Annotated in this window: 76 protein-coding genes and 1 tRNA gene; 44 read left to right on the forward strand and 33 right to left on the reverse strand. The window is 70.2% G+C overall.

The features are described 5' to 3' along the window. The 7 genes from E1266_RS37740 to E1266_RS01625 form a co-directional block, all read left to right on the forward strand. The coding region (locus tag E1266_RS37740) for a hypothetical protein (RefSeq protein ID WP_165965891.1) at positions 1-277 on the forward strand (277 nt) is incomplete at its 5' end. A gap of 43 nt (positions 278-320) precedes the next feature. After that, entirely contained in the window at positions 321-791 is a 471-nt protein-coding gene (locus tag E1266_RS01600; RefSeq protein WP_132042916.1) for an NUDIX hydrolase, read from the forward strand. Positions 792-2,142: 1,351 nt separating this feature from the next. Further along, the gene (locus tag E1266_RS01605) at positions 2,143-6,864 is read left to right on the forward strand and encodes a DEAD/DEAH box helicase (RefSeq protein ID WP_132042918.1); all 4,722 of its coding nucleotides are present in this window, start codon (positions 2,143-2,145) and stop codon (positions 6,862-6,864) included. Next, complete coding sequence (locus E1266_RS01610; protein WP_132042920.1) at positions 6,861-8,378, forward strand: NERD domain-containing protein/DEAD/DEAH box helicase; 1,518 nt, start codon at positions 6,861-6,863, stop codon at positions 8,376-8,378. Before E1266_RS01605 ends, E1266_RS01610 begins: the two co-directional genes overlap by 4 nt. Beyond that, positions 8,375-11,545 (forward strand): helicase-related protein, encoded by a 3,171-nt coding sequence (locus E1266_RS01615; protein ID WP_132042922.1) that lies wholly within the window; start codon positions 8,375-8,377, stop codon positions 11,543-11,545. Before E1266_RS01610 ends, E1266_RS01615 begins: the two co-directional genes overlap by 4 nt. A gap of 13 nt (positions 11,546-11,558) precedes the next feature. Beyond that, the gene (locus tag E1266_RS01620; RefSeq protein WP_207945360.1) at positions 11,559-13,343 is read left to right on the forward strand and encodes a DUF1998 domain-containing protein; all 1,785 of its coding nucleotides are present in this window, start codon (positions 11,559-11,561) and stop codon (positions 13,341-13,343) included. Positions 13,344-13,955: 612 nt separating this feature from the next. Beyond that, complete coding sequence (locus E1266_RS01625; RefSeq protein ID WP_132042926.1) at positions 13,956-15,107, forward strand: DNA cytosine methyltransferase; 1,152 nt, start codon at positions 13,956-13,958, stop codon at positions 15,105-15,107. Positions 15,108-15,385: 278 nt separating this feature from the next. Here the strand turns inward: E1266_RS01625 and E1266_RS01630 are convergent, their stop codons facing one another. Then, positions 15,386-16,036: a DNA cytosine methyltransferase gene (locus tag E1266_RS01630; protein ID WP_243718174.1), complete on the reverse strand. Its 651-nt coding sequence runs from the start codon at positions 16,034-16,036 to the stop codon at positions 15,386-15,388. Positions 16,037-16,142: 106 nt separating this feature from the next. On the opposite strand from E1266_RS01630, the gene E1266_RS01635 reads away from it, so the two are divergent. Beyond that, entirely contained in the window at positions 16,143-16,571 is a 429-nt protein-coding gene (locus E1266_RS01635; protein ID WP_132043043.1) for a very short patch repair endonuclease, read from the forward strand. A 394-nt stretch (positions 16,572-16,965) separates the two neighbouring features. On the opposite strand, the gene E1266_RS01640 is transcribed toward E1266_RS01635, so the two are convergent. Continuing rightward, the gene (locus E1266_RS01640; protein ID WP_165965892.1) at positions 16,966-17,964 is read right to left on the reverse strand and encodes a hypothetical protein; all 999 of its coding nucleotides are present in this window, start codon (positions 17,962-17,964) and stop codon (positions 16,966-16,968) included. Between the two features lie 71 nt (positions 17,965-18,035). Beyond that, a complete protein-coding gene (locus E1266_RS37745; RefSeq protein WP_165965893.1) occupies positions 18,036-18,884 on the reverse strand; it encodes a hypothetical protein in 849 nt (282 codons plus the stop codon). Between the two features lie 115 nt (positions 18,885-18,999). On the opposite strand from E1266_RS37745, the gene E1266_RS01650 reads away from it, so the two are divergent. The 6 genes from E1266_RS01650 (at position 19,000) to E1266_RS01675 (ending at position 25,265) form a co-directional block, all read left to right on the forward strand. Next, complete coding sequence (locus E1266_RS01650) at positions 19,000-19,473, forward strand: nuclear transport factor 2 family protein (RefSeq protein ID WP_132042931.1); 474 nt, start codon at positions 19,000-19,002, stop codon at positions 19,471-19,473. Positions 19,474-19,539: 66 nt separating this feature from the next. Next, positions 19,540-20,745, forward strand: a complete 1,206-nt coding sequence (locus E1266_RS01655; protein WP_243718175.1) for a hypothetical protein — start codon at positions 19,540-19,542, stop codon at positions 20,743-20,745. Then, complete coding sequence (locus E1266_RS01660) at positions 20,745-21,530, forward strand: SDR family oxidoreductase (protein WP_132042933.1); 786 nt, start codon at positions 20,745-20,747, stop codon at positions 21,528-21,530. The genes E1266_RS01655 and E1266_RS01660 overlap by 1 nt, the downstream gene beginning before the upstream one ends. 13 nt (positions 21,531-21,543) lie before the next feature. Further along, on the forward strand, positions 21,544-22,683 hold the full coding sequence (locus E1266_RS01665; RefSeq protein WP_132042935.1) for a sulfotransferase: 1,140 nt from the start codon (positions 21,544-21,546) through the stop codon (positions 22,681-22,683). Between the two features lie 355 nt (positions 22,684-23,038). Beyond that, positions 23,039-23,821, forward strand: coding sequence for a class I SAM-dependent methyltransferase (locus E1266_RS01670; protein ID WP_132042937.1), 783 nt, complete (start codon positions 23,039-23,041; stop codon positions 23,819-23,821). Positions 23,822-23,960: 139 nt separating this feature from the next. After that, positions 23,961-25,265 carry an alpha/beta hydrolase gene (locus E1266_RS01675; protein WP_132042939.1) on the forward strand — a complete coding sequence of 435 codons (1,305 nt, stop codon included), beginning with the start codon at positions 23,961-23,963 and terminating at the stop codon, positions 25,263-25,265. Positions 25,266-25,301: 36 nt separating this feature from the next. On the opposite strand, the gene E1266_RS01680 is transcribed toward E1266_RS01675, so the two are convergent. From E1266_RS01680 to E1266_RS01690, 3 genes are all read right to left on the reverse strand, one after another. Further along, a complete protein-coding gene (locus E1266_RS01680) occupies positions 25,302-26,099 on the reverse strand; it encodes an ABC transporter permease (protein WP_132042941.1) in 798 nt (265 codons plus the stop codon). Then, entirely contained in the window at positions 26,096-27,022 is a 927-nt protein-coding gene (locus E1266_RS01685) for an ATP-binding cassette domain-containing protein (RefSeq protein ID WP_132042943.1), read from the reverse strand. Before E1266_RS01685 ends, E1266_RS01680 begins: the two co-directional genes overlap by 4 nt. A 112-nt stretch (positions 27,023-27,134) precedes the next feature. Then, positions 27,135-28,652, reverse strand: a complete 1,518-nt coding sequence (locus E1266_RS01690) for a potassium/proton antiporter (protein WP_132042945.1) — start codon at positions 28,650-28,652, stop codon at positions 27,135-27,137. A gap of 186 nt (positions 28,653-28,838) precedes the next feature. On the opposite strand from E1266_RS01690, the gene E1266_RS01695 reads away from it, so the two are divergent. Both E1266_RS01695 and E1266_RS01700 read left to right on the forward strand, forming a co-directional pair. Then, positions 28,839-31,442 (forward strand): MFS transporter, encoded by a 2,604-nt coding sequence (locus tag E1266_RS01695; protein WP_132042947.1) that lies wholly within the window; start codon positions 28,839-28,841, stop codon positions 31,440-31,442. Then, a complete protein-coding gene (locus E1266_RS01700; RefSeq protein WP_132042949.1) occupies positions 31,439-31,687 on the forward strand; it encodes a hypothetical protein in 249 nt (82 codons plus the stop codon). Before E1266_RS01695 ends, E1266_RS01700 begins: the two co-directional genes overlap by 4 nt. 30 nt (positions 31,688-31,717) lie before the next feature. Here the strand turns inward: E1266_RS01700 and E1266_RS01705 are convergent, their stop codons facing one another. Both E1266_RS01705 and E1266_RS01710 read right to left on the reverse strand, forming a co-directional pair. Continuing rightward, positions 31,718-32,224 carry a hypothetical protein gene (locus E1266_RS01705; RefSeq protein ID WP_132042952.1) on the reverse strand — a complete coding sequence of 169 codons (507 nt, stop codon included), beginning with the start codon at positions 32,222-32,224 and terminating at the stop codon, positions 31,718-31,720. 13 nt (positions 32,225-32,237) lie between these two features. Then, a complete protein-coding gene (locus tag E1266_RS01710; RefSeq protein WP_132042954.1) occupies positions 32,238-32,813 on the reverse strand; it encodes a hypothetical protein in 576 nt (191 codons plus the stop codon). 208 nt (positions 32,814-33,021) lie between these two features. Here E1266_RS01710 and E1266_RS01715 point away from each other — a divergent pair, with 208 nt between their 5' ends. From E1266_RS01715 to E1266_RS01755, 9 genes are all read left to right on the forward strand, one after another. Then, positions 33,022-33,873 carry a maleylpyruvate isomerase family mycothiol-dependent enzyme gene (locus tag E1266_RS01715; protein WP_132042956.1) on the forward strand — a complete coding sequence of 284 codons (852 nt, stop codon included), beginning with the start codon at positions 33,022-33,024 and terminating at the stop codon, positions 33,871-33,873. A gap of 218 nt (positions 33,874-34,091) precedes the next feature. Next, positions 34,092-35,192: a histidine kinase gene (locus E1266_RS01720; protein WP_132042958.1), complete on the forward strand. Its 1,101-nt coding sequence runs from the start codon at positions 34,092-34,094 to the stop codon at positions 35,190-35,192. 242 nt (positions 35,193-35,434) lie between these two features. Continuing rightward, complete coding sequence (locus tag E1266_RS01725; RefSeq protein WP_243718176.1) at positions 35,435-36,094, forward strand: response regulator transcription factor; 660 nt, start codon at positions 35,435-35,437, stop codon at positions 36,092-36,094. Positions 36,095-36,323: 229 nt separating this feature from the next. Further along, positions 36,324-36,587, forward strand: coding sequence for a phosphopantetheine-binding protein (locus tag E1266_RS01730; RefSeq protein WP_132042960.1), 264 nt, complete (start codon positions 36,324-36,326; stop codon positions 36,585-36,587). Further along, complete coding sequence (locus E1266_RS01735; RefSeq protein WP_132042962.1) at positions 36,587-37,468, forward strand: phytanoyl-CoA dioxygenase family protein; 882 nt, start codon at positions 36,587-36,589, stop codon at positions 37,466-37,468. The genes E1266_RS01730 and E1266_RS01735 overlap by 1 nt, the downstream gene beginning before the upstream one ends. A 1-nt stretch (position 37,469) precedes the next feature. Further along, a complete protein-coding gene (locus E1266_RS01740; protein ID WP_132042964.1) occupies positions 37,470-39,071 on the forward strand; it encodes an AMP-binding protein in 1,602 nt (533 codons plus the stop codon). A gap of 5 nt (positions 39,072-39,076) precedes the next feature. Beyond that, a complete protein-coding gene (gene cmdF / locus E1266_RS01745; protein ID WP_132042966.1) occupies positions 39,077-40,693 on the forward strand; it encodes a tyrosine 2,3-aminomutase in 1,617 nt (538 codons plus the stop codon). Positions 40,694-40,723: 30 nt separating this feature from the next. After that, positions 40,724-42,097 carry a nucleotide disphospho-sugar-binding domain-containing protein gene (locus E1266_RS01750; protein WP_132042968.1) on the forward strand — a complete coding sequence of 458 codons (1,374 nt, stop codon included), beginning with the start codon at positions 40,724-40,726 and terminating at the stop codon, positions 42,095-42,097. Continuing rightward, positions 42,097-42,828: a class I SAM-dependent methyltransferase gene (locus E1266_RS01755; RefSeq protein ID WP_132042970.1), complete on the forward strand. Its 732-nt coding sequence runs from the start codon at positions 42,097-42,099 to the stop codon at positions 42,826-42,828. Before E1266_RS01750 ends, E1266_RS01755 begins: the two co-directional genes overlap by 1 nt. Positions 42,829-42,913: 85 nt before the next feature. Here the strand turns inward: E1266_RS01755 and E1266_RS01760 are convergent, their stop codons facing one another. Beyond that, positions 42,914-44,170 carry an acyl-CoA dehydrogenase family protein gene (locus E1266_RS01760; protein ID WP_132042972.1) on the reverse strand — a complete coding sequence of 419 codons (1,257 nt, stop codon included), beginning with the start codon at positions 44,168-44,170 and terminating at the stop codon, positions 42,914-42,916. A 208-nt stretch (positions 44,171-44,378) separates the two neighbouring features. Here E1266_RS01760 and E1266_RS01765 point away from each other — a divergent pair, with 208 nt between their 5' ends. The 3 genes from E1266_RS01765 to hisC all read left to right on the forward strand — a co-directional run bounded on the left by E1266_RS01765 (position 44,379) and on the right by hisC (position 47,993). Next, positions 44,379-45,764, forward strand: coding sequence for a condensation domain-containing protein (locus E1266_RS01765; protein WP_132042974.1), 1,386 nt, complete (start codon positions 44,379-44,381; stop codon positions 45,762-45,764). Positions 45,765-45,903: 139 nt separating this feature from the next. Continuing rightward, positions 45,904-46,707: an alpha/beta hydrolase gene (locus E1266_RS01770; protein WP_132042976.1), complete on the forward strand. Its 804-nt coding sequence runs from the start codon at positions 45,904-45,906 to the stop codon at positions 46,705-46,707. Positions 46,708-46,784: 77 nt separating this feature from the next. Next, positions 46,785-47,993 carry a histidinol-phosphate transaminase gene (hisC, locus tag E1266_RS01775; protein WP_132042978.1) on the forward strand — a complete coding sequence of 403 codons (1,209 nt, stop codon included), beginning with the start codon at positions 46,785-46,787 and terminating at the stop codon, positions 47,991-47,993. Between the two features lie 94 nt (positions 47,994-48,087). Here hisC and E1266_RS01780 read toward each other — a convergent pair whose 3' ends face one another. Then, positions 48,088-49,569, reverse strand: a complete 1,482-nt coding sequence (locus E1266_RS01780) for a multicopper oxidase family protein (protein WP_132042980.1) — start codon at positions 49,567-49,569, stop codon at positions 48,088-48,090. Between the two features lie 160 nt (positions 49,570-49,729). On the opposite strand from E1266_RS01780, the gene E1266_RS01785 reads away from it, so the two are divergent. Beyond that, positions 49,730-51,124, forward strand: a complete 1,395-nt coding sequence (locus tag E1266_RS01785) for a hypothetical protein (RefSeq protein WP_132042982.1) — start codon at positions 49,730-49,732, stop codon at positions 51,122-51,124. Then, the gene (locus E1266_RS01790; protein ID WP_207945361.1) at positions 51,121-52,146 is read left to right on the forward strand and encodes a methyltransferase; all 1,026 of its coding nucleotides are present in this window, start codon (positions 51,121-51,123) and stop codon (positions 52,144-52,146) included. Before E1266_RS01785 ends, E1266_RS01790 begins: the two co-directional genes overlap by 4 nt. 111 nt (positions 52,147-52,257) lie before the next feature. Here the strand turns inward: E1266_RS01790 and E1266_RS01795 are convergent, their stop codons facing one another. Then, on the reverse strand, positions 52,258-52,710 hold the full coding sequence (locus E1266_RS01795) for a nitroreductase family deazaflavin-dependent oxidoreductase (protein ID WP_207945362.1): 453 nt from the start codon (positions 52,708-52,710) through the stop codon (positions 52,258-52,260). Between the two features lie 236 nt (positions 52,711-52,946). Between E1266_RS01795 and rfbB the strand changes: the two genes are divergently transcribed. Next, positions 52,947-53,954, forward strand: coding sequence for a dTDP-glucose 4,6-dehydratase (gene rfbB / locus E1266_RS01800; protein ID WP_132042986.1), 1,008 nt, complete (start codon positions 52,947-52,949; stop codon positions 53,952-53,954). A gap of 111 nt (positions 53,955-54,065) precedes the next feature. Here rfbB and E1266_RS01805 read toward each other — a convergent pair whose 3' ends face one another. After that, the gene (locus E1266_RS01805) at positions 54,066-55,757 is read right to left on the reverse strand and encodes an AMP-binding protein (RefSeq protein WP_132042988.1); all 1,692 of its coding nucleotides are present in this window, start codon (positions 55,755-55,757) and stop codon (positions 54,066-54,068) included. A 219-nt stretch (positions 55,758-55,976) separates the two neighbouring features. Then, a complete protein-coding gene (locus E1266_RS01810; protein WP_132042990.1) occupies positions 55,977-57,044 on the reverse strand; it encodes a glucose-1-phosphate thymidylyltransferase in 1,068 nt (355 codons plus the stop codon). Between the two features lie 354 nt (positions 57,045-57,398). On the opposite strand from E1266_RS01810, the gene E1266_RS01815 reads away from it, so the two are divergent. Continuing rightward, complete coding sequence (locus E1266_RS01815) at positions 57,399-58,088, forward strand: response regulator transcription factor (RefSeq protein WP_165965894.1); 690 nt, start codon at positions 57,399-57,401, stop codon at positions 58,086-58,088. Beyond that, entirely contained in the window at positions 58,070-58,723 is a 654-nt protein-coding gene (rfbC, locus tag E1266_RS01820; RefSeq protein WP_132042995.1) for a dTDP-4-dehydrorhamnose 3,5-epimerase, read from the forward strand. The genes E1266_RS01815 and rfbC overlap by 19 nt, the downstream gene beginning before the upstream one ends. Here the strand turns inward: rfbC and E1266_RS01825 are convergent. The 6 genes from E1266_RS01825 to E1266_RS01850 all read right to left on the reverse strand — a co-directional run bounded on the left by E1266_RS01825 (position 58,692) and on the right by E1266_RS01850 (position 64,395). After that, entirely contained in the window at positions 58,692-59,537 is an 846-nt protein-coding gene (locus E1266_RS01825; RefSeq protein WP_132042997.1) for a class I SAM-dependent methyltransferase, read from the reverse strand. The two genes, rfbC and E1266_RS01825, sit on opposite strands and share 32 nt — an antisense overlap. Position 59,538: 1 nt before the next feature. Continuing rightward, positions 59,539-60,879 (reverse strand): extracellular solute-binding protein, encoded by a 1,341-nt coding sequence (locus E1266_RS01830; protein ID WP_207945363.1) that lies wholly within the window; start codon positions 60,877-60,879, stop codon positions 59,539-59,541. A gap of 19 nt (positions 60,880-60,898) precedes the next feature. Further along, the gene (locus E1266_RS01835) at positions 60,899-61,876 is read right to left on the reverse strand and encodes an aldo/keto reductase (RefSeq protein WP_132043053.1); all 978 of its coding nucleotides are present in this window, start codon (positions 61,874-61,876) and stop codon (positions 60,899-60,901) included. A 5-nt stretch (positions 61,877-61,881) separates the two neighbouring features. Next, positions 61,882-62,592: a class I SAM-dependent methyltransferase gene (locus E1266_RS01840; protein WP_132042999.1), complete on the reverse strand. Its 711-nt coding sequence runs from the start codon at positions 62,590-62,592 to the stop codon at positions 61,882-61,884. Between the two features lie 34 nt (positions 62,593-62,626). After that, a complete protein-coding gene (locus E1266_RS01845) occupies positions 62,627-63,799 on the reverse strand; it encodes a DegT/DnrJ/EryC1/StrS family aminotransferase (protein WP_132043001.1) in 1,173 nt (390 codons plus the stop codon). Between the two features lie 173 nt (positions 63,800-63,972). Continuing rightward, positions 63,973-64,395 (reverse strand): DoxX family protein, encoded by a 423-nt coding sequence (locus E1266_RS01850; protein ID WP_207945364.1) that lies wholly within the window; start codon positions 64,393-64,395, stop codon positions 63,973-63,975. 241 nt (positions 64,396-64,636) lie between these two features. Here E1266_RS01850 and E1266_RS01855 point away from each other — a divergent pair, with 241 nt between their 5' ends. Together E1266_RS01855 and E1266_RS01860 are read left to right on the forward strand one after the other, a co-directional pair. Further along, positions 64,637-65,968 carry an acyltransferase gene (locus E1266_RS01855; RefSeq protein WP_165965895.1) on the forward strand — a complete coding sequence of 444 codons (1,332 nt, stop codon included), beginning with the start codon at positions 64,637-64,639 and terminating at the stop codon, positions 65,966-65,968. 116 nt (positions 65,969-66,084) lie between these two features. Further along, positions 66,085-66,849, forward strand: coding sequence for a TylF/MycF family methyltransferase (locus E1266_RS01860; RefSeq protein WP_132043007.1), 765 nt, complete (start codon positions 66,085-66,087; stop codon positions 66,847-66,849). A 36-nt stretch (positions 66,850-66,885) separates the two neighbouring features. Here E1266_RS01860 and E1266_RS01865 read toward each other — a convergent pair whose 3' ends face one another. Together E1266_RS01865 and E1266_RS01870 are read right to left on the reverse strand one after the other, a co-directional pair. Beyond that, a complete protein-coding gene (locus tag E1266_RS01865; protein WP_132043009.1) occupies positions 66,886-67,731 on the reverse strand; it encodes an alpha/beta hydrolase in 846 nt (281 codons plus the stop codon). After that, positions 67,731-68,543 carry an SDR family NAD(P)-dependent oxidoreductase gene (locus E1266_RS01870; RefSeq protein WP_207945365.1) on the reverse strand — a complete coding sequence of 271 codons (813 nt, stop codon included), beginning with the start codon at positions 68,541-68,543 and terminating at the stop codon, positions 67,731-67,733. The genes E1266_RS01865 and E1266_RS01870 overlap by 1 nt, the downstream gene beginning before the upstream one ends. Positions 68,544-68,740: 197 nt before the next feature. On the opposite strand from E1266_RS01870, the gene E1266_RS01875 reads away from it, so the two are divergent. Further along, positions 68,741-69,517 (forward strand): tryptophan 2,3-dioxygenase family protein, encoded by a 777-nt coding sequence (locus tag E1266_RS01875; protein WP_243718177.1) that lies wholly within the window; start codon positions 68,741-68,743, stop codon positions 69,515-69,517. An 86-nt stretch (positions 69,518-69,603) separates the two neighbouring features. Here E1266_RS01875 and E1266_RS01880 read toward each other — a convergent pair whose 3' ends face one another. Next, positions 69,604-70,068, reverse strand: a complete 465-nt coding sequence (locus E1266_RS01880) for a peroxiredoxin (protein ID WP_132043011.1) — start codon at positions 70,066-70,068, stop codon at positions 69,604-69,606. A gap of 219 nt (positions 70,069-70,287) precedes the next feature. Here E1266_RS01880 and E1266_RS01885 point away from each other — a divergent pair, with 219 nt between their 5' ends. Together E1266_RS01885 and E1266_RS01890 are read left to right on the forward strand one after the other, a co-directional pair. Then, positions 70,288-71,469 carry an acyl-CoA dehydrogenase family protein gene (locus E1266_RS01885; protein WP_207945366.1) on the forward strand — a complete coding sequence of 394 codons (1,182 nt, stop codon included), beginning with the start codon at positions 70,288-70,290 and terminating at the stop codon, positions 71,467-71,469. A gap of 123 nt (positions 71,470-71,592) precedes the next feature. After that, a complete protein-coding gene (locus E1266_RS01890) occupies positions 71,593-73,185 on the forward strand; it encodes a GMC family oxidoreductase N-terminal domain-containing protein (protein ID WP_132043013.1) in 1,593 nt (530 codons plus the stop codon). Positions 73,186-73,346: 161 nt separating this feature from the next. Here the strand turns inward: E1266_RS01890 and E1266_RS01895 are convergent, their stop codons facing one another. Together E1266_RS01895 and E1266_RS01900 are read right to left on the reverse strand one after the other, a co-directional pair. Next, positions 73,347-73,802: an SgcJ/EcaC family oxidoreductase gene (locus E1266_RS01895; protein WP_132043015.1), complete on the reverse strand. Its 456-nt coding sequence runs from the start codon at positions 73,800-73,802 to the stop codon at positions 73,347-73,349. A 30-nt stretch (positions 73,803-73,832) separates the two neighbouring features. Continuing rightward, complete coding sequence (locus tag E1266_RS01900; protein WP_132043017.1) at positions 73,833-74,309, reverse strand: SgcJ/EcaC family oxidoreductase; 477 nt, start codon at positions 74,307-74,309, stop codon at positions 73,833-73,835. Positions 74,310-74,553: 244 nt separating this feature from the next. Here E1266_RS01900 and E1266_RS01905 point away from each other — a divergent pair, with 244 nt between their 5' ends. Continuing rightward, positions 74,554-76,134: a 4-hydroxyphenylacetate 3-hydroxylase N-terminal domain-containing protein gene (locus E1266_RS01905; RefSeq protein ID WP_243718178.1), complete on the forward strand. Its 1,581-nt coding sequence runs from the start codon at positions 74,554-74,556 to the stop codon at positions 76,132-76,134. Positions 76,135-76,179: 45 nt separating this feature from the next. Here the strand turns inward: E1266_RS01905 and E1266_RS01910 are convergent. Next, a tRNA-Leu gene (locus tag E1266_RS01910) sits at positions 76,180-76,253 on the reverse strand. 334 nt (positions 76,254-76,587) lie between these two features. On the opposite strand from E1266_RS01910, the gene E1266_RS01915 reads away from it, so the two are divergent. After that, on the forward strand, positions 76,588-77,475 hold the full coding sequence (locus E1266_RS01915; protein ID WP_279436295.1) for an AraC family transcriptional regulator: 888 nt from the start codon (positions 76,588-76,590) through the stop codon (positions 77,473-77,475). Between the two features lie 87 nt (positions 77,476-77,562). Here the strand turns inward: E1266_RS01915 and E1266_RS01920 are convergent, their stop codons facing one another. The 8 genes from E1266_RS01920 to E1266_RS01955 are packed head-to-tail and all read right to left on the reverse strand — an operon-like array spanning position 77,563 to position 90,845. Further along, positions 77,563-78,927 (reverse strand): cytochrome P450, encoded by a 1,365-nt coding sequence (locus E1266_RS01920; protein WP_207945367.1) that lies wholly within the window; start codon positions 78,925-78,927, stop codon positions 77,563-77,565. Further along, positions 78,924-79,475 (reverse strand): flavin reductase family protein, encoded by a 552-nt coding sequence (locus E1266_RS01925; protein ID WP_132043063.1) that lies wholly within the window; start codon positions 79,473-79,475, stop codon positions 78,924-78,926. The genes E1266_RS01920 and E1266_RS01925 overlap by 4 nt, the downstream gene beginning before the upstream one ends. 5 nt (positions 79,476-79,480) lie before the next feature. Then, positions 79,481-79,921 (reverse strand): acyl-CoA thioesterase, encoded by a 441-nt coding sequence (locus E1266_RS01930; RefSeq protein ID WP_132043023.1) that lies wholly within the window; start codon positions 79,919-79,921, stop codon positions 79,481-79,483. A 3-nt stretch (positions 79,922-79,924) separates the two neighbouring features. Next, positions 79,925-85,723: a type I polyketide synthase gene (locus E1266_RS01935; protein WP_132043025.1), complete on the reverse strand. Its 5,799-nt coding sequence runs from the start codon at positions 85,721-85,723 to the stop codon at positions 79,925-79,927. Beyond that, a complete protein-coding gene (locus E1266_RS01940) occupies positions 85,720-86,760 on the reverse strand; it encodes an enediyne biosynthesis protein (RefSeq protein ID WP_132043027.1) in 1,041 nt (346 codons plus the stop codon). The genes E1266_RS01935 and E1266_RS01940 overlap by 4 nt, the downstream gene beginning before the upstream one ends. A 5-nt stretch (positions 86,761-86,765) precedes the next feature. Further along, positions 86,766-88,760 carry a CRTAC1 family protein gene (locus E1266_RS01945; RefSeq protein ID WP_132043029.1) on the reverse strand — a complete coding sequence of 665 codons (1,995 nt, stop codon included), beginning with the start codon at positions 88,758-88,760 and terminating at the stop codon, positions 86,766-86,768. Continuing rightward, positions 88,757-89,737 (reverse strand): DUF1702 family protein, encoded by a 981-nt coding sequence (locus tag E1266_RS01950; protein WP_132043031.1) that lies wholly within the window; start codon positions 89,735-89,737, stop codon positions 88,757-88,759. Before E1266_RS01950 ends, E1266_RS01945 begins: the two co-directional genes overlap by 4 nt. Positions 89,738-89,789: 52 nt before the next feature. Next, the gene (locus E1266_RS01955) at positions 89,790-90,845 is read right to left on the reverse strand and encodes a DUF1702 family protein (RefSeq protein WP_243718179.1); all 1,056 of its coding nucleotides are present in this window, start codon (positions 90,843-90,845) and stop codon (positions 89,790-89,792) included. A gap of 189 nt (positions 90,846-91,034) precedes the next feature. On the opposite strand from E1266_RS01955, the gene E1266_RS01960 reads away from it, so the two are divergent. From E1266_RS01960 to E1266_RS01975, 4 genes are read left to right on the forward strand one after another with little or no spacing between them, the layout of a single operon-like run. Further along, entirely contained in the window at positions 91,035-91,604 is a 570-nt protein-coding gene (locus E1266_RS01960; protein WP_132043033.1) for a DUF5987 family protein, read from the forward strand. After that, a complete protein-coding gene (locus tag E1266_RS01965; RefSeq protein WP_132043035.1) occupies positions 91,601-93,256 on the forward strand; it encodes a GMC family oxidoreductase in 1,656 nt (551 codons plus the stop codon). Before E1266_RS01960 ends, E1266_RS01965 begins: the two co-directional genes overlap by 4 nt. 14 nt (positions 93,257-93,270) lie before the next feature. Next, entirely contained in the window at positions 93,271-94,374 is a 1,104-nt protein-coding gene (locus E1266_RS01970) for a carboxymuconolactone decarboxylase family protein (protein ID WP_132043037.1), read from the forward strand. Then, positions 94,371-95,171, forward strand: a complete 801-nt coding sequence (locus tag E1266_RS01975) for a TIGR03084 family metal-binding protein (RefSeq protein WP_132043039.1) — start codon at positions 94,371-94,373, stop codon at positions 95,169-95,171. Before E1266_RS01970 ends, E1266_RS01975 begins: the two co-directional genes overlap by 4 nt. The last annotated feature ends 164 nt before the right edge of the window (positions 95,172-95,335 follow it).

Raw genomic sequence — 95,335 nt, forward strand, 5'->3', positions numbered from 1 at the left:
CCCCCGCACCACGGCCCCGCCCATGCTCGCGGCCCGCCACCTGACCGCAACGCTCACCGCCCGCGGCATCACGAACACCACGCACCGCCACGGCCGAGGCGTCTCCCTGGTCACCATCCCCTTCGGCCGCAACGAGGAGACGAACATCTGGATAGAACCAGGGCACCTGAGCTACACCCTGCCCAACGGCACCCGCTACCGTCGCCCCATAGTCGACCTACACGACACCACCGAAACTCTCATCCACCACATCGAGACTCAACGAGCCAATCGGTAGCGTCCTGCCATAGAGGTCATCCCCATAGGACGGCGGTTCCCTTGTGCCCGAGGACCCGGCAGCGAGCTTCGCCCGCGCCCGAGCAGCGGCCGGCGTCCTCTTCTTCGACGACCAAGACCGCATCATGCTGGTCAACCCCACCTACAAGAACCACCTGGACGTCCCCGGCGGCTACGTCGAACGCGGCGAGACACCCCACCAGGCAGCCACCCGCGAGGTAGCCGAGGAACTCGGCATCCACCCCAGCATCGGCCGGCTCCTGGTCACAGACTGGGCCCCCACCGACACCGAAGGCGACAAGATCCTCTTCCTGTTCGACGGCGGCACCCTCACCCCCGACCAACTCAAAGCCATCCGCCTAGCCCCCACCGAACTGCGCGGCTACGCCTTCTACGACATCCCCCACATCCACACGCACACCGTCCCCCGCTTGGCCCGTCGCCTAATCCACGCCTACGCGGCCCATCACGCCAACACTTTCCGCTACATCGAACACGGCCACCCGCTCAGATAATTGAGACGTGCGCGGGTTGAGTCGCTTCTGTGCCTCGCCAGACGGTCAGGTCGCCCGGACTCGCCTGCAGCGTCGTCCGCTCGCGGTGATGGTGAATCCACTACATCCTCACCGGCTAGGCCAACGCCGCAAGATCACAGCGGTGGCCGTCTCACGTCCCGGCCTCCATCAGACCGAGATCTCCAAGTGCGGCTGGAGTACTAGGCGGTCGGTGCGAGTAGCGGGCGGCGAAAGATCGAAATCCCTTACGTGACCGTTTCTGGTGGTGTTTGGTAGGTTATGCTGCTCGCAGGGAGTTAATTGCTTTATTTGCGACTAGGTGAGTCTAATGGTCGCCCACTTATATTGCATTTTGTTGTCCGAAATAAGTTTGGCTGAGAATGATCTAATGCCCGAAATGGATGCGGCATCGCCTTAATGGGTGATTTGGTAAGTGTGTCGACAGTTGGTATGTTGCTGAAGTCACCCCGAAAGCATCTTTCGCGGCGAGATGCTCTATGTCTTGCGAGGAGGTATGGTGGCAGTTTCGACAGGAACCCGTCGCCCTAGTGGTGAAGAAGGTGGCGATCATTGTGCCTGTGGGTGACAACGAGCGGACTCAAAGACAAGGGAATCGCGAGGAAAATACTGCCGGGATAGAGCGCTATTGAGCCTGCGGGCGTTCCTCATTATGGTGACCCGTTCCTGATCAGCTCGGTCGCAATTACTGCTGCAGGAGTAGAGGCTGGCGTGAGTATCGCCGCCAGTGTGGGGCCGACGGTTGCCATGGCGGCGGGGCTCGGTGTCGGTCTCGTGACGTGCGCGCTCGTTCTGCTCTCAGTAACGGCTGCCCTGCATGCCTTTAATTGAAAAGCGAGATCACTGAGGGCGAGGTGCTCGGTCCTCGTTTTGGCTGGCGACTACAACCGTACTTGTAGGTACCCGGACCATGCCCGAGTGCACCTAAATCGGACCAGCCCGACGGATTGCCATCAGGATGTTTCGAGGCAAAAAATGCGACGTGACTGCTTGTGGCGCCCAGAAGTGACGGGGATGAGTCATGAGTCTCGGATGATGGTCACGAGCGTGGTCGCCAGGCGCTCAGCTGCCGGCGACGGTGTCCATGATCACTGGGCTGAGGTCTTGGATGCTCTGGGTTAACGCGGACCGCTGGTATCGGGACGGCCAAAGCCTTATCATATTCCCATCCCGAAGGGCTGGGGAGCGTCAATGCATTGCCACTGTTGAGCGCATCTTTGTGCTGACCGGAGGTTGCGCCGGGGTGTCCTGGTTGGCGATGCTCACCGGTGGGGTCGCTGGGCTACAGGGAGTGGCGGTCCTCGGAAGCGGAGTGCGACGTGTTGGGGTGATAATGGCGGCGTGGCAGGACTGGGCACCGGACTTTGGGCTCACGCGAGAAATCGAAGATCAGTTCGAACGCGCGATCGCGTCGTACCGCGCGAACTCCAACCTCGTCACCGAGCATGCAAATCATGAAGAGTCGATCCGGGTCGGTGGGTACGCCAATCGGACTCTCCTGGAGTTGGTCCAGAACTCAGCGGATGCGATGTCCGGCGCGGGTTCGGACCAGGTCGGGGCCGGTCGAGTGGAGATCGTCCTCGACCTGGTGTCGGCGACGTTGTACTGCGCCAATGCCGGGCGTCCATTCTCGAAGCCCGGCCTGACGACGATCACTCACGCACACCTCAGCGGCAAGCGCGGCGATGAGATCGGACGCTTCGGACTGGGCTTTAAGTCGGTTCTCGCGGTGACCGATCGTCCTCAGGTGTTCAGTCGGTCTGTCTCCTTCGAGTTCAACTCGGTCGAGGCGAGGGCGGCGATCGCCGCTGTCGGGGCGCCGACCAAACGTCTCCCTGTGCTGCGGACCGCCACATTGGTCGATCCCGCAGCCGCGTTCGAGCAAGACCCGGTGCTCGCGGAGCTGGCCGAGTGGGCGGTGACGATCGTCAAGCTGCCCCGAGCGTCGAACCTGACCCGTCTGAAGCAAGAGATCGAGAAGTTCCGGTCGGAGTTCCTGCTGTTCGTCACCGACGTGCGGGAGATCCGGCTCCGGGTGATCGGTGACGAGGGAGAGGCGTTCAAGACGAGCCACATCTCGCGGGACCTCGGCGGCGGTCGGTTCAAGATCGATCGCCCGGACGGGACCGGGGATGAGTGGTTCGTGGGCCACCAAATGCACTCTCCGACCCCCGAGGCTCGAGTGGAGGTCGGCGAAGCAGTCTCTCGTGACCAGGTGAAGGTCACAGTTGCGATGCCGACCTGCAACACCCGCTTCAGGGTCGGTGAGTTCTGGTCTTACTTCCCCCTGCAGGACGAGACCTCGGCTTCGGCCCTGTTCAATGCTCCGTGGAGCGTCAATGACGACCGGACGACTCTGCTGAAGAACAGGTACAACCAAGAGATCCTGACAGAGCTCTCCAAGATGTTCGTGACGATGCTTCCCCGGGTCGCATCTGCCGATGATCCCGCCGCTCATCTGGATTACATGCCCGCCCGTGGCCGAGAGACGCTCTCGTTCGGCGACGACATCCTCTGCTCACATGTGCCGGGGCTCGCCGCAAAGCTCAAGATCGTTCCTGATGCGACCGGCGAACTGCAGCGCGCCGATGCCCTTCGCCCACTCGACTTCCTGATCAGTGGTGTCTCGGAGCAGGACCACAAGCAGTGGATCGACTCCCCGAACACGGGCGACGACGTTCCGCACTGGCGGTGCTATGCGACCCCGCAGCGAAGGACTCGGCTACGGCAGCTTTGTGTCTTTAGTGTTGGCTCTGACGAACTCGAGGTGAGTGCCCGGGACGAGAAGCGTGCGCTCGAGAGGATGCCGAAGCGTGGCGTTCTGACCTGGCTGCGCGAGTGGGCCCAAGGCTCGGATCTCGGCTCGGCGGCGAGGGCGTTGGCCTTCGTCATCCACCACTCCCAGATCGAGGGTATCGAGGGCGCGCGGGTGATCCCGACTCTGTCTGGGATATGCTCACTTAAGGATCGGAATGACGTATTCCTGGCGCGGGTCGACGATGTGGACATCGAAGGCGCGCGTTTCGTGGATGCGGAGTTTCTCGCGATCCCAGGAATCGACAAGATCCTGCGCGCTCAGGGATTCCGTGACCTTGACCCCTTGGCCATCTTGCGGGCCCGGCTGAACAAGCTCGCGCAGGTCTCTGGAGACGAAGAGCTGTCGAAGTTCTGGGACGCGGTCCTGAACGTCCCGATGCCGGAAGCCGAAAAGATGGTGTCGCAGGCATCGGCGGGACTCGTCAAGGTTCCAACGCGTGACGGCGAGTGGTCGTGGCCAAACCAGGTCCTTGACATCGACGGAATTACGGACGGATTCGGCGAGCGCCTCCTGGACCGTCACCGATGCCTCCCGCAGGTAGCACACGCAGCCGGCGTCGTTCACGGCCCTGTGAAGGAGTACTCGATCGAGGACGAGATCTTCTTCGAGGACTACCGCCAGTGGACGGTGGCCTCCCTCAACAGTCGGCGAGGGCCGGGTGAACGGGAGATCGAGCGGATCGAATTCGTTGAGCATGCCGGTCCGGGCCCGTTTTCGGTTCTTCTCATGCTGCGGGACGCCAGCGCGCCTGAGCAGACACGAGAGATGTGGACGACGCAGCTGCTGGGCTTCGGCGATCATGCATGGAGCGTCGAGGATCTTGATTCGGGCCAGACTCATCGGGTTGTGTCGCCGCTTCGATGGTCGGTTGAGCAGGCAGGTCTGCTCAAGTCGACCAGGGGGCTCCGGCCCCCGGAAAAGATCGTGTCGGCCGCGCTTGTGGAGTTCGCAGACCTGCTCCCGCTGTACCGAGGCCCTCGACAGGTTGAGGACGTGCTGGACCTGCCTGACGAACTGACCCGGGTGCCGGCGGACGTCCTTCGGGAGGCCTTCGAGGCGGAGCTGTTCCCTCGCCATGTCAAAGATCGCACCTTGACCAACTTCATCCTTGCGGCTGGCCGAATTGCGTTCCCGCAGGGTCGTCCAACTCGAATTGCCGCCCGCGTGGGCCAAGGGCTGGAGTTGCGGCGACCGGAGTCGGTCTACCTTGCGACCACTGACGAGGAACAGCGCTTCTTGAAGGATCGGCAGAAGCCGTACCTCAGGGCAGAAGGTCAGGACGTCTCCGTTCTGGTCGAAGCCATCGGATGCCGGCGGTTCGAGGACAGCTTCTCCTTCTCCATGCTGATCGAGGGGCAACAGGACGAAGAGCGGATCATCGACGTATACACGGGACTCCGCCAGAACATGGTGGCAGACAAGGTCATGAACGCCACCGTGGCGAGGGCCGTGCATATCGCCAAGCGTGTGACCACTGAGGATGGTGTGGAGGACCGGTCACGCGACTGGCACATCGAGGGACCTGCGCTCGTCGTGCGGGCGGATCTCGGTGAGCGGCGAGTCTTGGAGATCGTCAACGAGGCGTTCGGTCTGGGGCTGTCCAACGCCGAGTTGAGTGGTGTGCTGAAGGCGGGACTGGATCAACGCCTGGAGGAGCAGCGCCAGGCCGCGAAGGCGGCCATGACCGACCCGGAGCGCCTGGAAGTGTTCTTTGGGGACGACACCCTTCGGGAGGTGCTGCCCAAGGGACTCTGGTCCGCACTCGAAGCGCAGAAGCTGGTGAACGACTCGACCTCGGTCGCGGAGCTGTTCCTCACCGTCTACAGAAGCGAAGCGGTCAAGATGCTCGAGGACCAGTTTCGCGACGAGGGATATACAGACGTCCCCACGACCTGGGCCGGGGGAGCGTCGACCATTGCATGGCTCCGAAAGATGGGGTTCGGTGCCGAGTACGCCGGTCAACGAAACCAGCGTCAGGACGAAGAGATCATCGTCCCCGGGGCCATCAAGCTTAATCCTCTGCATGCCTTCCAAGAGAGAATTAGTGCACAGCTGAAGGACGCACTGACTCTCAAGACGCCTGAGGGTGGCTCACTCAAGGCCATGGTCGAGCTCCCAACGGGTGCAGGGAAGACACGCGTAGCCACAGAGACGGTTCTGCGACTGTTCATCGATGGTTTTCTGCGCGGACCGGTGCTCTGGATCGCGCAGTCTGCCGAGCTGTGTGAACAGGCGGTGCAGACCTGGAGCATGGTTTGGCGGGGCCTTGGGGACGAGCGCCCGTTGGCGGTGGGAAGGCTTTGGGATACCAACTCAGTCCAGGAGCCAGACACCGAGTTCAGTGTGATCGTGGCCACGGACGCGAAACTGGACGTGGTCATCGACAACACGGATTATCAGTGGCTGAGCAACGCGGCTGCGGTGATCGTCGATGAGGCGCACCGTGCCGGGAGTTCCCCGAGGTACAGAAGGATTCTGGACTGGCTCGGCGTGGCTGGGCGAGGCTGGGATCGGCCCCTCATCGGCCTCTCTGCGACGCCGTTTAAAGGCTCGGTGGCCGACGGAACGCAGACAAGGGAGCTGGCCGCGCGGTTCGGAAACCGCATAATTAAGGCCTTCGAGGGCGGCAACGCCTATCAGGAGCTGTCTCGCATGGGGGTGCTCGCCCGCGTTCAGCACGAGGTGCTTCCGGGAATCGAGGTCAACCTGGACAAGGCCGAGTTGGATAAGGTCACGCAGCTACGGAAACTCGAACCGGGGGTGCTCGATCGAATCGGTCGAGACCAGGCGCGTATGGCGGCCCTCGTCGACCACATTATGGAGCAGGACCCGGAGTGGCCTATCCTCGTCTTCACTCCGAACGTTCTTTCAGCCCAAGTGCTCGCAGCGACCCTGCGTTATCGCAAGGTCGAGGCCGCTGCGGTGAGCGGACATACCGGTCGGCAGGAGCGGCGGGAGGTCATTGAGCGCTTCAAGTCCGGAGATATCCGTGTGCTTGCGAACTGTGACCTTCTGATCCAGGGGTTCGACGCACCTGGTGTGCGAGCCCTCTATATTGCTCGCCCCACGTTCAGCCCGAGCGCTTACATTCAGATGGCCGGTCGTGGTCTTCGCGGCGAGGAGAACGGCGGTAAAAAGGAGTGTCTGATCGTTGATGTCGCCGATAATTTCGGTGCGGTCAACGACTTCCTCGGGTATCGCGATTATGAGGATCTCTGGCTGGAGCGGCGCACGTGATTCTCGTCCCGGATCTCGGCGACATCGAGACGACGGCCACCAGCGATGCCGAGCGCCGTGTGGCCCGTGTTCTGAGTGCGATCGACGCTCCAGGCGGAGCCGTAGCGTTCCACTCCGTGGCGCTCCGAACCCACGGCACCAAACAGCAGGCGGAGGCGGACTTCGTCGTGCTATGGGGCGACGTCGTCGTCCTAGTCGAGGTCAAGGGCGGAGGAGTGCGCAAGCACGACGGCCTCTGGTACAGCATCAACCGCCGCGGCGATTGGAAAAGGCTTCGCGAATCTCCGATGCTGCAGGCCCAGTCGGCCATGCATGCGTTGAGAGGGATCCTTCGTCAAGAGGGCATCGGTTGGTTCGTGAGTGAGGCGGTGGTCATCACGCCCGACATCGATGCTCCTCCGCCGGCGGTCGAGTGGAAGGGCAGCCACTGGTGGGCTAAGGAGGAGATGAGTGTCGCGGCCATGACCGCGGCGTTCGAAGCGGTCGTTAACGAAGCCACGGAGGCGCCATACGGAGTGAAGGTCGCGCGTCCCGACCACCTGCGAACTCGCCTGTTCGGCGAGTTCACACGGATGCCCGTGATCGATGCCCAGCGCGGAGCTGTCATTGAGGAACAGAATCGCGCGACGGAAGGCCAGGCGCGTGTGCTGGCCGGGCTTGCTCGCAACCAGCGCATGCTGGTTACTGGAGGGGCGGGCACCGGGAAGTCCCTTGTCCTGGCCGAGTCCGCAAAGCAGGAGGCCGCCGAGGGCAAGTCCGTTCTGATCACCTTTCACTCGCCGGCATTGGTCGAGTTCTTCACCCCACGCATTACTGGTCGGGCCATCGACCTCCTGCCCTTCGCGAGGCTCGGCGGCGAGAAGCAGTATGACGTTGTACTCGTCGACGAGGCCCAAGACCTGATGAACGCGGAAGGCATGGACGCGCTGGACGCCGTCATCATTGGTGGGCGTGCCGGCGGCCGCTGGCGGATGTTCCTCGATCCCAACAACCAGGCGCACGTTGACGGCTCCTTCGATTCGGATGTCTATGAACTCGTGTCCGACGAGGCCACGTTGCTCAGCCTCCACCGCAATGTTCGCAACACCAAGGCGATCGTCCACGTCGTTCAGGAGTACCTGGGTGCCGACATTGGGGATCCGGGAATCGTCAACGGGGAGCGGGTGCAGTGGAGCTGGGCGGACGCCGAAGCCGACCTCGCGGCCGCGGAGCGGCTTGCACGCGAGCTCGTCGGTGACGGCGCGCGCCGCGAGGACATCTGGATCATCAGAGCCACGTCCGACGCGGCCCCCGTTCGAAGCGCCGAAGGTTTCATTGTCACCAGCCCGCGCTACGCGAAGGGGCTGGAGGCGGAGCATGTCATCGTCTGCGACTTGCCCGAGGCCTTTGATGCGAAGGGGCTCGCCGCATTCTACGTGGCCGTCACCAGACCGCGCGTCGCGCTCCATATCGTCGCGTCCAAGCAAGATAAGCGACGGCTTCAGGAGCTCATCCGAAAGCAGGTCGGAAAGTGAACCTCACCGAGGCGCAGCAGAAGGCTTTGGGGCACATCCGGGACGCCTACGTCGGTCCGGACGGCGGCGAGGAAGAGGTGGTGAGCAACCTTCCGCACCGGCAGTACGCCGTCGGCATGTTGTTCCCTGCAGATCCGGCGGGCGACGGCCGAGACCTGACCGATTCGGGGGAGGAACTTTCGGGCGATGTGCCCGAGCGTGACGTCGAAGAGGACGGCGCCGCAATCCCGTTGGCCGAGGACTGGCGCCCGTCCTCGGTGGCGATCTCCTTTGTCACAGACGGTGATTCCGTCGAGGTGGATTTCTCGTGCGGTACCTACTCTCAGGTGCCTGGTGACGGCCCTCCAAGGTGGCGTCGGAGCCCGTTCGGCTTCAGCGGGATCACCCTCACGAACGGTGAGGGTCCGCCTCCCTTGCCCGAGGGTGACGTGCCCATCGAGATCGGGGCCCGGTGGAGGGGCTTCCGGGGGATGTCCCTTGTCACGGTCCATGTCCGAGTGATGTCGGAGTCTGCCGGAGACGATCGTCTCGACATCGCTCAGATGCTCTTCCAGGTGCAGTTGTCCGTCAGGCCCGCCGCCGGCACGCGGATTCTCGAATACGACACCACCCGCCTGCTCGACGCTGACCCTGAGGCGGCCGAGCTCCGTCTCCGATTTCGCAACCGAAAAATCTACGCGGTTGGGCACGGAATGGCCGCCGATTGGGACTTTTCGAACGGTAGCTGTTCCAGGGTCTACCTTGATCCAGTGCCAGCATTCGTCGTGCCGGCCATCGAGACCACCGCCTTCGCCGAGGGCACCGCCGAAGCGGAAGCGCTGTCGCTTGCCCACCTTCTGCAGATGGACTCGGACCCTGAGCCCGTGCTCCGGTCTCTGGATGCCTTCGTCGACGCATTCGCCGAGTGGGTGGATGAACAACGACGGCGGGCCGAAGAAATCGTTGACGAGAAGGAGGTCGCTCGTGGCATCGCCGACCGCTCTGAAGTGGCCGTCAAGCGGATGCGGGCCGGGGTGGCACGGTTGCGCGATCCGTTGCAGGGGCACCTCCGTACCGCCTTCTCACTCGGCATGGAGGCGATGCGCCTCCAGATGCGTCAGGCATCGATCAACCGTGGAACTCCTAAGAACGATGTGATGGAACCGTCGTGGCGGCCCTTCCAACTCGGGTTCCTGCTCGTCTCGCTCGCCTCCACCGTCGACGAGAAGCACACAGACCGTGATCTCGTCGACCTCATCTGGTTTCCGACGGGCGGTGGGAAGACCGAGGCGTATCTCGGTCTCGCGGCGATTGAGATCTTCCGGCGACGACTGGATTACGGCACAGCGGGTGGCGGCACCGCCGTGATCACCAGGTACACCCTTCGGCTCTTGACCTCTCAGCAGTTCCAGCGGGCGGCTTCGCTGATCTGTGCGATGGAACTGCTGCGGGCCACCGATCCTCGAGTCAGGGGGATGCCCCCCTTCACGATCGGTCTCTGGGTGGGGAACGAGGTTACTCCCGGCACGCGCGCGGAAGCGAAGCAGGCGCTAGAGCGCCTGCACAAGGCGGCGCGGCCTGAGGAGGCCAACCAGTTTCAGATCGAGAGTTGTCCATGGTGTCTTACGCCGATGGTCCCCAAGCTGAAGAGCGCGAAGCCGCGGGACTACGGCATGCGCCTGCTCGGCAGGGACGTCATCCTGCACTGCGTCGACGACTCGTGCCGATTCAGCGGTGAACTGCCGCTCGCCGTCGTAGACGACGTTCTGTACGACGAGCCACCCACGATTCTGCTGGCGACCGTCGACAAGTTCGCTCGCCTCCAGTTCAAGCCGCAGGCGGGCAGACTTCTCGGTCTCGACACGGTGTTCAAACAGCCCTCCGTGGTGATTCAGGATGAGCTGCATCTGCTGTCCGGGCCGCTGGGCACCACCGTTGCGGTATTCGACGCGATGATCCAGCTTCTGCTGAGTCGGACCGGCACCAGCCCCAAGATCGTCGCGTCGACCGCGACCATTCGTGCCTCAGACGATCAGGTTCGGGGTCTGTACGGGCGCAAGGTCGCGCTGTACCCGCCGTCCGGCCTCGATGATGACCGGACCTTCTTCTCTCGACCCGTCGAGAGCGGTGAAGGCCGGCTTTATGTCGGACTCATGCCGCAGTCTGTTTCCCAACCTTCGGCCGTCATCGCCGCAGTCACCCCGCTCATCGAGATACCAGAGGTCCTTTCTGCCGGCCCCGAACCGGTCGCGGACAGAGACGCCTACTGGACACTGGTCATGTATCACAACTCCCTTCGGGAGCTCGGCCGGACCGAAACGCTCGTGGTCGACGACGTCCGGGGCCGACTCGAGCCCCGTGCGGAACGCTTGGGGTTGCCGTTGCGATCGATCGAGGCTGGGCGTGTGCTGGAGTTGACGAGTCGGAGGGGAGCCGAGGAACTCCCCAACGATCTCCGGGCGCTCAGACTCAAGGTGGGGGAGTCTTCAGACGCGATCGACGTCGTCCTGTCATCGAACATGCTCTCGGTCGGCATCGACATCCCCAGGCTCGCCCTGATGCTCATGGTCGGCCAACCGAAGACGACCGCCGAGTACATCCAGGCGACGAGTCGTGTCGGACGCGGCGATACGAAGGGCATCATCGTGACGCTCTTCAGGTCGGCTCGTGCGCGGGACCGGTCGCACTTCGAGACCTTTCGCGGGTACCACGAGGCGCTCTATCGCAGTGTCGAGCCGACGAGTGTGACGCCTTGGTCGCTGGCATCGCGGGATCGCTCACTGGCCGGCGCACTCGTGGCACTGATGCGGCAGTCGTTCGGCGAACTGGCCGAGAACAATACGGCCGGCCACTTCGACCTCGAGGACACAAAGCTTAATGAGGCGGTAACGAGACTCCTTGACCGCTTCCTTGGATACGTGACACGGGCCGACTCCGTCGAAGCGGAGGAGACGCGGGAAGTGGCCTGGAGCCTTCTGCGTGACTGGGACCGTCGAGCCGGAGCTGCGCGCGAAGCGGGCGAAGCGTTGCGCTACGAGCGTTCTGCGACGGATCAAGCGGCGCTGCTCAAGAGATTCGGACAGGGCGGCGAGGGCTGGCTCGTCGGCGACTCGATGAGGTCGATCGATCCGAACGTGGCCGTGCAAGTCCAGGAACCTCTGGAGGAGGTGCAGCGTGGAAAGAATTAGGCATGACCTGCGGTTGTCGGAGACGATCACGCCCTTCGGTGTCGGAGCGATCGTGGACATCCGAGGTGAGTCGCTCATCGCGCCGGACACCTCATGGTGGGACAAGAAACGCACCCTTGAGATCAGCTGCGAGCGACTCCTCGCCCGACTCGGTGCCGGTGTCCTGAGGCAGGCGCCGAGTCACGCCGGCACCGCGGGCAAGGACACGGCTGCCCTGCTCTACTGGCGCTTTCCCGCCTGGAGGTTTTGTGAGAGATGCTCCAAGCTCTCACAACTGACTGGGAAGAAGAAGGGAAAGTGGAGCAACACCTGTGAGTGTGAAGGACACCTTGTCCCGATGCGCTACATAGCGATCTGCGAGGAAGGCAGTCACGCTCAGGATATCCCGTGGTTTACCTGGGCCCACCGAGGCCGAGAGGCGGGTACGGACGAGTCGGTTCGCTTTTGTCGTTCCTACAAAGAGCTTCGGTTCGAGAGGCTGTCCAAACGAGGGGAGGGCCTATCCTCTCTCCGGGTCAAATGCTACGGATGCGGGCACGCGCGGTCCCTGGCGGAACTGGTCACGAAGGGCGCCCTGCATCGCGACGGCATCCGCTGTGCCGGTCGACAACCATGGGAGCCGGAAGGTGCGGTCAAGAACCCGTGCGACCACCAGCTTGTGGCGGTCCAGCGAGGAGCGACGGGGAACTACATCGCCGATCGGATCTCCGCGCTCGACATCCCCGAGGAACGCCCGCACTCCGCTGATGTCGCGGACAAGATCCGCGGCCACGTCTACTTCGAAAAGATCGTGGCCGACAACGGTGGACCCCAGGCGCACATGGTCGCGGAATGGCTGGCCACCGAACTCGGCGTGACCAAGGAGACCGTCCTTGCCGTTGCGGCAGGGGACCATACCGCGGACGATGACATGCTGCTCGACCTCAAGGACGGAGAGTGGGCCGCCTTCCTGAAGAAACTCGAGGGTGGGCGAGACCGTACAGGTAGCGACTTCGTCGTCGATGGATGGGGCCCGGATGCGGCCTCGGGACCAGAAAGCCTCGTCCGCCGGATCGCCGGAGTCGGGCAGGTACGCCGGGTCCGTGAAGTGATCGCCTTGCGAGGATTCCGGCGCCGCAGCGCGGAGTCCGCCCTGATCCGCGCCGACCTCGGACCCGATCAGAAGAGACACCCCGTCTACCCAGCAATCGAGCTTTTCGGCGAGGGGATCTTTCTGAGATTTGCCGAGGACGAACTCGCACAATGGGAGACCCAACCCAGCGTTCAGGCGCGCGCGGGCATCCTCGTGAAGCGACGCGCGGACACCCCCTGGGCTAGCAGACTGGACGTTCCAGAGCCGCGCTACGTCGCTCTGCACACGCTGTCGCACCTGCTCATCCGCAGGCTGGCGTTTGCCAGCGGATACGCGTCGGCCTCGCTCCAGGAACGGATTTACGCGAACTCCGATCGGCAGGACAAGACCGCTGGGATTCTGATCTACACCGCGGCCGGGGATGCTCAAGGAACCCTCGGCGGACTCGTTCGGCTTGGGCAGCCGCAGAAGCTGATTCCACTGATCATCTCTGCACTCGATGACGCCGATGTCTGCTCCAACGACCCGGTGTGCATCGAGAGCGACCGACAGGGCTCATCCCATCTGAACCTGTCTGCTTGCCATGGCTGCTCGCTGGTGAGCGAGACCTCGTGCGAGACTGGCAACAGGCTGCTCGACCGCCAGTTGGTGCTCGGGGGAGGGAACGTTCACGGCCTCTTGGAGACGGTTCTGCCTGAGGTCCGCCAGACGAACGATGCAGGATGACCGGAGCGGAACGAGGTTAATTGAACCGCCCCGGGCTCCTTGGAGACTCTAGGTCGTGGCTGTGAACTGGTGGTTTGGGTGTTGCTGGTGGGAGCTGGCTTCGCGCTCGTCGGGTCGCGATTTGGCCGATCTCTCCGTGCAAGCGGATGGTGTTGTACCACTCGACCCATTCGGCGGTGGCCAACTCCACATCGGTGAGCTGCCGCCAGTGGCGGCGGGGCTGTTCAAGGGGTGACACCTCAAGTGCATCACATCCTGCCCGTTCACAAAGGTGGTACCAACAAGGAGAGTAGCCATTTGACGTTGGGCTCAGGTTGGTATGGGGTCGGCATGCGCTTATGGGCGGATCGTCGAAGGATTAACTCCTTAACCCCTGATCGGGTATTCGATTTCGAATTAAGAGCCGAGGGGGCCGGTAACAGGTCGTGCGGTGATCGCGGACAGCTCTAGCGTCCTGACTGGGTTAAGGGAAAGCAGCAGGTGACCTCCACCTCAACCGTCGGTGGCTCGCGGTAAGCTGTAGGGCCGTTCGAATTGTCTGTTGCCGTTGGGGCAACTGGGCATGCAACGCTGGCGGCCGTATCAGCCTTCCGACGAATCCCTGGAGATCAAGTGCAGCCGGTCAAGATCGTTGACCTCTTCGCCGGTCCTGGCGGACTGGACGTGGCAGCTGAGAAGCTCGATGTCGCGACCATCGGTGTTGAGTGGGACGACGGGGCCTGTGAAACGCGCCGTGCGGCTGGCCTCGAGACGGTCTCAGGTGACGTACGTCACTATGGTCCGCGCGACTTCCCTCAAGCGAATGTGCTCGCCGGAGGACCACCCTGTCAGACTTTCACCGTTGCCGGGACCGGAGCCGGCCGGAGGGCGCTCGACGATGTCCTGAGCTTTGTCGATCGTTTGGTGAAAAGGGAAGATCGCGATGAAATCGGGCGGGATCTAGCGAAGTTGGAAGATGAGCGGACTGGTCTTGTATTGGAGCCGCTCCGATGGGTGCTCGAAGCGATTGACGGCCCGGATGAGCCTTATGAGGCGATAATACTTGAGCAAGTGCCAGCGGTGCTCCCCGTCTGGGAGGCCTATGCGAAAGCTTTGCAGGCTCAGGGTTATTCCGCAGATTGCAAACTTCTTCGGACGGAGCAGTATGGGGTTCCGCAGACTCGTAAGAGGGCGGTGCTAATCGCGCGCTCAGATGGTGCTGGAATAAACTTTCCTGACCCAACCCACCGCCCATATCGGAAGGGAGTTCCTCGCGAAGAAGGAGACGAAAAGCTCCTGCCATGGAGAACGATGGCGGATGTCATCGAACGAGAGTCACCGTTTTATGTTGTCTCGAACTATGGCACAGGGGGGAACCCAAAGGATCGTGGGCGTCGTGCCTCTTCTGAGCCGTCAGCTACGGTCACCGGTAAGGTCTTGCGCAATCGAGTCGTTTCTTTGAGTGGCGTCGAGATGGATCGTTTCTCCTTCTCCGAAACTGGACGTCTCCAAACGTTCCCCACAGACTACCCTTGGTCCGGCCGCGATGTCGGGCAGCAGATTGGCAACGCTGTTCCGCCTCGCCTGGCGATGCATGTCCTTTGTGCCGCGTTCGGTTGGCCTCCACCCACCGAAAGGATGCTGCGGCGACTTGAGCATTGGAGGGCTGAAGAGCTGCCGGAGCCCAGGGATCCGGACGATTATGCCGTTGAGGCCGTGTTGCACACCGAGATGCCGGGGAACCAACCACGATGGTCGCTCTCATGCGTATACGGCCGGCGTTAGCATCGAGGACGCGGTTTTCTAGGCTTGACAGGAAGTATCTCTAGGACCATGAACTCGCCGCGACGGGGAGCTCACCCGCTACATCGGAATCTGGGCATGGCGATAAGCGTCGAGCACTGTTGAGGTGGGCTGAACTACTATCGTCACACATGAAATGATTGGCCAATAGTTCGATTGGGTGGCCCGATAATCTCCAATTCTGGATGCGTTGGGTATTCCGGGTTTTCTTAATTGTCGATTCAGTGATTTCGGAACTGATTCTTCTTCCACCGTCACCGTCATCGCGTGGGAGCGATCTCGTTCGCCCGCGAACGCCACTCCAGCGCCTCCGGCCAACCGCGATCGGCCATCGAACGCCAGAGCACGTCGCCGACCGTGATGGCGCCGCCCGTCGGTGCCGGCCATTCGAACCGCGCCATGGTCTCCGAGCTCATCGCCACGAGCACCCCGTGCGGGCGACGTTGGGGGACGCCGTAGTCCTGGGCGTCCAGCACCTTCCAGGCACATTCGTAGCCGTTCGCCTCCAACTCCGCCTCGACGAAATCGCGCACGGCCGCGTAGCCGCCATCGACGACGAGGCCCGGGGTGTTCTCCAGCATGATCGCGCGGGGACGGACCTCGGTCGCCAACCAGACCGCCGCGCGCATCGGGTCACGCTGTTCGAGTTCAGAGAGTCCGGAGCGCTGTCGCGGGAGACCGCCCGCCAAGAGGTCGACGTCCAAGACCTGTGGATGATCGTGCCCCACGAAGTCGAAGAGGTCGAGGCATCTGACGTCCCACTGCGGGCGGTTCGCGTGCAGAGTGGCGCAGGCCCTCGCGTCCTCGTCGAAGAGCATCACCGGATGGAAGCCCGCCCGTTCGAGTCCGAGCGCCAGCCCTCCGGCGCCCGCGCAGATCTCCAGGCTCGTGTAACCCCGTCCCGTCGTCATCACCTCGGAGGCTAGGGGGCGTGAGGGACGAGTGGGAACCTGTGGCGGGGATGTGACCTGACCGGCAGCGGCCGTCCGTCGTATTTCCTACGGTTGGACCGTGAGCGTGCAGAGGCCGACCCATGCTTCGAGCGACGGTGTGCGCAAGAGCATGCAGGGCAACAAGAGCCGGGACACCAAACCGGAGATGGCGTTGCGTCGCGCGGTCCACGCGCTCGGCCTGCGCTATCGGGTCTCAACGCGTCCGCTGCCGAAGATCCGACGAACCGCCGACCTGGTCTTCACCAAGGCCAAGGTGGCGGTCTTCATGGACGGCTGCTTCTGGCATGGCTGCCCGGAACACCACACCAAGTCGGCCACGAACGCCGCCTATTGGGCGGACAAGGTTCAGCGCAACCGCGACCGCGACGCAGAGACCGACCGACTCCTGGGCGAGGCCGGCTGGACGGTGATCCGAGTCTGGGAACACGAAGACCCGACTGAAGCCGCCGAACGCATCGCCTACGAGGTTCGCCTGCTTCGGGCGCAGTGTTAGGAGACTTCGTCATAAACGTCTCCGTGCATCTAGCGGTGCTTAGCTCAGTGTGGCCGGTGGCGATGAGAACGGTCGTAGCGAGAAATGCGAGGTGACCTCGTTCCATCGCCACTCTCCCGTTGTGGCGTCGCGGTGGATGTTGCCGTGGGTGTGGAGGGTTGTCAGGTGGTTGCGGATTGTGGTTGGTGGGGTGGTTAGCCAGCGGTGGCGGGGCAGGTAAGGGCGCCTTGGCGGTAGAGGGCGTCCATTAGCGCGTCTACTTGGTCGATTACTTGGGCGTCTGGGGCGGTTAGCAGGGTAGGTGGGAGTCTGTTCAGGACGGCGCAGATTTCGGCTGGGGCGCCGGTGTGTTGTTGTTCCGCGAGCGTGGCGGCTATGAAGTCGGCCTTCACGGTTAGAAGCTCTGGAAGGTGTGGTCGCCGTTTGCGGTGAATAGGTTTACGGCCTTGTCGTAGCCGCAGATGAGAAGGTGCGGGCCCGTCTCGGACGGGTAGGTGGCTAGGGCTCGTACCCAGCCGCATTCGGGCTTGGTGTCCAGTGCGCCGCCCCAGCCGACCCAGCCTGCGCCGCGGCCGGTGGTCGCGTCCCATAGCCATACGCCTGGGAAGTCGCCGCCTGCTGCTAGCCACGTGCCGTTGTCGGAGTGGACCTCGCGTAAGGCGAAGATGGTGCCTCCGCCAGACATCTCTATGCCCGCTGTGTGGAGGCTGGGGCGGGGCTTCATGGTTCGGACCATGGTGCCTTGCTGGGGGTCCCAGAGTCGGATGATGCCGTCGTCTCCGCCGGAGGCGATTAGTACCTCGCCGTTGACGGTCACCGGGCATACGGCGTGTACCCAGCCTTCGTGGCCGGTCATGGTGTGTAGCAGTGCGCCGCTTTCGACGTCGAAGATGCGTACGGCCGCGTCTAGGCTGGCCGTCGCTAGCCGGTGTGTTTCGTCAAGTTCGAATAGGCACATGCCCTGAACTGGGCCGGCGGGCTCGGTCATGATGTGCACTGCTTCGCCGTTGGTGATGTCCAGGACGATGATGTTGCCGTCATGGCCGGCTGTCACAAGGCGGTCGTCGTCCGTGGCGGCGGGTGCTGGGAGTCGGCAGAGCTGCGTGATCCGTTCGGTGGGGTGTCCCGTGTACCGGGTCACCTGGCGGCGGGTTACGGGGTCCCACAGCCAGATCGTGCGGTCGATCCCGGCCGACACGACGACGGGCTGCCCGCGCAGCCGTACGGGGCACACCGCGAGGGCCGGTCCTTTGACCCTGCCGATCTTGCGGCTGCCGCCGACGCCCGGATGCCATACCTCGACGTGACCGCTGTTCCGACCGGCGACCACCAGGGTGGCATCACCGGTTTCGACGCGACACACCGACCAGTACTTCGGATGTAAGGAAGGCACTTGGCAATTCTCACCGAATGCCGTCCGTTGTGGAACCCGGGGAATCGGCCACCATGGTTGATCGTTCCGAATTATCGTCGCCACCAGCGTCGTTGTGGTGGGGGTGGTGTGGAGAAAGTTTCGGGGATCTTCGGAAGCTCGGGTGGTGCCGCGGCGGCGTGCAGTTCTTCGCGTAGAGCTGCTGCCGACGGTCCCAGGAAGTCTAGGAGGTTCTCGGCCAACGGAACCAGCATCTCGAGGCGTGAGCGGTCGTTCATCGCGGCGAGGGAGCGTGCGAACACCACGTATGTGTTGGCCAGTTCCCATGCGGAGTTCGGGTTTGCCGCGTTGAGGTCGCCCAGCCGGATCTCTACGGCCAGCGACGCCATCAGGGAGGCTTCCACGACGTCGTCGTGGTCGTGGTCGCCTTCAAGCAGGGCGGCGGCGAAATTGTGGTAGATGAATCCCATCGCCTTTTTGGTGTGCGGTCCGGCCGTCAGTGGGTTCGCGACCTCGGCTATGCCCAGCTCGGCCGCTTGTCTCAGGAGATCCAGGCGAGCGGCGGGGCGGCCGGCGTTGAACTCGAAGCCTGCCAGGTCGGCCAAGGCGGTCAGCAGCGCGCCCAGCGCCTCGTCGCGGCGTGGGGTCGTTCCTTCGGCGGTCACCGCGTCATGGATCCGTCTGAACCAGGTGACAGCCTGGCGTCCGCTGGCCACCGCCTCGTCGGCGCGGCCCAGCATGGCCAGGAGGGACGCATGGCGCCACAGAGCGCGGGCCAGCTGCCGCTCGTCGTTGCGGTCGACCCTGGCGGACGTCTCGATTGCCGCCTCGTACGCCGAGACGACCCGGGTCCACAGCCGATCCGCGTCGGACCAGGTTCTGCGATCGGCGGAGAGACTCACCGCCTGCTCGAACAGTTCTTCTCGCTCGTCCGGGCTCATACGCGCGCCTCTCGCTCCGCCACCATCAACCCAGATGCCGGCGATCAGCACAACGCCGGCAGCGAATTAGAACCTGTTCTTGTCTAATCGCGGTGCGGCGAGCAGGATGCGTCTCATGGACCTGGTCACTCTGGAAGAGATCCGGCGGCTCAAGTACCGCTACCTGCGCTGCGTCGATCTGAAGCTGTGGGACGAGTTCGCCGACGTGTTCACCGAGGACGCCGTCGCCGAGTACGACACGCCCGTGCTCGGCAAGACCCTCCGGCTGGAGGGACGGGACGCCATCGTCGACTACATGCGCGGCAATCTCGGACCCGACAAGATCTCCACCCACACGGCGGGCGCGCCCGAGATCGACATCGACGGGGATCGCGCTACCGGCACGTGGTCGCTGGACGACTCGATCATTCTCATCGAGCAGCGGCTGCTCATCCGGGGTGCCGCGTTCTACCACGATGTCTACCGGCGGGGCGCGGACGGGCGCTGGCTGGTCGAGAAGACCGGGCACAAGCGCACGTACGAGTACATGGTGTCGCTGGACGACATGCCGAGCCTCAAGTTCACCGCCGGGATGCCGAGCTCCCGATGACCGGGACGGCCCATTGTCGCTGCCTAGAACCAGTTCTACCGTTCGTCAGACGTTGAGGGGAGTCAGGTGGCCATCGAGTCAGCCGCAGGCAGTCCCGCCACGCGATCGTTCGCCGAGGCGATCGCGGAGGCCGAGCAGATCATCCGCAGCGCGCCGCACGTCAAGACCGACCAGGACCTGGCCGAAGGGCTCGACTACCTCGCGGGCAGCATCAAGGCGTCGCTGCACATGGTGCAGGCGTACCAGCACGAATATCCGTACTTCGCCTCGTCCACCGGGCCTTACACGAAGCTCGGCCTCGACAACCCCGACACCCTGTATTTCCACGCCTACATACGGGACGACGCGGAGTACGTCGTCACCGGGCGCCGGGGGACCACCGCCGATCTGAGTTTCCAGATCATGAACGGCGACTACTCGCCCAGCCAGTCGCCCGACAGCCTCACCGCGTTCGATGACCGGGAGCTGGACATCGCCGCGGACGGGACCTTCCAGCTCCGGTTCGGGCCCCCGAAAGCCGACCCTGAGCCCGGATACGTCGCCGTGGCCCCCGGGTCGGCGATGCTGATCGTCCGGGAAGTGTTCAGCGACTGGGCGAACGAGCGTTCTGGCGAGATCCGCATCCACCGTGCCGACACGCTCGGCACGTCGCCGCCCTCCATTCCGTCCGACCGGATGGCCCGTCGGTATGCGGTGGCCGGGAAGATGCTGGTCGCTCGGCTGCGCACCTTCCTCGCCTTTCCCGAATGGCATTACCTGAACCTGCCGGTCAACACGCTCACCGAGCCGCGTCCCACACCCGGCGGGCTCGCGACGCAGTTCTCGTCCGTCGGGCACTACGACCTGGACGACGACGAGGTCATGGTCATCACCGCCCCCGCCGCCGAGCGCGATGTCGCGCCCTACCAGGGCTTCCAGCTCGGCAGCATGTGGTACGTCTCGCTCGACTACATCAACCACCAGACCAGCCTCACCGCCGACCAGGCCCGCGTGGACGACGACGGCATGATCCGGTACGTGGTCAGCGAGCGGGATCCCGGCCTCGCCAACTGGATCGAGCGGACCGGGCATCGCCGCGGCTACCTGCAGTTCCGCTGGCAGCGGCTCACCCGCGACCTCACCACGGCGGACGGGCCGAGCGTCGAGGTCATGCCGTTCGACGAGCTGCCGCGCCGGCTTCCCCATTACGAGCGGCAGCGGGTCACCGAGCAGGAATGGAAGGAACGGATCGCCGCCCGCCAAGTGGCCGTCGCCCGAAGGATGCTCGGCTGATGGGCGCCGAGTTGCTGGCCGGGAAGGTCGTCGTTATCTCCGGTGTTGGTCCTGGTCTGGGACGCGGTCTCGCCCTCCAGTGCGCCAAGGCAGGGGCCGATGTGGTGCTCGCCGCGCGCAACGAAGGCCGGCTCGCCGAGGTCGCCAAGGAAGTCGAGGAAATCGGCCGTCGCGCGGTCACCGTCCCGACCGATATCAACGACATGGCGGCCTGCGAACGGCTCGCCGAGACGGCGCACGACGCGTTCGGGCGCGTGGACGGCCTGGTCAACAACGCCTTCGCGACGCCGCCGCTGAAAGACCTCACCAAGGTCGACCTCGATGCCGTTCGGAGAGGCTTCGAGACCAATGTGCTGGCCGCTCTCCACCTCACCCGCCTGTTCGTCCCGGCGCTTGAAGAGCACAACGGCTCCGTCGTGATGGTCAACTCGGCGGTGCTCAGGCATTCCCGCCGGACGTTCGGCGCCTACAAGATGGCCAAGGCCGCCCTTCTCGCCATGGCGCAGAACCTCGCTACGGAACTCGGCCCGCGCGGCGTGAGAGTCAACACGATCGCCCCCGGATACATCTGGGCCGACAACCTCAAGTGGTACTTCGACCACCTCGCCAAGAAGCGCGGCGTCACGGCGCAGGAGATCTACGACGAGAACGCCGCTACCACCGACCTGCGCAAGCTGCCCGATCCGGACGAGGTCGCCGATGCCGTGGTGTTCATGCTGTCGCCGCTGGCCCGCGCGATAACCGGGCAGTGCCTGGACGTCAACGCCGGCGAATGGCACCACTAGGAAAGGCGCCCGAATGACCCAAGGCCGCGACACCGTCGGCACCGTCGAGGACCTCCACGCCTCCGCCAGCAGGATCACCGGCCTGGACGACTTCGGTGAGGACGACTACCTGGACGGGCTGAAGGTGCTCCTGGAGTCCTACGCCGAGGACGCCGGGCTCACCCCCCTCGGCAACAAGGCGCAGCGCGCGATGCTGCGCGGCGCGCTCGCCGCCCGGCAGTTCTCCGAGGCGGCGTGGCGGCGGCATCCCGAGCACGCCGGCGTCCCGGTCGAGCGGCCGATCTTCGTCACCGGCCTGCCCCGCACCGGCACCACCGCGCTGCACCGGCTGCTCACCGCCGACCCCGCCCACCAGGGCCTCGACCTGTGGCTCGCGGAGGTGCCGCAGCCGCGCCCGCCCCGCGAGACGTGGGCGGACGACCCGGTCTTCCAGGCGATCGACGCCGGATACCGGCGGCACCACATCGACAACCCCGAGTTCATGGGCGTCCACTACATCTCGGCGGACTCCGTCGAGGAATGCTGGCAGCTCCTCCGGCAGAGCATGCTGTCGATCTCCTTCGAATGCCTCGCCCACCTGCCGGCGTACTCGGAGTGGCTCGCGGGCCAAGACTGGACGCCCGCCTACCGCAGGCACCGCCGCAACCTGCAGCTCATCGGCCTGAACGACCCGGGGCGGCGCTGGGTGCTGAAGAACCCCAGCCACCTGTTCGCCCTGGACGCGCTGCTGGACGTCTACCCGGATGCGCTGATCGTCCAGACGCACCGGGACCCGCGAACCGCGATGGCGTCCATGTGCAGCCTCGCCGCGCACGCCACCGCGGGCTGGTCGGACGTCTTCACCGGCGCCGTGATCGGCCGTGACCAGCTCGAACTGTGGAGCCGCGGCCTGGAGCTGTTCCGCGCCGAACGCGCCCGCCACGACCCCGCGCAGTTCGTGGACGTCCACTATGACGACTTCGTCCGCGACCCGGTCGCGACGGCGGAGGGGATCTACCGGCACTTCGGGCTCCCGTTCGGCGACGACGCCCGGACGGCGATGGCGAGCCTGCACAAGGAGAGCGCGACCGGCGCCGCCAGGCCGTCCCACCGCTACGCGCTCGAAGACTTCGGCCTGACACCCGAGCAGGTCGACGAGCGGTTCGCCGGCTGACCGGCCGGGACCGCCTTCGCGGTGCCGGCGCGGACGGCGGGAAAGCCTTCTAGGGTTCTGATCGACTCCAGGTACGGGTCGGCATTTCTGTGCAGGTTCTTGCCGTGCTGTGTCATCTGTTCCGGCGTGGCTTTGCGATCCGCGCCGTCTCCGGGACTCATCTCGGCACCTCCGCCGCCGCCGTCATGGGCTCGCCGATACCGCTCCGAGGCGGTCCAATGACGGTGCGCCCGGCTCTCAGGCGGGTCTTCGGGCGGGCTTCGGCTTATCGGGCGGTGGCACGGGTAGTGCTCCTGTGCCATCGTGCAGGAACTGGCCGCCGCTTTCCCGGAGTGCGACTTCAGAGGACGAGCCGATGACCGAACCGGTCCCGCCGACGCGCAGGAATCGCGCGAGCCTCACCTACAAACTGCGGTACGCCGCCAAGAACCCCGACAAGATCAGGCCGTATCTGGCCAGGACGGCGCGCGACCTGAAACTGCGCGTCACCAGCCGTGACCATGTCGCCTACTACCGGGCCGTCATGCGGTCCGACGCGGCCCGGAGCCCCGAGGCCGCGGTCGGGAGCCCGACCCGGGAGCGCTGGCTGCGGCTCGGCAAGATGCAGTTCGACTACCTGGTCAAACACGGGCTCAAGCCCGATGACCGGATGCTGGAGATCGGCTGCGGGAACCTGCGGGCCGGGTGGCGCTTCATCGACTACCTCGACACCGGCAACTACTACGGCATCGACATCTCGCCCGACATCCTGCTCGCCGCGCAGGACACCCTCGTCCGCGAGGAACTGGGAGACAAACTGCCGCACCTGACGCTCGTCAACGACCTGACCTTGCGGTTCCTGCCGTCGGACCACTTCTCGGTCGTGCACGCGCACAGCGTTTTCAGCCACTCGCCGCTGAGCGTCATCGACGAATGCCTCGCCAATGTCGGCCGGGTCCTGGTCCCCGGCGGCTTCTTCGACTTCACCTTCGACCGCACCGAAGGAGCCGAACACCACGTCCTGCGGGAGGACTTCTACTACCGCACCGAAACGCTGACGTCGCTCGCCGAGAGGCACGGATTCACCGCCCGCTTCATGGACGACTGGGAAGAACTCCCGCACGGGCAATCCAAGATCCGCGTCACTAACCCCGCCTGACGCCCCGGCACCGTTCCGGTGAATAACCGGAACCGCCATCGCCTGGGCATGGGCACAGTGTCGCCGCCCGAACCTTGACGGCGATCCCCGGTGATCAGAAGCTACGGGCCCGGATGGTCACCACGAGGGGTTCGCTCCCATGCTGCGACGGCTCATCGCCTTCTTCTGCGCCCTGCTCCTATCCCTGTCGGTCGTGTCGCCCGCGCACGCGCACGGCCGCCGTCTCTCCCCGCGCCCCGTCGTGTTCGTGCACGGGTTCAGCGGCTCCGCCGGCCAGTTCGAGACGCAGGCGCGGCGCCTGGCGTCCAACGGCTACCCGGAGCAGTTCATCGAGGGTCACGAGTACGACTCGACGTTCACGGTCACGACCGTGGAACAGGTCTACGCGTCGCTGGACGACCGCATCGCGCGGCTCCTCGACCGCACCGGCGCCGACCGGGTGGACCTGCTCGCCCACTCGCTCGGCACCGCGCTGATGCAGAGCTACCTGCGCAGCTCGCCCGCGCGGGCGGCGACCGTCGCGCACTACGTCAACCTCGACGGCGCCGTCGCGGACGCCCAGCCGGGCGGCGTGCCCACGCTGGCGGTGTGGGGCGAGGGCTCGACGGAGCGGCAGGTCGGCGGCGCCGCCAACGTGTACTTCTCCGACCAGTCCCACACCCAGGTCGTGACCTCGCCCGAGACGTTCGCGCGGTTCTTCGAGTTCTTCAACGGGCGGGCGCCGGCCACGAGCTGGATCGTCCCGCAGGCGAGCATCTCCCTGTCGGGACGCGCGGTGCACTTCCCGACCAACGTCGGCGCGGCCGGTGCGCGGCTGGAGATCTACCGGGTGAACCCGTACACCGGCTCGCGCCTCACCAGCCGTCCCCTCGCCGCCTACGACCTCACCGGGGACGGCTCGTGGGGCCCGTTCGAGGGCCGGGGCGACGCCCACTACGAGTTCGCGGTCGTGTGGGACGAGTCGTCCGTCCACCACCTGTACTTCCAGCCTTTCCGCCGCAGCGACCGGCTCGTCCGGCTGCTGACCAGCCGTCCCGGCGAGGGACTGTCGGGCCTCGTGGAGACCGGTGACGACCACGCCGCCCTCACCATCAGCCGGCAGAAGGAGTGGTGGGGCGACCAGGGGAGCGCGGGCGACGCCCTCTACATCGACGGGCGGCAGGTGCTGAACGCCGCCAACGCGCCGCGCACCAAGCGCACCATCGGGATCTTCGCCTTCGATGCCGGGCGCGACCGCGTCACCGACCTCGGCGCGCCGATCCCGGCGTTCTTCGCCACGCCGTTCATGACCGGCATGGACGTCTTCGTCCCGGCCGGGCCGCGCCCGATCGCCCTCGTGTCGCAGCCCCGCGGCGGCGGCGGCCGCATCGACGCCCTCGCCGTGCCCGCCTGGCCGTCCAGCGGCCACCGGATCTCCGTCCAGTTCAACGACCACCTGAACTGACACGACGAGGCCGTCTCCGCCGCCGCGACGCGGTTCTCAGGCGTCGCGGCGGCGGAGCGCGGCGTGCCCGGCGAGGAGCGCGGCCGCCGCCCAGGCGGCGAGGATCAGCAGGCCGAGCGCCGGCGGGTACGTGCCGGACTCGCCGCGCATGAAGGCGGCCCCGGCGACGGCGGGCATGAAGTCCGCGACGCGTTGGAACGCGGTGATGCCGCTCGCCTGCAGGCTGGCGGGCACCACCAGGACGACCAGGAAGATCACGATGAGCGTGCCGACCGCGCTGCGCAGCAGGGCGCCGGCGCCCACGGTGAAGACGCTGATCAGGGCCAGGTAGGCGCCGACGGCGAGGACGTCGCCGAGCCACGGGCCGAACTCGAACCCGCCCCAGCGGCCGAGGATCGGCAGCGCCGCCAGCGACCCGGCGGCGGCGAGCACGGTACCGGCGGCGCCGCCGATGACGCCCGCGACCACGGTCTTGGCCGCCAGCATCTCGCCCCTGCGCGGGATCCACTGGAGGGTCGCGCGGATCGCCCCGGTGGAGTACTCGCCCGTGATCAGCAGCATGGCCAGCCCGATCAGGACGAACTGGACGAGGTCCACCGCGCCGATGGCGATCGTCCCGACGGCGACCACGCCCTTGTCGTCCGACGGGTCGTCGTTCCCGTTGGCGTTGAGGGTGTAGATGGCCAGCTGGAGGCAGGCGAGCCCCATCAGGATGGCCGCCCCGAACAGGTTCCAGTAGGTGCTGCGGACCGTCCACGCCTTCGTCCACTCGGCCGCCACCGCACCCGGCAGGCGTCCCCCGGTTGCGGTGCGGGTCTCCGTCATGGCGGTCATCGGGCCTCTCCGGTGGACGCGGTGAACTCGGTGCTTCCGGCGGTCAGCTCCATGTACGCCTGTTCGAGCGTGGCCTCCAGCGGGCTCAGCTCGTGCAGGAGGACGCCGAGCCGGTGGGCCGCCTCGCCGACGGACTCCACGGTGGTGCCCGAGAGCAGCAGCTCCCCGGGCGAGACCTCGTCGGCGGTGACGCCCAGCCCCGCCAGGTCGGCGGCCAGTCCCCGCAGCGCCTCCGGGCGCGGGCCGCGGACCCTGACGCGGCGCCGCGAGCTTCCGGCGAGGATCTCGGTGACCGGCGCGTCGGCGATGAGCCTGCCCTTCCCGATGACCACGAGCCGGTCCGCGGTGCGCTCCATCTCGCTCATCAGGTGGCTCGACACGAAGACCGTGCGTCCTTCGGCGGCCAGCGAGCGCATCAGCTCGCGCACCCAGCGGACGCCGTCGGGGTCGAGCCCGTTCACCGGCTCGTCGAACATCAGGACCGGCGGATCGCCGAGGAGCGCGCCGGCGATGCCGAGCCGCTGGCCCATGCCCAGCGAGCACGTCCCGGCCCGCTTGCCCGCGACGTCCGACAGCCCCACCATGTCGAGCACCTCGTCGACCCGCCGGCGGGGGAGGCCGTTGCTGCGCGCCATCGCCAGCAGATGGTTCCGGCCGCCGCGGCCGGGGTGCACCGCCCGCGCGTCCAGCAGCGCGCCCGCCTCGCGCAGCGGATGCCGGAACCGCGCGTACCGGCGGCCGGACACCAGCGCCGTGCCCGCGGTCGGCTCGTCCAGGCCGAGGATCATCCGCATGGTCGTGGACTTCCCGGCGCCGTTCGGGCCCAGGAAGCCGGTCACCAGGCCGGGTTCGATCGTCAGGGACAGGTCCGCCACGGCGGTCGTCCCGCCGTAGCGTTTGGTCAGGCCGGTCAACGTGATCATGCGCTCTCCGCTCGTGGTCTCCCCGGAAAGCTAGGGAGCGGCGGGCGGCGCCCGCGATGGCCGATCGGCACCCGGCACCCCCGACTTTCGGCAGGCCGGCCCGGCCGGACGCTCAGGACGCGGGGCCGTTGCCGGTCTCCGGGTCGCCGTGCTCGCCGAGCCAGTAGGCGAGGCGCCCGCGGCGGCCGACCGCGCGCAGCCGGCGCTCGGTGGCCTCGCGGACGGACTCCGCGGTGACGACGAGGACCTCGTCCCCCTCCATCAGGATGGTCGTCGGTCCGGGCACCAGCGCCGCGCCGTCCCGGACGATCAGGCTGACCACCGCGGCGGGCGGCAGCCGCAGCTCGGAGATCTCGACGCCGTGCAGCCGGGAGCCGACCGGGACGGTGAGGGTGAGCAGCTCGGCGCCGAGCGTGTCGAGCGGGGCGGCCTCGACCTGGACCTCGCGGGCCTGGCCCGGCTGGATCACGCCGAGCAGCCGCGCCGCGCCGGGCAGGCTCGGCCCCTGGACGAGGGTGAACACCACGACCAGCACGAACACGACGTGCAGCAGGTCCCGCGCCCCCTCGACGCCGGAGACGATGGGGAACGTGGCCAGCACGATCGGCACGGCGCCGCGCAGCCCCGCCCACGACAGGAACGCCTGCTCCCGCCAGGGGAAGCGGAAGCCCGGCAGGCACACCAGCACCGAGACCGGCCGCGCGACCAGCAGCAGGACCAGGCCCGCCACCACCGCCGGCACGACCGCGTCCGGCAGCCGGCTCGGATCGACCAGCAGGCCGAGCATGACGAACAGCCCGATCTGCCCCAGCCAGCCGGCGCCCTCGGCGAACGACCGGTTCGCGGCGCGGTGCGGCAGCCGGGAGTTCCCCAGCACCACTCCGGACAGGTAGGCGGAGATGATGGCGCTGGCGCCCACCACCCCGGCCGCGGCGAACGCGAGGATGCCGAACCCGAACGTCGCCAGCGGGTACAGCCCGGTGGCGGGCAGCGCGATCCGCCGCAGCGCGACGACGCCGAGCCGGCCGATGACCAGCCCGAGGGCCGCGCCCGCGCACAGCTGGAAGAACAGGTTGCCGACGACGTAACCGGCGCTCGGGAACGGGCCGGCGCTGCTGAACACCAGCACCAGGATGATCGTGGGCGCGTCGTTGAGTCCCGACTCGGCCTCCAGCAGGCCCCGGAGCTTGGCCGGCAGCGGCAGCGCCCGCAGGACGGCGAACGTCGCCGCCGCGTCCGTGGAGGACACGATCGCGCCGAGCAGCAGCGCCAGCCGCCAGTCCATGCCCAGCAGCCAGTGCACGCCTGCGGCGGTGACGAGCATCGAGACGGCCACGCCCACGGTCGCCAGCACCCCGGCGGGCGCGAGCAGCCGCCGCAGGCTGTTCCACGACGTGGACAGGCCGCCCTCGATGAGGATGAGGCCGAGCGCGGCGGTGCCGAGCGCCTGGGCGAGCTGGGCGTCGTCGAAGTGCAGGCCGATCCCGTCCTCGCCCATGATGAGGCCGACGGCCAGGAAGAACAGCAGGCTGGGCAGCCCCACCCCGTGCGCAACGCGGACCGCGGTGATGCTCGCCAGCAGGGCCGCGCCACCGACCAGCAGCACCAGAAAGAGGTGCTGCAGCGTCATCGCATCCCCTCCCGTCGCCCGTGGCCCGTACCCGCATCCTCTCGTGTGCGGGAGAGGGCCGCCCGCACCGGGACCGGCGTTCTTGACCTTGGCCGCGCGGGTCAGGTGTGACTTCCGGTGGATGGGTAGCCAGATAGCGGCGACTTTTCGGGGGCCGCGACAACCGGCTTTAGGGGGTTGACCGCCATGGCGGAGGATGCGCGCCTCGGCACGCTGACCACGCAGATACCCGCGCGCATGGACCGCCTTCCGTGGTCGCGGTTCCACTGGATGATCGTCGTCGGGCTCGGCACGGTCTGGATCCTCGACGGGCTCGAGGTGACGATCGTCGGGTCCGTCGCCGCGCGGCTCACCGAGGAGGGCGCCGGGGTCGGCATGACCGCGGCCGACATCGGGTACGCGGCGGCGATCTACGTGGCGGGCGCGTGTCTCGGCGCCTTGTTCTTCGGGCAGCTCACCGACCGGTTCGGCCGGAAGAAGCTGTTCATCCTCACGCTGGTCGTCTACGTCATCGCGACGGTGGCGACCGCGTTCGCGTTCGCGCCCTGGTACTTCTTCATCTGCCGGTTCGTCACCGGGATGGGTATCGGCGGCGAGTACGCGGCGATCAACTCGGCCATCGACGAGCTGATCCCCGCCCGCGCCCGCGGCCGGGTGGACATCATCATCAACGGCAGCTACTGGCTGGGCGCGGCGGGCGGCGCCCTCGCCGCCGTGGTCCTGCTCAACACGGACCTCCTCCCGATCGACCTCGGGTGGCGGCTCGCGTTCGCCGCGGGCGGCGTGCTCGGCCTCGTCATCATGTTCGTCCGGCGGCACGTCCCGGAGAGTCCGCGCTGGATGTTCATCCACGGCCACGAGGAGGAGGCCGAACGGCTCGTCGACGGCATCGAGCGCCGGGTCCGCGAGGAGACCGGGCAGGAGCTGGAGGAGCCCGGCGAGAGCATCACGGTGCGGCAGCGCAAGGCCATCCCCTTCCGGCAGATCGCCGAGGTCGCGTTCAAGCGGTACCCGAAGCGGGCGATCCTCGGGTTCGCGCTGTTCGTCGGCCAGGCGTTCCTCTACAACGCGGTGACGTTCGACCTCGGCACGATCCTGAGCGGCGTGTTCGACGTGGCGTCCGGGACGGTGCCGTACTTCTTCGCCATGTTCGCGCTCGGCAACTTCCTGGGCCCGCTGCTGCTCGGCCGGCTGTTCGACACGGTCGGCCGCGTGCCGATGATCGCCGGGACGTACTTCGCCTCCTCGGCCCTCACCATCCTGCTCGCCACCCTGCTGGTGACCGGGTCGCTGACGACGTGGACGTTCATGGCGCTGATCGGCGTGACGTTCTTCTTCGCCTCGGCGGGCGCCAGCTCCGCCTACCTGACGGTCAGCGAGATCTTCCCGATGGAGACGCGGGCGCTGGCCATCGCGTTCTTCTACGCGATCGGCACGGCGACGGGCGGCATCACCGGCCCGCTCCTGTTCGGCAAGCTGATCGAGTCGGGCGAGGGGAGCATCGTCGCGTACGGCTTCTTCCTCGGCGCCGCGATCATGGCGCTGGGCGGCCTCGCCGAGCTGTTCTTCGGCGTCAAGGCCGAGCAGGCGTCGCTGGAGAACATCGCCAAGCCGCTCACCGCGCACGAGGCCGAGGAGGAGGCGGTGCTGGAGCAGGCGGGGGCCGGGCCGGACGTGCGGCCGGAGCGCCGCGCCGCGCTGGAGGCCCGCCGCCACGCCGAGGAGCACCGGGCGCACGCGGCCGAGCACCGCGCCGTCATCCACGAGCTCGCGACGCGCGCGGACGCGGGGGACGAGGACGCCGCCGAGCGGCGGCGGGTCGAGGAGGTCCTCGCGCAGACCGCCGAGTGGGAGGCCGAGCGGCTCACCGAGGAGGCGGCCGCGCACGAGGAGCGGATCGCCGCCGAGGACGCCGGCACCGATGGCGAGCGCCGCAGCGCGCTGGAGCGCGCCGCCGCCGCCGAGGAACGCGCCGGCGCGCTGCGGCAGCAGGTGGAGTCCCTCACCGCCGCGAACCAGCGGGACGCCGAGACCCACGCTGCGCTCGCGGAGGCCGCGGCCGAGCGGGCCCGCGCCCGCGAGCAGCGCGCGATGGCGGAGGAGGCGACGGCGCGGGCCGCGGAGCTGGAGGGCGTCGAGGCCGAGATCGCCCGCGGCCAGGCCGAGACGTTCGGCGAGTGGGAGAAGATGCACGCCGAGCTCGCGCGAGCCCACGTCGCCCGGGCCGAGCGGGACGCCGGCGAGGTCGAGCGGCACGAGCGCCAGGCCGATGTGCACCGGATGCGGGCCGAGTCCGCCGCCGACCGGATGGAGGCCGCGCAGCACCGCTCGGCCGCCGCGTCCCTGGCCGCGGAGTCCGGTACGGCAGAGCAGGTGCGGCGGGAGCGGGAGGCGGCGGCGGAGCGGCGCCGTGCCGCCCGCGAGCGCGACGAGCGCATCCGCGAGCGCGTCCTGCGCCGCCAGCGCGAGCGGCGCGCCGGCTGGCGGCGGCTGCTGCCGGGGCCCGGGGATACGTTCTACGCGCCCTGGATGCTGGGGATGGGCCGGACGACCGACTCCGACATCGCCATGGACCGCGAGGTCAACGCCATCGCGCAGGCCCTCAACGAGCACGGCCCGACCAGCCGCCAGCACCTGGCCGAGCTGGTCGGCGCGCGATACTGGGGGCCGGGCCGGTTCCGGGCCGCGCTGCGCGAGGCCGTCCACGAGGGACTCGCCCAGCCCCAGGCGCGCAACCGGTTCGCGCCGCCGCCCAAGACCGCCGCCCCCGAGTCCGACGGGTCCGAATGATGATGCGCTGCCGACTGCTCGGCCACGACTACCGTTTCACCGCCGACGCCGAGACGATGCGCTGGAACTGCGTCCGGGAATGCGGGGCCGGCGGCAGCAAGACCTACCCCACCGCCGCCGACGCCCGGCGCTACGCCGCCGCCTTCGACCGCAAGGACAGCGACGACCTGGGCAACCGCGCCCCCTTGATCGGCCTGTTCCCGCTGCGGATACTCCGCGCCATCCGCGGACACAAACGCGCATGAAGCCGCGCACGGCACCGCGGCCGACGGGCTCTACGCCGAGGCCGAGCCCTGCGGGTCTTCCTGAAGGTCGCTTCGCGAGTCGCCGGGCTGTTCGCTGGACCGCACCGGGCCGGAGTCCGTGCGGAACATCCGGAACAGGCCGCCCCGGTGGAGCAGGAACAGGGCCAGCAGGCCGAGCAGCGCCGACATGATCCATTCGCGGCTGCCGGACATCATGTAGACGTGTCCCGACCTGCCGATGTCGCGCGCCGTGACCTGATCGCCGGGACTCACTCCGGGGCCGTCCCCGTAGAGGCCGACGTCAACGCGCCGGCTCGTCCCGTCGTCGGACCGGAACCGGCCCTGCCAGCTGCAGGACGTGTGGCCGGGGTGACTGATGCAGCTCCGGGACTCGGCCGTGAAGACGCCGGGCGTCCCCGCCTCCGCGTCGGCGGCCCGCAGCGCCTGGGGCAGCTGCGTCAGCACCAGCCCCAGGAGGAGGCCACCGACGATCATGACCATCACGTCGAAGGCGGCGGGACGGAACGTGGACCTCATACCCCGGCCCGCCTCATACCCCGACCTTCTGCTTCGGCTTCACCTCGACGGCGCAGAGGCACTCCATGATCGCGCGTTCGGCGGAGTTCGCCCGCCGGTGCAGGATCATGGCCACGATCATCGGCACGGTGACGACGGCGTTGTAGAACAGGTGCAGTTCGACCCGGGGCACGAGCAGCTGGATGAAGCTGGTGGGCACGGGCTTCCCGGCCAGGTTGGAGTCGGTGAGGGCCTGGATCAGCAGCGCCAGGTGCTCGATGTGGTGCCAGAACTGGATGCCCAGCGCCAGTGCCCACCAGTTCCGGGACCGGCCGACGAAGCCGGGGAGCAGCAGGAAGAACCCGGCCAGCATGACGATGGCGTACCCGTAGTGCATCCACTCCGACTCGACGAGCCAGGGGAACGGTATGCCGAGGACGCCGCGCGCCTCGGGCTTCGACCAGCCCAGCACCCAGATCTGGATCGCCTGCAGGATGTGCTCGGCCCAGTGGGCGACCACGATGATCCCGAAGACCGTCACCGCGGTCTTGTGGCCTCGTGTGTTGAGCCAGGCCAAGCCGCGTCTCGCGGCGCTCACGTTGCTGGTCATCTGCCGTCCCTCCACCGTGCCGGGCATACCGGGGTGTCCGATGGGAATTGTGCCGCCCGGACAATTAACTGGCAGGTTATAGAGCCTCGGCCTCGGGATTTCTTGCAAATTGCGCTAATTCCGGCCGCGTGTGACACGTGTAAAGAAGCGGGAGCGGGGTGCGTGGTGCAGCATGGGCGCACAGACTCGTCGGCTGGGGGTTGTGCGCATGGAAACGGCCGTTTACTCCGCCAGATGGCTCGCGGTCCGCCGGGCCATCGGCGAAGTCGGTGACCGGTTCGCCGACCTGCTGCTCGCGGTGCCGCCGCACGCGATGGCCACCGCGGACTGGACGGTCGCCGACACCGCGGCACACGTTGTCGCGATCTCGGAGTCCTACGCCGCGATGCTGGACCCGGCCGGGCCGGCGCCGCCGGTCTCCGCGCTGCACGACATGATGGGGGACGTCACCGTCGACACGGTGGCGGACCTGAACGAGGTGGCGCTGCGCGACCTCGCCGAACGTGATCCGCGTGCGCTGGCGGACCGGCTGCGCGCGGACATCGCCGCGATGCTGCGGGCGACCGCCGGCACCGATCCGGGGCGGCCGATCGACTGGCTGGGCGGCTCCCGGGTCCCGGCGGCCGGAGTCCTCGCCCACCTGGTCAACGAGATGCAGATCCACGGGCGGGACATCGCCCGCGCCACCGGCACGCGGTGGGAGGTCTCCGCCGCCGACGCCGCGCTGTTCTTCGAACTGTTCCTGCTGGGGGTGACCAGATACGGGTACGGCCGTCTGCTTGATTGGGACCGGCTGGAACGCAGGGGGCGGATCGCGGTCGAGTTCCGGTCCCGGCATACCGAGCCTGCCGTAATGGTCCTTACGGACGGGCGGGTTACGGTTGAAAAGCCAGGACCAAACGTCGATGTCAAGCTCCATTTCGACCCGGTCGCGCTCAACCTCGTGCTCTTCGGGCGGCTGAGCAGGACGCGCGCCGCGCTCACCGGCCGGATCATGGTGTGGGGGCGTCGTCCCTGGTTACTGCCCGCATTTCTCCGCAAGGTGCGGCTTCCCAGCTGACACTGGCATCCTCGGTGCCCGCGGTGATCATCGCGTGCACCGCCGAATCCGCACCGTCGTCATTCGTGCGAACAATTGTCTGAGCGTCGCCGTCATAGGAGCCGGGGATTTACGTCAGCTTCATGGGCCACCTAGAATGGCCGGCAGTCAGGGAGGCACCTCCACCCTGCCAGCGCGCCGACCAGGTCGGGAGGCGGTGCAACTGAAGGGGTGGAGTGGTGGCGAGAACGGGCGATGGCGTGGTGTCCGCGCGGCATTCGATTGCCGAGCGGATCGAGGCGGAGCGTTCCACGATCCTTGCCGAGTACCTGCGCGCCCTCCGCGCGGAGGGCAGTTCCATCGTCAACGACCCGCTGGCGACCAGACAGGCGCTGGCCCACGCCGACCAGGCCATCACCGACGTCGTCCGGAGCGTCCGCGCGGGCCGCGTCCAGGTGAACGAGAACGCCCAGCTGCTGGCCCGGAACATCGGCGAGGCCCGGGCGGCCAAGGCCACGCCCGCGCGGGAGTCGTGGCAGGCCGCCATGATCCTCATGGAGACCGTCGTGCGCGCGGCCGCGCGGCATCTGGAGAGCGGTCCGCTGGACACCTACGCGGTCGTCCTGCTCGCGCTGACCAGGAGCATCACCGTGGGGATCCGGGAGGCCACGGGCGCGTACATGAGCTACCTGCTCTCCCGGATCCACGAGGCGCACATCGGCGAGCGGCGCCGCATCGCCCGCGAGCTGCACGACCGGGTCGGCAACGGGCTGGGGGTGGCGCACCGGCAGCTGGAGCTGTTCGGCGACGTGGCGGAACGCGTGCCCGTCGCGGCGACGAACCGGCTGGAGCGGGCGCAGGAGGCGGTGGTGGAGGCCATGGAGAACCTGCGCGGTCTCATGCTCGACCTCCGCCTGGACAACCCGCAGAGCCTGGAGAAGGCGCTGACCGCCTACATCGAGTCGATCCCCAAGGGCGACGGGACGCTCACCCTGCGCGTGACGGGCGACGAGACCTGGCTGCCCGACATCGTCCGCGACGAGTCCTTCCTGATCATCCGGGAGGCGATCCGGAACGCGCTCGCGCACGGCGAGCCGGACCTGGTCCTGATCAACGTCTACATCTCGCCGGACGAGCTGCGGGCCGTGGTCAAGGACGACGGCATCGGCTTCGAGCCCACCGAGCACGGCCGGTCGGACGGCACCGGCCTGGCGTCGATGACCGAACGCGCCGCCCTCCTGGACGGGTCGCTCACCGTGCTCTCCGAGCGCGGGAAGGGCACCCAGGTCGAGCTGCTCGCGCGGTTCCCGCCCGAGCGCCGCGAGGACCCGGTGACCTGAGCGGTCCGCGCGTCCCCGGCGAGATGGTTGAAGAACATACTATCGAGTCCGTTGTGCGGCATCCCACGACATCGCGGGAGGTATTGCGCAACTTGCAAGTAATCACGAGGATAGGCACGTATCCGAGGGGATCATTTCGGCGGACCTGATCGTCTTGCCGAAAACGAGGGCGGGGCTGTGATGAGATCTTCGGCTCGGCGAGCGTGATGGTGCGGGGGCCCAAGTCGATCACGATCGTAATTGTGGACGACCATGCCCTGCTGCGCGAAGGTTTGCGGGAGATCCTCGACGCCGAGGAGAATTTCCGGGTCGTGGGCGAGGCGGGGGACAGCGCCGGCGCGGTCGCCATGATCACCGAGCGGCGCCCGGACGTGGTCCTGCTCGACGTCGAGATCCCGGGCGAGGACGTCACCGTCACCGTGCGGCGGATCCGCGAGAGGTCGCCGAACACCAAGGTCATCATCCTGAGCATGTACGACGGGCCGCGGCTGCTGCGCAGCCTGCTCGCCGCCGACATCAGCGGCTACCTGCTGAAGAGCGTGCGCCGCCAGGAGCTGCTGGCCGCGGTACGCAGCGCGCACTCCGGGGACGGCCGGGTGGTGCTGGCGGTCTCCCAGGAGAGCCTGGCCCAGGCCCAGCAGCCGGCGGCCGACCTGCTGTCGCCGCGCGAGCTGGAGGTGCTGGAGCTGACCGCGCAGGCGCTGAGCAACACCCAGATCGCCTCCCGGCTCAACCTCACCGAGGCCACCGTCAAACGGCATCTGCGCAACATCTTCGGCAAGCTGGACGCGGTGTCGCGGATCGACGCGGTCAACAAGGCCGTCGCCGCGTCGCTGATCACCGTGCGGGACCTCCCGCCGATGCCGCGCAGGCTGCGCCTCGAACGGAACGAGGACCGTTAGCCGGCAATGAGCCGCGGCGCGTCCGGTGCATTCGAATGCGCGCGGCGCGCCTCGAATAGGCGGCGCCGAGAAGTCCGCCATTTCTTCGGAATCGCCATGGCCGATGTCGCGGCGGGGCCGCGGCGGCAGCACGCAATCCTGGAGATGTGCTCCCTGGTGGGGGGCTGCGAGGCTGCTTCGAGGAAGCCGGGTGAGCGCCCGGGGCGGGCTGAGAATCAGGAGCAATTCCATGGGTGAGGAAGCCGTCACCTCCGCGCCTTCGGCAGTGCGGGAGCATATCGCCAAAATCTGGAACGAGCTGCTCGACGTGCAGCCCGGCCAGGAGACGGCCTCGTTCTTTCAGCTGAAAGGCCAGTCGATCACCGCCGTGCAGATCGTCACCCGGATCGAGGAGGAGCTCGACATCTGGGTCGACGTGGGCGAGCTGTTCGAGGACCCGGACCTCGACACCTTCGCGAGCGCGATCGTGGCGCGGCTGGACACCGCCGCGTGATGACCGGCGACGCGCGCAGGCGCGGCCTCGCACGCGTCGGGCCGGACGCCGGGCTCGACGACGTGCTCGGCGTTCTGGAGGCCGACGGCGCGGTCATCATCGAGGACTTCGTCACCGACACCGTCCTCGGCCATCTCTGGGCGGACCTCGGGGACGCGCTGGCGGAGAGCGGCTACGGAGGCGACGCCACCAGCGGAACCCGCACCCGCCGGGTCTCGTCGCTGTTCGCCCGCACCACCGAGCTGACCCCGGTCGTCACCCACCCGCTCTTCCTCGGCGCGGCCCGCGCGATCATGCAGCGGCCGGTGCCGATCTGGATGGGGCGGGAACGGGTGATGGTCACCCCCAACATCCAGATCAGCGTCACGCAGGCGATCCAGATCCATCCCGGGCAGGGCAGGCAGCCGCTGCACCGCGACGACGCGCTCCACCTGCGCCGCCACCCCGGGCCGACGAGCAGGGTCCAGGTGATGCTCGCGCTGAGCGAGTTCACCGAGCTCAACGGCGGCACGCTCGTCATCCCGGGCAGCCACCACTGGGACGACGAGCGGCCGCCCTCCTACCAGGAGTGCGTGCCGACGGAGATGGCGGCGGGATCGGCCCTGGTCTTCCTCGGCGGCGTCTACCACGGCGGCGGCGCCAACCGGGAGGCCGAGCCGCGCACCGGGCTGACGATCGGCCTGGACCTGGCCAACCTGCGCCAGGAGGAGAACCAGTACCTCGCGGTCCCGAAGATCGCGGCGATGGCCTACCCGGAGGAGGTGCGGCGGCTGCTCGGCTACGACTCCTGCCCGCCGGACCTGGGCTGGGTGGAGATGCGCAACCCCTACACCGTCCTCGACCACGCGGACGTCGATCCGCCGCTTCTCGGGAGCATGTGACATGGGCGGCGTCCCGTCCGCGAGCGGGACGGTCCACGAGCGGGTGCGCGCGTGGGCGGTCCGCGCCCCCGACGCGACAGCGGTCTCCTGGGCCGGCGAGTCGGTCTCCTACGGCGCGCTGATCGAGCGGGCGGACAGCGTCCGGGACGAGCTGGGCGCTGTGGGCGGACACGCCGTGGCCGTGCGGCTGGCCCCCGGGCCGCGCCAGGCGGCGGCCGTGCTCGGCGCGCTGTCGGCCGGTGCCCACGTGGTCTGCTTCGGGCCCGGCGACCAGGGGGAGCGCGGCAGGGCCGTGCTCGCCGAACTGCGCCCGCGCGTCCTGATCCGCGACGGCGAACGGGAGGCGGCGGACGAACTGGCCGGCTGGTACCGCGCCGAACTGGGCGGCCGCCTCCTCGACATGGCCGAGTCATCCGACGAGACGGGGTTATCCGACGAGACGGAATCGGCTTTGGCCGCCACCGGCCCTGCCGAGGGGGCGGTGTCCGGACTGGAGGCGCGCGCCTACGTCGCCTACACCTCGGGGTCCTCGGGTGTGCCGAAGGGGATTCCGCAATCGCATGCGGCGCTCGCGCAGTTCGTCGAATGGCTGGGCGGGCATCTGGGGCTGGGCCCCGGTGCTCGGGTGGCGCAGTGGGCCGCCCCCGGATACGACGCGAGCCTGTGCGAGCTGTTCGCCGCGCTCACCACGGGTGCGACGGTGTGCCCGGTGCCGGAGCGGATCCGGGCGCACCCCGAGAAGCTCACCGGGTGGCTTGAGACCGAGGGCGTCACGGTGTTCCAGACGGTGCCCAGCTTCGCGCGGGCACTGCTCAAGGTCCTCGCCGACGGGCGCGCCCGGAACCTGGGAAGGCTGACCGACGTTCTCCTGGCCGGCGAACCCCTGCCCGGGGAACTCGCGGGCGGGCTGCGCGCCGCGCTGCCCGCCGTCCGGCTGACCAATCTGTACGGACCGACCGAGACGATCCTGGCGACCTGCCATCCGGTCACCGGCCCGGTGGACGGCATCGTGCCGATCGGCCGCGCCATCCATGGCCGCCGCGTGCTCGTCCTGGACCAGGACGACCGGCCGTGCCCGCCGGGCGCGGAGGGGCAGATCGTCCTGCACAGCCCCTACGTGACGCCCGGTTACGTGGGGGCCGCCGCCGGCCACCGCGACCCGTTCCGCCCGCCCGTCCCCGCACCGCCCGGCGACCCCGGGTGGGACGGCGGCGGCCGGTGGTACCGGACGGGTGACCTCGGCCGCCTGCGCACCGACGGCACCCTGGAGTTCGCCGGGCGCGCGGACGAGCAGATCAAGTTCCTCGGCATCCGGCTGGAACTGACCGACATCGAGATGGCGCTGGAGGCGCTGGACTCGGTGCGGCAGTGCGCCGTGGTGCCCCAGACGGATCCCGATGGGCTGGTCACCGGCCTGGTCGCGTACATCGTGCCGGTGCACGAGCCCGCGCGTCCGGCCACCTGGCGGGCCCAGCTCCGGCGGCGCTTCGGCGCCGCCATGCCGCCGGTGTCCTTCGAGACCGTGCCCCGGCTTCCGCGGAACGCCGGCGGCAAGGTGGACCGGCACCGGCTCCGATCGCTCAACATGTCTCCGGTGGGGTGAGCAGGGTGACTGCACAGCAAACGACCACGATCACGGCGACGGTGCCGCTCGACGGCGAGACCCTGGAGATCGGCGGCCTGCGGCGAGTCGCCGAGGACCGGGCGCCGGTCGAGATCGCGCCGGGCGCCCTCGAGAAGATCACCGCGTGCCGGCGGCAGTTCGAGGAGGTGGCCCGGCAGAACATCCCCGTGTACGGCGTGACCACGGGTTACGGCGAGATGGTCTACATGCTCGTGGACACCTCCAAGGAGGTCGAGCTGCAGACCAACCTCGTGCGCAGCCACAGCGCCGGGGTGGGGCCGCTGTTCGCCGAGGACGAGGCGCGCGCCATCGTGACCGCCCGGCTGAACGCCTTCGCCCGCGGCTACTCGGCCGTGCGGCCGGAGGTCGCCGAGCGGCTGGCGCTCTACCTGAACCGCGGCATCGTCCCGGCCATCCCGGAGATCGGCTCCCTCGGCGCCAGCGGGGACCTCGCCCCGCTGTCGCACATCGCCTCCACAGTCATCGGCGAGGGCTACGTGCTGCGCGACGGGAAGGGCGTCCCGACCGGGGAGGTGCTGCGCGAGCACGGCATCGAGCCGCTGCAGCTGCGGTTCAAGGAGGGGCTGTCGCTCATCAACGGCACCTCCGCGATGACCGGGGTGGGCTCGCTGGTGGTGGGCCGGGCCTTCGAGCAGGTGCGGCAGGCGGAGATCATCACCGCGCTGATCATGGAGACGCTGGAGGCGTCCACCAGCCCGTTCCAGGCGGAGGGGCACGAGCTGGCGCGCCCGCACCGCGGGCAGATCGACTCGGCGGCCAACCTGCGCGCGCTGGTGGCGGGCAGCGGGCTCATGGTCGAGCACGAGGACCTGCGCCGGCAGGCCGCCGCGAACGGCGGCAACGGCAACGGCGTCCGGCGCACGGAGGTCTACCTGCAGAAGGCGTACAGCCTGCGGGCCATCCCGCAGGTGCTGGGCGGCGTGCGGGACACGCTGCTGCGGGCGGCCGAGACGCTGGAGATCGAGCTGAACTCGGCCAACGACAACCCGCTGTTCTTCGAGGGCAAGGAGATCTTCCACGGCGCCAACTTCCACGGCCAGCCGGTCGCGTTCGTGATGGACTACACCGCGATCGCGCTCACCCAGCTGGGCGTGCTGTCCGAGCGCCGCACCAACCGGCTGCTGAACCGGTACCTGAGCGGCGGGCTGCCGGAGTTCCTGGTGGCCGGGGACACCGGGCTGAACAGCGGGTTCGCGGGCGCGCAGTATCCGGCGACGGCGCTGGTGGCCGAGAACCGGACGATCGGCCCGGCGAGCGTCCAGAGCGTCCCGTCCAACGGCGACAATCAGGACGTGGTCAGCATGGGCCTGATCGCGGCCCGCAACGCGCGCCGCGTCCTGGCGAACAACCAGGTCATCCTGGCCGTGGAGCTGCTGGCCGCGGTGCAGGCGGTGGACCTGTCCGGTCGCCGCGACCTGCTCGGCCCGGCCGCGCGGGCCGCCTACGACCACGTGCGGTCGCTGGTGCCCACGCTCGACGGCGACCGCTACATGGCCGACGAGATCGAGCTGGTGGCCGCGGAACTGGCCGCCGGACGCCTGCTCACGACGATCGAGCAGTGCGGTGTCGAGCTGCGCTGAGCGGACCGCGCCGTCCGGAGGGGAGTGCTCATGCGCGTGATGATCTGCGTGTTCCCGGTGCCCGCCCACCTCATGCCGCTGGTGCCGTTCGCGTGGGCGCTGCAGAGCGCGGGCCATGACGTGTGCGTCGCCTCCCCTCCGGGCTATCCCTCCGGGGTCGCCGTCCCGGACTTCGCCAGGGTGGTCAACGCGGCCGGGCTCACGGCGGTGCCGTGCGGCGAGCCCGCGCCGCTGTCGATCCACGACATGGCCTATCCGGGGTACGCCGACCTCCTCCCCACCAGGGAGGAGAGCGAGTCCTACGTGGACGCGCTGGGCATCCGCGACAAGAAGGACCGGGATGCCTGGGACGCCTTCTACCACTTCGCCCTGCTGACCATCCGGGACTACCATCCGCCCGAACCCCGCCCGGACATCGGCGCCCTGGTCGAGTTCGCCCGGAGCTGGGAGCCGGACCTGGTGCTCTGGGAACCGTGGTTCCCCGCCGGGGCGATCGCGGCGGGGGTCGCGGGCGCGGCGCACGCGCGGATCCTGATCTCCCCCGACGCCACCGCCTGGGCGCACGAGCGGTCCGTCGCGGCCGGCCGGAAGAGCCTGCTCGCCGAGGCCATGCGGCCGCTGGCCGAGCGGTACGGCCTGGCGGTCGACGACGCGCTGCTCTTCGGCGACTGGACGGTGGACCCGAACCTGCCGGGACTGCGGCTGCCCACCGCGGTGCCGACCGTTCCGGCCAGGTTCGTCCCGTACACGGGCGCCGCCGTCCGGCAGGAGTGGCTGGACAAGCCGCCGGAACGGCCGCGCGTGGCGGTCACCCTCGGCTCCTCGGGACGCGAGTTCCTCAAGGGCGACTGGGGCCGCACCGCCAAGCTGATGGAGGCGGTCGCCGATCTCGACATCGAGGTCGTCGCGACGCTGAACGCCAACCAGCTCGAGGACGTGCCCGGCGGGGTCCCGGCCAACGTCCGCGTCGTCGAGTACGTGCCGCTCGACCAGCTGCTGCCGTCCTGCGCGGCGACCGTCAACCACGGCAGCTACGGCACCTTCATGGCCTCGGTGGCGAAGCGGGTGCCGCAGCTCATCTGCGACACCGACGAGCCCGCCCGGTTGTACGGCACCGCGACGGACGCGGGCATCGACTGGGAGTTCCAGTGCGAGAAGGCCCAGTACGCGTCGACCACCTCGGCCTACGTGACCGAGTGCGGCGCCGGGGTGCGGCTGAACCACCAGGTGCAGTCGCCTTCGGAGATCCGCGAGCTGCTCGGCGCCGTGCTGGAGGAGACCTCGTACCGCGAGGGCACGAGGTTCCTGCACGAAGAGTGGCTGACGCTGCCCAGCCCCGCCGGGATCGTCCCGCGGCTGGAGGAGCTCACCGCGCTGCACCGCGCGGGGAAGGCGAGGAACTGATGCAGTACGGGCAGGCGCACGCCGAGGTGTACGACCTCGTCTTCACCGCGCGGGGCAAGGACTTCCGGGCCGAGTCGGAACGGCTGGCCCAGCTGATCCGGGCGCGGATGCCCGGGGCGTCCTCGCTGCTCGACGTCGCCTGCGGCACCGGGGCGCACCTCGAGGTCCTCGCCGAGCACTTCGAGCACGTGGAAGGGGTCGAGCTGGCCCCGGGCATGCGGGAGGTCGCCTGCCGCAGGCTGCCCGGACGCGTGATCCACGGCGCCGACATGCGCACCTTCGACCTGCGGCTCGCCTTCGACGCCGTCATCTGCGTCGGCAACTCGGTCGCCTGCCTGGACTCGGCCGAGGAGTTGAACCGGGCGGTGGAGCGGATGGCGGCGCACCTGGTGCGGGGCGGTGTGCTGGTGGTCGAGCCGTGGTTCTTCTCCGGCGACTTCCTCGACGGATGGGTCGACGGCAGCGTCCACAAGGAGGACGGACGGGTCGTCACGCAGCTGACCCGGGCGGCCAAGGACGGCGACAAGGTCCGGATGGAGGCCCGGTTCGTGGTGGCCGACCGGGACGGCTTCCACGAGTTCGACGAGACCCTCACCGCCCGGCCCTTCGCCCGCGACGAGTACACCGCCGCGCTGGAGAACGCCGGGCTCAAGCCCGAGTTCGTCCGCGGCTTCACCCTCGCGGACGGCCGCCCGCTCGCCCCGGGCCTGTTCATCGGAACCCGCCGCTAGCAGCGGCCGGCCCGACGGGGAGGGGCCCACGGCGACTGCCGTGGGCCCCTCCCGTGCCGCCCGCGGGCCGGCGGGCGGGTGGCGGTCAGGAGGCGTTGATCTCCTGCTCGTCGATGCCGAAGGCGGCCCTGGTCACCTCGCGGTTGCCGATGCCGGCCAGCATGATGGCGATCCCCGCGTGGGTCCGCATCGTGGACATGTCACGCCAGATCCGCTCGATTCGTGCGCCCTGCCGCGCCGCGCTGGAACCGGCGGTGGGGAACAGGTACGACTCCACCGCGCGCCAGCACAGCGTGATCACCTCCCGGCAGACCAGCGCGATGCGCCACTCGGTCTCCTTGGTGAAGTTCTCCGGGCCGCGCGCCCCCAGCTCCTGCCACTGCCGGACGACGCCCATGATGGCGGCCTCCGCGGTCTCCACGAGCGCGACGGCCTGCCCGTACCAGCCCTGGTAGTCGGTGTTCTCGGCGCGGCCGACGATCGGCGGGAACAGGGTGGTGCGCGTCCGCATCAGCTCGTCGTAGGCGTCCAGCGCCCCCCGGGCCATGCCCACCGCGACGACGGCGCTCTCGAACACCATGAAGCTGAGCTGCCCGCTGCCGTACATGGGGTTGCGGTGCAGGTCGAGCCCCGGTGTCCCCTCGGTGACGGTCACCATGCCGTGGTGGGTGGGCAGGGTGTAGTGGTCGGGGATGAATGCGCCCTCCATCGTGATGCTGTGCGAGCCGCTGCCGCGCAGCCCCAGGGAGTCGCCCCAGTCGTCCAGCCGGTGCCACCGGTCGCGCGGGACCACGAACAGCATGGGCTCGGGCTCGTCCCGGCCCTCCCGCACCACCAGGGTGTGGCCGAGGAAGTGCGTCGCGTAGGGCGCCCCGGAGCAGTAGCCCCAGGTGCCGTCGACCACCCACCCGCCCGCGGTGCGCTCCGGGGTGCCGCTCGGCACGACCGTGCCGGGGCAGAAGAACTCGCCGGACGCGAAGAGCTCGCGCTGCGCCGGCTCGGGGAAGAGCGTCGCGACCGGAATCGCGTGGGCCGCCGCCAGGCAGAACATCCAGCCGGTCGAAGGGCAGCCGCGGGCCAGTGCCATCGACACCCGGAAAAACGTGTCGATTCCCATTTCCAGCCCGCCGTAGCGGCGCGGAACCAGAATTCGGTAGAAACCGGCCCGCTGGAATTCCTCGTGCATCTCCGGGGCGTAGAAAGTGCGCTTCTCGGTCTGCGCCTGCTGCTCGACCAGGGCCGGGATCAGCGCCTCTGCCCGCGCGACGAGCTGGTCCGGCGTGGGGTCGGCCGCGGGGGGCGACGGAAGATCCGACTCGGTGGCACTCGCCGCTATCGCCATCGTGGCGCCCTTCGTCTCGGTTGGGTGAGGTGCCCGGTGCGCGCCCGGCGTGGGCACGGACCGGGCCGATCGCCTTTTGTGAAACTATCGCCGAGCCGCCGGCGCGGGTTCTCCGAGAGTGCCGATATGGCGTCGGCCGCGCATTCTCGGAGATGTGCGGTAATTGCCGGTGCGAAAAGATCGGACAGACTCTTATAGGAGGTCCGGTATGACCAGTGTCGTCGATCCGGGCGCCGCGGGCACCGACACGGCGCCCACCGCCCCCCTGTCCTGCAACCAAAAGTTCATCTGCATGTTCGACCGCGGCGACGACCAGGGCCCCTTCGGTCCGATGTACGGCGTCAACTACGCCTACCGGATCAGCGGGGAGATCGACCTGGGCGTGCTGCGGGAGGCGCTGCGGGACGTGGTGGAGCGGCACGAGTCGCTGCGCTGCGAGATCGTGCGCGGCATCGAGCAGCCCTACCAGCGGTTCCTGCCGGCCGGTGCGCCGCGGCTGGTCATCCGCGATCTGCCGGGCGGCGGCCCGGCGGACCGCGACCGCCAGGTGGAGGACCTGCTCTGCGAGATCGAGGCGGAGCCCTTCAGCATCCGCGAGATGCCGCAGCTGCGCGCGGTCCTCGGCCGCTTCGACGAGCTGGACGGCGTGCTGGTCCTGGTCGCCCACCACACGGCGGCGGACGGCTGGTCCATGCAGTTGATCATGCGCGACCTCGTCCACCTGTACGCCGCCCGCCGCGGCCACGACGTGCCGGCCCTGCCGGAGGCGCCGCAGTACCGCGAGTACGTGGCCTGGGAGGAGGCGAACGACGACAGCCCCGCCATGCGGCGCAACCGCGAGTTCTGGCGCGCGAAGTACCGCGACGCGGAGGCCGTCCCGATCCGCACCGACCACCCGCGTTCGGCCGGGCTGCCCAAGGCCACCGCCTGGCACCGCTTCCTCATCGAGAAGGAGCCGGCCGCCGTCTCGCTGGACCTCGCGCGGGAGATGCGGGCCACGCCGTTCATGGTCTTCCTGTCGGCGTACCACGTCCTGATGAGCCGCCTCACCGAGGTGACGGACCTGGCCGTCCTCACGCTCACGGCGGGACGGAGCCAGCAGAAGTTCCACGACACGGTCGGCAACTTCTACAACTTCCTGCCGGTCCGTACGGACATCACCGGATGCGAGACCTTCCGCGAGGTGGTGGAGCGCACCCGGAAGGGCTGCCTGGAGTCCTTCACGCACGAGATGTCCTTCCACGACATCATGGGGCAGGTGCCGCACCTGATGGCGCCGCTGGCCGCCGACGACCTGCTGGTGCCCGCCTTCCAGGTGCTCGGCTCCGAGCACGCGCCCGAGACCGAGCAGGTCGGCGACCTGCGGTTCGCCGAGGTGCGGCGGCGGCTGCGCTCCCAGGACGAGGGCATCGACGTGCCCGAGGGCGCGCTGTGGACGCTGGACGTGCTGCCCTCCAAGGAGATCGTCGGCAGCCTCGGGTTCAACAGCAACCGGTGGACGGCCGACACGATGCGCGCTCAGGTCGCGGCATTCATCGGCATTCTGGAGAAGGGATCGGCGGCGCCGGACGCCCCGCTGGCGGAGATCACCTGACCGATCGGGAACGATCGTTAATGATCATGTGAAAAGGCGCGAGAAATCCGTCCGATGCGGTATCGCTTCGATAGGGTCGCATCGGACGGAATGGTCGGGAGGCGATCGCTCCCGTCCCGTGAATTTGGGAGGACGGCGCATGGGCTCGGTGAAGTCGAAGGACGGCACCCTGATCGCCTACGAGCGGCTCGGCAGCGGGCCGCCGGTGATCCTGGTGGGCGGCGGGGGCGGCGTCGACCGCTCCGAGAACGCGCCGCTGGCGCGGGAGCTGGCGAAGAGCCTCACCGTCTTCAACTACGACCGGCGCGGCCGGGGCGAGAGCGGCGACACCCTGCCGTACGCCCTGGAACGCGAGTTCGACGACCTGGCCGCGCTGATCGACGAGGCGGGCGGGTCCGCGCACCTGTACGGGGTCTCCTCCGGCGGCGCCCTGGCGCTGGAGGCGGTCCTGGCGGGCCTGCCCGTCGACCGGGTCGGCGTCTACGAGGTGCCCTACGACGTCCACGAGGGCGCCCCGGACCGGCATCGCCAGTACACCGAGGAGCTGCACCGGCTGCTCGGCGAGGACCGGCGCGGCGACGCCTTCGAGCTGTTCATGCGGCTCGCCGGGTCGTCCGACGACGACGTGGCGGCGGCCCGCGGCTCGGAGTTCTGGCCGCAGTGCGAGGCGGTGGCCCACACGCTGGCCTACGACAACGCCGCCATGGGCGACGGCGCCCTGCCGGCGGAGCGGCTCGCCGGGATCCGGCAGCCGGTGCTGGTGGCCACGGGAGGCTCGCTCGACCCGCACATGGCCGCCCTGGGGTCGTTCTTCGACGACGCCGCGGACGCGCTGGCCGAAGCCATCCCCGACGCCGAGCGCGTGGTCATCCCGCACCAGGGCCACGTGGCCGACGCGGAGGCGGTCGCCCCGGTCCTCGTGCCCTTCCTCACCGCGTCCTGACCGGGGCGCGGCCCGGTTCCCGAAATTCGGCAATTTTGCGGTAATCCCCCGGAATGGGGAATGCATAGCCTGGTCCCATGGACGAACGATCAGGCCGCAACGCCGCAGCCGATGACCCGGAGCGGACGGGGAGCACCCCGCCGCGTACGGGGACGATTCCGCGATTCCGCCCGGTGGTCGGCCGCTTCCTGGACTACCGCCCGGCCGCGGAGCCGGAGGCGCGCGGTGCCCTGGTCAAGCTGTCCCAGAACGAATCGCCCTACGGCCCGCTGCCGTCGGTCGAGAAGGCGCTGGCCGCCGGGCTGCGCGGGATCAACCGCTACCCCGACAACCACGCCGTGCCGCTCGTCGAGGCGCTCGCCGGTCGCCTGCGGGTACCGGACGAGAGCGTCGTCGTCGGCGCCGGCGCGGTGGGCGTCATCCAGATGCTGCTGCAGGCCGTGGCCGAGCCCGGCGCCGAGATCATGTACGCCTGGCGGTCGTTCGAGGCGTACCCGCTGCTGGTGTCCCTGGCGGGCATGGCGAACGTCCAGGTGCCGCTGCGCGAGGAGCGGCACGACCTGGCGGCGATGGCCGACGCGGTGACCGAGCGGACGCGGCTGGTCTTCGTGTGCAACCCGAACAATCCCACCGGCACCGTGGTGTCGCGGGCCGAGCTGACCGCGTTCCTCGACCGGGTGCCCCCGACCTGCCTGGTGGTGCTGGACGAGGCGTACCAGGAGTACGTGCGCGACCCCGAGGCCGCGGACGGCCTGGCCCTGTGGCGCGACCACCCCAACCTGGTGGCGGTGCGGACCTTCTCCAAGGCGTACGGGCTCGCGGGCCTGCGCGTCGGCTACCTGGTCGGCCACGCGGCGGTGGCCGAGGCGGTCCGCAAGCACACCGTCCCGTACAGCGTGAACGCCGTCGCGCAGGCGGCGGCCTTGGCGTCGCTGGCGGCCGAGGACGAGTTGCTGGAGCGGGTCGAGACCACGGTCAAGGAGCGCGCGCGGGTCGCCGGCGCGCTGCTGGCGCAGGGCTGGGACGTTCCGGGGAGCGAGGGCAACTTCGTCTGGTTGCGGCTGGGGGAGCGCACCGCCGACTTCGCGGACGCCTGCGCGTCCGAAGGGGTGTGCCTGCGCCCGTTCGCGGGCACCGGGGTCCGGGTCTCGATCGGGTGCCCCGAGGAGAACGACGCCTTCATCGCGGTCGCGGCGGACTACGTCCGGCGCGGCGCGGACGCCCCTGTGGTGGACGACGCCATGGTGGACGACGCGGTGGTGGACGACGCGGTGGTGGACCCGTGACCGCTGGCGTGAGCTGAACGGACGGGTCCGCCCGGCCACCGAGGAGAACGGTGGCCGGGCGGACCCGTTTCGCCCTGCGGGAGCCGGCGGCGGCCTATCGGACGATCTCCATCTGGGCCATCATCTGGAACGGCCCGGAGTGCTCCATCATGTGGCAGTGGTAGACGAAGCGGCCCAGGTGCTCGCCGAACGTCGCCTGCACCCGCACCGAGGTGCCCGGCGGCACCGACACGGTGTCCTTCAGGCCGGACTCGCCCGGCCACGGCGGCGCGCCGTCCCGGTCCAGCACGCGGAAGCGGACCATGTGCAGATGGAAGTTGTGGTCGATGCCCCAGTCGGAGTCGTCGTTGTAGATGCGCCAGACCTCGGTGGTGCCCCGCTTGATCCGCACGTCCACCCGGTCGGGGTCGAAGGGCTTGCCGTTGATCCAGAACACCTGCTGGTCGTCGGACAGCCGCATCCGGATCTCGCGCTCGACGGTGGGCTTGGGCAGTGTCGGGTTCGGCCGCAGCACGGCGGGCGGCCCGCCGGTGTCGAACCCGCGCCGGTCGACGTCGAACCGCATCACCGGCCCCCATTCGCTCTCCAGGACCACGCTGGAGCCGACGGGCACGTCGGAGAAGTCGACCACCACCTCGGCGCGCTCGCCCGGCGTGATCAGCACCTCCTTGCGCGACACGGGCGCGGGCAGCAGACCCCCGTCGGAGGCGATCTGGACCATCTCCCGGCCGCCCAGGTTCACCTTGAAGTCGCCGTGGTTCGAGGCGTTGAGCAGCCTGAACCGGTATCGGCGCGCGGCCACCTTGAAGTACGGCTGGGGCCGGCCGTTCACCAGGAACGTGGTGCGCGTGCTGACGTCGTCGTAGGGGCTGAACAGGATCTGGCCGTCCTCGTCGAACTTGCCGTACCGCAGCATGATGGGCACGTCGTACTCGCCGGAGGGCAGGTTCAGCCGCGCCTCGTCATACCCCTTGAGCAGGTAGAAGCCGTGCAGGCCGCGGAAGACGTGCTCGGCCTCCAGGTGGTGGACGTGGTCGTGGTACCAGAGCGTGGCCCCGGGCTGCCGGTTCGGGTACGTGTACACCTTGGAGCCGCCGGCGGGGATCACGTCCATCGGGTGGCCGTCGCTGGACGCCGGGTTGTGCCCGCCGTGCAGGTGGACGTTGGCGTCCTCCTTCAGCTGGTTGCGGTACTTGATCTGGATCGCCCGGCCCTCCGTGGCCAGGATGGTGGGGCCGACGAACGTCCCGCCGTAGGTGAGCGCGGCCGTCTTGAAGCCGGGGAAGATCTCGACGTTGGCGGGCTGGATGTCCAGCACGTACTGGTCGAGCTTCGAGGTCCGGTAGGACGGCCTCAGCACCTGGGGGACGGGCATGGGGACCGAGAACGGGTCCAGGGGCGGCGCCGCGTTGGCGGCGGCCGACCGGGTCGTCACCTTGCCGCCATGGTGGTGGTGCGAGGTCGCATTGCGCACGCCGTTCTCGGTGGAATCGCCGTGCGCGAGCCGCGCCAGCGGCATGACCGAAGCGGCGCCGGCGACACCGCCGATCGTGAGTATTTTCCTTCTGTCCAGCATGGTTCCCCCTGGAGGTCCAGTATGTGAGAGCAGATCCTCACACCTTTACTGACACCCGATTTCTCGCAGAATGCGTTATTTTTCACCGGTATTTCGCGGTGTTCACGTAACGGCACGAGAAGAGAAGCCGTTCCGGTTCATCGCGACCACGCTTGTGGTCATGGGAGCGCGGGAGCAACTGCCGTCCGACCGCGACGGCACGGGACGATTAGCGATCGCGCGGTCACTCGCCCGGACCGCGCCACAGTGGCCGCCGCACGTCGGCGTCGGCGGCCGCAGCGTGCACAGCACCAGGACGGACGTGCCGGACCGGACGGCCCGCGGCGTCCTCGACCGGGTCGCCCGATGGCTCGGCCCGCCCGGTGACCCCGCGGCCCGAGGACGGGCTGAGGCGTTCCCCTACCGGGAGGTCGTCGAGCGGTACCGCCACCACGGCCGCACCTACGCGGACCCGGCGCTGGTGGAGGCGCTGCGCGAGGTCCACGCCCGGCTTCCGGCGCCGCGGACGCTGCCCGAGCGCCTGCTCGCCGACTGGCTGCCGAGCACCTTCGACCAGGACGACGGCGACTACGACTCCTACGTCAACATGCCGGTGCTGGAGCGGCTCGCGGACGAGTACCCGGGGTCGGACGCCGACACCGTCCACGACGCCGAGCTGGTGGCGCTGCTGTCCGACCTGCTGATCGTCGAGGGGGAGGCGCTCGCGGCCGACCCCGGCGCCCAGCCGCAGCGGATCCGCACGCACGCGACGCTCCAGGCGCTCGCCCGCGCGGCCGAGCTGGCGCCCCTGGCGGCGGGCGCGGTCGGCGTCGCGCTGGACTCCCGGGGCGGCCGGCGGATCGGCCGCGACGACACCGCGCTGGCGGGCTGGGCGCGGCTGCGCGGCCAGGGCGTCCTGGACCGGGTGCCCGCGCCGGTCCGGCGCACGGTGGAGAGCGCGATGCTGCCCACCACCCCGCTGCACGACGAGATCATGTTCATCCGCAGCGTGCAGATCTTCGAGATCGTCTACCGGCAGATGTTCCGGTGCCTGGAGCGGGCGGTCGCCGCCCTGATGGACGGGGACCCGGTGGCGGCGGCGGGCGAACTGGACGACGCGGGCCGGCGGGTGGCGGCCACCCCGGTCCTCTTCCGGGTGCTGACCACGATGTCGCGCCCGGCGTTCGCGCACATCCGGGCGCACACCGACGGTCGCAGCGCCGTGCAGTCGCGCGCGTACCGGCAGGTGGAGCGGCTCAGCGCGGTCCGGCCGCCCGCCGCGACCGACGACCGGACGGCGCCGGTCGTGATCACCGGTCCCACGCTGCAGGAGGCGTTCGACGCCCGGCTCGCGGACCTGGGCCCAGACGCGATGCGGCCGGTGGCGGAGGCGATGCTGCGCCTGGACCGGGGCTGGCGGGCCATGAAGCGCACGCACTGGGGCATCACCCGCAAGATCATCGGTTCGGTGCCGGGCACCGGTGGCACCGCGGGCGCCGACTACCTCAAGGGCACGGCGGAGATCCCGCTCTTCCCGGGGCTGCGCGACGCGGCCCGGGAACGGGCGGCCGGATGAAGGGACCCGCGATGGCCGGGCACAACGACGACAACGGCCTGCTCCGGCTGAAGATCATGGGCTACCTGGTGTCCCAGGCGATCTTCGCCGTGACCGAGCTGGACGTCGTCGAGGAACTGGTGGACGGACCGGCCGACGCCGCGCGGCTCGCCGAGCGGACCGGTGCGGACCCCGACGCGCTGCGCAGGTTCCTGCGCGTGCTCACCGCCGAGGGGCTGTTCGTGGAGGAGCCCGCCGGCACCTTCGCGCTGACGCCGATGGGCGCCCTGCTGCGCCGGGACGCGCCGGGGTCGCTGCGCCACTTCGTCACGCTGATGGCCGGTGACGCCTACCACGCGTGGTCGGCGGCGACGCACTCGCTGCGCACCGGCGAACCGGCCTTCGACGCGGTGTTCGGCAAGCCCATGTTCGACTGGCTGAGCGAGCGCCCGGAGGCGTCCGCGACCTTCAACGCGGCGCAGGCCGGCCTGGTCGACCTGCGGCTGCGGCCGCTGCTGGAGCGCGACTGGTCCGGCGTGGCCACCGTGGTCGATGTGGGCGGCGGCAACGGGCGGCTGCTGAACATGCTCCTGTCCCGGACCCCCGGTCTGCAGGGCGTGCTGTACGACCTCCCGCACGTGGTGGAGGACGAGGGCCTCGTGCTGGCGGACGCCGACGTGCGCGGCCGCTGTCAGGTGGTGGGCGGCGACTTCTTCCGGGCGGTCCCCGAGGGCGGGGACGTGTACGTGCTCGCCCAGATCCTGCACGACTGGGACGACGCCAGAGCGGCGGAGATCCTGCGCCGGTGCCGCGAGGCGATGCCCCTGCACGCCCGGCTGCTCATCCTCGAACAGGTCGTCCCCGACGACGCCGTCCCCCATCCGGCCAAGCTGCTCGACCTGCACATGCTGGTGCTGCTCGGCGGACGCGAACGCGGCGAGGGCGCCTGGCGGGCGCTGCTGGCCGCGGCCGGGTTCGAGGTGGTGCGGATCGGGCACTGGGCCCGGTCCGCGCTGATCGAGGCCCGTCCCACGACCGGCTGACCGTCCCACGACCGGCTGCCCCCGACCCGAGCGACGGCCTGACGGCGGCGCCCCCGGCGGACGACCGTCCGCCCGGGGGCGTTCGCCGGGGCCCGCCGGCCGCCGTCCCGCCTAGGAGCGGGTCTCCACGATGCGGAAGGTCGGGTGGTCGGCCGCTTCGGGGATCTGGGCGAAGGTGCGGGCCACGGTGGGCCTGCTGCCGTACTCGCGCAGGTAGGCGTGCAGGATCGGCTGGCGGTCCTGCGGCGGGATCTCGACCGCGGTGAACGGCTGCGCCTGACCGCGCATCGTCAGGGTTCCCGCGCCGCCCGCGGCGCGCAGGTTCCGCACCCAGTGCGCCTCCCCGTAGGGCGTGACCAGGTAGCGCTCGCCCTGGAAGCGCAGGACCACCACGGGCACGGACCGGACCTTGCCGCTCGTGCGCCCGCGCACCGACAGCATGGCGATGTCGTCGCGGAAGATGCGCGGGGCGATACGGCTCACGATGGAGCGCAGCCACCAGGGCGGCCTGCGGTAGGTGATCGTCGCCGACGTGGCGGACGCCGGCTGGTGACTGGTTTCCACGCTTGCCTCCTTGAGATATCGGTCTCGCTGTTCAACGGTCACGCGGCACGCCGGGCCGTGCATCTCTCAAAATGGCGTTTCCGGCCGGCCGTGCTGGACGCATTCGTGGAGATGCGGCGCGTTTTTCCGGGCCCGCAAGATTGGGAGAGGCCGCCCGGCCAGGCCAGGTGCCGGAAAGTGAAGGAGATGTCGATGCGAGCGATTGGCGATTCCACGGTGGTCTGCGGGGCGGTCCGGTGAACATTCTCGTAACGGGCGGCGCGGGGTTTATCGGCTCGGAATTCGTGCGCGCCGGGCTGCGCGGCGAGCTGCCCGGCTCCGGGGACGACCGGATCACGGTCCTGGACGCGCTGACGTACTCGGGCAACCCGTCGAACCTCGCGCCCGTCGCGGACCGGCCCGGCTACCGGTTCGTGCACGGCGACATCTGCGATCCCGCCGTGGTCGACGAGACGGTGCGGGGGCACGAAGTGATCGTCCATTTCGCCGCGGAGACGCACGTCGACCGCTCGATCTCCGGGCCGGGGCGGTTCGTCCGGACCAACGTGCTGGGCACCCAGGTGCTCCTGGAGGCGGCGCTGCGGCACGGCGTGCGCCGGTTCGTGCACGTGTCGAGCGACGAGGTCTACGGATCCATCGACCAGGGGTCGTGGACGGAGGAGTCGCCGGTGGACCCCACGGCTCCCTACGCGGCCACCAAGGCGGGCTCCGACCTCATGGCGCTCTCGTTCCACCGCACGTTCGGCATGGACGTCGTCGTCACCCGCTGCACCAACAACTACGGGTGGTACCAGTTCCCCGAGAAGCTGATCCCGCTGTTCGTGACCAACCTGCTGGACGGGCTGCCGGTGCCGCTGTACGGCGACGGTGAGAACCGCCGCGACTGGCTGCACGTCTCCGACCACTGCCGCGCCATCCAGCTCGTCCTGCGGGAGGGACGGGCGGGGGAGGTCTACCACATCGGCGGCGGGGACGAGCTGAGCAACCGCGAGATCACCGGGCTGCTGCTGGACGCCTGCGGCGCCGGCTGGGACCGGGTGGAGCACGTCACCGACCGGCTGGGGCACGACCGGCGCTACTCGCTGGACGCCGCGAAGATCCGCGAAGAGCTGGGGTTCGTGCCGCGGATCGGCTTCGCGGAGGGCCTGCGCTCGGTCATCGAGTGGTACCGCGACAACCGGTCGTGGTGGGAGCCGCTGCGGACGCGCGCGATGCTCGCGAGCCGCGACGGCCTCGCCGCCTGACCCGGCACGGCCGGCCCGACACGGGCCCGACCCGGCCCCGGCACCGCGGAAGCCGGTGCGGGCCGGCGGGCCCGCGTCCGCCCACCGGCCCGCACCGCCTCCCGCCCCGGTTCAGGACACGGCCGGCGCGGTGAGCCGTTCGGCGTCCAGGCGCTGGGCGATGTCGGCGCGCAGCGCCTTCTTGTCGATCTTTCCGATGTTGGTGCTGGGCAGCTCGTCCACCACGACCAGCCGCTCGGGGACCTTGTACCGGGCCGCGCCGGCCCGCGTGATGACCTCCTCGACGTCCTCCAGCCGGACCAGCGCCCCGGGGCGGGGCACCACGTAGAGGCAGGCGCGCTCGCCCAGGACCGGGTCGGGCATCGCGACCAGCGCCGCCTGGCTGACCCCGTCCACCTGGTAGGCGAAGTTCTCGACCTCCTCGGCCGAGATCTTCTCGCCGCCGCGGTTGATGAGGTCCTTCTCCCGGCCCTCCACGACGAGGTATCCGTCCGGGCGGATCCGGACGACGTCCCCCGTGCGCAGCCAGCCGTCCGCGGTGAACGCCTCGGCGTTGTGCTCGGGGGCCCGGTAGTAGCCGCGGATCGTGCACGGGCCGCGGGTGAGCAGCTCGCCGGGCTCGCCGTCGGGGACCGGCTCGCCGTCCTCGCCGACCAGCAGGAGCTCGTCGCCCGCGCACATCGGCCGGCCCTGGGTGTGCCAGATGATGTCGGACGGGTCGCCGACCCGGGTGAGGCAGGCGCCGCCCTCGCCCATCCCGTACCCCTGCTGCAGGTTCCGGGTGAGCGCGGGCGCGATCCGCTCGGCCAGGCTGTCGGGCAGCCGGGCACCGCCGACCAGCATCAGCTCCACCGAGCTCAGGTCGCTGCCGGTGTCGACGAGGCGGTGCTCCAGCCAGCGCTGCGCGACCGCGGGGACCAGCGCGGTCGCCGTGACCCGTTCCCGCTCGATCGTCGCGAACGCGCGTTCCGGCGCGGGCGTGGCCTCCAGGACCACGCGGCCCCCGGCGACGAGGGCGGCCAGGGCGGTGCCCAGGGGGAGGCTGTGTCCCAGCGGCAGGAGGGTGAGGTAGACGCTGTCCGAGGTCAGCAGGCACACGTCGACGATGCTGCGGACATAGCAGCCGTAGTCCTCGTGGGTGCGGGCGATCAGCTTCGGCTGCCCCGTCGTCCCGCCCGACAGCAGCATCAGCGCGGCCGACAGCGGGTCCGGGGTGATCGCGTCGAGCGCGGCGCGGGCGCCCGCCGGGTCGTCCGCGGGACGCAGCAGCGCGCGCAGGTCCACGCTGCCCGTGCGGACGTCCTCGCCCGACACCAGCACCTGCTCGACGGTGGGCGCGCGGCTGGCGATCATCCGGGCCATGCCCTGGTGGTCGAAGCCGGCCAGGGTGTCGGGCACCGCGATCGCCCGCGCCTCGGCCCGCTCCACCAGGTGGTCCAGCTCGTGCCGGCGGTGCGCGGTCAGCGCCAGCACCGGGATCGCGCCGAGCCGCAGGCAGGCCGCGATGAGGACGATCAGTTCCCAGCCGTTGGGCAGCTGCACCAGGATCCGGTCGTCGGGCCGCAGCCCCAGCTCGCGCAGGCGCATCGCGGCGCCGTCGGCGCGCACCATCAGGTCCCGGTGGGTCAGCCGCACGTCCCCGTCGACCAGGGCGAGGGCGTCGGGAGTGCGGTCGGCGACGTCGAGCAGGTAGTCCGCGAGCGGCCGCCGCTCCCAGTGACCCGCCGCCCGGTACCGTTCGACCACATCCGCCGGATAGGGCACCATGCCCTCCCGGCTCGGCGTAATAGGAATTGTCGTCATGGCCTTCCTCCCTGCACCGCGGTGGTCCGGAACGGGAACCAGAAACGTCGGCTCCGGTTCTTGCGTCGATCGTAGGAAGGGCACACTCGAAGAGTTTCTTCCGAATTGCTGAATTGTTCGTTCCCGCGGCGGCGCATTGACTTTATGGCCCTTATGCCGTCCCGGGTTTCGTGGTTCGTCCGCCCGGGGCTCCGGGTCGCGATCGCGGCGGAGCCGGCTTTACGCGGCGATCTCGGTGCGGGTGTCGTCGCCGACGATGAGGCGGTGCAGCTCCCGGTCGTCGCGGCTGCGGCCGATCGTGGCGCCGCGGCCGACCAGGGACGACCGCAGCCCGCTGACGTGGGAGATCGAGGCGCCGTCCAGGACGACCGAGTCCAGCAGCCGGGTGGACTTGACCAGGCAGTCCCGGCCGATGGCCGAGCCCGGCCCGACATGGCTGTCCTCGATCACCGAGCCGGCGCCGACGAGGGCGGGCGCGTCGATCCGGGACCGGACCACGCGGGCGCCCCGCTCCACCACCACGTCCTCGGCCACCGTGCTCGCCGGGTCGACCTCGCCCGCGACGCTCCCGGTCTGCCGGGCGAGCATCCAGCGGTTGCAGTCCAGCACGTCCTCGATCCGCCCGATGTCCTTCCAGTAGCCCGCGTACTCGGTGGCGCCGACCGGCTCGCCCCGGTCGACCAGCCACTGGACGGCGTCGGTGATCTCCAGTTCGCCGCGCGGGCTGGGGGCGACGGCCGCCACCGCGGCATGGATCGCGGCGGTGAAGAAGTAGACGCCGATCATGGCGAGGTCGCTGCGCGGCTCCCGCGGCTTCTCGGTCAGCCGCAGCACCCGGCCGGTCCCGTCCAGCTCGGCGACCCCGAACGCGGTCGGGTCGGCCACCCGCTTGAGGACGAGCTGGGCGGCCGGACGCTCGGCGCGGAACCGCGCCGCGCAATCGGCGATCCCCTCTGGGAGCATGTTGTCGCCGAGGTACATGACGAAGTCGTCCCCGCCCAGGAAGTGCCGGGCGATCCGCACGCAGTCGGCCAGGCCGCTCGGCCGGTCCTGCGGCAGGTAGGTGATCCGCGCGCCGAACCGGGCGCCGTCCCCGATGGCCCGGGGGACGGCGCGGTCGCCGGCGCCGACGATGAGCCCGATCTCGGTGATGCCCAGCCCGCGGACGTTGTCCAGTACGTGTTCCAGGACGGGCCGGTTGAGCACCGGCACGAGCTGCTTCGGCGTGGAGTGGGTGAGGGGGCGCAGGCGGGAGCCCGTCCCCCCGGATAAGATCAGTGCCTTCATGGTTCGCATCTCCTGCCCGCGGCTGACACCCCATGATGACGACGCGGATACGCGGGGATCTTCTTTTCCCGTGCGCATGCGCCGGGTCCGGGATGCGCGGGTCCGGTGTGATCACCTATCGTCGTCGCGCGGCTACCGGACCGCCGCCGGCATGATCAAGGGGGCGCGTCCGCCCTACGCCTTTCGATACCGGGTGCTCCCCCCTCCGGGCGGCCTTCTTGTCAGCGCCTAATAGCGCTCTTATGTTGCTCATGGGTCGTTCGGGTAGAAACCGGGCGATCGTTTGATGCGCGACCCCTTCTGGGTGGAAGGAAATCAGGGGGCATGGGGCAGCAAATAGCCATTAGGAAGCCTGTGGAGACATTTCAGGTGGCGCTGGTCGTGCGCAACGAGTGTGTGCGTCGCGGGCTGGCGGTGATGCTGAGGTCGCTCCGGGCGGTGCACGACGTGCGGGTGTGGAACCACATCTCGCCGGTCGCGCCGGTGCCGCCCGACGACGGGTTCGACATCCTCGTCCTGCGGTTCGGCGACCTCCCGTCCGGTGCCCTGGCGAGCCTCGCCGCGGACGCCTGGCACCGCGGCAAGAAGGTACTGATCCTGCTCGACCGCGAGCACGACAAGATGATCGACGTGGTCACCTCCATTCCCAGCAACGGCTTCCTCGTCCAGGACGACCTCACCTCCGCCTCGCTGAGCGCCGCCATCGACCGGGTCACCCTCGGGGACACCCCGATGCCGCCCGTGCTCGCCAACCACCTGCTGGCCAGGGCGCGGCAGGACACCTGGGACAGGCCGCTGACAGGGCGCAACCTCACCCCCAGGGAGCGCCAGGTCCTGGTCCTGCTCGTCAAGGGGCTCAGCAACCAGCAGATCGCCCGCCAGCTGCTCATCTCGCGGCACGGGGTGAAGCGCCTCGTCTCCAACATCCTGGCCAAGCTCAACTGCCCCAACCGGACGCAGGCCGTCGCGGTCGCCCTCACCGACGGCCTGGTCTCCGCGGAGGTCCAGGAGGCTCAGGGGAACGTGTGGACGCCCGTGAGCTAGCGGTGAAGGGCGTCCTGGAGTTCTCGCCGACGGTCTTCCGGGACGATCGAGGCCTCCTCGTCTCCCACTACCAGGAGGAGGCCCTCATGATGGCGCGCGGCCGGCCGCTGTTCCCGGTCGCGCAGACGCTGCACACCGAGTCGCGCCGCGGCGTGGTGCGCGGTGTGCATTACACCGCGACACCACCGGGCGCCGCCAAGTACGTCTACTGCTCCCGAGGAGAGGCGCTCGACATCCTGGTGGACATCAGGGTCGGTTCCCCCACGTTCGGGCGAACCGTTGCCACACGGCTCGACCAGCGCGACTTCCGGGCGCTGTACATACCCGTCGGGGTCGGCCACGCGTTCGTCGCGCTCCGCGACGGCACCGTGATGAACTACCTGCTGTCCGCGTCCTACGCGCCCGCGAACGAACTGGCCCTGTCGCCACTGGACCCCGAGCTCCGGCTGCCCCTGCCCGACCTGTCCCTGCCCGACCTGTCCGGGCCGAACGGTTCCGGCCCCGTGCTGTCGGCACGGGACCGCGCGGCCCCCACCCTGTCGCGGGCGGGGGCCGAGGGCCTGCTCCCGTCCTATGACCGCTGCGTGGAGATCGACGCCGAGCTCAGCGAGCGGGCTTGCGCGCGGCCACGATGATGTACCCGATCTGGTCCTTCCGGGGGACGAAGAAGCTCCGGTAGCCGTCCGCGTACTCGCGGACCGCCGAATCGCCGAACCGCTCGGCGATCTCCGCCCGCCGCCGCATCGCCGTCGTGACGTACTTGGTCTTCATGCCGAAGACGCGGGGGCCGCACTGCGTGTACTCCTCGACCTGGAAGCCCGCCGCGCGGACCCGTTCCAGCCACTCGGGGACGGTGGGCAGCGCCCCCAGCCGCAGGCCGGTCTTGAAGGTCTCGATCCGGTCCGGCTCGCGCGCCGACTCCAGGCTGAAGTCCGACAGCGCCACCCGCCCGCCGGGCCGCAGCACCCGGTGGAACTCGCGCAGCGCCTTGTCGAGGTCGTCGCCGTTGAGCAGGGACTCCAGCGCCAGGATCGCGTCGAAGGAGCCGTCCGGGTAGGGGATCGCGGTGTAGTCGCCGTAGCGGAAGTGCGCCCGGTCGGCGACGCCGGCCGCCTCCGCCCGGCTGGTGGCCTTGGCGACCTCGAAGGCGCTCAGCGTGATGCCCGTGACGTGGACCCCGAGATCGCGGGCCAGGCGGACCGCGGTCTCGCCGGGCCCGCATCCGGCGTCCAGCACGCGCTCCCCGGGACGCAGCCCCAGCGTGCCGGTCACCTTGTGGCTGATCCGCTGGACTGCCTCCTCCAGCGGCGCGTCGTCCTCGTCGCCGTACCAGTACCACATGTGTAACTGGCCGTCGCGGAGTTCGTCCCCGATAGGGGAGACCTCGTCGTAGTGGCGGCCGATCTCGGCGGGCGCGAGCCGGTCCTCCCGCGTGGGCTGCGTGGCCATGTCAGTACACCTCCAGGCGGGTGGGCGTGCGCGGATCCGGCGGCAGGCACGCCGCGTTGTGCGCGTCGAGCAGCCGCTGCGCCTCGGCGGTCGCCCGCGCGAACCGCTCCCGCGGGTCGGCGCCGTCCAGCACGTCGTCCATGGCGCGGGTCATCGCGTACTGGATCCCGGCGAAGTCGCCGGCCAGCGTCCCCGCGGTGGCGGGGGTGCGGGCCGAGGCGGCGAGCGCCTCGCCGGGAACCCGCTGGTGGGGGTGCCGGTCGAACCAGCCCTCGCGCTCCAGCAGGTCCCGGGCCTCGCGGGTGACGGGCAGGAATCCCACGGCCCGGTGCCATTCGGCCGCGTTCCGCGCGTTGACCAGGAACTGGGAGAAGGCGAGCGCGCCCTCGCGGCGCGCCTCGTCCAGGCCGTCCGCCAGCCACAGCCCGTGCCCGGAGATGACGTTGCCCGCGCGGGCGACGGCCTCGTTGTGCGGCATCGCCGCCGCGCACACCTCGAAGCCCGCCTCCTCGCCGGCGAGGACGAAGTCGTGCGTCAGCTTGGACGAGCTGAGCGTGAACGCCACCTCCTGGGAGGCGAACGCCCCGAAGCCGTCCGGCCAGTCCTCGCAGCGCCGGTAGAGGCCCTTGTCGCTGAGCCGCCGCCACCACTCGGCCCAGGCGAGCACCTCCGCGGAGGCGAGGTCGACCGTCTCGGCCCGGCCGCCGTGGCCGTTGTCGCGGTCGGTGAGGACACCGCCCTGCAGGGCCACCGCCTGCTGGAACAGCCAGCCGTGGTTCGGCCAGGTGACGCCGTGCGCCGGACCGGTGTCCAGCGCGGTGACCGCCTCGCACGCCGCTTCCAGCTCGCCCCAGGTCCGCGGCACCGGGACGCCGGCGGCGTCCAGCATCGTCTTGTTGCACAGCAGCACGGTCGTCGTCACGGTCACCGGGAGGCACAGCAGTTCGCCGCGGTGGCTGAAGAAGTCGCGCGCCACCGGTTCGACGGCGTCCACGACCACCGGCTCGCCGAGGATCTCCGCCCGGTCGCCGATGGCCGGGCCGATCGGCGTGAAGTACGGCTGCCCCTCGGGCGTCAGGGTGTCCAGGGCCAGCTGCGCCGCGGTGGCGTAGTACTCGGCGAGATGCGGCGGCTCGCCCTGCGCCACCGCGTCCGCGACGGCCTCGGCGATCTCCCGGTAGTCCATCCCGCGCAGCACCACCCGGTAGCCGGGATGGGCCTTGGTGAAGGCGTCCGCCACCCGCCGCATCGGCTCCAGGAACGTCTCCCCGTAGTAGTTCGGGAAGGGATGCTCCGCGAGCCACACATGGATGTCGATCGGCTCGTCGTCCTGTCCGTCCACGGTCCTCACTCCGTTCTGCTCAGCTCACGGGAATGCCGGCGGCCTCCCGGCGCGGGTGGAAAACGGCTTCGAGCCGGTCGCACGTGCCGGCGGGGAGCGGCGTCTCCATCGCGCGCACCGCGCTCTCCAGGTGGGCGGCGGTGCGCGGCCCGATCACCGCGGCGGTCAGCGACGGCCGGGACAGCACCCACGCCAGCGCCACCGCGGCGGGGTCCAGGCCGAGGCCGGCGCAGAGCTCCTCGTAGTCGGCGACGACCTGGCGGTGCTCCTGCAGCGCCACCATGGCCCGGCCCTGCGCGCTCTTCACGGCCGTGCCGTCGGCCAGCTTGCGCAGGGCGCCGCCGAGCAGCCCGCCGTGCAGGGGCGACCAGGCCACCACCCCGACGCCGTAGGCCCGCGCCGCGGGGATCACCTCCCGCTCCACGTCCCGCGTGAACAGGTTGTAGTTGCACTGCTCGGCGACGATGCCCAGGAAGTTGCGGCGCGCGGCGGTCTCCTGCGCCGCGGCGATGTTCCAGCCCGCGAAGTTCGACGAGCCCACGTAGCGGATCTTGCCCTGCGCGACCAGGGTCTCCATGGCCTGCCAGACCTCGTCCCAGGGCGCCGTGGGATCCACGTTGTGCATGTGCAGGACGTCGATCCAGTCCGTGCGCAGCCGCCGCAGCGACGCCTCGCAGGAGGCGATGATGTGCCGCGCCGACAAGCCGCTGTCGTTCGCCCAGTCGCTCATGGGGTTGCACACCTTGGTGCCCAGCACGACCTTGTCGCGGCGCTGGTCGCCCCCGGCGAACCAGTCCCCGATGATCTCCTCGGTCAGGCCGCGGCGGACCTGCCAGCCGTAGTGGTTGGCGGTGTCGAAGTAGTTGATCCCGTGGTCGAGGGCCAGGTCCATCAGGCGCGCGGCGTCCTCCAGCGAGGTGCGCACCCCGAGGTTGAGCGTGCCCAGGCACAGCCTGCTGACCCGCAGCGCCGTGCGGCCCAGCCGCTCGTACCGCATCGCCGTCACTTCCGGATCCCGACGAACAGGCCGCGCCCGGTCAGGCCGCCCTCGATGAACTCGGTGAGGCACGACGCGGCCTCGAACGCCGCCAGGTACTCGGCCCTGGTGAAGAGGGTGAGCTCGTGGAGGTGCGCGAGTTCGCTGATCCCGTCGGGGCCCGCCACCAGGTAGCGCGAGTCCAGCAGGGTGCGGCGCCCCTCGCGCCTGGTGTGCGAGACGCGGGCCACCACGCGGTCGTCCGCCGACCCGGCGTCCGCGGTGACGTACCCGTCGATGAACCGCTCGGGGAACCACCACGGCTCGATCACCAGCACCCCGCCGGGCCGCAGGTGGCGGGCCATCGACCCGATCGCGGCGCGCAGCTCGGCGACGGTCGTCATGTAGCCGATCGAGTTGAACAGGCACGTCACCGCGTCGAAGACCCCGTCCAGCCGGAAGTCGCGCATGTCGCCCCGGTGGACGGGCACCCCGGGGAGCCGGCGCGCGGCCACCTCCCGCATCGGCTCGGCGAGCTCCACGCCCTCGACGTGGCCGAGGTGCCGGGCGAACACCTCCAGATGGGCGCCGGTGCCGCAGGCCACGTCCAGCAGGCGGTCCGCCTCCGGCGCCCGCTCGCGGACCACCGCGAGGATCCGCTCGGCCTCGGCCGTCCAGTCCTTTCCGCGCACCTGGTAAACGAGTTCGTAGACGTCGGCGAAGTCGGCTGTGTACACGGCGGGGACCTCCGGTCTCGGCGGTGCGCGGTCGCTAGGCGGTGGTCGCGGAGGGCGGCGGCGGGAGGCGGCCCGAACGCCGCCGCACCGAACTGCGCACCGCGGCGATCGTCACCTCGACGTCGCCGTCCGACAGCCCCTGGTGCAGCGGCAGGCACAGGGTGCGGGCGGCCGCCGCCTCCGCGCCGGGCAGCCGGGCGTCCGAGCCGTACGCCTTCACCAGGTGCAGGGCGGGATAGCGGAACGTGGTGTAGACGCCGTCGGCGTACAGGTCGCGGGCCAGGGCGTCGCGGACGGCCTCGTCCACCTGCACCCAGTACAGGTAGAAGGACGAGGTGTGGCCGTCGGGGAGCGGCGGCGGCGTCTGCATGCCGGCCAGCCCCGCCAGCTCGCGGTCGTAGGCGGCGGCGATCTCGGCCCGCCGCTCCAGGAACCCGCCGAGGCGGCGCAGCTGCACCAGGCCGAGCGCGGCCTGCAGGTCGTTCATGATCGAGCGCCGGGAGAAGGACGTGACCTCGATGTCCCACCAGCGGGTGTCCGCGACCTTGGCGCTCGTGTAGCCGCTGAACCTCTCCAGGCCCAGGTAGGTGTGCTTCCGGGCGGTGGCCACCAGCTCCGGGTCGCGCGCCGACAGCATCGCGCCGTCGGCGGTCACCACGATCTTCTGGCTGTCGAAGCTCCACACCCCGATGTCCCCGATGACGCCGCACGGGTCGTCGCCCGCCCGCGACGCCACCGAGCATGCGGCGTCCTCGACCAGCGGGACGCCCCGGTCGCGGCACAGCTCGGCGATCTCCAGCACCGACCCGGGACGGCCGCCGTAGTGCAGGACGATCACGGCGCGGGTGCGCGGGCCCAGGGCGGCGGCCACATGGTCGGCGGTGGGGTTCAGGGTCCGGGGATCGACGTCGCAGAACACCGGCCGCGCCCCCTGCGCGGCGATCGCGTTGGCGGCGCCCACGAAACTGATGCTGGGCAGGACCACCTCGTCACCGGGGCCGACACCCAGTAACTCCATGGCCTGGAACAATGCCTCGGTACACGAATTGACCGTGACGACACGGTCGGCGGGGACGCCCAGATGTTCGGCGAAAGCCCGCTCGAACTCCGCGACTCGCGGCCCCTTACCGAGCCAGGCGCCGTCGAGGACCTCGGCCACCGCGCCGAGTTCCTCCGCGCCGAGCGTCGGCTGAAACACATTGATCATCGTTCCTCCGCCTAGCGGTGGCGCCGTCATTTCCGAATCCTCGTGCGTGGCCGAAGCGGAGGCACCTTCTGCATTGCTCAGGCGGGCGCGGGAAACCGGCGGTGTCCCGTCGGTATTTCGCGGATGCCGCGGTCGGGCACCCCGGCGTCCGGCTGGTGCGGGACGGGCCCGGCCTAGTCGCCTTTCCCGCGGACGCGGTCCAGCAGCGCCACCGTCTTCGGCCAGCGGCCCCAGGCGGCCAGCACGCAGAAGGCCAGCACCGCCAGCGGCATCCAGGGGGCGTCCCCGAGGACGGCGATGGTGGTGATCGTCGCGCAGGTCATCAGGATGGACAGGCACAGCGCGGCCAGCCCCGACAGCACGGGGATCAGCAGGCCCACGGCACCGGCCACCTCCAGCGTGCCGGTCAGGTAGCGGAACCACTGACCCGCACCGATGTCGGCGAACATGTCCACCATCGCCTGGTCGCCGAACAGCTTGGCCGAACCGGCGGCCAGGAATTGCAGCGCCAGCAGGACCTGCAGCACCCAGAGCGCGATGCTCCGGCCACGGCTTTCGGTCTCCGGGCGTCGGGAAGTGCTCGTCGCATCAGCCATCGTCGTCTCCTCTGGTGAGGTGCTGGGCACGACAGTAAGTACGTATCCCACCGAGGTCATCTTCGCAATTGCGCTATCCGGCTCCGGCCGCCATCGCCGCACGGTGGAAGATGCGGCGGCACCTGCACGAAAGGAGGCTTGGACGATCGGTGCGACCTGGCGCCTCGAGTGATGGAGGGCAGTGAGAAGAATGCAAAACGGAACAACAAGCGGCCAGGTCGGTGCACGACCGAAACCCGACATGATGCTGTCGCTCAACGGGGGCCGGGCGCTCGCGGCGTTCCTGGTCTTCGGCGGGCACTTCCTGGCGATGCAGTTCGCCACCCCGGTGGGGGCCGCTGAGATCTACGCCCCCGACCAGGAGGGGCGGGCGGCATCGGACACCTTCCTCTACGAGTCGTTCACGGCGTTCGTGCCGGTGCCGATCAACTACTTCTTCATCCTGAGCGGCTTCGTGCTGGCCTACATCTACAAGCCCGGCACGTCCACGCTCTCCTTCTACCTGAAGCGCATCGGCAAGGTGTACCCGGTGTACTTCGTCGTCACCGCGGCGGCGTTCCTGCTGTGGGGATGGCTGGGCGACATGTGGACGGACTGGAAGATCGTGCTCGCGCACACCTTCCTGCTCCAGGGCTGGACGCCGCACCAGGACGTGCTGATGGGGCTCAACCCGGCCATGTGGACGCTGAGCAACGAGGTCTTCCTCTACCTGCTCTTCCCCGGCCTGATGATGATGCTCATGCACTTCACCAAGCGCGGCCTGCAGATCATGGCGGGCGCGTGCGTCGTGCTCTCGTTCCTCCTGCCGTACCTGGCGAGCAAGACCTTCACCGTCAAGCACCCGACCATGCAGGCCCCGCTGGAGGGCTTCGACAACGCCTTCATCTACTGGTTCACGCTGATGTTCCCGCCCATCCGGCTCTTCCAGTTCGTGCTGGGCATGTGCCTGGCGCTGCTGATGCTCAGGGGCATGAAGCACATCCCCAGCGTGCCGGTGGCGTTCGTCATCTTCGCGGTGGGCCTGACGCTCACCAACCTGTTCCTGCCGATCGAGGCCCGCGACCTCAGCGGCATGATGATCCCGATCGCGATCCTGATCCTGGCCATGGCCAAGGCGGACCAGGAGGGCAAGTGGTCGCCCTTCCGGACACGCCCGCTGGTGTTCCTCGGCGGGATCTCCTACTCCTTCTACGCGGTCCACATCCTGTTCATCCTGTTCACCATGGTGCTGGTCCCGAGGACGGACGGGGCCTGGGACTACCCGCGCATCTGGCTGGCCGATCTCGGGGTGATCAGCGATCCGACGGTCGGCCTGCCCGGCTGGGCCAACTTCCTGCTCTTCGCGGCCTACTTCGCCGTGATCACGCTCACCGCGTGGCTGCTGGCCAAGCTCGTCGAGCAGCCGATCAGCAACATCGCGCGCAAGTACGCCAAGCGCATCCCGGACCCGCCGGAGTCGCCGCTGGCCGCCCGGCGCCCGGTCGCCGCGGCGAACGGCGCCGGTGACCCGGCGCTGGTCCCCGCCGGCGAGCCGAACGGCGCCTCGCCGGACAAGGCCGCGCCGCTGGTCTGAGCCCGGCCCGATCCGATCCGATCCGACAGCAGAATCGAGCGAGGGCGTCTCTCCACCGCGCTACGGCCGCGACACCGGAGCGGCGCCCTCGCCCCCTTCACCACCGGGCGGGAACGATGGACAGCCAGAGCGACGGGGCCGCCGGCCTCTACGTGGACCTGCTGAAGAAGATCCTCGTCAACGTCATCTATGAGGACCCGCCCCTGCCGAACCCCGTCTTCACCAGGACGGAGTTCAGCCGGGGAGCGCGCGAGCGCGGCCACGACTGGCCCAGCGTCGCGCACACGATGGTCGGGATGGCCCGGCTGGACAACGTCCAGATGTGCCTGGAGACCGTGCTCGCCGAGGACGTGCCCGGCGACTTCATCGAGACCGGCGCGTGGCGCGGCGGGGTGTGCATACTGGCGCGCGGCATCTTCAAGGCGCACGGAGCCGACCGCAACGTCTGGGTGGCGGACTCGTTCGAGGGCATTCCGCCCGTGGCGGACGGCGGCCACCCCGACGACGTCCGCCTGGCCATGCACGAGCACAACGGGGTGCTCGCCGTCGACGAGGCGACCGTCAAGGACAACTTCGCCCGGTACGGCCTGCTGGACGACCAGGTGAAGTTCCTGGCGGGGTTGTTCCGCGACACCCTGCCGACCGCGCCGATCGAGCGGCTCGCGGTGCTGCGGCTCGACGGCGACCTCTACGAGTCCACCACCGACGCGCTCGGCGCCCTCTACCCGAAGCTCTCCCCGGGAGGCTTCGTCATCGTGGACGACTACCTGCTGCCCGGCTGCCGGGACGCCGTGGACGACTTCCGCCGAACGCACGGCATCGAGGGCGACGAGCTCCGGCAGATCGACCGGTTCAGCGTGTACTGGCGCCGCGGCCGGTGACCCGCCATGAACCCCGGCCGGTGACCCGGCCGGGGTTCACGGCAGCCGCATGAGGTCCAGGGTCGCCCTGCCCAGCGGACCGGACGGGTCGCCGAGGCCCAGCGCGAGGTCGAAGTGGTCGCGGCCGCCGACGACGAGGTCGGTGACGGCCGTGCCCGTCCGCTCCAGCGAGCGGACGTAGCGTTCCTGCTGGTCCGCGAACGCCTCGGTCTCCGCGCCGCCGCGCGCGACGACCAGCGGCGGCAGTTCCCGGTGCGGCCGCCCGATCGGGCTGTTGCGCGCGGACTCGGCGGGGGTCAGCCCGATCGCCGCGCCGATGTAGGTGCGGCGCAGCGGTTCGAGGTCGTAGAGCCCGCTGAGCAGGGTGGCCCCGCGCACCACGTCCCGGATGCGCGTGCCGGGCCCCGGCCGTCCGTCCTCCAGGAACATGGCCACCAGGTGCGCCCCGGCCGAGCTGCCGCTCAGGAAGACGCGCCCGGGGTCGACGCCCAGGGCGCGGGCGTTGCGGTGGATCCACAGCAGGCCCCGGCGGACCATCGCGACGATCTCGTCCAGGCGGTACGCGGGCGCGAGCCCGTACCCGAGCGCGGCGAAGGCGGCGCCCCGCGAGACGAAGTCGGGGGCGGCGAAGCAGGAGTCCTCCTTGCTGGACTCCTGCCAGTACCCGCCGTGCACGAACACCTGCAGCGGCGCGGCCGAGCCGGCGGCGGGGAAGAACAGCAGCCGTTCCGCGGGGTCCGGGCCGTAGGCGTGCTCGACCCAGGGCAGCATCGCGCGGGCGTCCTCGGACCGCCGCGCGTACTCGCTCACGTACCAGTCCATGTCGGGGACGAAGCGGCTGGGCGTGTAGAGCAAATCCCGCAGCCCCATGGCGGTCGCCATCAGTCGGCCCGGACGGGTTCGGCGGCCCTCGCTCCGGTCACCAGCCCCGGATGGACGCCGAGCCCCAGCGAGGCGTCGAGCACGGCGCCGTGCAGGGCGCGGGCCCCGTCCCCGCACACCCACCACGCCAGCTCGGCGATCTCCTCCGGCTGGAGCAGCCGCCCCTTGGGCAGCCCGGCCTCCAGGTCGCGGCGCTCCTCCGGGCCGAGGGCGGCCAGCGTGCTGGCCTCCAGCATGCTCGTCTCCACCGCGCCGGGGCACACCGCGAACACCTCGACCGGGGCGTGCGACAGCTGCGCCGCGAGGTGCCGGGTGAGGTAGGCCAGGGCGGCCTTGCTCATCCCGTCGGCCACGTGGAAGCCGGGGAACTGGGCGATGCCCCCGCCGACGCTCGCGATGTTCACGATCTTGCCGTAGCCGCGCTCCAGCATCGCCGGCAGCAGCTCCCGGATGAGCCAGAGCGGTCCGACGCTGTTCACCCGCAGGAACGCCTCGTCGTGCCGGTGCACGGCGTCGGGGGCGTAGCGCTCCACCGTCTTGGTGCCGACCGCGGCGTTGTTGACCAGGACGTCGACCGGTCCCGGCAGCGAGGCCAGCAGCCGCTGGTGGCTCTGCCAGTCGCCCTGCTCGAACTCGAACGCCAGCGGGGGGTGGCCGGTCCCGCCGGCCAGTTCGGCGAGCAGGCCCTCGGCGCGGTCCCGGCCGTGGTTGTAGGTGAACCACACCCGGTCTCCCGCGCGGGCGAAGCGCCGCACGGCGGCCCGGCCGATTCCGCTGGAACCGCCGGTGACGAGCACGTTCCGTGGCTGCACGGTAATTCTCCCATCATTGTCGGTGCCACTCTGCTGCCACCGGCGGCGGGCCCGCCACTCGCTGCTTGCTGCATTTCGGCCGAAATACGCGATCGTTCCTTTCAAAGTGCCCAATCGCCGACCGCATCTTCTCTTATGGCCCCGCTTCGGGAATCGTGAGAAGGAACCGAGCGAACGGAATGGTGATCGTGGACGAGATGGCGGTATCGGACTACCACTCCTATCTGGCACTGGACGAACTCCTGGCGCTGCAGCAGCCGCGTTCCGACGAACATGACGAGCTCCTGTTCGTCGTGGCGCACCAGGTCCACGAGCTGTGGTTCAAGCTGCTGCGGCACGAACTCGACCATCTTCAGAAGCAGTTCGTCGAGGGCGCCGCCACGGGCGCGATCCACACGCTGCGGCGCGCGGTGGGCATCCTGCGCGCCCTGACCGCGCCCACCGAGGTCTTCGAGACGCTCACCCCGCGCCAGTTCAACAGCTTCCGGCACAAGCTCGGCGGCAGCGGCGCGCAGTCCGCGCAGTTCCGGCAGATCGAGGCGGTCCTCGGCCGCCGGGACCCGCGCATGTTCGAGACCTTCCAGCTCGGCGGCCGGGAGCGGACCCGGATCGAGGCCGACCTGCGCCGGCCGACGGTCTACGACGCGCTGCTGCGGTTCCTGGGGACGCAGGGCTACGAGGTGCCGCGGCACCTGCTGGAACGGGACGTGACCCGGCCGCTGGAGCCCTCGCCCGAACTGCAGGAGGTGCTGCTGCAGGTCTACCTGGACGACACCCTCGCCGCGCAGGTCTGCGACCGGCTGATCGAGATCGACCAGGGGGTGCAGGAATGGCGGTACCGGCACGTGGCGCTGGCCGCGCGCATCATCGGCGACAAGCCGGGGACCGGCGGTACCTCCGGGGCGCCCTACCTGCGGACCACCCTGTTCCACCAGCTGTACCCCGACCTGTGGGCCGTGCGCAGCCGGCTGTGACGGCGCCCGCCGCGGCGGGCCGGGGAACGGACGAGGCGCCGGGGCGGCGACAGCCGGCCCGGCGCCTCACCCGTCCCGGAGCCCGGTCAGAGCGCCGCGTGAGCCTTCCGGTACTCCGCCAGGTCACGGGCCTCGGGGATGCCCTTGACGACCGACCACCGCACCACACCGGCCTTGTCGATGAGGAAGGTGCCGCGGACGGCCACGCCCCGCTCCTCGTCGAAGACGCCGTAGTCCTGCGCCACCTTCCCGTGCGGCCAGAAGTCGGCGAGCAGCGGGAACTTGTAGCCCTGCTGGTCGGCCCACGCGCGGTGGGCGAACATCGAGTCGACCGACACCGTGAGCACCTGCGGGTCGCCGTCTGGCCCGGCCAGCGCCGCCGGGTCGTCCCGCAGCGCGCACAGCTCGCCCTCGCAGATGCCGCTGAACGCGAGCGGATAGAACACGAGCAGCACGTTCTTGAGGCCCCGGAAGTCCGACAGCCGCACGGGTGTGCCGTCCTGGTCCGGCAGGGTGAAATCCGGTGCCTCGTCTCCGACCTGTACTGCCATCGGCCCGTCCTTTCCTGGGGGTGCGGTGGACACCTGTCGATGGTGGCCCGGAACGGCCCGGCCGGCATCTCCGGCATTGCCGAATTTCGCCGTAAGAAAATCGCCGAGCTTCGCAACGGTGGAGATGCCCCGGGAAAGCGCGAAGCACAGGATGCCCTTTAAAGGGATTTTTCGAGACCGCGGCTCACCACGTCTCGAAGACTTCGACAGGAGGACCTGGTGACCACGATTCAACGGCTCTCCCATGCGGAAATCGTCGAGCGCGCGGCGGGCCTGGTGCCGCTGCTGCGCAAGCACGCCGGCTGGGCGGACGAGAACCGCCGCCTGCACGACGAGGTGATCGAGGCGCTGGCCGACGCCGGAGTGTTCCGGCTGCGCGTCCCGGCCCGCTACGGCGGCTTCGAGGCCGGCACCCGCACCGCGGTCGACGTGGCGGTCGAGCTCGGCCGCGGCGACGGGGCGGTCGGCTGGACCACCTCGGTCTGGCAGATCCCCGGCTGGATGGTCGGCCTGTTCCCGGACGAGGTCCAGGACGAGGTCTACGCCACCCCGGACGTGCGGGTGTGCGGCACGCTGAGCCCCAGCGCCATGGCGACCCCCCGTCCCGGCGGCTACACGCTGACCGGCCGCTGGGGGTTCATGAGCGGCGCGCTGCACAGCCACTGGCAGGTGGCCATCGCCCTGGTGGAGCGGCCGGGCGGGGAGATGGAACCGGTCCTGGCGCTGGTCCCGATGGCCGACCTGGAGATCGTGGACGACTGGCACACCACCGGGCTGCGCGGCTCCGGCAGCGTGACCACGGTGGCCGAGGACGTCTTCGTCCCGGAGGCGCGGGTGCTGCCGATGATGGCGCTGATGACGCAGCAGTCGGCGTCGGTGCGCAACGCCGACGTCGCCATGTACAAGGTGCCGGTGGCCGCCGTCGCCTCGGCGTGCTCGGTCGGCAACGTGGTCGGCATGGCGCGCGGCGCCTGGGACTGCTTCTTCGAGCGGCTGCCGGACCGGAAGATCACCTACACCGGCTACGCCAGCCAGCGGGAGGCCGCGATCACCCACCTGCAGGTGGCCGAGGCCAGGGTCACGATCGACGAGGCGGAGTTCCACGCGCGCCGGATCGCCGACTTCGTCGACGCCAAGGCCGCCGAGGCCGCGCCGTGGACCGACCGGGAGCGCGCCGAGGCGCGCCTGGCGATGGGCGCGACCTGCAAGCGGGCCCTGGAGGCGGTGGACGTCCTCTACGGCGCCAGCGGCGGCTCGTCCATCTTCGCCGACGTCGCCATCCAGCGGAGCTGGCGCGATCTGCACGCGCTGACCCAGCACGCGCTCAACACGCCGCACATCCTCTACGAGATCTACGGCCGGGTCGAGTGCGGGCTGGAGCCCAACACGCAGTTCTTCTAACCCACCGGCAGCCGACCGCGAGCGGGCCGCCGCCGGGGCCCGGTGACCTCTCCGGGTCTCCGGCGGCGGCCCGCTCGCCCTATCCAGGCAAGGCACCATCCAGGCAAGACAGAGAAGGTGGAGATGTACGACTACGTGATCGTCGGTGCGGGATCGGCGGGCTGCGTGCTCGCCGCGCGGCTGAGCGAGGATCCCGCCGTCCGGGTCTGCCTGGTCGAGGCGGGCCCGGTCGACAGCCATCCGAACATCCACATCCCGGCCATGTTCGCCAGGCTCTTCCGCACCCAGGTCGACTGGGACTACGACACCCACGACGAGCGGTTCCTGAACCGCCGCCGCGTCTTCCTGCCGCGCGGCCGGGTGCTGGGCGGCACCAGCTCGATGAACGCGATGGCCTACGCGCGCGGCAACCCGCTGGACTACGACTCCTGGAACCAGCCGGGCTGGAGCTACGCCGAGCTGCTGCCCTACTTCAAGCGGTCGGAGGACAACGAGCGGGGCGAGTCGCCGTACCACGGCGCGGGCGGCCCGCTCGCCGTGTCGGAGAACCGCTCCAAGAACCCCAGCACGGCGGCGTTCATCCAGGCCGCCGTGGAGCTGGGCTACTCCGCCAACGACGACTTCAACGGCCCCGTCCAGGACGGGTTCGGCTTCTACCAGGTCACCCAGCGGGACGGGCGGCGGTGCAGTACGGCGGCCGCGTTCCTGCACCCGGTGCTGGACCGTCCCAACCTCACGGTGGAGACCGACCTGCAGGTGCACCGGGTCCTCATCGAGGGCGGCCGTGCCGTCGGCGTGGCCGGCGGCCGGGCCGGGGCGGAGGTCACCCTGCACGCGGAGCGGGAGGTCATCGTCTCGGGCGGGGTGTACAACTCGCCGCAGCTGCTCATGCTGTCGGGCGTCGGCCCGGCGGACGTGCTCGGCAAGCTGGGCATCCCCGTCGCGCTGGACCTGCCCGAGGTCGGGCAGAACCTGCAGGACCACGCGCTGGTGCCGCTGATCTACACCCACTCGCAGCCGGTCAGCCTGCTGGTCGCCGGCGCGCCGGAGAACCAGCGGCTGTTCGCCGAGGAGGGCCGCGGGCCGCTGACCTCCAACGGGCCCGAGGCGGGCGGGTTCGTCCGCACGGACCCCGCGCTGCCGGCGCCCGACCTGCAGTTCTTCGCGGCTCCGGGGATGCTCGCCGACAGCGGGCTGGCCCCGCCGACCGCCCACGCGATCTCCTTCGGCCCGGCCGTGGCCACGCCGCGCAGCCGCGGCTTCGTGGCGCTGGCCTCGCCGGACCCGACGGCCAAGCCCCGGATCGTGCACGACTACTACGCCGATCCGGCCGACATGGACCTCGCCGTCGCGGGGATCCGGATCGCGATGGAGGTGGGGCGGCAGCCGGCGATGCGGCTCTACAACGAGGGGGCGTTCCGGGCACCGGAGAACGACTCGGACGCCGAGCTGCGCGAGTACGCCCGCCGCTACACCCAGTCCATCTTCCACCCGACCAGCACCTGCGCGATGGGGACGGTCGTGGACGCCGAGCTGCGGGTGCGGGGGATCGACGGCCTGCGGGTCGCCGACGTCTCCGTGATGCCGGAGGTCGGCCGCGGCATCCCGAACGCCTCCGCGATCGTCATCGCCGAGAAGGCGGCCGACCTGGTGCGCGGGATCCCGGCCCCGCCCGCCGAGGTGCCCGCCGCCGTCGGTGACGCCGCCATGGCCTGACCTCCCCGCTCCCACCGAGACGTGGGCCGCTCCGTCACCGACGGAGCGGCCCACGTTTCTCGTCGCGCTGGGATGACCGGGCAGAACCGGGATGACCGGGCGGAAAACGACGGTGCGCGGCGGTGCCCCGGCACCACCGCGCATCCGCGATCTAGGGTGGGTCAGCCCCCGATGGGGCTGGTCTGGTGGGAGACGATGTGCCAGTCGCCGTCGCGCTTGGCGACCACGTACACGGAGCGGACCGCGTGCCCGGCGGGGACCTCGGCGTCCCCCGCCTTGACGATGCCGCCCTCCATGATCGCGACCGCGACCGAGTCGTTCAGCAGCTTGACCTCCAGGGGCTTCTCGGAGAGCTTGGAGCCCTTGAATCCACCGGCGAAGGCCTTCGACATGTAGTCGCGGATGCCATCCTTGTCGGTCAGCTGCTCGTCGCCCACGAGCATGCTGCCGTTCTCGACGAACAGGTCGGCGAAGGCGTCGGCGTCGTTGGCGTCCCACGCGCCCCGCAGGCGCAGCGGGGCGGTGAGCACGGCGCCCTCCTCGCCGTTGGCGAAGTCACCGTAGAGGCTCGCCCATTCCTTGGCGCCCTCGACGAGCGCGGCGGCGTCTTTAGACATGACAGCTCCCTTGGATCGTTGTGGTCCGCGTTACCAGCGGAGGGTCGCGCCCTCACCGCGCGGGCTGTTCTGGTAGCTGGCCAGGTACCACTGGCCGTCGTCCTTCTTGACGACGACCCAGGTGGAGCGCACCGCCAGCTCGGGGGCGATCTCGGTCTGGCCGGGGGCGAGGATCCCGCCGTGGGTGCGCAGCAGCGCCACGTCGTCGCCGACGAAACGGACGTCCACCGGGCGCCCGGTCACGCCGGTGCCCTTGAAGGGGCCGGCGTACGCGGCGGCCATGAAGGCGTTGATCTCCTCGCGGCCCCGCTTGTAGACGTCGCCGGGCAGGATCAGCACGCCGTCCTCGGTGAACGCGTCGGCGACGCCCTGGGCGTCGTTGCGCGCCCAGGCGGCCACGAGGCGCAGCGGCACGCTCAGGGCCTCCTTCTCCCGGGGCGAGGTGAACGGACCGTAGTAGGCGTCCAAGTCGCTCTTGGCCGCGGTCTGTTCGGCGGTCGTGGTCATTTCGGCGGTCCTTTCTCTGTGACACCGAATGACGGACGGCCCGGATGACCAGGCCTATCGTCGTCATTTCTATTTTTCCTTATTCGCGCACCGCTGCATCTTCCCGATTGCGGGCGCCGCCGCCCGGCGTCCGCCGATAAGTGCGCACGCCAGAAGAGGAGACACCGGCCCGGCCATGTCACAATCGAGGCCCAGGCGCAATTCTGGCCACAGCGGTACCTTTCCGAGTGGAGGATTCGGTCCGGTGACGAACGTGCACGACGTAACGACCGAGGTGGACCCGCAACGGCCACAGACCCGTCCGCTGACCGGCCAGGAGTACATCGAGTCCTTGCGGGACGGCAGGGAGATCTATATCTACGGCGAGCGCGTGAAAGACGTGACCGCGCATGCCGCTTTTCGCAATCCCGTCCGTATGACGGCGCGCCTTTATGACGCACTGCACGAGGGGGAGCACCGCGATGTGCTCACCTGCCCGACCGACACCGGCGGCGACGGATACACGCACCGCTTCTTCACCACCGCGCGCAGCGCCGAGGACCTGGTCGCCCACCAGCGGGCGATCGCGGCGTGGGCGCGGCTGAGCTACGGCTGGATGGGGCGGTCTCCCGACTACAAGGCGTCCTTCCTCGGCACGCTCGGCGCCAACGCCGAGTACTACGAGCCGTTCGCCGACAACGCGCGACGCTGGTACCGGGAGTCGCAGGAGAAGGTGCTCTACTGGAACCACGCCATCGTGCATCCCCCGGTGGACCGCAAGCTGCGCGCCGACCAGGTCGAGGACGTCTTCGTCCACGTGGAGCGGGAGACCGACGCCGGCGTCGTGGTGAGCGGCGCCAAGGTGGTCGCGACCGCGTCGGCGCTGACGCACTACAACTTCATCGCGCACTACGGGCTGCCGATCAAGGACCGCCGGTTCGCACTCGTCGCGACCGTGCCGATGGACGCGCCGGGCATGAAGCTGATCTGCCGGCCGTCCTATGCCGCCACCGCCGCGGTGATGGGGAGCCCGTTCGACTACCCGCTCTCGTCCCGCATGGACGAGAACGACACGGTGCTGGTGCTGGACAAGGTCTTCATCCCCTGGGAGAACGTGTTCATCTACGGGGACCTCGGCAAGGTGCAGCTCTTCACCGGCCGCTCCGGTTTCCCGGAGAGGTTCACCTTCCACGGCTGCACCCGCCTCGCGGTCAAGCTGGAGTTCATCGCGGGGCTGCTGGCCAAGGCCCTGGACATCACCGGCACCAAGGACTTCCGCGGGGTGCAGTCCCGGCTCGGTGAGGTGCTGGCCTGGCGCAACCTGTTCTGGGCCTTCTCGGACGCCGCGGCGCGCAACCCCGTCGAATGGAAGAACGGGGCGGTGCTGCCCAACCCGCAGTACGGCCTGGCCTACCGGTGGTTCATGCAGGTCGGCTACCCGAGGGTCAAGGAGATCGTCGAGCAGGACGTGGCCAGCGGGCTCATCTACCTCAATTCCAGCGCCGAGGATTTCCGGAACCCGGACGTGCGCCCCTACCTGGACAAGTACCTGCGCGGCTCCAACGGCGCCGACGCGGTGCAGCGGGTCAAGGTGATGAAGCTGCTCTGGGACGCGGTGGGCACCGAGTTCGGCGGACGCCACGAGCTCTACGAGCGCAACTACGCCGGCAACCACGAGGACACCAGGGTGGCGCTCGTGTCGGCGCAGACGGCGGGCGGCGAACTGGCGGACTTCGAGGCGTTCGCCGACGCCTGCCTCGACGAGTACGACCTGGACGGCTGGACCGTCCCCGACCTGGAGTCCTTCGGCGACCTGCGCGCCGCCAGGAAGCTGCTGAACGACTGACGCCCCGCACCGGGCCCGGCCGGACCGGGCCCGGTGCGGGGCCGGTGCCTCCGGTCGGATTCGAACCGACAGTTCAACCCTTTTAAGGGGCTTGCCTCTGCCAGTTGGGCTACGGAGGCCGGTAGGTGTCGCGCAATGGCTCCGTGTCGCTATGGAACCACTCCATAAATGATGCAACGCGCCGTCCGTATTGTGCATCTCCTGTTGTGCTGGCGGCGCCGGCGGGTCCACACCGCACTTTGGAAGAATGTCTCCGGAAGTGCTGTCCTATTATTTGACTTCCGCGGCAAAGGCAACCCCGCCCATGTGGCTAGGGTCCCCCCTGCCCAAGTGGCTACCCCCGGGCATGGCCAATGTGCTACGTCGACCGGGTCTTGGCGCGTTAAAGGTCCTCGGTGAGCCTGAAAGAGGTTGTTCCGGCAACGCTGGGCGTGAACTCTGGAGGGCGGGCACGTGCGCGAGGACGAGCGGGTAGTCGAAAGGGTCATCCAAACCCTTCACGAGAATTACGGGGAGCCGATCACGATCGACGACATGGCACGGACGGCCATGTACAGCAAGTTCCACTTCACACGCATATTCCAGCGTGTCACGGGGCTGACCCCCGGCCGCTTCCTGTCGGCCGTGCGGCTGGAGAAGGCCAAGCAGCTGCTGGCCGCGACGCAGCTGATGGTGACCGACATCAGCCACCTGGTCGGCTACTCCAGCGTCGGAACGTTCAGCTCCCGGTTCACCTACAACGTCGGTATGTCCCCGACCCTGTACCGCCGCTTCGGCGGCTTCCTGCCTTGGTCCGCTCTCGACTCCCGCCCGGCCCTCGCCGAGGTCGGCCGTGCCTCCTCGGGACGGGCCGTCCCGGGCCGGAGCCGCACCGTCATCCGCGGCAACCTGTCGTACACCGAGCCGGGCTGGGACGGCCCGGCGTTCATCGGTTTATTCGGCGAGCTCGTGCCCCGCGGCCAGCCGGTGGCCTGGTCCGTGGTCGACGGGCCGGGGCCGTACACGATCGAGGACGTGCCGGAGGGCGTGTGGCACCTGATGGCGTGCGCCCAGCACCACGACCAGGGGCGGGCCGGGGCGCACGGCGGCCCCGCGAACGGGGTCGGCCGTTCCGCGCACCGCGGCGGCCACGCCATGTTCGTCGAGGTGCGGTCGTGGCCACCGCACCACCAGGGGCTCTCAGTGGCCGCTGAGGGCCCGATCGTGGTCCGGCCGGGGCTGGGCCGCCTGGCCGACGTCCGGATGCGTCCCATGACGCTCCTGGACCCGCCCATCCTGCCGGCGCTGCCCGACATGCGTCCCGGGGCGCTGCTGGCGCAGGGCTTCAGGCCGGCGGGCTGACCGTCGCGAAAGGCCCGGCGCGAGAACTCGCGCCGGGCCTTTCGCATGCCGGTCCGGGCCCGCCCGCGGCGGACCCGGTACGGCCGGTCAGAGCGGTGTCACGGTCATCGGCAGCCCGCCGCGCATCCGCAGGGACAGCATTGGCTCGGCCGACGCCTCGTACCCCTGGACGGGGGCCAGCCGCAGTTCCCGGGCGAGCATGGCGATGACGAAGGTGGCCTCCATCATGCCGAGATGGTTGCCGACGCAGAACCGGGGCCCGGCCCCGAAGGGGATGTAGGCGTACCGGGGCCGGCCGGCGTGGACCTCGGGGGCGAACCGGTCCGGGTCGAACCGCTCCGGGTCGTCCCAGAACGCCGGGTGCCGATGCAGGGTGTAGGGGCACACCATGACGTTCGCCCCCGCCGGGATCGGCAGCCCGTCGATCCGGTCGTCGGCCTGCGCGAGCCGGGACAGCATCCACACCGGCGGGTACAGCCGCATCACCTCCTGGATCACCGTGGAGGTGTAGGTCAGCCCGTGCAGGTCCTCGTACTTCGGTGCGCGGTCGCCGAGCACCTGGACGGCCTCCGCGCGCACCCGCTCCAGCACCTCCGGGTGCCGGTCGAGCAGCCAGAGCGTCCACCCGAGCGTGCTCGCGGTGGTCTCGTGCCCCGCGAGCAGGAGCGTGACCAGCTCGTCCCGCATGCGCTGGCGGCCGACGCGGTGGTCGGTCTCCTGCCGGGTGGACACGATCAGGCGGGACAGCACGTCGTCGTCCGAGCCGCCGTCCCGCACCTCGCGGCCGGTCACCAGCCGGTCCACGACCCGCTGCAGGTCGCGGCGGGCCCGGCGCAGCCGCACCTGCTTGGGCAGCGGCACCCACACGGGCACCTTGCTGAGCGTCGTGGCCTCGAACATGGCCTGGTCCTGGACGGCCTCGAACGACTCTCCGAGCGAATCGAAGCCCCCGAGGTCGGCGTCGAGCAGGGTGCGGCCGAGCACGCCCAGGGTGAGGCCGGTCAGCTCGTCCGTCATCTGGACCGGCCCGCCGCCGCCGCGCTCGCGCAGCCGCGCGACCAGCTTCGCCGCCTCGTCGGTGACGACGTCGGCGTACCGCGCCATCCGCCGGTGCTGGAACGCGGGCTGGATCACCTTGCGCTGCTTGCGCCACAGCTCGCCCTCGCTGGTGAGGAGCCCGTCGCCCAGGGCCCGCTTGGCCTGGGCGAGCCCGAACCCCTTGTGGTAGTTGTCCGCGTTGTCGGTGAGGACGTGCTTGGCGTGGTCGGGATGGTTGACGAAATACAGCGTGACCGGCCCGATGGACAGCTTGACCGCGTCGCCGTAGGTGTTCGCGGCCCACGACATCAGCCCGATCCGGTCCTTGAGCAGCTTGCGCAGCATCGCGGGCGTCGCGGTGCGCGGCGGTCCCGTCCAGGCCCGCCGCGCGGTGGTGGGCACGGTGGTGGTCATGCCGACAGCTCCCTTGGCTCGGGGTCGAGGCGGTGGAACCGCCCGTGGCAGAACAGCAGGCCCGACTCGTCGGGTTCGCGGGCCAGCGACAGCAGCCGGCCGAGGAAGATGGTGTGGTCGCCGCCGTCGTAGGAGCGCCACAGGTCGCACTCGAAATGGGCGACCGCGTCCTCGATCATCGGGGCCCCGGTGCGCCGGCCCGGGCGCCACCGGATCCCCTCGAACTGGCCGATCCCCAGCGGGCGGCGCCGGTTGGCGAAATGCCGCGCCACCGACTCCTGGTGGGAGGCCAGCACGGAGATCCCGAAGGAGCCCGCCGCGGCGAGGGTCCGGTGCATGACCGCGCTGCGGTCCACGCAGACCAGGACCAGCGGCGGGTCCAGGGACACCGAGGAGAAGGAGTTCGCGGTCATGCCGTGCGGCGCGGGGCCCCCGGTGGTGAGCACCGTGACGCCGGTGGCGAAGGCCCCGAACGCCTCGCGCAGCTTCTTGATCTCAGTGGGGCTGGATAACGGCCCGTCCGTGCGGTCGCTCGTCGTCTCGGCCATCGCCGTCACGCCGCTCGACGTTGCCGCGTGTACGGTTCGAGCGCCTGCACCAGCGAGTCGGGGACGCGGCTGGGCACGGTCCGGGTGTTCGGGCCGCGCATGCACGCCACCCGCTGCCGGCCGCGTGCGACCAGCCGCTCGCCGCCCTCGCCGAGATGGACGTAGTCGAAGGCGAACTCCAGCTGCGTCTGGGCCAGCTCGACCAGGCGCATCCGGATCGACAGGCGGTCGAACGCGGTGATCTCCGCGAAGAACTCGCAGTCCACCCGCAGCGTGAACAGCTTGAGGTCGGACTGCAGGTCCTCCAGGACGGCGGGGGCGCGCTCCTGGAGGAACATCTCCCGGCACCGGCCCTGCCAGCGCAGGTAGTTGACGTAGTACACGTTGCCGACGAGGTTGGTCTCCTCGAAACCCACGGTGTGCAGGTATTCGAAGTAGGTGTCCATCGGTCAGCCCCTTCCCTTGATGAGTACGGCGAGCACCACGGGCTCGGGCACGTCGCGAAGGCGGGTGACCAGCGTCGCGATCCGCAGGTCCCCGGAGGCGAGCAGCGTCCAGCCGTCCTGCCGGACCGGCGTCAGGGTCAGCGGCGCCCCCTGGGGGACGCCGGCCTTCTGGAGGCACTCCAGGGCCGTCCACACGCGGGTCGCCGAGACGCCCGCCCCCTCACCGGTCTCCGTGGCGAGCAGCCCGGCGAGGGCGGTGTGCGGGCCCAGCAGGCCCTGCCACGCCGCCTCCGGCCGTTCCGCGACGGTCTCCACGTCGCAGCCGACGACCGTTCCCTCCGCCGCGACGCACAGGGTGACCCCCGCGCCGTGCGATGCGGAGACGGCCGTCTCGCCGTCGAGCTCGGGTTTGCCGTCCGTCCGGTACCGGAGCGCGACCTCGCGGCCGAGCGCCCGGCTCGCGGCGAGCGCGGTGCGCGCCCGGCGATCGCCCTCGCCCGCCGCCCCGGAGGGGGCGTCGGGTTCGACGGCGACCCGCACCGGAACGCCCTCGAAGAGGTCGTCCAGCGACCGCTCCATGTAGGGCCCGACGAGCGCGGGAACCCAGGGGCCCCGGCCGTCGCCCTTGCGGACGGCCCGCAGGCGCAGGCCCTCCCAGCGCTCGACCACGGCGCCGTCGCCGTCGCGCACCGCGATGTCGTACACGTAGGTGTCGCCGTCGCGGAGCCGCTCGGTGGCGCAGTACCTGAGGTCGCCCGCCTCGGCCATCCGGGCGCCGCCCGGGTGGAGCCGGTCGATGCCGGACGGCAGCAGCGTCCCGTGGGGGACGCACACCTGGTTGCCGTGCATGAGCGTGTCCCGCGCACCGGGATCGCCCAGCAGCAGCTCGCCGGGAAGGAATCCGGCGAACCAGTCGGTGGTGTCGTCGGCGGCGATGTCGGCGTCGACGTCCTTGGCGGCGGCGCGGTGGTAGCCGCGCAGCCGCTGGAACCGTCGGCCCTGGAAGAGCAGGCCGTCGTACAGGTCCGCGGCCGGGTCCAGCGGCACCGCGGGCAGGCCGTCGGCCACCTGGTCGGGCGGGCCGTCGGGGACGGCCGCCGAGCCGTAGCGGAGCCGGGCGCGGAAGTGGTCGGCGGCGAAGTCGGTCTCCGCGCTGCGGATGGCCACGTCCACCGTGTCGTCGGACGTGACGACCGCCGCGATCCGGACCGTCCTGCCGCCGTCCGCGGGCACCACGATGGGCCGCAGGAACTCCGCCCCCTCGATCACCGGGGTGCCGGTCCATCCGGTGGTGGCCGCGGCCACCTGGGCCATGGCCTCCATGCCGAACACGGCCGGGAACAGCATGTTGCCGTCCAGCAGGTGGTCCTCCAGGTACCGGTCGGTGCCCGCGTTGAGCTCGACCTCGGTGACCAGTTCGACACCGTGGTAGCGGATCAGCGGGCGTTCCACGAACCGCAGCAGCGGCAGCGCCGGCAGGTCCCGCCGGACCGTGTCGACGCCCTCCGCCCGGCCGCTGACCACCACGACCGGGGGAGCGTCCGGGTCGGCGACCAGCCGCCGCATGATCCGCACGCCCTCGTCGGGGTAGATCGGCGCGATGCCCTCGCGGGACAGCGACTCCACGACCGAGAGCCGCTCGCCCATGCCGACGCCGCCCCAGACCGACCACTCCACGCACAGGACCCGGCATTCGGGATTCCTGTCGCCGAATTCGCGGGTCAGTCCGGCCAGCCACTCGTTGGCGGTGGCGTAGTGGGCCTCGCCCCGCAGGCCCGAGCGCCCGATGATGCTGCCGAACGTCACCAGCAGCCGCAGCCGCTCCGGCCGCACCGCGTCCAGGACGTTGCGCAGGCCGTCCACCTTGGGGGCGAACGTGCGCTGGAAGTGCTCGATGCCGAGCCCGGCGAGCCCGTTGGGCTCGTTGCGTCCGGCGCCGTGCAGGACGGCGGTGACCGGCCCGAGCGCCCCGGACGCCTCCGCGACCGCCGCCCGCACCTGCTCCGCGTCGGTCACGTCGGCCCTGGCGTAGTGCACCTGGACGCCCGCGTCCCGCATCCGCTGCAGGTTGGCGGCCAGTTCGGCGTCGTCGGCCGGGTCCGAGCGGCCGAGCACGGCCAGGCTCGCGCCCGCGTCGGTGGCCACGGCCAGCGCGCACTCGGCCGTGATGCCCTTCCCGCCACCGGTGACCAGCAGGACGTCGTCCTGCCCGAGCGGTTGCCGCGGCCGCTCCGGCGCCACGGGCATGGCGCGCAGGGTGGGGACCCTCCGCACGCCCTCGGCGTCGTAGTAGCACTCGGTGAAGCTCGTGGTCGCCGCGACCTCGGCCACCACCCGGTCGACCGTCTCCGGCCCGGCCGGGGCGTGCACGATCGTGACGCGCAGGTGGGGCGCCTCCAGCCGCAGCGTCTTGGCCAGCCCCGCCGCGCCGCGGTCGTGTTCGAGGTCGTGCTGCAGCAGCACGAACCGGGTGCCCGGCGTGCCGCCGAGCGCCGTCTTCGCGCCCTGCAGGGCCGCCTCCACGTCCCGCTCCGCGCACCCTTCGGGCAGGCAGACCAGGACGCCCGCGCCGACGTGCTCGCGTTCGAGCGCGCGGCGCAGCCGCTCGGCCGGCTCGCCCCCGCCGGGCGCGAAGACCTGCCAGGCGGCGTTGTCGTCCGGGGTGCCGCGCGGCGGCAGCGGCAGCTCGTCGAGATCCACGCGGAACGCCCTGGACCAGGTCGCGGCGCCCGTGACCAGGTCGGCGGGCCCGCTGTCAGGGGCGCCGGCCTCGGCCAGCTCGTCCAGTGCCTCCGCCAGCTCCTTCAGCGTCGCGGTGGCGAAGTTGGTGGGCGCGTGCGCGGCGCCCAGTCCCTTCTGCGTGACCGCGTCGTTGACGAGCTGCCCCACGGTGATGGAGCTGAGGTGCAGCTCGTCGAGCAGGTGGCTGTCGTCCCGGACGAGCTCCACCGGCAGTTCGGCGCGGGTGGCCGCCAGTCGGCGCAACATCTCCAGGGTGCTCTCGCCGGCCGCGGCGCCCTGCGTCCCGCCCGCGCCGTCCGCGCCGTCCGCCGGCGCGCCGGCCGGGCGCGGCGCGGCGACCTCGAACTCGGGCGCCTGCTCGCAGGGGCTGGCGAAGAACGAGAACTCCGCCCCGATCTCCAGCGGCCGCAGCAGCCGCCCGTGGAACAGCGGGGTGAGGTCGACGTCCGCGCCGAGCGTGTACGCCGCGCCCGCCACCGCCAGCAGCCCGCCGATGGACTCGGCGTCGGTGTCCAGCGCCAGCGCGGGCACATCGGTGATCGCCGAGGCCAGGCCGGTGAGGACCCGGCCCGGACCGACCTCGACCAGCAGGTCGCTGTCCTTGGCCGCCAGCTCCACCGCCTCGGCGAACAGCACCGGATCGGTGATCTGCCGGTACAGCAGGTCCCGCACGTCGGTGCCCGGGGGCAGCCGGTCGGCCGTGACCGTGGAGATCACCCGTCCGGCGACCGGCCCGAAGTCCTCGCCGGCGAGCGCGTCGCGGAAGGCGTCCGCCGACGGCGCCATCTGCGGCGAGTGGAAGGCGTGCGAGACCCGCAGCCGCGTCGAGGAGACCCCGGCCGCCTCCGCCGTCCGGACGAACGCCTCGACGGCGTCGTCGGGACCGGCGACGGCGGTCTGGTGCGGGCCGTTGTGCCCGGCGATCGCCACCGGCAGGTCGCCGATCAGCTCGCGCACCCGGTCCGCGGGCGCCGCCACACCGGCCATGGAGCCGGTCGCGGACCGCTCGGTCATGACCTCGCCGCGGATTCTGGCCAGCCGCAGCACGCGGCCGGCGTCCATCACACCGGCCCAGTGCAGCGCCGCGAGCTCGCCGAGGCTGTGCCCGACCGCGACGTCGGCTTGCAGGCCCAGCAGCGACAGCGCCCGCAGGCCCGCCAGCGAACCGGTGATGATGCGGGGCTGGGCGACGGCGGTGGCGACCGTGGAGCCGTTGACCGGCAGCGCCGCCCCGGCGTACACCTCGGCCACCTCGGCGAAACGGCGGCGCAGTGCGCCGCCGCCGCTGCCGCCGCCCGAGCCCTGCCCGGGGAAGAGGAAGCCGATCCGCCCTTCCGTGCTCGCGTGCCCGTAGAAGACGCGGCCGTCGTTGCCCGCCAGGGCGGTCTCGCCGGCGTCCAGGGCGGAGCGCACCTGGCTCAGCCGCGCCACGGCGTCCTCGGGGGACGAGACGACCACCGCCGCCCGGTAGGGCAGCCCGCGTAATCGGCCCTGGAGCACGCCGGCCAGGTCGGCGAGCTGCGCGTAGGCCAGCGCCGGGACGAAGTCGATCAGCTCGGTCAGCGCGTCCCGCAGCTCCTCCGGCGAACCGGCGTCGAGCAGCAGCAGCTCCGCGTCCTGCGCCGAGCGGGCCAGCGACCTGGTCCTGGCGTCGAGCGGGGTGCGCCGGCGCGCGCCCGCCTTGTCCAGCACGACGTGGCTGTTGATCCCGCCGAACCCCATCGCGGTGATGCCCGCCCGGACCGGGACCCCCTCGGGCCACGGCTCGGCGGCGCGCAGGGTCCGCAGCATCCGCGGCTCCTCGCCCAGCACCGGGTGCGGCTCGACGCAGCCGATCGCGGGCGGCAGCACCTCCTGCTGGACCGCCATGGCGGCCTTGATGAGCCCGGCGACCCCGGCGGCGGCCTTGGTGTGCCCGATCATGCCCTTGATCGAGCTGATCGCGGCCGGCCGGGCGGCGTCGGCCGCCGCCCGGGACCGCGTCAGCGCCGTCAGCTCGGTCTTGTCGCCGACCTCGGTGCCGGTGCCGTGGCCCTCGAACAGCTCGACCGTGTCGATGCCGAACCCGGCGCGCTCGTAGGCGCGCCGCAGCGCCAGCCGGTACCCGTCGATCTCCGGGCGGGTGATGCCGCCCTTGCCGTCGGAGGAGATCCCCCAGCCCGCGATGGTGGCGTAGATGCGGCGTCCGGCCGCCAGCGCGTCCTCCTCGCGCATGAGGACGACGATGCCGCAGCCCTCGCCGGGCCAGAACCCGTTGGAGTTGCGGTCGTAAACGCGCATCTCGCTCCGGGCCAGGGCCCCGGTCTTGGCGAACCCGATGAGCTCGAACGGGTCGATCGACAGGTCGACGCCGCCGGCGACGGCGACGTCGATGTCACCGTCGGCGAGCAGGCCGCCCGCCGTCGCCACGGACAGCAGCGAGGACGAGCAGGCCCCGTCGACGGTGTAGCCGCCGCCGTTGAAATCGAAGTAGTTGCACAGCCGGCCGGCGATGGTGTTGGCCAGCCCGCCCGCCAGGGAGTCCTCGTCGATGGGCGGGAACGAGCTCTTGTACCGCTCTTCGAGCCCGGACAGGAAGTCCGTGAGCCGGTCGTCCTCCCAGCCCTGCTCCTTGAGCGCGGCGGACACCGTCCGGCTGACGTAGGGCCAGCGCAGCCGCATCACGTTCGCGCGGGAGAACTCCCCGGTGAGCGTGTTGCCCACGATCGCGCCGACGCGCTCGCGCGGCAGGCCCTCGCCCATCGGGAACCCCGCGTCGGACAGGGCCCGGGCCGCGGTGTCCAGCGCCAGCCAGTGCGTCAGGTCGGTGGAGCGGTAGGTACTGCCCGCGACCCGGTAGCCGATCCGGTCGAACTCGTAGCCTTCGATCACCGCGGCCATGCGGGCGTAGAAGCGGTCCGGCGCGGCCGGGTCCGCGTCCCAGTAGTCGGCCAGGCGCATCCGCTCATCGGGCAGGCGGCGGAACGCGCGGCGCCCGGCAAGCGCGTTCTCCCAGAGTTCCTTCGGTGACGTGGCGTCCGGATAGCGGCACGCCATGCCCACGATCGCGATCCTGGTCATGCAGGAACGACCTCCTTCTCAGAGCCGGGCGTCCCGGGCGCGGACGCCCCGTTGGCCGAGCTGAGGAACGTGGCCGCGGGGGTCTCCACCCCGGCCGGCGGCGCCGAGCGCTTGCGGGCCTGCTCGATGAAGTGCAGCGACCAGTGGAAAAGGCCCCGGCCCAGGCAGACGATCGCGGTGGCGAAGAAGATGCCGTAGGCGATGCTGGCGCCGGTGAGGAAGCCGTAGACGATCGCGACCGCGCCGCCGAAGGCGAACTGGGCGGCCGGGTGGGACGGGGTGGTGCCGGGGTCGGTGATCATGTAGTTGGTGAACAGCACGAACGCGACGCCGGACATCATGATCAGGGCGCCCGCGGTCGAGACGTCGAGGATCAGCCCGCGCACGATGCTCTGCACCGCGAAGATGCTGACCCAGCCCATGATCAGCCACATCCGGCCGGTCAGCTTGCCGTTGATCATGGTGCCGCCGACGATGATGATCGCCGGGACCAGCCAGTCGACGATGCCGCTGACGTTCTCGGTGAAGTGGTAGGGCGGCGCGATGCTGGCCCACGGGAACAGCAGGAGCACGATCGTGATCCCGAAGTTCGAGGGGTTCATGTAGTGCCGCAGCCGGCCGCGCACCGGCGCCCGCAGCACCCACTTGGTGCCGACGGCCACCAGCACGCCGAACATCATGACCTCGACGCGGTCGTTGACGTACAGCAGCATGTTCATGGCGAGGCTGGTGATGTGCGCGGGGAAGAGGAACTCGATCAGCCCGCGGGGGCCGTTGCCCTTGTAGCGCGGCGCGCGGGCCTCGATCCGCGACGCCAGCGCCTCCAGGGCGATCTCCACCGTGTAGCCGGTGGCCAGCGCGATGAACGGCCACAGCCAGGGCTGCTCGAACCCCAGGACGGTGTACCCGAGGAGGTTGAAGATGCTGATCGAGATCGCGAAGCGGCGCAGGGCCGTGGTGACCTTCGGGTCGTGGCGCGGTGCCGGCTTCGCCTCGGGCGGTTGCTCGGTCTGGGGCGACTGCTTGGTCTCGGGCATGTCCGTCACCTCTCGGTGGCCTCGGTGCCCAGGACGAGCGTGTGCGTGCCCGCCGTGAGCTGGATGTGCTGTTCTCGGGGCTGACCGGTGCGATCGCGCCAGCAGAGCATGACCGTCACCGGTCCTTCGGTCGCGCCCAGCCCGAGGTGGATCTCGTGGCTGCGCTTACCGGAGTGGCCGCTGCCGCCGTCGACCTGGCCGACCACCTTGCGCCCGTCGGCCGTGGTGGCGGCCACCTGGGCGCCGACCACCGGGGAGCCGGGGGCCGGCATGTCGCCGTCGGCGGGCTCGTCCGCGCCCTTCTGGCCCTCGTCCTTCTGACCGGCATGGACCAGCCGCAGGTTCAGGTAGGAACCGGGGGAGGGGCTCACGTTGGAGTAGAAGACCGGGTCCTCCCACTGCCGTGCGACGGCGAAGTCCAGCCGCCCGTCCCCGTCGGCGTCGCCGGTGGCGATGCCGCGGGTGGGCACGGGGACCGCGAGGCCGAGTTCGTGGGCCAGGTTCACGAAGCGGCCGTCCTCGCCCTTGACGAAGAAGTGCAGCCGCTGGCTGCCGCCGATGTCGTCACCCGCGGTGACGTTCGGCCACCACATCGGGTGCTCCAGCACGCCGTCGTTGGACGCGGCCAGCTCCTGCAGCTGCGGCCACCGGTTGACCTCGCCCTTGATGAAGCCCGTGGCCTGGGCGACCACCGGGGTGCCGCTGTTGTCGAAGTCGGCGATCTTCGCGTCCCAGCCCCAGCCGGACCAGGCCAGGCCGAGCGGGGCGCTGCGGTCCTCCCAGGTCGACTCGCCCGCGTTCAGCCTGGCGCGCACGACGTTCTGGTTCTTGGCCGCGTTGACGAACGCGAAGTGGCTCTCCTCGAGGCCGAACGAGGTGGTGATGTTGCTGACGAACATGTCGTAGAGGCCGTCGCCGTTGAGGTCGCCGAAGTCGACGCCCATGCCCTTGAAGGAGTCGGTGCCGACCTGCTTGGACTTGGGCACGAGCGCCGGCCGGCGCTTGCCCTCCACCACCGAGAACTGGAACCGGCCCGGCACCGAGCGGTTGTACAGCAGCCGGTCGGGGCCGAAGTCGTGCGCCACGTACAGCTCGGACAGCTGGTCGCCGTCCAGGTCGTTGGACGCGGCGGCCAGCGCCCAGCCCTTGGACACCTTCTTGGGGAGCACGTCGTCGTGCCGCTGGAAGGCGATCGTCGGCCGGGCGCCGCCCGTGCCGGCGGTCCAGCGGAAGAAGTAGTCCTCGCCGCCGTTGTAGGCGTGCGACATCGACCGGTTCATCGACACGCCCCCGTCGGCCGCGGGGTCGAGCACCGGGCTGTGCGGGAAGTAGTTGGCGATGAAGATGTCGGCGTGCCCGTCGCCGTCGAAGTCGGCCACGGTGGCGGCGTTGGTGTGCCACTGCGGGCCGATGTACCTGTCGCCGCTGGCGACGCCGGGGACCAGCTCGGTCGCCTGGTAGGCGGACGCGTCCAGCGTCTTGGCGTTCGACCGCGCCAGGTGGACGATCGGGGTGCGGCCCCACATGTAGACCAGCAGGTCCATCCGGCCGTCCTCGTTGAAGTCGCCCGGGACGCAGCCCATCGGGGCCATCAGGTGGTTCATCGGCAGCGAGCCGGCGCTCAGCGCGAACGGCTTGTACCGGTCGCCCTTCGCGTTGGGAACGGGCGTCACCACGACCTGGTCGATGCGCGGGTCGGTGATGCACAGGTCGTTGGGCAGGCCGTCGCCGTCGAGGTCGTTCATCGCGACGGCCGAGCCGACCGAGGAGATCCACGCGTCGATGTGCTTGTACGCCTTGTTCACCTTGCGGATGGACTGCTGCGTGTAGCCGCCGGGTAACGCGATCGAGTGCGGCTCGAACGCGTAGCGCTTCGCCAGGTCGTCCTTTTCGGCCCTGGAGGCGGAGGGCAGCCGGACCGCGAAGAACACGCTCACCATCAGTACGAGCGCGATGACTCCGGGCAGCTGCCGGTACAGGAACCGGAGCGATGTGGTCACCTTCGAACACCTCCGCGGGTGATGAGTGCTTCCGCGATGCGCGCGCGCCACAGTTCGTAGGCGGGCAGCTCGCCGTCCGTCGCCGCCGTCTCCGGCAGCAGTTCATGGGTCACCTGTGCCGCCAGCTCGGGCGTCATGCCGCAGAGCACCCGGGTGGCGGTGGCGGTGTTCGGGGTCGCGAGCCCTGCCCGCAAGCGGGCCTCGGCCGCGAACGCGCTGCCCTGGGCGAGCTGGGGACGGTGCTCCCCGGCGCGCTCGCGCAGCAGCTGGAGTTCTTCCTCGTCGGCACCGCCCGCGTAGGTCGCGGCCAGGCCGAGACCGGCGTAGAGGTCCGGGTGGCGCTCCGGGGCGAACCGCTCGATCAGGTCGACGGCCTCCCGCACATCGGTGCCCGCCACGAACCACATCGCGCGCCCGACGCCCTGGTCGATCGCGCGGGGCGCGTACCCGCGGTGCTCGGCGGGCCAGGGGAACGCGGTCTCCCGGTACTGCTCGTGCACGTACTTGCGGGTGTGGAAATAGGCCTGGTGGAAGCCGTAGCCGTCGAGCGCGAGCCACCGCAGCAGCGGGTCGGTCCGCTCGCTCTCGGGCCAGCGGAACCTGGGCAGCCGGGCCATCGCCCAGCCGATCCCCACGTAGACCATGTAGACGTGCCGGCCGCCCTCGCCCGCGAGGAGGCGGTCGACCCTCCCGCCACGGGAGAAGGGCAGCCCGTCCCGGACGGCCAGCCCCATCGCCGCGCCCTCGTAGGCGAAGCCCTGGAAGTCCCGTGGGAGCGCTGCCAAACAGCGTTCGAGAGCCGGGATGTCGTCTTCCTCGGCGGCGTGGCCGTAACCCGTGAGAAACATTTCCCCAACGGTTTCGAGAATCTCGCGTGCGGCCGGGTTCTTCTCCCGGAAACCGCGTTTTTCGAGCTTGGTCTCGTCCATGCTCGGGGTCAGGATCCGGCGCCTGAGCGAGCGCCAGCCGTTGGCCATCTCTACTCCTTCAATCCGCGGTTTGCAGCACTCTCATCGCCTGTCCGAATGGTCAGGCGGTGCGGTTCTCGACGACGGAGAGAAAATGCCTCCGTACGTTCGTCCGCCACATCTCGTAGGCGGGGAGGCCGGCGCCTCCCGCGGTTTCCGGGACGGCCGAGTCGTCGGCGAGGGTGGTCGCGGCCTCGGGGGAGAGCCCGGTGAGCGCCAGCGTGGCCGCCGCGCCGTACTCGGGCACGTGGCCCGCGTAGGTGCGGGCCTTCGCCGCGAACACCGACCCCTGGGCCAGGTCGGCGGCGTGCGCGCCGGACAGCCGGCGCAGCGACTCCAGGCCGGCGGCGTCGGCGCCGCCGGCGAACGTGGCGGCCAGGCCGACCCCGCTCCACAGGTCCGGGCGGCGCTCCTGCGCGAACCCCTCGATGCGTGCCGCGACGTCCGCGGCCTGCGCGCCGTGGATGAACCACAGGCAGCGGCCGATGCCCTGGTCGACGGCCCGGTCGAAGTAGTCGGGCGAGCCCAGCCAGGGATACGGCTTGGGCCGGTGCTGCCGGTCGACCCACCGCTCGGTGTCGAAGTAGGCGCGGTCGAACCCGTAGCCGTCGACGGCCAGCCAGCTCATCGTCGGGTGGTAGGGCGAGCCGTGCAGGTCGGGAAGGACCTTCTTCCACAGCGGCCGGGGGAGCCGCGCCATCGCGAAGCCGATCCCGATGTAGGCGAGGAAGATGTGCGGGCTTCCCGGCCCCTCCAGCAGCTCGCGGGTGCGGTGGCCGCGCCGCCCCATCGTGTCCACGATGGTGAAGGCCATCGTCGCGCCCTCGTAGGCGAAGCCGCGCAGTTCCGGCTGGATCTGGTTCAGCCGGCGTTCGACCTCCCACAGCCCGCGCGCGTCGATGCCCCATTCGAAGCCGCAGATCACCGATTGCGGGATCGCTTCCAGATGGCGTGTGATCTCCGATTCCCGTACCGGAAAACCGCGCTTTGCCGCGGTCACGTCCGCCAGTGCGGGAGTCATGATCAGTCTTCGAATCGAGCCAAGGGTGGTCGGCATCGAGTATCCCTCCTTGGCCATCCCCATGACCTTGTCGGCGGTCGGCTTGCGCCATGCCATCGTCAGCTTTCCGGGTCGGAGTAACATCCTCCGTATTGCTGCGATATGTAGCCGGTTACTCCCGTATTGCGCCATCGCCTATTGCCGTTCTCGGACCGGAGCCAAGCAATTGTGAAGATGCCTGCGGAAGGCGGGGCGCCACACCCTGAAACGGCCGGACGACGTGGCCCAGGACGAAGGGAAGAGGCCGTGAGACCAGATCCGCCGGGTGCGGAACAGACCAGGGTCCTGACGCTGGAGGCGTTCGCGGACACCATCGTCCCGGGCGAGAAGCGGTCGCCCGACGACCGCGCGATCGCGGGTGCCGCCCCCGGGCCCGGGGCGGTCGAGGCGGGAGCGCTGGAGCTGCTGGCGTGGGACGCGACGGGGATCACCGATGCCCTGCCCGAGCTGGTCGGCCTGCTGAACGAGCACGCCCGGGCCTTCGCCGCCGAGCACGGAGCGGAACTGGACGACGAGGTGCCGCCGTTCGTCGCGCTCGACTTCGGTCAGCGCACCGCCCTCGTCCAGCGGCTGCTGGACCCCGGGCACCCGGAGAAGGAGTTCTGGGTGCTGCTGGCGCTGTTCAGCAACATGGCCTACGACAGCGCCGCGCACCGGCACACCGCCGAGGCGCTCGCCGACGGGCACCCCGGCCTGACCGCCATGGGGTTCGCCCACCCCGACTCCGACGGGCTGTGGCGCTTCCCCGAGTACTCCTACGGCCGCGCACTGGCGGACCTCCACCCCGACACGATCGAATCAGGGAGCCTGGGATGACCGCCGCCGAACAGACCGACGTCCTCGTGATCGGCAGTGGCTTCGGCGGCGCGATCGCCGCCTACCACCTGGCCGCGGGCGGCGCGAAGGTGGAGGTGCTGGAGCGCGGCCCCTGGCTGGAGGGCAAGGACTTCGACCAGGACTACCTGCTCGGCTCGTCCTACACCAAGGTGTTCGACTTCGTCGCCGGGGACGGGATGAGCCTGCTCGGCGGCAACTGCGTCGGCGGGGGCAGCGTCGTCTACTTCGCCGCACTGCCCCGGGCACCGCGGTTCGTCTTCGAACGGCACGGCGGCATCGGCCGGCGCATGTGGCCGGCGATGATCGACCGGGACGCCCTCGACCCCTGGTACGACCGGGTCGCCGAGGCGATCCCCGCCCGCACCCAGGACTGGAACGACGTCAGCTATCCGGGCGGCCTGTGGGCGGCGGCCTGCGCGCACGCCGGGCACACCGCCAACCCCGTCCCGGTCGGCATCGACACCTCCACGTGCACGAACTGCAACTGGATGATGGCCGGATGCCGCTTCGACGCCAAGCGGTCGCTGCTGTTCAACTACCTGCCCGCGGCCATCGCGCACGGGACGCGGATCCGTCCGCTGCACGAGGTCCAGTACCTGTCCAGGACGGACGACGGCGGGTACCGCGTCCACTACAACGTCATCGACGACGAGGACTACCGGGTCACCGTCGGCGGGGGCGTCATCGACGCCAAGCTCGTCATCGTGGCCGCCGGGGCGGGCGCGACGCCGGTGATCCTGCAGCGCTCCGAGCCGTACCTGGGCTCCATGCCGCACGCCGTCGGCCGGTACTTCTCCGGCAACGGCGAACGGCTCAACACCGCCGTGTTCGACGAGGACCGGGTGCGCGACGTACTGGGGCTCACCGGCCCGGGCGGGCGGCCCTACGGCGCCTTCCAGATCGGCAAGGGCCCGACCGTCGCGTGCTGGGACTACCTCGACGGCTCGCGTCCCGAGTACAGCCGGTTCTCGCTGGAGCAGCTCTACTTCCCGCCCGGCCTCGGCACCATCCTCGCGCAGGCGCCCGGCGCGGACGCCCCGACCTTCTTCGGTGTGGAGAAGAAGAAGATGCTCGACCAGTGGCGGAACTGGCTGATCATCTTCCAGATGACCGAGGACGACAACGAGGGCGTCTTCGGCCCGCCGCCGCCGACCGGCAATGCCGTCCGCATCTCCCAGCAGATGCTGGGCCGCGGCCCGCTGCGCTACAACCCGACGCCCAACACGCTGCGCGGCTGGGCGGAGGCCGACGCGGCCTGCAAGGACATCCTGGAGCGGGACGGGCTGGCCAAGGTCGCGCCCTGGACCAACGACGTGGTGGGCGCCTACACCGTCCACCCGCTGGCGTCCTGCCGCATCGGCGACGACCCGGCCACCTCCGCGCTCGACGACCGGCACGAGCTGCGCGGCCACCCGGGGATCTTCGTCACCGACGGGTCCGCGGTCCCCGGCGCCCTCACCGTCAACCCCGCGATGACCATCGCGGCGCTGGCCGAGCGGGCCATGCCCGGGATCGTCGAGGCCGCGCGGCGGCGCGGGATCGAGGTCGGTTACGGGGCGCCCGCCCCGGACGGGTCCACCGCGGGACGCCGCGGCGTCCGGGACCTGCTGCCCGGCCTGGTCCGCGGTTGAGGAGGGGGAACGGCATGTTCATCCGCGTCGCCCGCCGCAGTTCGCTGGGCCAGGCCAGGCACGTCACGCCGGTGCCGCCGCCCGCCGCCGGGGACCTGGTGGCCCAGGTCTACGCCCAGGTCGAACGCGACTTCGGCATGCTGGCCCCGCCGATCGCCCTGCACTCGCCGTCGCCGCAGGCGCTCGCCGCGTCGTGGGTGATCCTGCGCGAGACGCTGGTGGCCACCGGCGTGACCGGCCGCGCGGTCAAGGAGGCGGTCGGCGCCGCCGTGTCCCGGTCCAACACCTGCCCGTACTGCGTGGACGTGCACGCGGCGACCTTGCGCGGCCTGGCGGACGACGGGTCCGCCGCCCGGGACGCCACCGCCGTCGCCACCGGCGGCGCCGATGCGATCGGGGACGCCGGGCTGCGCGAGATCGTCCGGTGGGCGGGCGCGTCCGGGCGGCGCGACCCGGCGCGGCGCGGCCGGCCGCCGGGGTCCCCCGCGGAGGCCGCGGAGCTGGCCGGTGTGGCGGTCACGTTCCACTACCTGAACCGCATGGTCAACGTGTTCCTGCGGGAGTCGCCGTTTCCTCCGGGGCTGCCGGCGGCCGCGCGCGGGGGGCTGCTGCGCCTGCTCGTCAGGGTGCTGCGGGGCGCCACGCTCGGCACGCATCCGCCGGGCGCCTCGCTGGACCTCCTCCCACCGGCCGAACCGGCGGTACCGCTCGGCTGGGCGGCCGGGTCGCCCACCGTGACCGAGGCGTTCGCGCGGGCGTCCACCGCCGTCGAGGCCGCGGGCGTCCGCTCGGTGCCCGGCTCGGTCCGCGAACTGGTGACGGCGACGCTGGCGGACTGGGACGGCACGGAGCCGCCGCTGTCCGGCGGCTGGCCCGGCGACCTGGTGACCGGGCTGCCTCCAGCCGACCGGCCCGCCGGCCGGCTGGCGCTCCTCACGGCGCTGGCCTCCTACCGCGCGGGCCCCGGTGCGGTCGAGGCGTTCCGGCGGACCGGATCGGACGACCGGGCCCTGATCGAACTCACCTCGTGGGCCGCCATGACCGCCGCGCTGACCGTGGGCGGCTGGTCGAACACCGTATCGGCGGAGCCGATCAACACCGAGAGGACGGACCGATGAACGACGTTTTCGCCGACCTGGCGACCGAGACCGAGCTGGTGGACAGGATGGTGGCCGCCCTGGACGAGCGGCAGTGGGCGCTGGAGACGCCCGCGCCGGGATGGACGATCGCCAAGCAGGTCGCCCACCTGTCCTTCGTGTTCCGGCTGGCCGGGCTCGCCGCCTCCGACCCCGACACCTTCACCGCGCTCACCTCGAACATCGACGACTTCAACGCCGCCGTGAACGGCGCGCTCGAGGGCTACCCGCTCGACTCGCCCGCCGAGCTGCTGGCCCGCTGGCGGCAGGAGAGCGCCGAGGCCGTCCGCGCGCTCACCGACCTGCCGGAGGGCGCGATCGTGCCGTGGCTGGTCCGCCCGCTGCCCGCGGCGGTCCTGGCCTGCGCCGGGATGATGGAGCTGTTCGCGCACGGCCAGGACATCGCCGACACCCTGCGGATCCGCCCCGAGCGCACCGACCGCATCGGCCACCTGGTCATCTTCGCGACGCTGACCTGGGACTTCGGCTACCTGTCCCGCGGCCTGCCGACCCCGCCCGTGCAGCTGCGCTACGAGATCACCGCGCCGTCCGGCGAGGTGTGGGAGTACGGCCCGGCCGACTCCGCGGAGCGCGTCACCGGCCCCGCCGTCGACTTCGCGCTCCTGGTCACCCGCCGCCGCCACCGCGCCGACCTCGCGGTGACCGCGACCGGCGCCGAGGCCGACCGCTGGCTCGACATCGCGCAGGCGTACCGCGGCCCCGCCGGCGAGGGCCGCGCCCCCGGCCAGTTCGACCACCTCAAGACCCTCGCCGGCTGATCCCGCACCACCCGAAGGCGCGCCGGCACCGGCGCGCCTTTCGGCATGCCCCCACCGGCACGACCGCCGACCGAGGGGGCCGCATGCGGGCAAGGGTCCGCGGGGACGCCGTGCCGTCGCGGGTCAGGCGTCGCGGGTCAGGCGCCGCGGGGCCAGGCGGGGGC

It is taken from the genome of Actinomadura sp. 7K534 (assembly GCF_004348575.1).
Lineage (GTDB): Bacteria > Actinomycetota > Actinomycetes > Streptosporangiales > Streptosporangiaceae > Spirillospora > Spirillospora livida.

Coding starts and splice junctions, on each gene's coding strand:
- E1266_RS01605 (WP_132042918.1), top strand. CDS start 2,143: ATGGCGGCGTGGCAGGACTGGGCACCGGACTTTGGGCTCACGCGAGAA.
- E1266_RS01630 (WP_243718174.1), bottom strand. CDS start 16,036: ATGACGACGGGACGGGGTTACACGAGCCTGGAGATCTGCGCGGGCGCC.
- E1266_RS37745 (WP_165965893.1), bottom strand. CDS start 18,884: ATGAGCCCGGACGAGCGAGAAGAACTGTTCGAGCAGGCGGTGAGTCTC.
- E1266_RS01650 (WP_132042931.1), top strand. CDS start 19,000: ATGGACCTGGTCACTCTGGAAGAGATCCGGCGGCTCAAGTACCGCTAC.
- E1266_RS01660 (WP_132042933.1), top strand. CDS start 20,745: ATGGGCGCCGAGTTGCTGGCCGGGAAGGTCGTCGTTATCTCCGGTGTT.
- E1266_RS01665 (WP_132042935.1), top strand. CDS start 21,544: ATGACCCAAGGCCGCGACACCGTCGGCACCGTCGAGGACCTCCACGCC.
- E1266_RS01670 (WP_132042937.1), top strand. CDS start 23,039: ATGACCGAACCGGTCCCGCCGACGCGCAGGAATCGCGCGAGCCTCACC.
- E1266_RS01675 (WP_132042939.1), top strand. CDS start 23,961: ATGCTGCGACGGCTCATCGCCTTCTTCTGCGCCCTGCTCCTATCCCTG.
- E1266_RS01680 (WP_132042941.1), bottom strand. CDS start 26,099: ATGACCGCCATGACGGAGACCCGCACCGCAACCGGGGGACGCCTGCCG.
- E1266_RS01685 (WP_132042943.1), bottom strand. CDS start 27,022: ATGATCACGTTGACCGGCCTGACCAAACGCTACGGCGGGACGACCGCC.
- E1266_RS01690 (WP_132042945.1), bottom strand. CDS start 28,652: ATGACGCTGCAGCACCTCTTTCTGGTGCTGCTGGTCGGTGGCGCGGCC.
- E1266_RS01695 (WP_132042947.1), top strand. CDS start 28,839: ATGGCGGAGGATGCGCGCCTCGGCACGCTGACCACGCAGATACCCGCG.
- E1266_RS01700 (WP_132042949.1), top strand. CDS start 31,439: ATGATGATGCGCTGCCGACTGCTCGGCCACGACTACCGTTTCACCGCC.
- E1266_RS01705 (WP_132042952.1), bottom strand. CDS start 32,224: ATGAGGTCCACGTTCCGTCCCGCCGCCTTCGACGTGATGGTCATGATC.
- E1266_RS01710 (WP_132042954.1), bottom strand. CDS start 32,813: ATGACCAGCAACGTGAGCGCCGCGAGACGCGGCTTGGCCTGGCTCAAC.
- E1266_RS01715 (WP_132042956.1), top strand. CDS start 33,022: ATGGAAACGGCCGTTTACTCCGCCAGATGGCTCGCGGTCCGCCGGGCC.
- E1266_RS01730 (WP_132042960.1), top strand. CDS start 36,324: ATGGGTGAGGAAGCCGTCACCTCCGCGCCTTCGGCAGTGCGGGAGCAT.
- E1266_RS01735 (WP_132042962.1), top strand. CDS start 36,587: ATGACCGGCGACGCGCGCAGGCGCGGCCTCGCACGCGTCGGGCCGGAC.
- E1266_RS01740 (WP_132042964.1), top strand. CDS start 37,470: ATGGGCGGCGTCCCGTCCGCGAGCGGGACGGTCCACGAGCGGGTGCGC.
- E1266_RS01750 (WP_132042968.1), top strand. CDS start 40,724: ATGCGCGTGATGATCTGCGTGTTCCCGGTGCCCGCCCACCTCATGCCG.
- E1266_RS01755 (WP_132042970.1), top strand. CDS start 42,097: ATGCAGTACGGGCAGGCGCACGCCGAGGTGTACGACCTCGTCTTCACC.
- E1266_RS01760 (WP_132042972.1), bottom strand. CDS start 44,170: ATGGCGATAGCGGCGAGTGCCACCGAGTCGGATCTTCCGTCGCCCCCC.
- E1266_RS01765 (WP_132042974.1), top strand. CDS start 44,379: ATGACCAGTGTCGTCGATCCGGGCGCCGCGGGCACCGACACGGCGCCC.
- E1266_RS01770 (WP_132042976.1), top strand. CDS start 45,904: ATGGGCTCGGTGAAGTCGAAGGACGGCACCCTGATCGCCTACGAGCGG.
- hisC (WP_132042978.1), top strand. CDS start 46,785: ATGGACGAACGATCAGGCCGCAACGCCGCAGCCGATGACCCGGAGCGG.
- E1266_RS01780 (WP_132042980.1), bottom strand. CDS start 49,569: ATGCTGGACAGAAGGAAAATACTCACGATCGGCGGTGTCGCCGGCGCC.
- E1266_RS01785 (WP_132042982.1), top strand. CDS start 49,730: ATGGGAGCGCGGGAGCAACTGCCGTCCGACCGCGACGGCACGGGACGA.
- E1266_RS01790 (WP_207945361.1), top strand. CDS start 51,121: ATGAAGGGACCCGCGATGGCCGGGCACAACGACGACAACGGCCTGCTC.
- E1266_RS01805 (WP_132042988.1), bottom strand. CDS start 55,757: ATGACGACAATTCCTATTACGCCGAGCCGGGAGGGCATGGTGCCCTAT.
- E1266_RS01810 (WP_132042990.1), bottom strand. CDS start 57,044: ATGAAGGCACTGATCTTATCCGGGGGGACGGGCTCCCGCCTGCGCCCC.
- E1266_RS01825 (WP_132042997.1), bottom strand. CDS start 59,537: ATGGCCACGCAGCCCACGCGGGAGGACCGGCTCGCGCCCGCCGAGATC.
- E1266_RS01835 (WP_132043053.1), bottom strand. CDS start 61,876: ATGCGGTACGAGCGGCTGGGCCGCACGGCGCTGCGGGTCAGCAGGCTG.
- E1266_RS01845 (WP_132043001.1), bottom strand. CDS start 63,799: ATGATCAATGTGTTTCAGCCGACGCTCGGCGCGGAGGAACTCGGCGCG.
- E1266_RS01850 (WP_207945364.1), bottom strand. CDS start 64,395: ATGGCTGATGCGACGAGCACTTCCCGACGCCCGGAGACCGAAAGCCGT.
- E1266_RS01855 (WP_165965895.1), top strand. CDS start 64,637: ATGATGCTGTCGCTCAACGGGGGCCGGGCGCTCGCGGCGTTCCTGGTC.
- E1266_RS01860 (WP_132043007.1), top strand. CDS start 66,085: ATGGACAGCCAGAGCGACGGGGCCGCCGGCCTCTACGTGGACCTGCTG.
- E1266_RS01865 (WP_132043009.1), bottom strand. CDS start 67,731: ATGGCGACCGCCATGGGGCTGCGGGATTTGCTCTACACGCCCAGCCGC.
- E1266_RS01875 (WP_243718177.1), top strand. CDS start 68,741: ATGGCGGTATCGGACTACCACTCCTATCTGGCACTGGACGAACTCCTG.
- E1266_RS01880 (WP_132043011.1), bottom strand. CDS start 70,068: ATGGCAGTACAGGTCGGAGACGAGGCACCGGATTTCACCCTGCCGGAC.
- E1266_RS01890 (WP_132043013.1), top strand. CDS start 71,593: ATGTACGACTACGTGATCGTCGGTGCGGGATCGGCGGGCTGCGTGCTC.
- E1266_RS01895 (WP_132043015.1), bottom strand. CDS start 73,802: ATGTCTAAAGACGCCGCCGCGCTCGTCGAGGGCGCCAAGGAATGGGCG.
- E1266_RS01900 (WP_132043017.1), bottom strand. CDS start 74,309: ATGACCACGACCGCCGAACAGACCGCGGCCAAGAGCGACTTGGACGCC.
- E1266_RS01920 (WP_207945367.1), bottom strand. CDS start 78,927: ATGACCACCACCGTGCCCACCACCGCGCGGCGGGCCTGGACGGGACCG.
- E1266_RS01925 (WP_132043063.1), bottom strand. CDS start 79,475: ATGGCCGAGACGACGAGCGACCGCACGGACGGGCCGTTATCCAGCCCC.
- E1266_RS01930 (WP_132043023.1), bottom strand. CDS start 79,921: ATGGACACCTACTTCGAATACCTGCACACCGTGGGTTTCGAGGAGACC.
- E1266_RS01935 (WP_132043025.1), bottom strand. CDS start 85,723: ATGACCAGGATCGCGATCGTGGGCATGGCGTGCCGCTATCCGGACGCC.
- E1266_RS01940 (WP_132043027.1), bottom strand. CDS start 86,760: ATGCCCGAGACCAAGCAGTCGCCCCAGACCGAGCAACCGCCCGAGGCG.
- E1266_RS01950 (WP_132043031.1), bottom strand. CDS start 89,737: ATGGCCAACGGCTGGCGCTCGCTCAGGCGCCGGATCCTGACCCCGAGC.
- E1266_RS01955 (WP_243718179.1), bottom strand. CDS start 90,845: ATGGCATGGCGCAAGCCGACCGCCGACAAGGTCATGGGGATGGCCAAG.
- E1266_RS01965 (WP_132043035.1), top strand. CDS start 91,601: ATGACCGCCGCCGAACAGACCGACGTCCTCGTGATCGGCAGTGGCTTC.
- E1266_RS01970 (WP_132043037.1), top strand. CDS start 93,271: ATGTTCATCCGCGTCGCCCGCCGCAGTTCGCTGGGCCAGGCCAGGCAC.
- E1266_RS01975 (WP_132043039.1), top strand. CDS start 94,371: ATGAACGACGTTTTCGCCGACCTGGCGACCGAGACCGAGCTGGTGGAC.